The sequence below is a fragment of the Sanguibacter keddieii DSM 10542 genome (assembly GCF_000024925.1).
In the GTDB taxonomy this organism is placed as follows: Bacteria; Actinomycetota; Actinomycetes; order Actinomycetales; family Cellulomonadaceae; genus Sanguibacter; species Sanguibacter keddieii.
The window spans coordinates 974936-1090278 of record NC_013521.1 but is presented as its reverse complement, the minus strand read 5'-3'; the positions used below and the strand labels follow the sequence as shown (position 1 = coordinate 1090278).

General features: G+C 72.2%; 86 protein-coding genes (2 of these 86 running past the window's edge). 26 read left to right on the top strand and 60 right to left on the bottom strand.

The window, feature by feature from the left end:
* On the top strand, positions 1–466 hold the 3' portion of the coding sequence (locus tag SKED_RS19915; protein ID WP_012865962.1) for an Rv3235 family protein. It extends 77 nt beyond the left edge of the window; only the last 466 of its 543 coding nucleotides appear in the window; its start codon lies off the left edge, out of view; it ends in the stop codon at positions 464–466.
* A 354-nt stretch (positions 467–820) separates the two neighbouring features.
* Here the strand turns inward: SKED_RS19915 and secA are convergent, their stop codons facing one another.
* The 9 genes from secA to mtrA all read right to left on the bottom strand — a co-directional run bounded on the left by secA (position 821) and on the right by mtrA (position 15491).
* Positions 821–3616 carry a preprotein translocase subunit SecA gene (gene secA / locus SKED_RS04600; protein ID WP_012865961.1) on the bottom strand — a complete coding sequence of 932 codons (2796 nt, stop codon included), beginning with the start codon at positions 3614–3616 and terminating at the stop codon, positions 821–823.
* 142 nt (positions 3617–3758) lie between these two features.
* Positions 3759–5924 carry an ABC transporter ATP-binding protein gene (locus SKED_RS04595; protein WP_012865960.1) on the bottom strand — a complete coding sequence of 722 codons (2166 nt, stop codon included), beginning with the start codon at positions 5922–5924 and terminating at the stop codon, positions 3759–3761.
* The gene (locus SKED_RS04590) at positions 5924–7660 is read right to left on the bottom strand and encodes an ABC transporter ATP-binding protein (RefSeq protein ID WP_012865959.1); all 1737 of its coding nucleotides are present in this window, start codon (positions 7658–7660) and stop codon (positions 5924–5926) included. The genes SKED_RS04595 and SKED_RS04590 overlap by 1 nt, the downstream gene beginning before the upstream one ends.
* Positions 7661–7857: 197 nt before the next feature.
* Positions 7858–9207 carry a winged helix-turn-helix domain-containing protein gene (locus SKED_RS04585; RefSeq protein WP_012865958.1) on the bottom strand — a complete coding sequence of 450 codons (1350 nt, stop codon included), beginning with the start codon at positions 9205–9207 and terminating at the stop codon, positions 7858–7860.
* Between the two features lie 215 nt (positions 9208–9422).
* Complete coding sequence (gene hpf / locus SKED_RS04580) at positions 9423–10085, bottom strand: ribosome hibernation-promoting factor, HPF/YfiA family (protein ID WP_012865957.1); 663 nt, start codon at positions 10083–10085, stop codon at positions 9423–9425.
* A gap of 118 nt (positions 10086–10203) precedes the next feature.
* Positions 10204–11103, bottom strand: a complete 900-nt coding sequence (locus SKED_RS04575) for a ComF family protein (protein WP_012865956.1) — start codon at positions 11101–11103, stop codon at positions 10204–10206.
* 133 nt (positions 11104–11236) lie between these two features.
* Complete coding sequence (locus tag SKED_RS04570; protein ID WP_143755658.1) at positions 11237–13057, bottom strand: LpqB family beta-propeller domain-containing protein; 1821 nt, start codon at positions 13055–13057, stop codon at positions 11237–11239.
* Entirely contained in the window at positions 13054–14700 is a 1647-nt protein-coding gene (mtrB, locus tag SKED_RS04565; protein WP_143755657.1) for an MtrAB system histidine kinase MtrB, read from the bottom strand. Before mtrB ends, SKED_RS04570 begins: the two co-directional genes overlap by 4 nt.
* A 107-nt stretch (positions 14701–14807) precedes the next feature.
* On the bottom strand, positions 14808–15491 hold the full coding sequence (gene mtrA / locus SKED_RS04560) for an MtrAB system response regulator MtrA (RefSeq protein WP_042437776.1): 684 nt from the start codon (positions 15489–15491) through the stop codon (positions 14808–14810).
* Between the two features lie 224 nt (positions 15492–15715).
* On the opposite strand from mtrA, the gene SKED_RS20245 reads away from it, so the two are divergent.
* The 6 genes from SKED_RS20245 to SKED_RS20840 are packed head-to-tail and all read left to right on the top strand — an operon-like array spanning position 15716 to position 21549.
* Complete coding sequence (locus SKED_RS20245) at positions 15716–17128, top strand: hypothetical protein (RefSeq protein WP_012865952.1); 1413 nt, start codon at positions 15716–15718, stop codon at positions 17126–17128.
* Positions 17128–17781: a DUF4129 domain-containing protein gene (locus SKED_RS04550; RefSeq protein ID WP_012865951.1), complete on the top strand. Its 654-nt coding sequence runs from the start codon at positions 17128–17130 to the stop codon at positions 17779–17781. The genes SKED_RS20245 and SKED_RS04550 overlap by 1 nt, the downstream gene beginning before the upstream one ends.
* A gap of 5 nt (positions 17782–17786) precedes the next feature.
* Complete coding sequence (locus tag SKED_RS04545; protein ID WP_012865950.1) at positions 17787–19073, top strand: DUF4350 domain-containing protein; 1287 nt, start codon at positions 17787–17789, stop codon at positions 19071–19073.
* Positions 19070–20131 (top strand): AAA family ATPase, encoded by a 1062-nt coding sequence (locus tag SKED_RS04540; RefSeq protein ID WP_012865949.1) that lies wholly within the window; start codon positions 19070–19072, stop codon positions 20129–20131. The genes SKED_RS04545 and SKED_RS04540 overlap by 4 nt, the downstream gene beginning before the upstream one ends.
* Before the next feature lie 3 nt (positions 20132–20134).
* Positions 20135–21427 carry a DUF58 domain-containing protein gene (locus tag SKED_RS04535; RefSeq protein WP_012865948.1) on the top strand — a complete coding sequence of 431 codons (1293 nt, stop codon included), beginning with the start codon at positions 20135–20137 and terminating at the stop codon, positions 21425–21427.
* Positions 21427–21549 (top strand): hypothetical protein, encoded by a 123-nt coding sequence (locus SKED_RS20840; protein WP_012865947.1) that lies wholly within the window; start codon positions 21427–21429, stop codon positions 21547–21549. Before SKED_RS04535 ends, SKED_RS20840 begins: the two co-directional genes overlap by 1 nt.
* 85 nt (positions 21550–21634) lie before the next feature.
* On the opposite strand, the gene SKED_RS04530 is transcribed toward SKED_RS20840, so the two are convergent.
* Positions 21635–22624 (bottom strand): stage II sporulation protein M, encoded by a 990-nt coding sequence (locus SKED_RS04530; RefSeq protein ID WP_012865946.1) that lies wholly within the window; start codon positions 22622–22624, stop codon positions 21635–21637.
* 74 nt (positions 22625–22698) lie between these two features.
* On the opposite strand from SKED_RS04530, the gene SKED_RS04525 reads away from it, so the two are divergent.
* Positions 22699–23517 (top strand): RDD family protein, encoded by an 819-nt coding sequence (locus SKED_RS04525; protein WP_012865945.1) that lies wholly within the window; start codon positions 22699–22701, stop codon positions 23515–23517.
* Here SKED_RS04525 and SKED_RS04520 read toward each other — a convergent pair.
* From SKED_RS04520 to ahcY, 5 genes are all read right to left on the bottom strand, one after another.
* Complete coding sequence (locus tag SKED_RS04520; RefSeq protein ID WP_169310130.1) at positions 23490–24716, bottom strand: acyltransferase family protein; 1227 nt, start codon at positions 24714–24716, stop codon at positions 23490–23492. The genes SKED_RS04525 and SKED_RS04520 overlap by 28 nt on opposite strands.
* A gap of 221 nt (positions 24717–24937) precedes the next feature.
* Positions 24938–33676 (bottom strand): DUF7507 domain-containing protein, encoded by an 8739-nt coding sequence (locus SKED_RS04515; protein ID WP_012865943.1) that lies wholly within the window; start codon positions 33674–33676, stop codon positions 24938–24940.
* 218 nt (positions 33677–33894) lie between these two features.
* Positions 33895–34551 (bottom strand): response regulator transcription factor, encoded by a 657-nt coding sequence (locus SKED_RS04510; RefSeq protein ID WP_012865942.1) that lies wholly within the window; start codon positions 34549–34551, stop codon positions 33895–33897.
* Positions 34552–34621: 70 nt separating this feature from the next.
* Complete coding sequence (locus SKED_RS04505) at positions 34622–35983, bottom strand: sensor histidine kinase (protein WP_143755656.1); 1362 nt, start codon at positions 35981–35983, stop codon at positions 34622–34624.
* A 118-nt stretch (positions 35984–36101) separates the two neighbouring features.
* On the bottom strand, positions 36102–37622 hold the full coding sequence (ahcY, locus tag SKED_RS04500; protein WP_012865940.1) for an adenosylhomocysteinase: 1521 nt from the start codon (positions 37620–37622) through the stop codon (positions 36102–36104).
* An 837-nt stretch (positions 37623–38459) separates the two neighbouring features.
* Between ahcY and SKED_RS04495 the strand changes: the two genes are divergently transcribed.
* From SKED_RS04495 to SKED_RS20240, 4 genes are all read left to right on the top strand, one after another.
* A complete protein-coding gene (locus SKED_RS04495; RefSeq protein WP_012865939.1) occupies positions 38460–39797 on the top strand; it encodes a quaternary amine ABC transporter ATP-binding protein in 1338 nt (445 codons plus the stop codon).
* Positions 39794–40678, top strand: a complete 885-nt coding sequence (locus tag SKED_RS04490; RefSeq protein WP_012865938.1) for an ABC transporter permease — start codon at positions 39794–39796, stop codon at positions 40676–40678. The genes SKED_RS04495 and SKED_RS04490 overlap by 4 nt, the downstream gene beginning before the upstream one ends.
* Positions 40679–40781: 103 nt before the next feature.
* Positions 40782–41705, top strand: coding sequence for a glycine betaine ABC transporter substrate-binding protein (locus SKED_RS04485; protein ID WP_012865937.1), 924 nt, complete (start codon positions 40782–40784; stop codon positions 41703–41705).
* A gap of 317 nt (positions 41706–42022) precedes the next feature.
* Positions 42023–44422 carry an Rv1352/Rv1906c domain-containing protein gene (locus tag SKED_RS20240; protein ID WP_169310129.1) on the top strand — a complete coding sequence of 800 codons (2400 nt, stop codon included), beginning with the start codon at positions 42023–42025 and terminating at the stop codon, positions 44420–44422.
* Between the two features lie 99 nt (positions 44423–44521).
* Here SKED_RS20240 and SKED_RS04475 read toward each other — a convergent pair whose 3' ends face one another.
* The 7 genes from SKED_RS04475 to SKED_RS04445 all read right to left on the bottom strand — a co-directional run bounded on the left by SKED_RS04475 (position 44522) and on the right by SKED_RS04445 (position 49069).
* Positions 44522–45457 (bottom strand): cation diffusion facilitator family transporter, encoded by a 936-nt coding sequence (locus tag SKED_RS04475; RefSeq protein ID WP_012865935.1) that lies wholly within the window; start codon positions 45455–45457, stop codon positions 44522–44524.
* Positions 45458–45462: 5 nt separating this feature from the next.
* Positions 45463–45678 (bottom strand): hypervirulence associated TUDOR domain-containing protein, encoded by a 216-nt coding sequence (locus tag SKED_RS04470; RefSeq protein ID WP_012865934.1) that lies wholly within the window; start codon positions 45676–45678, stop codon positions 45463–45465.
* 100 nt (positions 45679–45778) lie between these two features.
* Complete coding sequence (locus SKED_RS04465; RefSeq protein ID WP_012865933.1) at positions 45779–46597, bottom strand: SDR family NAD(P)-dependent oxidoreductase; 819 nt, start codon at positions 46595–46597, stop codon at positions 45779–45781.
* Between the two features lie 5 nt (positions 46598–46602).
* The gene (locus tag SKED_RS04460) at positions 46603–46833 is read right to left on the bottom strand and encodes a Trm112 family protein (RefSeq protein WP_012865932.1); all 231 of its coding nucleotides are present in this window, start codon (positions 46831–46833) and stop codon (positions 46603–46605) included.
* Positions 46830–48419 (bottom strand): phosphomannomutase/phosphoglucomutase, encoded by a 1590-nt coding sequence (locus SKED_RS04455; RefSeq protein WP_012865931.1) that lies wholly within the window; start codon positions 48417–48419, stop codon positions 46830–46832. Before SKED_RS04455 ends, SKED_RS04460 begins: the two co-directional genes overlap by 4 nt.
* A gap of 11 nt (positions 48420–48430) precedes the next feature.
* Complete coding sequence (locus tag SKED_RS04450; RefSeq protein ID WP_042437774.1) at positions 48431–48706, bottom strand: hypothetical protein; 276 nt, start codon at positions 48704–48706, stop codon at positions 48431–48433.
* Between the two features lie 6 nt (positions 48707–48712).
* On the bottom strand, positions 48713–49069 hold the full coding sequence (locus SKED_RS04445) for a DUF3499 domain-containing protein (protein ID WP_012865929.1): 357 nt from the start codon (positions 49067–49069) through the stop codon (positions 48713–48715).
* A gap of 106 nt (positions 49070–49175) precedes the next feature.
* On the opposite strand from SKED_RS04445, the gene SKED_RS04440 reads away from it, so the two are divergent.
* Entirely contained in the window at positions 49176–49622 is a 447-nt protein-coding gene (locus SKED_RS04440; protein WP_081448055.1) for a metallopeptidase family protein, read from the top strand.
* A gap of 16 nt (positions 49623–49638) precedes the next feature.
* On the opposite strand, the gene SKED_RS19720 is transcribed toward SKED_RS04440, so the two are convergent.
* The 3 genes from SKED_RS19720 to SKED_RS04425 form a co-directional block, all read right to left on the bottom strand.
* Positions 49639–51363 (bottom strand): DUF5719 family protein, encoded by a 1725-nt coding sequence (locus tag SKED_RS19720; protein ID WP_012865927.1) that lies wholly within the window; start codon positions 51361–51363, stop codon positions 49639–49641.
* On the bottom strand, positions 51360–54908 hold the full coding sequence (locus tag SKED_RS04430) for a glycosyltransferase (protein ID WP_012865926.1): 3549 nt from the start codon (positions 54906–54908) through the stop codon (positions 51360–51362). The genes SKED_RS19720 and SKED_RS04430 overlap by 4 nt, the downstream gene beginning before the upstream one ends.
* Positions 54909–55070: 162 nt before the next feature.
* Positions 55071–55406: a WhiB family transcriptional regulator gene (locus SKED_RS04425; RefSeq protein ID WP_012865925.1), complete on the bottom strand. Its 336-nt coding sequence runs from the start codon at positions 55404–55406 to the stop codon at positions 55071–55073.
* A gap of 252 nt (positions 55407–55658) precedes the next feature.
* Between SKED_RS04425 and SKED_RS04420 the strand changes: the two genes are divergently transcribed.
* On the top strand, positions 55659–56468 hold the full coding sequence (locus tag SKED_RS04420) for a TIGR03089 family protein (RefSeq protein ID WP_012865924.1): 810 nt from the start codon (positions 55659–55661) through the stop codon (positions 56466–56468).
* A gap of 74 nt (positions 56469–56542) precedes the next feature.
* Complete coding sequence (gene rfbA / locus SKED_RS04415; protein WP_012865923.1) at positions 56543–57421, top strand: glucose-1-phosphate thymidylyltransferase RfbA; 879 nt, start codon at positions 56543–56545, stop codon at positions 57419–57421.
* Between the two features lie 80 nt (positions 57422–57501).
* Here rfbA and rfbD read toward each other — a convergent pair whose 3' ends face one another.
* Positions 57502–58395 carry a dTDP-4-dehydrorhamnose reductase gene (gene rfbD, locus SKED_RS04410; protein ID WP_012865922.1) on the bottom strand — a complete coding sequence of 298 codons (894 nt, stop codon included), beginning with the start codon at positions 58393–58395 and terminating at the stop codon, positions 57502–57504.
* A 172-nt stretch (positions 58396–58567) separates the two neighbouring features.
* Between rfbD and SKED_RS04405 the strand changes: the two genes are divergently transcribed.
* The 3 genes from SKED_RS04405 to SKED_RS04395 all read left to right on the top strand — a co-directional run bounded on the left by SKED_RS04405 (position 58568) and on the right by SKED_RS04395 (position 61674).
* Positions 58568–59182 carry a dTDP-4-dehydrorhamnose 3,5-epimerase family protein gene (locus SKED_RS04405; protein ID WP_012865921.1) on the top strand — a complete coding sequence of 205 codons (615 nt, stop codon included), beginning with the start codon at positions 58568–58570 and terminating at the stop codon, positions 59180–59182.
* 209 nt (positions 59183–59391) lie between these two features.
* Positions 59392–60075 (top strand): hypothetical protein, encoded by a 684-nt coding sequence (locus SKED_RS04400; protein ID WP_012865920.1) that lies wholly within the window; start codon positions 59392–59394, stop codon positions 60073–60075.
* 345 nt (positions 60076–60420) lie between these two features.
* Positions 60421–61674: an LGFP repeat-containing protein gene (locus SKED_RS04395; RefSeq protein ID WP_169310128.1), complete on the top strand. Its 1254-nt coding sequence runs from the start codon at positions 60421–60423 to the stop codon at positions 61672–61674.
* A 102-nt stretch (positions 61675–61776) separates the two neighbouring features.
* Here SKED_RS04395 and SKED_RS04390 read toward each other — a convergent pair whose 3' ends face one another.
* From SKED_RS04390 to SKED_RS04360, 7 genes are all read right to left on the bottom strand, one after another.
* Complete coding sequence (locus SKED_RS04390) at positions 61777–62835, bottom strand: glycosyltransferase family 2 protein (RefSeq protein ID WP_012865919.1); 1059 nt, start codon at positions 62833–62835, stop codon at positions 61777–61779.
* Between the two features lie 3 nt (positions 62836–62838).
* The gene (locus SKED_RS04385; RefSeq protein WP_012865918.1) at positions 62839–63828 is read right to left on the bottom strand and encodes a glycosyltransferase family 2 protein; all 990 of its coding nucleotides are present in this window, start codon (positions 63826–63828) and stop codon (positions 62839–62841) included.
* 115 nt (positions 63829–63943) lie between these two features.
* Entirely contained in the window at positions 63944–64348 is a 405-nt protein-coding gene (locus SKED_RS04380) for a DUF2304 domain-containing protein (protein ID WP_012865917.1), read from the bottom strand.
* A complete protein-coding gene (locus tag SKED_RS04375; protein ID WP_012865916.1) occupies positions 64348–65085 on the bottom strand; it encodes a glycosyltransferase family 2 protein in 738 nt (245 codons plus the stop codon). Before SKED_RS04375 ends, SKED_RS04380 begins: the two co-directional genes overlap by 1 nt.
* 5 nt (positions 65086–65090) lie before the next feature.
* Positions 65091–66368, bottom strand: a complete 1278-nt coding sequence (locus tag SKED_RS04370) for a hypothetical protein (protein ID WP_012865915.1) — start codon at positions 66366–66368, stop codon at positions 65091–65093.
* Positions 66365–68338: a DUF6541 family protein gene (locus SKED_RS04365; RefSeq protein ID WP_012865914.1), complete on the bottom strand. Its 1974-nt coding sequence runs from the start codon at positions 68336–68338 to the stop codon at positions 66365–66367. The genes SKED_RS04370 and SKED_RS04365 overlap by 4 nt, the downstream gene beginning before the upstream one ends.
* A gap of 282 nt (positions 68339–68620) precedes the next feature.
* On the bottom strand, positions 68621–69730 hold the full coding sequence (locus SKED_RS04360; RefSeq protein WP_143755655.1) for an acyltransferase family protein: 1110 nt from the start codon (positions 69728–69730) through the stop codon (positions 68621–68623).
* A gap of 141 nt (positions 69731–69871) precedes the next feature.
* On the opposite strand from SKED_RS04360, the gene rfbB reads away from it, so the two are divergent.
* A complete protein-coding gene (gene rfbB, locus SKED_RS04355; protein ID WP_012865912.1) occupies positions 69872–70867 on the top strand; it encodes a dTDP-glucose 4,6-dehydratase in 996 nt (331 codons plus the stop codon).
* 7 nt (positions 70868–70874) lie between these two features.
* Here the strand turns inward: rfbB and SKED_RS04350 are convergent, their stop codons facing one another.
* The 8 genes from SKED_RS04350 to SKED_RS04315 all read right to left on the bottom strand — a co-directional run bounded on the left by SKED_RS04350 (position 70875) and on the right by SKED_RS04315 (position 80955).
* The gene (locus SKED_RS04350; RefSeq protein ID WP_052293868.1) at positions 70875–72032 is read right to left on the bottom strand and encodes a polysaccharide pyruvyl transferase family protein; all 1158 of its coding nucleotides are present in this window, start codon (positions 72030–72032) and stop codon (positions 70875–70877) included.
* 120 nt (positions 72033–72152) lie between these two features.
* Positions 72153–74276: a DUF6541 family protein gene (locus SKED_RS04345; RefSeq protein WP_012865910.1), complete on the bottom strand. Its 2124-nt coding sequence runs from the start codon at positions 74274–74276 to the stop codon at positions 72153–72155.
* Between the two features lie 2 nt (positions 74277–74278).
* Positions 74279–75022: an ABC transporter ATP-binding protein gene (locus SKED_RS04340; RefSeq protein ID WP_012865909.1), complete on the bottom strand. Its 744-nt coding sequence runs from the start codon at positions 75020–75022 to the stop codon at positions 74279–74281.
* Between the two features lie 3 nt (positions 75023–75025).
* Positions 75026–75889, bottom strand: coding sequence for an ABC transporter permease (locus SKED_RS04335; RefSeq protein WP_012865908.1), 864 nt, complete (start codon positions 75887–75889; stop codon positions 75026–75028).
* A gap of 3 nt (positions 75890–75892) precedes the next feature.
* Positions 75893–77872 carry a glycosyltransferase gene (locus SKED_RS04330; RefSeq protein WP_012865907.1) on the bottom strand — a complete coding sequence of 660 codons (1980 nt, stop codon included), beginning with the start codon at positions 77870–77872 and terminating at the stop codon, positions 75893–75895.
* Positions 77869–79056: a UDP-galactopyranose mutase gene (glf, locus tag SKED_RS04325; RefSeq protein ID WP_012865906.1), complete on the bottom strand. Its 1188-nt coding sequence runs from the start codon at positions 79054–79056 to the stop codon at positions 77869–77871. The genes SKED_RS04330 and glf overlap by 4 nt, the downstream gene beginning before the upstream one ends.
* Before the next feature lie 125 nt (positions 79057–79181).
* Positions 79182–80054, bottom strand: a complete 873-nt coding sequence (locus SKED_RS04320) for an ABC transporter ATP-binding protein (protein ID WP_012865905.1) — start codon at positions 80052–80054, stop codon at positions 79182–79184.
* Positions 80047–80955, bottom strand: coding sequence for an ABC transporter permease (locus tag SKED_RS04315; RefSeq protein ID WP_042437769.1), 909 nt, complete (start codon positions 80953–80955; stop codon positions 80047–80049). Before SKED_RS04315 ends, SKED_RS04320 begins: the two co-directional genes overlap by 8 nt.
* Before the next feature lie 166 nt (positions 80956–81121).
* Here SKED_RS04315 and SKED_RS04310 point away from each other — a divergent pair, with 166 nt between their 5' ends.
* On the top strand, positions 81122–83257 hold the full coding sequence (locus SKED_RS04310; RefSeq protein WP_012865903.1) for an acyltransferase family protein: 2136 nt from the start codon (positions 81122–81124) through the stop codon (positions 83255–83257).
* A gap of 33 nt (positions 83258–83290) precedes the next feature.
* Here the strand turns inward: SKED_RS04310 and SKED_RS18875 are convergent, their stop codons facing one another.
* Both SKED_RS18875 and SKED_RS04300 read right to left on the bottom strand, forming a co-directional pair.
* Positions 83291–86869 (bottom strand): glycosyltransferase, encoded by a 3579-nt coding sequence (locus SKED_RS18875; RefSeq protein ID WP_143755654.1) that lies wholly within the window; start codon positions 86867–86869, stop codon positions 83291–83293.
* 89 nt (positions 86870–86958) lie between these two features.
* Positions 86959–88647 (bottom strand): glycosyltransferase family 4 protein, encoded by a 1689-nt coding sequence (locus SKED_RS04300; protein WP_217167940.1) that lies wholly within the window; start codon positions 88645–88647, stop codon positions 86959–86961.
* 360 nt (positions 88648–89007) lie between these two features.
* Here SKED_RS04300 and wecC point away from each other — a divergent pair, with 360 nt between their 5' ends.
* Positions 89008–90234, top strand: a complete 1227-nt coding sequence (gene wecC / locus SKED_RS04295) for a UDP-N-acetyl-D-mannosamine dehydrogenase (RefSeq protein ID WP_012865900.1) — start codon at positions 89008–89010, stop codon at positions 90232–90234.
* A 145-nt stretch (positions 90235–90379) separates the two neighbouring features.
* Here the strand turns inward: wecC and wecB (SKED_RS04290) are convergent, their stop codons facing one another.
* From wecB (SKED_RS04290) to SKED_RS04250, 9 genes are all read right to left on the bottom strand, one after another.
* Positions 90380–91522 (bottom strand): non-hydrolyzing UDP-N-acetylglucosamine 2-epimerase, encoded by a 1143-nt coding sequence (gene wecB, locus SKED_RS04290; RefSeq protein WP_012865899.1) that lies wholly within the window; start codon positions 91520–91522, stop codon positions 90380–90382.
* 91 nt (positions 91523–91613) lie between these two features.
* Complete coding sequence (locus SKED_RS18870; protein ID WP_143755653.1) at positions 91614–93923, bottom strand: acyltransferase family protein; 2310 nt, start codon at positions 93921–93923, stop codon at positions 91614–91616.
* A 90-nt stretch (positions 93924–94013) separates the two neighbouring features.
* Positions 94014–96059: a DUF6541 family protein gene (locus tag SKED_RS04280; protein WP_012865897.1), complete on the bottom strand. Its 2046-nt coding sequence runs from the start codon at positions 96057–96059 to the stop codon at positions 94014–94016.
* 43 nt (positions 96060–96102) lie between these two features.
* The gene (locus SKED_RS04275) at positions 96103–96993 is read right to left on the bottom strand and encodes a glycosyltransferase (protein ID WP_012865896.1); all 891 of its coding nucleotides are present in this window, start codon (positions 96991–96993) and stop codon (positions 96103–96105) included.
* On the bottom strand, positions 96990–97952 hold the full coding sequence (locus tag SKED_RS04270; RefSeq protein WP_143755652.1) for a glycosyltransferase: 963 nt from the start codon (positions 97950–97952) through the stop codon (positions 96990–96992). The genes SKED_RS04275 and SKED_RS04270 overlap by 4 nt, the downstream gene beginning before the upstream one ends.
* Positions 97949–99250 (bottom strand): nucleotide sugar dehydrogenase, encoded by a 1302-nt coding sequence (locus SKED_RS04265; protein ID WP_012865894.1) that lies wholly within the window; start codon positions 99248–99250, stop codon positions 97949–97951. Before SKED_RS04265 ends, SKED_RS04270 begins: the two co-directional genes overlap by 4 nt.
* 80 nt (positions 99251–99330) lie before the next feature.
* A complete protein-coding gene (locus tag SKED_RS04260) occupies positions 99331–100554 on the bottom strand; it encodes a glycosyltransferase (protein ID WP_012865893.1) in 1224 nt (407 codons plus the stop codon).
* A gap of 199 nt (positions 100555–100753) precedes the next feature.
* Complete coding sequence (locus tag SKED_RS04255; protein WP_081447918.1) at positions 100754–101875, bottom strand: glycosyltransferase; 1122 nt, start codon at positions 101873–101875, stop codon at positions 100754–100756.
* A 5-nt stretch (positions 101876–101880) separates the two neighbouring features.
* Positions 101881–103005 (bottom strand): glycosyltransferase, encoded by a 1125-nt coding sequence (locus SKED_RS04250; protein WP_012865891.1) that lies wholly within the window; start codon positions 103003–103005, stop codon positions 101881–101883.
* 53 nt (positions 103006–103058) lie between these two features.
* On the opposite strand from SKED_RS04250, the gene wecB (SKED_RS04245) reads away from it, so the two are divergent.
* Complete coding sequence (gene wecB / locus SKED_RS04245; RefSeq protein ID WP_012865890.1) at positions 103059–104126, top strand: non-hydrolyzing UDP-N-acetylglucosamine 2-epimerase; 1068 nt, start codon at positions 103059–103061, stop codon at positions 104124–104126.
* 71 nt (positions 104127–104197) lie between these two features.
* Here the strand turns inward: wecB (SKED_RS04245) and SKED_RS04240 are convergent, their stop codons facing one another.
* On the bottom strand, positions 104198–104509 hold the full coding sequence (locus tag SKED_RS04240) for a helix-turn-helix transcriptional regulator (RefSeq protein ID WP_052293867.1): 312 nt from the start codon (positions 104507–104509) through the stop codon (positions 104198–104200).
* 267 nt (positions 104510–104776) lie between these two features.
* On the opposite strand from SKED_RS04240, the gene SKED_RS04235 reads away from it, so the two are divergent.
* The gene (locus SKED_RS04235; RefSeq protein ID WP_143755651.1) at positions 104777–105175 is read left to right on the top strand and encodes a hypothetical protein; all 399 of its coding nucleotides are present in this window, start codon (positions 104777–104779) and stop codon (positions 105173–105175) included.
* A 19-nt stretch (positions 105176–105194) separates the two neighbouring features.
* Here the strand turns inward: SKED_RS04235 and SKED_RS04230 are convergent, their stop codons facing one another.
* The 7 genes from SKED_RS04230 to SKED_RS04200 form a co-directional block, all read right to left on the bottom strand.
* Entirely contained in the window at positions 105195–106331 is a 1137-nt protein-coding gene (locus SKED_RS04230; protein ID WP_012865887.1) for a glycosyltransferase family protein, read from the bottom strand.
* On the bottom strand, positions 106328–107782 hold the full coding sequence (locus SKED_RS04225; protein ID WP_012865886.1) for a glycosyltransferase: 1455 nt from the start codon (positions 107780–107782) through the stop codon (positions 106328–106330). The genes SKED_RS04230 and SKED_RS04225 overlap by 4 nt, the downstream gene beginning before the upstream one ends.
* Positions 107775–109595: an ABC transporter ATP-binding protein gene (locus tag SKED_RS04220; protein WP_012865885.1), complete on the bottom strand. Its 1821-nt coding sequence runs from the start codon at positions 109593–109595 to the stop codon at positions 107775–107777. The genes SKED_RS04225 and SKED_RS04220 overlap by 8 nt, the downstream gene beginning before the upstream one ends.
* A 162-nt stretch (positions 109596–109757) precedes the next feature.
* On the bottom strand, positions 109758–110999 hold the full coding sequence (locus tag SKED_RS04215; RefSeq protein ID WP_042437766.1) for a glycosyltransferase family 4 protein: 1242 nt from the start codon (positions 110997–110999) through the stop codon (positions 109758–109760).
* Positions 110992–111990: a Gfo/Idh/MocA family protein gene (locus tag SKED_RS04210; protein WP_012865883.1), complete on the bottom strand. Its 999-nt coding sequence runs from the start codon at positions 111988–111990 to the stop codon at positions 110992–110994. Before SKED_RS04210 ends, SKED_RS04215 begins: the two co-directional genes overlap by 8 nt.
* A complete protein-coding gene (locus SKED_RS04205) occupies positions 111990–113102 on the bottom strand; it encodes a DegT/DnrJ/EryC1/StrS family aminotransferase (protein ID WP_012865882.1) in 1113 nt (370 codons plus the stop codon). The genes SKED_RS04210 and SKED_RS04205 overlap by 1 nt, the downstream gene beginning before the upstream one ends.
* A complete protein-coding gene (locus SKED_RS04200; protein ID WP_012865881.1) occupies positions 113102–113698 on the bottom strand; it encodes an acyltransferase in 597 nt (198 codons plus the stop codon). Before SKED_RS04200 ends, SKED_RS04205 begins: the two co-directional genes overlap by 1 nt.
* An 88-nt stretch (positions 113699–113786) precedes the next feature.
* Between SKED_RS04200 and SKED_RS04195 the strand changes: the two genes are divergently transcribed.
* The 3 genes from SKED_RS04195 to SKED_RS04185 all read left to right on the top strand — a co-directional run.
* Complete coding sequence (locus SKED_RS04195; RefSeq protein ID WP_012865880.1) at positions 113787–114464, top strand: glycosyltransferase family 2 protein; 678 nt, start codon at positions 113787–113789, stop codon at positions 114462–114464.
* Between the two features lie 45 nt (positions 114465–114509).
* Entirely contained in the window at positions 114510–114896 is a 387-nt protein-coding gene (locus SKED_RS04190; protein WP_042437764.1) for a DUF2304 domain-containing protein, read from the top strand.
* Between the two features lie 102 nt (positions 114897–114998).
* On the top strand, positions 114999–115343 hold the start of the coding sequence (locus SKED_RS04185) for an LCP family protein (RefSeq protein ID WP_012865878.1). It continues 846 nt past the right edge of the window; 345 of the gene's 1191 nt are visible here — the first part of the coding sequence; the start codon lies at positions 114999–115001; its stop codon lies beyond the right edge, outside the window.

Below are 115343 nucleotides of genomic sequence, written 5' to 3'. Positions count from 1 at the left end.
ACAGGGCGCGGGTGGAGAGCAGGCCGAAGGCGTCCCTCCGCCCCGTCAGCGGGACCCGCGGCGGGAGGACGACGCCCTGGTCGCGACGGGACAGCAGAAGACGCGCGACGGGGCACCTACCGCCCCGGGCGACCCTACGGCGATCTGCTGCGCCGTCGCCCACGCTGCGACGGAGGTGCTGCGCGGCATCCGGCCGATCGCCCAGCTGGTCCGCTCCGTCTCCCCCGAGGTCTACGAGCAGCTCGAGGCGAGGCTCCAGGTGAGCACCGCGGCACGAGACCGGCGAGGCGCACCGCCCACGCCGCAGTCCAGGTCGCGGGTGCGGCGAGCGCGCGTGGTGCGTGTCGGCGCCGACGCCGCCGAGGCGGGCGTCGTCGTCGACGACGTCGACCGGGTCAGGGCCATCGCCCTCCGCGTCGAGCTGCACCGAGGTCGGTGGCGCGCAGTGGTCCTCGAGATCGGTTGACCGGGGGTGTTCTCGACGGGGCAGCCGGACAGTCCTGGAGACCAGCTGGCCGATGGCCCCTGTGCCTGGCTGGCTCACAGCCCTCGACTCTGGCCAGCCAGACCGACCTACCCGCAGGTCTGGTGAGAGTCCCGAGGCAGGCTTGCCCCGGGGCCCGTGGGTCGGGCTGCGGAGGCCCGACCGCCAGCGCCTGACCGCCAGCGCCTGACCTCTGACCCGATCGCTCTCGACACGTGCACGTCTGACGCAGCGAGGGCCCCACCTCATGGTGGGGCCCTCGCCGGGTGGCCGCGTGGGAGCGGCCGGCTACCTCTGTGCAGCCATGTGCAGCCTCGTGCAGCTGCGTCTGGATGACTACTTCTTCTTCTTGGCCTTGCGGCGCTCCTCGCGGTTGCCCGCGGCGTCGTCGCCGGCGGCCACGGCTGTGGTCGCACCGTTGGCCCCGGTCACCACAGCGCCGTCGCCGTCCTCGCTCGGGGCGGTGTAGCTCAGCGGGACCTGACGGTCAGGACCGTCCAGCCCCTTGGCGACGAGCACCTGCTCGCCCTCCTCGGCGGGCTGGGTGTCGGCCGCAGCCGCACCGGCAGCCCCGAGTGCCTGCGCCGCGGCGGTACCTGCCGCAGCGGCCGCGCCGGCCGCCGTCACGACCGGGGCCGTCTCGACCTTGACCTCGAGGTTGAAGAGGTAGCCGACCGACTCCTCCTTGATGGCCTCGGTCATCGCCTGGAACAGCAGGAACCCCTCGCGCTGGTACTCGACGAGCGGGTCGCGCTGGGCCATGGCACGCAGGCCGATGCCCTCCTTGAGGTAGTCCATCTCGTAGAGGTGCTCGCGCCACTTGCGGTCGAGGACCGAGAGCACGACACGACGCTCGAGCTGGCGCATGTTCGACTCGCCCAGCTCGGTCTCGCGCGAGGTGTACGCGTGCTGCGCGTCGGAGAGCACCTCGGCGAGGATGAGGTCGTGGGTCAGCGCGTCGACGCCGCCGGCCTGCTGGACGACCTCCTCGACGGTGATCGACACGGGGTAGACGGCCTTGAGGGCGGTCCAGAGGCCGTCGAGGTCCCAGGAGTCCGGGTGCCCGGCTGCCGTGGCGCCCGCGACGTAGGCCGTGAGCACGTCCTTGAGGAAGTGCTGGATCTGCTCGGCCATGTCCTCGCCGTCGAGCACGCGACGACGCTCGTCGTAGATGACCGAGCGCTGACGGGACAGGACGTCGTCGTACTTGAGGACGTTCTTGCGGATCTCGAAGTTGCGGCTCTCGACCTGACCCTGCGCCGAGGCGATGCCGCGGGTGACGATCTTCGACTCGAGCGGCATGTCGTCCGGGAAGCGCTGCATCATCGACTCGGCGAGCGCGCTGCCGAACAGGCGCATGAGGTCGTCCTGGGTCGACAGGTAGAACCGGGACTCGCCCGGGTCGCCCTGACGGCCGGAGCGGCCACGCAGCTGGTTGTCGATGCGTCGCGACTCGTGCCGCTCGGTGCCCAGGACGTAGAGCCCGCCGAGCTCGGCGACCTCGTCGTGCTCGTCGGCCACGGCCTTCTTGGCGGCCTCGAGGGCGTCGGGCCACGCGGCCTCGTACTCCTCCGGGGTCTCGGCGGCGTCGAGCCCGCGCGTCTTGAGGTCGGCGATCGCGAGGAACTCGGCGTTGCCGCCGAGCATGATGTCGGTGCCTCGACCGGCCATGTTGGTCGCGACGGTCACGGCGCCCTTGCGGCCGGCGAGCGCGACGATCGACGCCTCGCGCTCGTGCTGCTTCGCGTTGAGGACCTCGTGCGGCACGCCCTGCTTCTTGAGCTTGGACGCGAGGAGCTCGGACTTCTCGACGCTCGTGGTGCCCACGAGGACCGGCTGGCCGGCCGCGTGGCGCTCGACGATGTCCTCGACCACGGCGTCGAACTTCGCGTTCTCGCTCTTGTAGATGAGGTCGGGCTGGTCGATGCGCTGCATGATGCGGTTGGTCGGGATGGGCACGACGCCGAGCTTGTAGGTGCCCTGGAACTCGGCCGCCTCGGTGTCAGCGGTACCGGTCATGCCGCCGAGCTTGGAGTACAGGCGGAAGTAGTTCTGCAGGGTGATCGTCGCGAGGGTCTGGTTCTCGGCCTTGATGGCCACGCCCTCCTTCGCCTCGATCGCCTGGTGCATGCCCTCGTTGTAGCGGCGGCCGGCGAGGATACGGCCGGTGTGCTCGTCGACGATGAGCACCTCGCCCTTGATGACGACGTAGTCCTTGTCGCGCTTGAAGAGCTCCTTGGCCTTGATGGCGTTGTTGAGGAACCCGATGAGCGGCGTGTTGAGCGACTCGTAGAGGTTGTCGATGCCGAGGTAGTCCTCGACCTTGGCGATCCCGGGCTCGAGCACGCCGACGGTGCGCTTCTTCTCGTCGACCTCGTAGTCCTCGTCGACGGTGAGGCGGCGAACCACGCGGGCGAACTCGCCGTACCACTTGTTCGTGTCGCCGGACGCGGGGCCCGAGATGATGAGCGGCGTGCGTGCCTCGTCGATGAGGATCGAGTCGACCTCGTCGACGACGGCGAAGTTGTGGCCGCGCTGGACGAGGTCGTCGGTCGACCACGCCATGTTGTCGCGGAGGTAGTCGAAGCCGAACTCGTTGTTCGTGCCGTAGGTGATGTCCTTGGCGTACTGCTCGCGGCGCTCGGCCGGCGTCTGCCCGGACAGGATGCACCCGGTGCTCAGACCGAGGAACCGGAACACGCGGCCCATGATCTCGCTCTGGTACTTGGCGAGGTAGTCGTTGACCGTGACCACGTGGACGCCCTCGCCCGAGAGGGCGTTGAGGTACGCGGGGAGCGTCGCGACGAGGGTCTTGCCCTCACCGGTCTTCATCTCGGCGATGTTGCCGAGGTGGAGCGCGGCCCCGCCCATGAGCTGGACGTCGAAGTGACGCTGCCCGAGGGTGCGGCGCGAGGCCTCACGGACCGCGGCGAAGGCCTCGGGGAGGAGCTCGTCGAGGGTCGCGCCCTGCTCGATCCGCTCCTTGAAGCGGTCGGTCTCCTCGCGGAGCTCTTCGTCGGTCAGCGCCTCGAAGCTGTCTTCGAGGGCGTTGACCTGCTTCGCCAAGCCAGACAGCTTCTTGACGATCCGGCCCTCGCCGAAACGTAGGACCTTGTCGAGGATCGCAGCCACGCAGTACTCCCGGTTCGAGTTCACAGCTCTCTCCGCACCGAGCCGAACGACTCAGACGGCATACCCACCCATCGTAGGCGAGATGAGGGACACCTCGGCACATCTCACCCGCTCCCCGGCCCGCAGGCCGGGGAGCGGGTGGTCAGACCGCGTCGCTCGGGCGCTCGACGTCGACAGGTGCCGCTCCCGCGGAGACGGTCGAGCCGGTGCTCCCGCTGCTGCCGTCGCCACCGTCGCCACTGTCGGCCCCGTGCGCGTCGCCTTCGTCCTCGGCGGTGTGCTCGCCGCGGAACTGCGTCATGTAGAGGCGGTAGTAGGCCCCGCCCTGCTCGAGCAGCCCGTCGTGCGTGCCCGTCTCGACGATCCGGCCGTCCTCCATGACGAGGATGGTGTCGGCGTCACGGATGGTGGACAGACGGTGCGCGATGACGAACGAGGTGCGGTCGGTCCGCAGCGCTGCCATCGCGTGCTGGACCAGCAGCTCCGTGCGGGTGTCGACCGACGAGGTCGCCTCGTCGAGGATGAGCAGCGACGGGTTGGCGATGAACGCCCGCGCGATGGTGAGGAGCTGGCGCTCCCCCGCCGAGACGCTGCCGCCGTCCGCGTCGAGCACGGTGTCGTACCCGTCGGGGAGCTGGCGGACGAAGCGGTCGACCATGGTCGCCTCCGCCGCGGCGACGACCTCGTCGTCGGTCGCGTCGAGGCGCCCGTAGCGGATGTTCTCGCGGATGGTCCCCTCGAACAGCCAGGCGTCCTGGAGCACCATGCCCACCTGGGACCGCAGCTCGCCGCGGCTCAGCGCGGTGATGTCCACCCCGTCGAGGAGGATCCGACCGCCGGTCAGCTCGTAGAACCGCATGATGAGGTTGACGAGCGTCGTCTTCCCCGCGCCGGTCGGGCCGACGATCGCGACCGTGTGACCGGGCTGGGCCGAGAACGACAGGTGCTCGATGAGCGGCGTCGTGGGGTCGTAGCTGAAGGAGACGTCCTCGAGCTGGACCAGCCCCTCGGTGCGCTCGGGCAGCGTCGCGGTGGCCCGCTCGGGGTCCTGCTCGTCGGCGTCGAGGAGCTCGAAGGTGCGCTCGGCCGAGGCCACGCCCGACTGCAGCATGTTGGCCATCCCGGCGATCTGCCCGAGCGGCTGCGAGAACTCCCGCGAGTACTGGATGAACGCCGTCGCGTCGCCGAGCGTGATCTGCCCGGAGGCGACACGGAGCCCACCGACCACGGCGATGAGCACGTAGGACAGGTACGACACGAAGGTCATGGCCGGCATGATCATGCCCGACACGAACTGCGCACCGAAGGACGCCTGGTAGAGCTTCTCGTTGCGCTCGTCGAACTCCTCGAGCATCTCCTCGTCGCGGCCGAAGCTGCGGACCAGCTCGAGCCCGGAGTACGTCTCCTCGACGTGGCCGTTGAGCGAGCCGGTGTTCTTCCACTGGGCGGCGAAGAGCTTCTGCGACCGCGTGCCGATCACGCCGGCGATGACGCCGGAGAGCGGCAGCGCGATGAGCGCGATGAGCGCCAGCTGCCACGACACGATGAACATCATGGCCGTGATGCCCAGCACCGTGAGGACCGACTGCACCAGCTGGGAGAAGGCCTGCTGGAGCGCCGCCTGGATGTTGTCGACGTCGTTGGTGACCCGGGACATGAGGTCGCCGCGCTGACGGGTGTCGAAGTAGCTGAGCGGCAGCCTGTTGATCTTGTCCTCGATGTCCTGGCGCAGGCGGTACACCACGCGCATGACGAGGCCGTTGAGGATGTACCCCTGGGCCCAGCTGAGGATCGACGCGACCACGTACAGCGCCAGCACCACGAGGATCAGCCGGCCGAGCCGGTCGAAGTCTATGCCCTGGCCGGGCACGATGTCGGCGTTCGAGAGCAGGTCGGCGAACTGGTCGTTTCCCTCCGCCCGCGCGTCGGCGACGACGCTCTCGAGGGGGACGCCCTCGGGCAGCCGGGCGCCGAGCACGCCGTTGAAGATGGTGTCCATCGCCCGGCCGAGGATCCGCGGCGCGATGACCGTGAGCACGACGGAGACGACGACGAGCGCGACGACCACCGACATCCGGACCCGCTCGGGGGCGAGCAGGCCGACGAGGCGCTTGGCCGACGGCCAGAAGTGCTGCGCCTTCTTGGCGGGCGCGCCGCCGAACATGTCGCCGTCCATCTCGGTGGGGACGTACTCGGGCTCGAGGTCGTCGACACCCTCTGCACCGTCTGCCCCGTCGACGACCGTCGTGGCCGCGCGCTGCTGACCGGCTGCTGCCGCGCTCTTCTTCTCAGACCTGCGCGCCATCATCACGCCACCCCCTCGACGCTCAGCTGGGACTCGACGATCTCGCGGTAGGTCTCGCTGGTCTCGAGCAGCTCGTCGTGCGTGCCGCGCCCGACGACCGCTCCCCCGTCCATGACGAGGATCTGGTCGGCGGACCGGATGGTCGACACGCGCTGCGCCACGATGATCACCGTCGCACCGGAGGTCGCCTCGCCGAGGCCCTCCCGCAGCCGGGCGTCGGTCGCCACGTCGAGCGCCGAGAAGGAGTCGTCGAAGAGGTAGACACGAGGGCGGGCGACGAGGGCCCGGGCGATGCACAGGCGCTGGCGCTGGCCGCCGGAGACGTTGGTCCCGCCCTGGGCGACGCGCTCGTCGAGGCCGTGCGTCTTGTCGTGGACGAAGTCGGCCCCCTGGGCGACGCGGAGCGCCGACCAGAGCTCGTCGTCGGTGGCCTCGGGCCGGCCGAAGCGCAGGTTCGAGCCGATGGTCCCCGAGAAGAGGTACGGCTTCTGCGGGATCAGCGCGACGACGCCCGCCATCTCGTGGCGCCCCAGGTCACGCACGGCGACGCCGTCGATCTCGACGCTGCCCTGCTGGGGGTCGTACTGGCGCGAGAGGAGGCTGAGGAGCGTCGTCTTGCCCGCACCCGTCGAGCCGATGATCGCGGTGGTCTGCCCGGGCTCGGCCACGAAGCTCACGCCGTCGAGCACGGGACGCTCTGCCCCGGGGTAGCCGAAGGTCACGTCCTTCACCTCGACCCGTCCCTCGGTGGGCGTCTTCACGCCGGAGCGGCGCGGGACCGTGAGGCTCGGGGTGGCCCGGAGGACCTCGTCGATGCGCTCGGCGCAGACGACGGCGCGCGGGATCATCATCACCATGAACACGCCCATCATCACGGCCATGAGGATCTGCAGGAGGTACTGGAGGAACGCTGTGAGCGACCCGACCTGCATCTCGCCGGCGTCGACGCGATGACCGCCGAACCACAGCACCGCGGCCGTGGCCAGGTGCAGGATCATCATGATGAGCGGGAACATCAGCACGAACACGTTGCCGACCTTGACCGACACCGTGGTGATCGCCATGTTGGCGCGCTCGTACCGCTCTGACTCGAAGGGCTCGCGCACGAAGGCGCGCACCACGCGGATCCCGGTGATCTGCTCGCGCAGCACCCCGTTGATGCCGTCGATGCGGTCCTGCATCAGCCGGAACAGCGGCAGCAGCAGGTAGACGAGGAAGCTCACCACGACCAGCAGGAACGGCACGGAGACCCACAGCAGCCATGACAGGCCGACGTCCTCGCGCAGCGCCATGATGATCCCGCCGATGCACATGATGGGCGTCGACACCATGAAGTTGAGCGTCATGAGCACGAGCATCTGCACCTGCTGCACGTCGTTGGTGCTGCGCGTGATGAGCGTCGCGGTGCCGAACCCGTTGATCTCGAGGGCGCCGAGCGTGTCGACCTTCCGGAAGATCTCGCGGCGGAGGTCCCGCCCGACGGCCATCGCGGTCTTGGCACCGAAGTACACGCCGCCGATCGCCGTGACGACCTGGACGAGGCAGACGACCAGCATGGTCATGCCGGTCGACCAGATGAGGTCGGTGTCCCCGGTCGAGACGCCACGGTCGATGATCTGGGCGTTGAGGCTGGGCAGGTAGAGGGCAGCGATGGTCGAGACCAGCTGCAGCACGAACACCACCACGATCCACGCGGAGTACGGCTTCGCGTGTCGCAGGGTCAGGGCGACGAGAGTCACAGGGCTTCCTTCGGGCGAGCGAGCGGTGGGGAAGGGGGGCGGCCTGTGGAGGCAGGTGCCAGAGGGACGGTCCGGTGGGTGAGCGGACCGTCCGGGACAGACGGCGGACGGCGGGCCGGTCGGGGCCCTCGGCGGAGGTGCACGACAGCGAGCACGTCCGCACAGATGATGCCCGACGGCGCGGGCACGGCACTACCTCATTCTTGCTCACCTCCGTCGCGGGGCGACAGGGTGGAGAGGTCGTCCGGAGACCGGGCAGAGCCGCCGCCCGGAGACAGGACGGAGCCGTCACGGGCTGACAGGGGCCGGTCGTCGACGAGCGCTGCTGCGACCTGCGGTGCGAGGTCACCTGAGCGCTCGACCTCGACGTGCTCCAGCCCGAGCCACCGCGCCATCACGACGAGCTCCTGGGCGAGGGCAGCCGCGGTCTGGTCGGTGGCGCCGGGGTCGCGGTGCGCCGAGAGGACCCTGAGCACCCCGGCCCGCCGGTCGGCCTTGAGGTCTACGCGCGCGGTCACCGATTCCCCCTCGAGGAACGGCAGCACGTAGTAGCCATGCACCCGCTTGTCCGCCGGGACGTAGATCTCGATGCGGTAGTGCGTCCCGAAGAGCTCCGCCAGGCGCTGCCGCTCGAAGACCAGCGGGTCGAAGGGGCTGAGGAGGGTCTGGGCCACCGCACGCCGCGGGGTCTTCGCGTCGGCGTGCACGTAGGTCGCCCGGTCCCACCCGGCGACCGTCACGGGCTCGAGGACACCGTCGTCGACGAGCTCGGCGAGGACTGCCCGCGGCGCCGGCCCCCGGAGGCGGAAGTAGTCGGCGAAGCACCGCAGCGTCCCCACGCCGTGCGCGCGGGCACCGATCTCGACGAGACCGCGGACGCACTCGGCGTCGGTGGGGGTCGGGGCCGCGAGCACGTCGGGCGGGAGCACCCGCTCGACGAGGTCGTACCGACGCTCGAAGCTCGCGGTCCGCCCGGCCGAGGTGATCTCCCCGGTGAAGAAGAGCAGCTCGAGGGCGCGCTTGGTGACGCTCCAGCGCCAGCCCCACCCGTCGGCCGGTCGCTCGGAGGCAGAACCGAGGTGCACCTCGACCTCGGTCGCGGTGAGCGGCCCGTACGCGGCGACGATCTCGCGGACCGCCTGGACCTCTGCGCTGTGCGTCGCCTCGGTCGCGCTGATGCTCCCCCACGCCTGGTCCCGGTACCGACGGCGTCGCCACTCGAGCAGCCGGTACGTGGCGGGCGGCACGAAGGACGCCTCGTGGGCCCAGTACTCGACGAGACGCCGTGGTGCCCGGCCCGAGGCCCGGTCGAGCAGCGTCGTGTCGTACGGCCCGAGGCGGGAGAAGACCGGCACGAGGTGCGCCCGGGCGAGGACGTTGACCGAGTCGATCTGCAGGAGGCCCAGCCGCGCGACCGTGGAGCGGTAGCGGGCGGCCGTCACGGGCCCGGCGGGCCGCGGGCCGGCGAGGCCCTGGGCCGCGAGCGCGGTCCGCCGGGCTGCGCTCAGGGTCATCCGGCGGGTGGCGCGCGGCGCGGGCGAGGTCATGGTGAGAGTGTGCCCTGCGGCACCGACATCTCGGGCGGCTCTGACAGCACAGAGAACCCTGTCGACCGGCCGCGCGCGACGACGGCGTGACCTCTCGGGAGAGGTCACGCCGTCGTGGTCCGGCGGTGCGGACGGTGGGACAGGGGCGCTGCGGGTGAGTGCCAGACGGTGCCGGTCAGGACCCGTCAGCGCCTGTCAGCGCCGTTACCGGTCGATCAGTCCGACGACGCGGCTGCGGCCGCGAGCGCTGCGGCCTCGAGGCTGCACGAGGTGTCGAGGGCGATCACGCCGTAGGTCCACCCGCGTCGTCGGTAGGCGACGGAGGGGCGGGCGGTCTCGGAGTCGATGAAGAGGAAGAAGTCGTGCCCGACCATCTCCATCTCGTAGAGCGCGTCGTCGATCGACATCGCCTCGGCCGTGTGGAGCTTCTGCCGGATCACGACAGGAGAGTCTCCGAGCTGCGTCTCGACGGTCTCGCCCGGGTCGGAGGGGGACGTCGGCTCCGGGGTCACGGGCGGGAGCGGCGGCTCGTAGGGCCGGACGTCGGCCGTGTCCATGGGCGCAGGGTGCCGGAAGCGGTTCTTGCGGCGGTCGTTGGCGCGACGCAAGCGCTCGGTGAGCTTGTTCATCGCGAGGTCGAGCGCTCCGAAGCGGTCGTCTGCTGCGGCTTCGGCGCGGACGACGGGTCCCTTGTCGCGGACGGTCAGCTCGACGCGTTCGCGGATCCCAGACTGCCGGGGGTTGTTCTCGTGAGTGACCTCGACGTCGACGCGCTGCGCGCTCGGTGCGAGCTGCTCGATCTTGGCGAGCTTGTCCTCAGCGTGTCGGCGAAAACGGTCGGCTACTTCAGTGTGCCTGCCGACGACAACGATCTCCATGTGAGCCTCCAAGGGAGTGGGTGGGCGTCGCTCGACGCCCGTCTACCAGGTGCGGGGGCGCCCTCGCGGGAGCCAGTTCTCTACCACCTCCCACCACTGTCGAGATCTTCTGGACAGGCTATCCCGTACCCGGGTCGGAGTGCACCAGGAGGCTGTGCGGAGATGGTGCGTGAGGGCTGGTCGGGGTGGTGGGAGTGGGGGTGGGAGTGGCTGCGAGCACCAGTCCGAGGACCACCTCGTGGCCCGCGGCGTGCAGGGCCCGCGCGCACTCCGCCAGGGTCGCGCCCGTGGTCAGGACGTCGTCGACCAGCACGCAGGCGGCCGGCCCCGAGGTCGCGGTCTGCGCGGCGCGGCGCACGCGCAGCGCACCGGCGAGGTTGCGCCACCGGGCACGCGCCCCGAGCCCCGACTGGTCGGCCGTCCGGCGACGAGAGTGGACGAGCGCCGGGACCAGCCGGACCGGGGCCGCAGTCGACCACGAGGCCCGGAAGACCTCGGTGGCCGCACGCGCGAGCTCGACGGTGTGCTCCCTCCCCCGCCGTCGGACCGCCGGGCGTGTCGAGGGCACGGGCACCACCCAGACCTCCCGCCCGACGAGGCTCTCGACGGGGACGAGCGCGACGCCGGAGCGCGCCCCCTCGCGCAGGCGAGCGCCGAGCACGCCGGTGCAGTCCGTCCGACCCCGGTCCTTCCAGGAGACGACGACGGTACGCACGGTCCCGGAGCCGACGGCGCAGGCGAGCACCGGCCACCGGGAGACGAGGCCGTCACCTGCGGCCGCCTGCGCCGCGGTCGAGGCCTGGGCTCCCCCTGCGGGCAGCTGCACGAGCCGCGGAGCCGCACCGTCGACGCGCAGCGCCCCCGAGCCCAGCGCGTCGCGGCACACGCCGCACAGGACGACGTCCACCGCGCCGCAGCCGGCACACCCGAGCGGGACGACGAGGCGGACGAGACCGCCGGCGAGCGGGACGACGACGGCGGCGGCGGTGGCGAGCAGCCGGCTGAGGTGGGGTCTCATGCCACGAGGGTGCCCGGCAGGACCAGGCTCCGGCCGACCCGCCGTCGCCGCCGTGGACGACGGGGGGGCGCGTCGTCCCTGGGGACGAGCCGTCTGACGGACGAGCCGTCTGACGGACGAGCCGCCGCGTGGCTCACCCCGGGAAGGTCGGGAGCTCCACGTCCTCGGCGACCCGGGTCCACGTGGACCCCGTCGTCGCACGGTTGAACAGCTCGCCGTCCGCGGTCACCACGTAGACCGCACGGCGACCACGGCCGGACGCGATCCACTCGGCCCCCTCGACGCCCGAGAGTGCCTCCGAGTGCGCGGCGAGCGGCACGAGGTGCACGGTCCGCGCGCCCGAGCTCTGGCCCTGGGCGAGCACGGCGAGCGTGGACTCGTCGACCCACACCACCTGCGAGGCGCCGACCACCGCGGCACCGGCGACCAGGGCGTCCGAGAGGCGCACCGGGATGTCCGTGTCGCCGCGGACGATGCCGGCCACGTCGATCCGGGTCTGCCCAGCAGTCCCGGAGGTGTCGGACGAGACCACGGCGATGCGTGCGCCGTCGCGCGAGACCTGGACGGACTCGACCTTGCGGCCGTCCAGCCAGTCGGCGGGCACCGCGGTGACGACGCCGTCGGGCGAGACCACCTGGAGCGGGGAGCCGGCGAGCATGTCGCCCGACCACATCCACCCGAACCTGTCGACCGAGGGCGCCAGGAGGTCCTTGCCGGCGAGCAGCACCTGGGACGGCTCCGCGTTCGTCGCCACCGTCCTGATCGAGGTCCGACCGGACCGGAAGAGCACCTGGGCGCCGTCCGGGCTGATCGCGAGGGCGGTCGGGTCCGCGGCGGTCAGGGGCAGGATGCCCTCGACCGCCTCGACACCGCCCCCTGACACCGTGCTCACCTGGTCCCCGCTGAGCACGAACGGGCTGGCCATCACCGGGACCGGGTCCCGCACCGGCTCGACCCGCGAGCGGATGTCGAGGGGTGCCGATCCGACCGTCACCTCGACGGCCCGCACGCCGGAGACCCGCAGCAGCACGGCCTCGAGCTGGGCCTGCAGCATGGCGCGCTGGTCGTCGGTGGCCTCGAGGACCTCCTGGCTGAGGTCGACGTGCGCCGTCCCGTCCTCGTCGACGACCACGGAGTCGAGCACGAGGCGGGTCCCCTCGGGGGCGACCACCTCGACCGAGTCCCGCAACCACTGCGACGGCCCGGCGAGCAGACCGTTGACCGCGCGGGCGGCGGTGTTCGTGCTCGAGTACCAGCGGACGTCGGGCACGAAGAACTCACCGTCCCGCGACGGGAAGTACAGCGTCGTCTGGCGGAAGATGGTGGTGAAGTTGGAGTCCGACATGAAGGTTCCGTCCTCGGTCCCGGTGATCCGCCACTGGCCGTCCGGCTGCTGCTCGAGGGTGAAGGCGAGGTCCTGGAGCGTCCCCGTCGTGGCCTCGGTGTAGCGGCCCGCGGAGTCGAGCTGGGACGAGACGGCCACCTGACCGCTGATCTCGGCGGTCGCCGGCGTCTCGTCGACGGCCTCGGTCGTGCTCGTCGACGCGTCGGTCTCGAGGTCCTCTGGCGCACCCGGGATGACCTCCTCGGTCGGCCCGGAGACCTGCGTGAGCTCCGCGTCGCGAGCCGTCACGACCGTCCGGACCGTCGGGTCCCAGGTGTCGGCGGCCTGGTCCACGAGGAACTCCCGGGCCGTCGTCCAGTCCTCGTAGATGCCGCCCGCCTGCGCGCTGAGGAACCCCGCGACGATCTCCTCGGGGCCGGCCCCGGCCCGCGGCCCGCGGGGCTGGAGGAACACCGGGCCCGGGTCGGTGATGCTCACGTCGCCGCGCTGCACCGTCCCGGCCTCCGGGATGCGGGCACAGCTGCTGGTCACGACCAGGCTCGCGAGCACGCCGAGCACCACCGCGAGACGGGACCTGCCAGGCGAGGAGCGAGGTGTCGGTGCGGTCATCGGTGGTCTCCCAGCTCACGGGCGGGCACGACCGTCGCGGGGTGCTCCGCGACGGTCTCCTCTCCCGGCAGGTCGGTGATGTCGGGCAGGCTGGCCGGCCCCGACTCGTCGGTGCGCCGGGCGTCGACGTCGACGTCCTCCGGGGCGCGGCCCGCGGCCAGCTCGATCGGCGAGCTCGTCAGCACGATCCCGGCACGGCGCGGGAGGGTGAGCCGGAAGGCAGCCCCGAGACCGGGCTGAGCCCAGGCCTCGAGCCAGCCGCCGTGCAGCAGCGCGTCCTCGAGCGAGATCGCCAGGCCCAGCCCGGTCCCCCCGCTCGTCCTGGCCCGCGCCGGGTCGGCCCGCCAGAACCTGTCGAACACGTGGGCCACCTGGTCCTTGGCCATGCCGACGCCGTAGTCGCGCACCTGGACGGCCACCGCGGTCGCGTTCGAGGCGACCCGCACCTCGACCGGTCCGCTCTCCGCGTACTCGATCGCGTTGACCAGGAGGTTGCGCACCACGCGCTCGACCCGGCGCCGGTCGAAGTCCGCGGTGACGGGCTCGTCCGCGAGGTAGGCGGCCACCCACACGTCCTTGCGGACCGCGAGCGGCGTCGCGTGGTCGATCGCCGCGCTCACCACGTCGCGCAGGTCGAGCGCCTCGGCGTCGAGGACCGCGGCCCCCGCGTCGAAGCGGCTGATCTCGAGGAGGTCGGCGAGGAGGTCCTCGAACCTGTCGAGCTGCGCCGAGAGCAGCTCGGCGGAGCGCTTGAGCACCGGGTCGAGGTCGTCGCGGTTCTCGTAGATCATCTCGCTGGCCATGCGGACCGTGGTGAGCGGAGTCCGCAGCTCGTGGGAGACGTCGGAGACGAACCGGCGCTGGACCGTCGAGAGCTCGTCGAGGCGCTGGATCTGGTCCTGGAGGCTCTCGGCCATCTCGTTGAAGGACCGTGCGAGCGTCGCGATCTCGTCCTGCCCCTTGGCCTGGAGCCGCTCGTCGAGGTGGCCGTCGGCGAGGCGCTCGGCCACCTGGGCGGCGCGCTGGACGGGCTTGACCACCTGGCGCGTGACCACCCAGGTGCTGCACGCGAGGAACACGATGAGCAGGACGCCGGCGATGGCCAGCACCCGCTGCATGAAGCTCAGCGTCTCCTGCTCGGCCTCGAGGGAGTAGAGGAAGTACAGCTCGTAGGCACCCGCGACGGGGACGTCGACCTTGGACCCGACGATCACCCCCGGCACGGTCCCGGTCCCGTCCGGGATCGACACCGACTGCCAGCGCTGCTCCTCACCCTGGGCGGTCTGCTCGCGCAGGGTGTCCGTGATGAGCCCGCTCAGCTGGGGCGCCGTGCTGCTGTTGAGGACCGACGACGCCGAGTCGGGGTCAGTGCGCCACAGGAAGATCTCGCGACCGCTGGACCCACCGCCCTGGAGCAGCCGGACCATGTCGTTGACGAGCTGCTGGACCCCCGTGGTGGTGGTCGCGCTCGTGGTGTTGAAGGCGGTCTGCGCCTGCGCGGTCGACCGCGAGCTCTCGGTGAGCACCTGCGTGATGCGCTGCTCGAACAGCCCGTCCCGGATGGCTCCTGACAGGTAGGTGCTCAGGACCATCACCGCGAGCAGGCCGAAGCCGATCGCCGTCGAGGTGACACGCAGCTGCATGGACGTGCGCCAGGCGAGCAGGACCCGCCGCGCCGACCAGCGCACCCTCTGGGCGGCACGGCGCACGCTGCGTCTCACAGACCGCGCGACCGGCCGACCTCCGGCGCTCATGTGGTCGCTGCGCCAGCCTTGTACCCGACGCCGCGGACGGTCAGCACGATCTCGGGGACCTCGGGGTCGTGCTCGATCTTCGAGCGCAGGCGCTGCACGTGGACGTTGACGAGGCGGGTGTCGGCCGCGTGCCGGTAGCCCCAGACCTTCTCGAGGAGGACCTCGCGGGAGAACACCTGCCAGGGCTTGCGGGCGAGGGCGACGAGCAGGTCGAACTCGAGGGGGGTCAGCGAGATGGCGGCTCCGGCGCGCGTGACCCGGTGGCCCGTCACGTCGATCTCGAGGTCTCCGATGCTCAGTCGTTCTGGGGCAGGCTCGTCGGTCCGGCGCAGGCGCGCGCGGATCCGGGCGACGAGCTCCTTGGGCTTGAAGGGCTTCGAGATGTAGTCGTCGGCCCCCGACTCGAGCCCCTGGACCACGTCGACGGTGTCGCTCTTGGCGGTCAGCATGATGACCGGCACGCCCGACTCCGCGCGGATCTGACGGCACACCTCTGTGCCGTCCTTGCCCGGGAGCATGACGTCGAGCAGGACGAGATCGGGAGACGTGCTGCGGAAGATCCCGATCGCAGCGTCTCCGTCCGCGCAGAACACCGGGTCGAATCCCTCGGTCTTGAGGACCAGTCCGATCATCTCTGCGAGCGCGGTGTCATCGTCAACGACCAGCACACGTGACTTCATCCAGCCATCTTGCCATCTCCCCTGCGTCGGCGGCGCGTGGCACGATGAGCAGGCAGGATGATCTTCGCGCGACACGCCGCACCAGCCTGCGCAGACCGCCGCGGCCCGCAGCCCGATGGCGCAGAATGGCGCGAGCGGCGGCTCGGTCCCGTGCGGGTCCTCGCGGCTACGCGCAGGAGAGAGCGCGCACCGGCAGCACTCCCGAACCACCGAGAGGTACCAGGATGACGAGCCCGCAGGACGGACCGGAGGAGACCCCCGTGCCCTTCGCGCCACCCGGCGGCACGCCGCCCGCACCGGGGCAGGACGGCTCCTCGGGGTCCCCTGACCCGGCAGACCCCGCAGGCAAGGCAGACCCGGCGCAGCAGGGCGCTCCCGCCCAGCAGCCCGGCGGCTGGGGCCAGCCCTCGGCGCAGATCGGGTACCAGCAGCCCCGGTACGGTCAGTACGCGCCCGGCGGCGGCCCCGGTGCCCCCGTCCCGCCGGCAGGCTCGGGCGGCTACGGGGCCCAGCAGCCCGGTGGCGCGCCGTACGGCGGTGCCCCGCAGTACGGGAGCCAGCAGTACGGCGGCGCTCCCCAGTACGGCGGCGCCCCCCAGTACGGCGGCGCCCCCCAGTACGGCGGCCCGCCCCAGGGCGGTCCCGCGTACGGCGGCCTCCCCGCCCCGGGCTGGCGTCCGGGACCGGCCAAGCCGGGGATCATCCCGCTGCGCCCGCTGTCCCTCGGCGAGATCTACGACGGCGCCTTCGCCGCGATCCGCAAGAACCCGAAGGTCATGCTCGGCGTCGTGGCGCTGGTCATCGCCGTGGCCACCATCGTCCCGGCGCTCATCGCCTACGTGCTCGCGCCCTCGGCCAACCAGTGGCTCGACGACGGCGTCGTCACCGTCTTCGACGGGTCCGGCACCTCGCAGACCTCGGCCGAGCTCGGCCTCGACGGGATCGCCGGGCAGCTCTCGCAGGCGCTGCTCATCTCGCTCGGCGTGTACCTCGCGTCGATCATCACCACCGGCCTGCTCATCGTCGCGATCTCCCGGTCGGTCATCGGCACCAGCTTCACGGTGTCCGAGCTCTGGGCGCAGGTCCGCTCGAAGGTCGTCGGGCTCGTGGTCATCTCCCTGCTGCCCTCGGTCGGCATCGTCCTGGTCGCCGGCGCGTTCATCGGGATCATCGCGGCACTGGCCGCGGGCGGCGCCGTCGAGGGCGTGCTCCTCGTGTCGGTCCTCGCCCTCGTCGCCGTGGTGGTCGTCGCCGTCTGGCTGCTCACGCGGTTCCTGCTCACCCCCGCCGCCTACGTGCTCGAGGGGCAGAGCCTCGGCCGGTCGATCACCCGGGGCTGGCTCCTCAGCCGTGGGTCGTTCTGGCGGCTCTTCGGCATCTACCTGCTCTCGTCGGTCCTCGCGTCGATCGTGTCGACCCTCGTCGCGTCGCCGGGGTCCCTCGTGGCCGGCATCCTGTTCCCGTCGGGCGACACCATGCACGCGGGTGCCCTGGCCATCACGGTGGTCACGCAGATCATCGCGTCGACCATCTCCACGACCTTCCTGTCGAGCGTCGTCGCGCTCCTGTACATCGACGTGAGGATGCGCCGCGAGGGCCTCGACGTGGAGCTCGCCGCGGCCGCCGACGAGGCCTGATGCTCGGCCTCGGCACCCCGGTCGACCCTGACGCGACCACGGCGCGCGACCTGCTGCGCGACGAGCTGACCAACCCCGTCTACCACGACAGCCCGTCGCTGCTCGAGCGGTTCGTGCGGTGGGTCATGAGCCTGTTCGACGGGCTCGCGGTGCCCGGGGTCAGCGGGTTCTGGGGTGCGGTCATCATCGTCGGGGTCGTGCTGGTCGTGGCGGTGGTCGCGCTGATCGTGTCCGGTCCGCTGCGCCGCAGCCGCCGGGTCGTCGCGGCACCCGTCCTGCACGAGGACGACACCCGCACGGCCGACCAGCTCGTCGCCGCGGCCGAGGCGCACGCACGGGCGGGCGACCACTCCGCGGCGACCCTCGACGCCTTCCGCGCCCTGGTGCGACGGTCCGAGGAGCGCGCCCTGCTCGACGACGTCCCCGGACGGACCGCCGACGAGGCCGTCCGCCTGCTCGTCCGGGTCTTCCCGGCGGCCGGGCCGTCGCTCGACGCGGCGGGGAGCACCTTCGACGCCGTGTACTACGGGCGCCGTCCGAGCGACCGCAGCACCTACGAGAGCGTGCGCTCGCTCGACGCGTCGCTCGCCACCACCGCGCCGGCGCTGCCCTCCGCCCAGGGCGCGCCCGCCGGTGCCGGGGCGATCCGGTGAGCCCCGTGGACAAGGCGTCCACGCTGGTCGCCCCGGACGGGCCGGTGGCCCCCGGCGGAGAGGCCACGCGCCCCGCGGGCACGACGACGACCAGCAGCACCACCAGCGACGGCCCGGCCGTGCGCGGCGACGGCACGACCGCTGCTTCCCGCGCCGGCCGACGCTGGCGCGCCTCCCGGGTCGTGGTCGTCGGCCTCCTCTCCGCGCTGCTCGCCGGGCTCGTCCTCGTCGCCCTCACCCCGTCCACCACGACCGTGCGGCTCGACCCCGGCAACCCCTCCCCCGACGGCGCCATGGCGCTCGCACAGGTGCTCGGGGACCAGGGCGTCGACGTCCGGTCGACCCGCTCCGTCGCCGAGGCCGTCGGGCTCGCGGGCCCCGGGACCACCCTGCTCGTCGTCGACGACTACGGGATGCCCGACGACGTCGCCCGGTCCCTGCTCGGCACCGGCTCCGAGGTGGTGCTCGTCGCGCCCGGCCCCGCGCTGCTCGCCGCGGCGACCGACCAGGTCACCCACGCCTCGCGCAGCCCGCAGCCGACCACGCCGTCCCCCGCACGCTGCACCGAGCCCGACGCCGCCGCGGCCGGCGAGGTCACCACGGCCGGTGGCCGCTTCCGTGCCGGTGACAGCGCGACCGGCGCGACCGCCCTCTGCTTCACCGACGACTCCGGGGCGGGGCACTACGCCGTCACGACGCTCGACGGCTCCCCCGACGTCACCCTGCGCGTCCTCGACGACGGCTCGGGCCTCACCAACGCCGCGGTCACGACCGCCGGCAACGCCGCCCTCGGGCTGCGCATGCTGGGGCACGAGGAGACCCTCGTCTGGCTGGTCCCCGAGCGACCCACGACCGCCGACGACGGCGGGGGCATCACGGCGTACCTCCCACCCTGGGCCGTCCCGCTCGCCGCGCAGCTGCTGCTCGTGGTGCTCGTCCTCGGGCTCTGGCAGGGCCGGCGGCTGGGTCCCCTCGCGACCGAGGACCTGCCCGTGGTCGTGCGATCCTCCGAGACCACCCTGGGACGCGGCCGCCTCTACCGCCGGTCACGCTCCTACGGGCACGCCGGCGCCTCGCTGCGCGCCGGCGCCGCCGACCGCATGGCCCGACGTCTGGGCCTGCCGCGGTCGAGCAGCCCCGACGCGCTCGTCGACGCGGTCTGCCGCGCGACCCGCCGACCGCCCGAGCACGTCTCCGGGCTCCTGTACGGACCACCACCCACCGGCGACGTCGGTCTGACGCGCCTGGCCACCGATCTCGACGAGCTGGAGAGCGAGGTTCACCGCGCGTGAGCACCCCACCCCCACCCCCCGCACCCGAGAGCGCAGGCCTGGAGAAGGTCGGCCCGACGAGCGGCGCCGACAGCACTGCCGGGTCTCAGGACCGTCCCGAGCCGTCGTCGTCAGACCTGCGGGCCACGCTCGGCCGGGTCCGGACCGAGGTCGCCAAGGGCGTCGTCGGCCAGGACGCCGCCGTGACGAGCCTGCTCATCGCCCTGCTGTGCCGCGGGCACGTGCTCCTCGAGGGGGTGCCCGGGGTCGCCAAGACGCTCCTGGTCCGCACCCTCGCGGCGAGCCTGTCCCTCGACACCAAGCGCGTGCAGTTCACGCCCGACCTCATGCCCGGCGACATCACAGGCTCCCTGGTCTACGACGCGCGCACCGCGGAGTTCAGCTTCCGCGAGGGCCCGGTCTTCACCAACCTGCTGCTCGCCGACGAGATCAACCGCACGCCCCCCAAGACGCAGGCCTCGCTCCTCGAGGCCATGGAGGAGCGCCAGGTCAGCGTGGACGGCGAGCCGCTCCCGCTGCCCGACCCGTTCCTGGTCATCGCGACCCAGAACCCGGTCGAGTACGAGGGCACCTACCCCCTCCCGGAGGCGCAGCTCGACCGGTTCCTGCTCAAGGTGCTGCTCCCGCTGCCCGAGCGTGACGTCGAGCTCGAGGTCCTGGCCCGCCACGCCGCGGGCTTCGACCCGCGCAACCTCGGTGCCGCCGGCGTGCGCCCCGTCGCGAGCGCCGACGAGCTCGAGCGCGCGCGCCGCGAGGTCGCCCAGGTGCAGGTGTCGCCCGAGGTCCTCGGCTACGTCGTCGACGTGTGCCGCGCGACGCGGTTCTCTCCGTCGCTGTCCCTCGGCGTCTCGCCCCGCGGGGCCACCGCCCTGCTCGCGACCTCGCGCGCGTGGGCCTGGCTCAGCGGACGGACCTTCGTGACCCCTGACGACGTCAAGGCACTCGCGCACCCGACCCTGCGCCACCGGGTGCAGCTCCGCCCCGAGGCCGAGCTCGAGGGGGTCAGCGCCGAGACGGTGCTCTCGACCGTGCTCGCGTCCGTCCCCGTCCCGCGCTGAGCCGTGGTCCTCACCTGGCGTGCCGTCGCCCTCGCAGCCCTCGGCGTCGTCCCCGTGCTGCTCACGCGCACCGTGGCGACCGTGCTGCTGTGGGCGGTGGTCGTCGCGCTCGTCGCCGCCGTGGACGCCGCGCTGGCGGCCTCGCCGCGCGACGTGTCGGTCCAGCGCACCGTCCCGCGGGCCGTGCGGCTCACCGAGCACGCCCGCTCGACCCTCGTGCTGCGCAACGGGTCGCGACGACGGTTCTCGGGCGTGGTCCGCGACGCCTGGCAGCCATCCGCGGGGGCGCAGGGCGACCGGCACCCGCTCGACCTGCCCCCGGGCGAGCAGCGCCGCACGGTCACCGTCCTCGTCCCGACGCGGCGCGGAGACCGGCGAGCGGACCGCGTGACCCTGCGGGCCCTGGGCCCGCTCGGCGTCGCCGGCCGGCAGGCCTCGATCCCCGTGCCCGGCACGCTGCGGGTGCTGCCCGAGTTCGCGTCCCGACGGCACCTGCCCAGCCGGCTGGCGCGCCTGCGCGAGCTCGACGGCCAGGCCGCCGTGCAGATCCGCGGCGAGGGCACCGAGTTCGACTCGCTCCGCGAGTACGTGATCGGCGACGACGTCCGCTCGATCGACTGGCGGGCCTCCGCGCGCGGCCAGGAGATGGTCGTGCGCACCTGGCGGCCCGAGCGCGACCGCCGGGTGCTCGTCGTCCTCGACACCGCCCGCACCTCGGCCGCGCGCATCGGCGACCAGCCCCGCCTCGACGCGAGCATCGAGGCAGGGCTGCTGCTGGGCGCCCTCGCGTCGAAGGCCGGCGACCGCGTCGAGATGGTCGCCTACGACCGCGAGCTCCGGGCGCGCGTCGCCGGCGCCGCCGGACCGCGCCTGCTCCCCGCCCTCGCCGACGCGATGGCGCCGCTCGAGGCCAGCCTCGTCGAGACGGACTGGCCCGGGCTCGTCGCGCTGGTGCGTGAGCGCCTGTCGCAGCGGTCCCTCGTCGTGATCCTCTCGACGCTGGAGCCCGCGGCCATCGAGACCGGGCTGCTGCCGGTGGTCGAGCAGCTCACCGCGCACCACACCGTGGTGCTGGCCTCGGTGGCCGACCCGGCCGTCGCCGCCCTGCGCGAGGGGCGCTCGACCGCGGCCGAGGTGTTCGACGCCGCGGCGGCCGAGCGCACCGAGCTCGAGCGCGCAGCAGCGACAATGGTCCTGGGCCGGCGCGGCGTCGACGTCGTGTCAGCCCTGCCCGACGAGCTCGCACCACGGCTCGCCGACACGTACCTCTCACTCAAGGCCGCAGGAAGGCTCTAATGCGACTCTCGCCGAACGACTCGACCGCCCGCCAACGACGCAACCGCCGGGTGGCTCTCGCCATCGTGGCTGCGCTCGTCCTGACGACGGCAGCGCCGGCGCTGCTCTACATCTTCAGCTGATCCACCGACCGGCTCCGGTGCCGCGCGCGAGCGGGCACCGGGGCCGTCTGCGTCTGGCGGGGTGGCGCGGGGCAGCCGTCGGGCCTCAGCCGACGACCTGCTGGACGCTCCCGACGTTCTCCTCCTCGAGGTCCCCGGTCTCCCCCAGTGCGACGGCACGACGTCCGAGCACGAGGACGTAGGTCCAGAAGGCCCCGAGGGCGAGCGCCCCGATGACGATCTTGAGCCACCAGACCATGGACGATCCGGTGACGAAGCCCTCGACGAGCCCGGAGAGGGCGAGAGTCGCGACGAGGCCGGCGGCGACGGTGAAGAGAGCACGCCCCTCCTCCGCCACGGCACGACCGCGCGGACGGTGGCCGGGCGCGACGAGGGTCCAGAAGAGCTTGAGTCCCGCCGCGCCCGCCACGAGGATCGACGTGAGCTCGAGCAGGCCGTGCGGCAGGATGAGCTGCAGGAACATGCCGAGCTCGCCGTAGTGCGCCATCATCCCGCCGATCGCACCGACCATGACGAAGTTCTGGACGAGCACGTAGACGGGCCACAGCCCGGTGATGCCGAAGGCCACGCACTGCGCGGCGATCCAGGCGTTGTTGGTCCAGACCACGGCGGCGAAGCCCGCGCCCGGCTCGTAGTACTCGGCGAAGGCGTTCTGGACGTACTCCTCGCGGTAGCTCGGCGGGCCGACGGCCGCGAGCCCCTCGGGGGTCGTCGCCACCCAGACCCCGGCGACGACGGCGAGCAGCAGGAAGGCCGCGCTGACGCCCCAGATCCACCAGCGCAGCCTGTAGAAGGCTGCCGGGAGGGAGAGCACCACGAAGCGTGCGACGTCGCGCCAGGCGGGCTCGTGCGCACCGGCGATGGAGGTGCGGGCGCGGTTGAGGGTCTGGGACAGCTCGGAGACCAGCACGGGGTCCGGGGCGGAGGACCGGACCGTCGACAGGTGCGTGGCCACGGTCTGGTAGAGGCGGACGAGCTCGTCCGCCTCGGCACCGTCGAGGCGACGCCGGGTGCTCAGCGTCTTGAGCCGGTCCCACTCGCCACGGTGCACGTCGGAGAAGGCGTCGAGGTCCACGGACGATACCCTGCCATAGAACAGCGCGTGACGTCGCTCGACGTGCGCACCGGCCCGGACCAGCAGGAGGACCCGTGGACGACGGCATCGTCATCGGCGAGGGCGTGGTGCTCGACGCCCGCCCCGCGTCGTTCGCGACCCGCATGCTCGGCAGCGCCGTCGACCTCACCGCGCAGGGCGTCGTGCTCCTGCTGCTGCTCGCCGCCGCGACGGGGAGCTTCGCCGTCGGCGGGCAGGACATCGCGCCCGCGCTGCTCATCGCCGTCCTCGTCGTCGTCATGGTCGTCGTGCCGACGACCGTCGAGACGCTCACCCGCGGCCGGTCCCTCGGCAAGCTCGCGACGGGCATCCGGGTGGTGCGCGACGACGGCGGCCCCGTGCGGGTGCGCCACGCCTTCGTGCGGGCGCTCGTGGGGATCGGCGAGCTGTGGCTCACCTTCGGGACGGTCGCGCTCATCGCGTCCCTCACCAACACCAAGGGCAAGCGGATCGGCGACATGCTCGCCGGCACCTACGCCGTCCGCGTCCGCGGCGGTCGCTCGACGGCCGCGGTCGTGAGCATGCCGCGCGCCCTCGCCGGCTGGGCCGGCGCTGCCGACATGCGCCGTCTCCCCGACGGGCTCGCCCTGTCCGTCCGGCAGTTCCTGGCACGGGGCCAGAAGATGAACCCGGGCTCGCGCCAGCGCATGGGCCAGGAGCTGGCGGCCCGCGTGGAGCGGCACGTCGCCCCCGGCCCACCGGCAGGCACGCCGCCGGAGATGTTCCTCATGGCCGTGCTCGCCGAGCGCCGCTCCCGCGAGTGGGCCTCGGCCCAGCGCGCCCGCTCCGTCGCCGCCGAGCAGGCCGAGAGCGTCCGCACGCTCCCCTACGGCATCCCCGACCCGGCGCGCTGAGCCCGCGCACCCGACGTCGTCCTCGCGCCTGTGCCGGTGCCGGTGCGCTCGAACCGCTCGAAGGTGCGGACGAGCACGAGGAGGACGACGGCGCAGGCGACGAACCACGCCGGGCGGCTGATCCACCACGAGGTGCTCCAGCCTGCAGGCAGGTCGACGGCCGCCCCGACGGTGACGACGCCCACGACCACGAACATCGCCGTGAGGTGCCAGAGGTACACGGTCATCGACCGTGCCGAGAGCCACCCGACGGCTCGGGCCACCGTGGTGGTCCGCGCGAGGGCCTCGAGCCGGGTGCGCACCGCCAGAGCCCCGAACACCTGCACCAGCGCGAGAGCCACGAGGCACAGCGTCGGCGGGCCCATGTTCGTCAGGGTGTCTCCGGGCATGCCGACCATGCTCCGCGGGTAGGGGCCGACCGTGACCGCGAGCGCGAGCCCGACGAGCCCTGCTGCGGCGACCGCGGCGCAGCGTCGCGCCGACCACGCGAGCCGTCCGTCGGTGTACGCGAAGCCGAGCGTGTAGGCGAAGGCCCACACGAGGAAGAGGTTGACCGCCCCGACGTGCGGGACGTCGGCGCCGAAGCGGAGCACGTCGACCCCGACGGCCGCCGCGCCGATCGCGGCTACGCCCGCCACACCGGTGCGGTCGTACCAGCGTCCCAGTGCCGGAGAGGCGGCGAGGAGCACCACGTAGACGCCGAGGTACCAGAGCATCTGCGGGGCGATGCGGGCTGCGACGTCGACGGCCGGCCCGGGGACGCCGAGCACCGGCAGCAGGGCCCGGAGCACGACCCAGGTCCCGACGAACACCGCGACGGGCGGCACCAGCCTGCGCAACCGCACTGCCATGAAGCGCGACCAGGTCTCGGGCCGGCGCCGCAGCTGCCCGAGGGTCGCTGCGCCAGCGACGAAGAACATCAGCGGGATCACCTGGACCACCCAGGTCACGAGCCAGCCCGGGCCGGTCCCCAGGACGTTCACCACGGTCAGGTCGGCACCGTCCCAGGACACCTCCGGCATGGTCCAGTGCGCCACGACCACGGCGACCGTCCCGACCGCGCGGAGCAGGTCGAGGAGCGGGTCACGGGCCCAGGCCCGTGGGCCGTCCCGCCGCACCGGGGACGTGGGCCGTCCTGGCGGACGGGGCGTCAGGCGGGTCGGAGAAGGAGCGTGCGTCGGGGTGTCGAGAGATGGCACGGGAGACCTCGAGAGGTGGTGGGACGGGACCTCTCGAGTCTTGTCGTCCCAGGTCAGCGCACCTATGGGACGGACCTCCGAGCCGGCGGGTGGTCAGCCCACGTGCTGTGGTGGGGCTACCCCACGCCTCCCCTCAGACGCCAGGTGGCTCCGGCACGACCGGTCGGTCGTACCGGAGCCACCTGGCGGTGCGACGCCGTGGTCGCGGCGCTGTCAGCCGGTCAGGGGCGGGTCGCCTGCCTGCGGCGGACGAGCAGCAGACCTGCGACCAGGAGCGCCGCTGCCAGCACCGCGAGCCCTGTCACCGCAGCCCCGGTCCACGGCAGCGTGCCGGGTCCGGACGGCGCCGGGTCGGCCACTGACGGGTCCGCGCCGTCGGCGGGCGGGACCGGGGTGCCCGGGACGGCGAGGGTGACCTCGTCCGTCGCGGACACGACCCCGCCCGACGGGGAGACTCCCGACACGGTGGCCAGGTTCCGCACGGACCCGGCGTCGACGTGCTCCTGGGTGAGGACCAGCGTCGCCGTCGCCGTGACGGACTCGCCCGGGGCCAGCGTGCCCTCTGCGGCCGGCCAGGAGCCGTAGGTGAGCTCCGACAGGCCCGGGAGGGCGTCGGTCACCGCGACCGACGTGAGCGTGGCCGTCCCCCGGCTCGTCACCTCGAAGGTGAACGTCACCGTGTCACCGACGGCCCCTGCCGCTCCCGGCGCCAGCGCCGCCGTCTTGACCAGCGAGATGCCGGCCCGCGGGTCGGTGGGCACGGTCGCGGTGTCGTCGTCGCTGACCGGCGGGCCCACCTGGGGCGTACCGGTCGCGACGGCGACGTTCGTCACCGAGCCGCGGTCGACGTCCTCCTGGGTGAGCACGTAGGTCGCCGAGGCGTCGACCGACGCCCCCGGGGCGAGCTCGCCGTCAGCACCGGGCCAGGCACCGAAGACGACCTCCGAGAGCCCGGGCAGACGGTCGGTGACCCGGACGCCCCGCAGGGTCACGTCACCGGTGTTGGTGACGGTGAAGGAGTACGTCACCGTCTCGCCGGCGACCCCGGTCGCCCCGTCGGCCAGCGCCGCGGTCTTGACGAGGTCGACCGCCGGCGCCTGCGGCAGCAGGACCGACGCCTCCGCGGGGTCCGTCACCTCGACGCCGGCCGGCGACGTGCCGGTGGCCTCTGCCGTGTTGACGACGGCGCCCGCGTCGACGTCCTGCTGGGTCACGACGTACCCGGCCGTGCCGGTGACCTCCTCACCGGGCAGCAGCACGCCGACGGCGCCCGGCCAGACGAGGCTGATCTCCGAGAGCCCGGGCAGCTCGTCGGCGATCACCACGCCGGTGAGCGTGACGTTGCCGTCGTTGCGGGCGGAGAAGGTGAAGTCGACCGCGTCTCCCACGACCCCGGTCTGGCCGTCGGCCAGCGCGGCCGACTTCTCCAGGACGATCGACGGGGTCTGCAGGGTGACGACACGCTCGAGGTCCTCGCCGTCGACCGGCGACCCGAAGGGAGAGATGCCTGCTGTGGTCGCGAGGTTGTCGACGTAGCCGCGCTCGACGTCGGCCTGCACGAGGACGTAGCTCGTCGTGGCGCTCACCGACTCTCCGGGTGCCAGCACGCCCTCGTCGCCGGGCCACGTGCCCAGCGTCAGCGGCGCGAGGCCCGGCAGGTCGACGTCCTCGATCGACAGGTCACGCAGGGTGACGTTGCCGGTGTTCGTCGCCGTCAGGGTGTACTCGACGGTGTCACCGAGCAGCCCCTGCGACCCCGCGGCCAGGGCGCCCTTCTTGACGAGGGCGATCGTCGGCTGCGGCGGGACCACCACGGTCTCCGTGTCGTCTGCCTCGACGTCGTCGCCGGTCGGCGGGGTGCCGACCACCGACGCGGTGTTGTCCACGCTGCCGCGGTCCACGTCCTCCTGGGTGAGCGGGTACGTCGCCGTGGCGACGAGCTCGTCCCCGGGCGCGAGGGTGCCCGCGGTGCCCGGCCAGGCGTAGCTGATCGACGACAGCCCGTCGAGGAGGTCGGTGACCTCGACGTCGGTGAGCGTCACGCTGCCCGGGTTCGTCACGGTGAAGGTGTAGACCACGAGGTCACCGGCACGGCCCGTGGTGTCCGGTCCGAGCTCGCCGGACTTCACGAGGTCGACGAGCGGCTGCGGGTCGACCTGGACGAGCCAGGTGTCGGCGTCGTCGACGGAGGTGCCGTCGGGCGCCTCGCCCGAGGCGATCGCCCGGTTGTCGACACGTCCGGCGTCCACGTCCGCCTGGGTGAGGGCGTACCCGGCCGTGGCCGTCACGGTCTCGCCCGGCTGGAGCACGCCCTCGCCGAGGGCTGCCGACCAGTCGTAGACGAGGTCGTCGAGACCCGGGAGCGGGTCGCTGATCGCGACGTCGCGCAGGGTGACGTTGCCGTCGTTGGTCACGGTGAACAGGTAGGTGACGACGTCACCGGCGACCGTGGCCACGTCGGGCTCGGTCGCGAGCGTCCCGGTCTTGACGAGCAGGATCGACGGCGAGCTGCCCGGGGTGACCGTGACCGTGTCCTCGCCGGTGGGCGCCTGCCCGGCCGGGTCGGTGCCGGAGGCCGTGGCGGAGTTCGTCACCCCACCCGCGTCGATGTCCTCGCGCGTCAGCGGGTAGGTCGCGGTGGCCTGCACCACGTCGCCGGGGAGCAGCGTCCCCTCGTCGCCCGGCCACGCCCCGAAGGTCAGGGCCGAGAGCCCGTCGAGCGGGTCGTCGACGGTCACGTCGGTGAGCGTCGCGCTGCCCGTGTTGCGCACCTCGAAGACGAAGGTCGCGAGGTCACCCGGGACCGGTGCGACCGCGGCGATCGAGCCGGTCTTGTCGATGCTCAGGGCGGACAGCTCCACGCGGGAGGAGTCCGTCGCGTCGACGTCGTCGCCGAGCGCGGTCGTGGCGGTGGCGACCGCCACGTTGGTGTAGCCCGAGGCGTCCGGTGCCGGGCCCTCGCACGTGAAGGTGTACGAGTCGCCGTCCTCGCCCGCAGGGGCCAGGTCAGGGATCGTCACGCCCGCGCACTGCGCCGCCGCCAGGTCCTCGACCTCGACGTCGACGAGGGTCACGGGGCCCGTGTTGGACACCGTGATCGCGAAGTGCGCGACGCGCTCCGGGTCCTGGCCGTCGAGGACGTACTGGGTGTCGTCGTCCCCGCCTGCGACCACGGCACGGACCGGGTCGCCAGCAGGTGCCACGTCAGCACGCTTGTCGATCGCGATGCTGGGCACGGCCCGCACGGTGATCGTCTCGTCGTCGGTCGTCGAGCCCGTCCCCGTCTCCGGGGTGGAGGTCGTGACCGTGGCGGTGTTGGTGACCTGCTGCGACAGCGTGCCGACGGGCGGCGCCACGGCGCGCGCGGTCACCGTGACCGAGAGGGAGTCCCCCGCGGCGAGGTCGTCGAGCGCGGCGCAGCGGAGGGTCTCGTCCGTGACGGTGCAGGACCAGAGCGCCGGGTCGGCGGTGAAGGGCGTGTCGACACCCGCGAAGGTGAGCCCCGCCGGGAGGGTGTCCTCGACCACCACGTCTGCGGCGGCCTGCAGGCCCACGGTCGACGCCGTGAGCGTGAAGGCCACGTCCTCGCCGGTGCGGACGTCGCCCGTCCCGACACGCTCCTTGAGGATCGACACCTCGGTCGCGGCGAGGAAGGCGTCGGCCGAGTCGTCGTCGCCGACGTAGTCGCCCTCACCGTTCTGCGCCTCGCCGGTGCTGTCGGTCGCGGTGAGCGAGACCGTGTTGGTGTGGGCGTTCAGCGGACCGGTCGCGCTCGGCCCGACACCGGCCGCGGGGGCCTCGTAGGCGTCGGCCGTCGGCGTCGAGGTGTAGCCCACCACGATCACGTCGGCGGGAGCGACGTCGGCGAAGGTCCAGCGCACGGCGTCCGGGTCGAAGTCCCAGTCGGCGTCAGCCATCGCAGCCCCGTTCCGGGTCACCCCGGTGACGACCGGCGTGCCCCAGCCCGCGGGCAGCGTGTCCGTGGCCGTCACGGTCTGCGCGAGCCCGTTGCCGGAGTTCGTCAGGGTGAGGGTCCACGGGAACGGCGTGCCGACACGCGCGGTGGGGCTGCCCCCGGCTGCCTTCTGCACGGTGACGAAGGGGAACTCCGGGAGCACGACCGCCGGGTCGGACCCTCCGACGTACTGGCGGTGCGCCGCGTCCTCGACGCCGCCCGAGCCGGGCGTCGACCAGTACTCGGCGAGCTCTGCCGTGTTGGTGATCGTCGTGCCGGACCGCAGCGCCGCAGAGGGCTCGAGGGTCGCGGTGAGGTCGAGCGTGAGGGTCGCCCCGGGGGCGAGGGACTCGATGGTCCAGGTGACCAGGCCGCCCGAGACGGTCCCCAGGACACCGGCGGGCATCGTGCCCGGGAGGGTGACGTCGACGAGCCCCGCAGGGATGCTGTCGGTCACCACGACGTCGTAGGCGGTGGCACCTCCGACCGTCGCGGGGTTCGTCACGACGACGGAGTAGCTCACGGTGCTCGACGGCGCGGCCGTGACCGCGGTCGCCGCGTCCTGGGCGTCCTGGCCCTCGACGTACTTCTTGATGGTCAGGCCGGGCTCGGTGACGGTGACCGTCGCCTCGTCCTCGACCGAGGTCGTGTCGGTGGCGCCGGCCGTCGCGGCCCACGCGAAGCTCGCCACGTTGGTCAGCACCGACGCGCGGGCCGGGGCGGTCCGAGCGGCGTCCTGGACGATCGTCGCGTCGTAGGTGAGGGTGACGGTCCGGTCGTCAGGGGCGGACAGGATGTCGTCCGAGGCCTCGCAGACGACGTCGCCGCCGTCGGTGCCCGACCCGGAGGCAGGGGTGCAGGAGAAGGTCACCCCGGAGTCGACCGCGCTGACGGCGATCGACCCGGGGACGACGCGCAGCCCGGTCGGGACGGCGTCGGTGATCGTCGGGGAGTAGAAGTTGACGTTCTTGGGCAGGGTGACCGTCACCGCGAAGCTGCGGGTGTCACCGATGCTGCCGGAGGGCGCGTCGACGGTCTTGACGATGCTCGCGTCCTGGACCGTGACCGTGGCGTCCGCGGTGCTGGTCAGCTCGAGCTGACGCGCGTCGGTCGGGTCGACGCCGGGGAGCGTGTAGCCCACGAGTCCCGCCGTGTTGGTGTAGCTGGCACCGCCGGCCGCCGCCGGCGAGACCTCGGCCGTGTAGGTGAGCGTGTACGTCTGGCCGGCGGGGACGTCCCCGATGGTCCAGACGATCTGCGTCTCGCCGTCCGCGCAGGTGCCGAGGGGGGCCACGGTGCCGCGCGTCGGCGTCCCGGGGACCACGTCGACGAGCGCCGCCGGCACGCAGTCGGTGACGACGGTGTCGAAGGAGGTCGGACGGCCCGTCGTGTTCGTGGCGGTCAGCGTGTAGGTGAGGACCTGGCCGGCGACGACCGGGAGGTCGCCGTCGTCGACGGTCTTGGTGAGCGTCGGCTCGGCGACGACGTACTCGACGTCGGCCGTCGCGTCGTGGGTCGAGCTGGCGCTGGTGAAGGTCGCGGTGTTCTGCAGCACGTCACCGTACGCCCAGCGGGCGGCGGTCGGGGTGGTCCGGCCCGTCGTCCAGACGGTGACCTGGACGGTGAAGACCTGGTCGGCGGTCGTGGTGTTGTCGTAGACCGCGGGGAACTCGAGCCGTCCGGTGGCGTCGTCGAAGGCGAAGCCGGCCGGCTGCGTGGCGCCGTCGAGCAGCCAGAAGCTCTGCGTCGCGTCGACCGTGTACGGCCCGCTGCCGGTGGCAGCCTCGAGGACACCGGCGTCCTCGAGGACGCCGTCGAGCACGGTGGTGCGTGCCGGGACGGTGACCGCGTACTCGTAGACCACGTACTCACCGTGCACCGCCTGCGGCAGCGCGGTGGCAGGCGGGACAGGCGTCCCGCTGATGTTGTTGTTCTCGCCCTCGATCCCGGTGGTGACGACCGTCTTCGCGACGGTCACGTCGGGCAGGGACACGTCCGAGGTGTCGGAGGTCCCGAGCGTCGAGACACCGTCCTCGCCGGGGACGGCGACCGGGCCGGGAGTCCCGGCGTTCGTGAGGAACTGGTACGCGAGGATCGAGGCGGTGTTCTCGAGCCGGGTCGTGACCGGTGTCTCGGCGGGGACGGTCACCACGTAGGTGAGCGTCTTCGCGGTGGGCGCAGCCTCCGTGCCCGCGGGCAGAGTGAGACCGGTCCACACGACGAAGACCCCGTCGGGACGGGTCTCGACCACCCCGGCGTCGGAGACCGCCGAGACGTCGGCGGCCGCGATCCCGTCGGGCAGCCTGTCCTCGACGGAGATCCCCAGGATGTCCTCGCGCGCGCCGGTGAGGTCGACCCGGTAGGTGATCGCGTCGCCCTCGGCGACCTCGATGCCGTCGCGGTCGGACCCGACGAGGGCGCCGTCGGGAAGCGCCTCGGACGTGGCGGGGCGCGTCGCGTCGCCGTCGACGTCGCGGACGCCCTTGACCAGCTGCAGGCCGGCCTCGACGAGGATCGCGGCCTGGTCGCGCTCGAAGAACAGCTCGCCGCGGACGTTCTCCTGCTGGTACTTCATGAGGTTCTCGGGCTTGTCGAGCTGCGCCGCGTCCTCGGACACGCCGGTGACGGTCCCGGCCACGTGGATCACCAGGCGGGAGCCGAGCGGCACCAGGCGGTCGCCGTTGCCCGCGACGCGGGTCGACGGCTTCCAGGACAGCGTGCTGCCGTTGACGGTCTCGTTCCAGGTGACCCCGGGGATCTCCGTGGCGCCGTCGAACAGCGTGGTGGTCGTACCGACGTAGTCGACGCCCTCGGGCAGCATGTCGGTGACGACGGGGTTCCGGGTGTCGGCGTCGGGGGCGAAGCTCACGGTGAGCTCGTAGCAGACCGTGTCGCCGAGGACGAAGCTCAGGCCACCGGAGGCTGCCGGGTCGTCCCCCTCGACGTAGAGCGACGGGTCCGCCGGGCAGCCCGCCGAGACGTCGACGGCGCGCGGCAGGACCTTCTTGCTGATGCTGCTCGGGCCGGCGACGATGCGCGCGGACGAGTCGTCGGCGACCGTCGCGGTGACGCCGGCCTCGTCACCGGCCAGGCCGGTGGTGGTAGCGGTCATGACGACCGTGTTGACGAAGTCGTCGAGGGAGGAGGTGGTGCCCTCGTTGCCGGTGTAGCTGCCGCGCATGAGCACGGGGTACACGACGGCGTGGCTGTCGACCGCACCGGTCATGTCCGGAGCGCTGAGCGACAGCACGAACCGGCCCAGCACGGCGTCGTAGGCGACCCAGTCGACGACCGCGCCGGTGACGGCCGGGGCAGACCAGGAACCCGAACCGCTGGTGCTGCCCGGGACGCAGTCGGCGGGCAGGTCCTCGGCCTCGGCGGCGGTGAAGGACTCGCTCGAGCCGTCGGTCCTCGGGATCTCGACCGGGCCGGAGCGGACCGTGGTGCCTGCCGGGAGGACCGGGCAGAGGCCGTTGGGGATGATGTCGACGAGCGTGATGTCCGACGCGTCGGCGTACTCGCTGGTCCGCAGGTCGAGGGTGTACTTGGCGACGGCCCCCGTGAAGAACTCGCTCGAGCTGCCGCCGCCGAAGGGCGTCGGCGAGGCGTCGACGGGGCGCGTGTCGACGGACTTGAGGACGCGCAGGTCCATCGAGAAGACGACCTCGTCGTCCTGGTCGGTCGTGGCCCGGTCCGTGCCGGTGCGCACGACGCCGGCGTAGGTGCCGTCGACGGTCACGACGTTCCGGTAGACGTCGCCGTCGGTCGCTGCGGGGTCGCCCGCGCTGTGGCGCGTGGAGGCGCCGGTGTTGTTGTCGAGGTTGGCCGCCTGGCCGGTCGCGCCGAGGCCGTCCGGGCCCGGGCCGTCCGTCCAGGTCATGGTGTTCATCCGCTGCGGGATGCCCGCTGCGTAGACGATCGGGAGAGCCTGGTCGGCGGCGAGGTCGAGCGGGCCCCAGGTCACGCGGGTGTAGACGCCGTCGGGCAGGTCGGCCGGGAACTCGGCGGCGGTGCCCGCGGTCTTCTCGAGGGTGGTCACGGTCGACGCGGGGAGGCAGTCGGCGACCACGGGGGTCGCGGCGAGGTCTCCCGAGCCGGCGTACTCCTCGCGGGCGCCCGTGGTGTTGTCCATGGCCCCGCAGCCGAGGAACTCCAGGCCGGCGGGGAGGAAGTCGGTGACGACGGCGCCGGTGGTCGGGCCCTCGCTCGTGTTCTTCACGGTGATCGTGTACTCGGTGGTGCGGTCGTGCACGCCGCGCAGCAGCTCGGACTCGGGGCTGGGCTCGTCCTTGGTCACCCGGATGGCCTGGACGAGGGTGCTCGAGGGCGCGGCGTCGCCCGCGAGGGTCGCGGCCACGGCCGGCGCCGCGCCACGGCTGGTGCCGCCGGGGAAGACCGGCACGTACCGGGCGTCGGTGCTCGTCCAGGCGCGTGCCACGAGGTCCACCGTCGAGCCGACGGGGAACACCGTGGTGTCGTCGGTCTCGCCCGTCCCTGCGGCGGGCTGCGCGGGGTCGACGACCACCTCGAAGCTGCGGCTGGCGGTCGACGGGAGGTCGGAGACGTCCTGCCACACCCAGAGGTCCTGACCTGCCGGCACGAGCGTCCGGTCGGGCAGGCGTGACCCCGCGGGGTAGACCCGCGGTGTCCCGAGCCCGGAGGCAGAGACGAAGGCGACGCCCGTCGGGACGGTGAGCGTCACGGAGAGGTTGTACCAGGGGTCTGCCGAGGGGTTCGCGACGGTGAGCGTCACGGTCTCGCTCTCCCCCGCGAGCATGCCCTTGGCTCCGTCGGCCGACGGGGCGAGGGTGACCGCAGGCGTCAGCGCCGCTGCCTCGGAGGACGGCGCGAGGGCGATGCCGCCCAGGACCGTCGTGGCTGCGAGGGCGAAGACCGCCACGACGGCAGCCGTCCGCTGGAGGCCGGCGCGCCAGAGGTGGCGCGAGGCCTTGCCGGGGCGTCGGTGACGCGCGGTCGAGCTCGAGGGGTGCAGCGGAGCAGACATCGAAGAGGTCCCTGGTGTTGACGATCGCCGGTCTCCCCTCGACCGGTGCCAGGGCACGACAGCGTGCTCCGACCAGGGCCGACGGGGGTATCCCCAGATCATCGGCAGGACTGCCTCTCGGCATGAGTGCTCGGCGAGCACCTCCTCGTGTGCCACTCGTCACGCCTGCCGGTGGGGCGCCTCGTGCCTCGTGCCGTCGGCGTGACGGGAGCGGTCTCTCAGGCGTTGAGGCGGCGGAGGACCGCGAGGACCCGTCGGTGGTCTCCGGCGTCGAGCGGGAGGTCGAGCTTGGTGAAGATCGACGAGACGTTCTTCTCGACGGCCCCGTAGGACAGCACGAGGCGCTCGGCGATCGCGGTGTTGGACCGCCCCTGCGCCATGAGCTCGAGCACCTCGTTCTCGCGCGGGGTGAGGCGGGTCAGGCCGTCGTCGGCGCGGGCCGCGCCCATGAGCTGGGTGACGACCTCGGGGTCGAGGACGGTGCTGCCGTCGGCGATCCGCTCGAGGGCGTCGATGAAGTCCGACACGTCGGCCACGCGGTCCTTGAGCAGGTAGCCGACACCGCGGGCGTCGCCGGTGAGGAGCTGCGCGGCGAAGCGCGTCTCGACGTACTGCGAGAACAGCAGGACGCCCTGGGCGGGATTCGCCGAGCGGATCGCGAGCGCGGCGTGCAGCCCCTCGTCGGTGAAGGTCGGCGGCATCCGGATGTCGATGATGACGACGTCGGGCGCCTGGTCGGGGTCGAGCCCGTCGAGCAGCACCCGGAGCTGGTCGCCGTCACCCACGGCACCGACCACCTCGTGCCCGCGGCGGGTGAGCAGGGCGACGAGTCCGTCGCGGAGGATCACGGAGTCTTCGGCGATGAGCAGACGCACGGGGCGGGCCTCTCGGTGGGTGCTGCTGGGAGGGTGGGGCGAGCGAAGAGGGCGGGACTGTGGTCGACCGTCACACGTGCAGCGGCAGGACGACCGTGACAAGGGTAGGGCCGCCCTGCGGGCTGGTGATGGTGAAGACGCCGTCGACCGAGCCGACCCGCTCGGTGAGACCGGCGAGCCCGCTGTGGTGGCCCTCCGCGTCGGGCACGAGCACCACCGCACCGCCGACGCCGTCGTCGCGGACCTCGAGGCGCAGCGCCCGGGCGCGGACCCACACGCGCACGTGCATGGTCGTGGCCTGCGCGTGCTTGATGGCGTTGGTGAGCAGCTCGGTGACGCAGAAGTACGCGATGGTCTCGATCGCCTCGGCCGGGCGGGCGGCCGGTGGCCCCGGGAGGTCGACGTCGAGCTGGACCGGCAGCGGGCTGCGGGCCGCCAGCGTCTCGAGGGCGACCCCGAGACCGTTGTCGAGGGCCGGTGGGTGGATCCCGCGGGAGAGCTCGCGCAGCTCGACGAGCGTCTCCTTGGTCGAGGTGTGGGCAGCCGCGATGAGGTCGGTGAGCTCGCGCGAGGCACCAGCGGTGACGGCCTGCTCCTTGGCCTCCCCCAGCTGCATCGCGATCGCGACGAGCCGCGCCTGGGTGCCGTCGTGCAGGTCGCGCTCGATCCGACGCAGCGTGGAGTCGGCGTCCTCGACGGCGCGGCCACGAGACTGCTCGAGGCTCGCGACGCGCAGGCTGGCCTCGGTGGGGCCGAGGAGCCCCTCGGCGAGCATGCGGTGCAGGTGGGCGAGACCGCGCACGACCGCCGCCCCGACGAAGAAGAGCAGGATGCCGGCGACCGCCATGACGAGCTGGCGGGGCGCCGTGTCGACGAAGTAGTCGGGGACGAGCTCCGCGCCACGGTGCAGCACCCCCTGGGTGTCGGGCACGGCCGGGAGGTACCGCGACCAGTACCAGTGGGTCATGGCACCGAGCGGCACCACGAGCCACACGGCCGCGAGCGCGAGCGTGACGACCGCGAGCGGCAGCTGGAGCACCATGAAGGCCACGGCCCGCCAGCCGACGCCGTCGCAGACCATGGACCAGATCCCGGCCCACAGGCCCTTCTTGCGGCGGAACGGGGTGGGCCTGTCGATCTCCGCACGGAGCATGCCGCGGGCGAGACCGCGGTCGGCGGCACCGAAGCCGCGCGCCCCGACGATCATGGCGCCGAGGATCCCGCCTCCCCCGACGACGGTGAGGAGCAGTCCGGCGGTGAGGGCGAACATCGCGAGGACGTAGACGAAGCCGACGACGGACCATGCCGTGACGAGGAACAGGTAGGCCAGCTCGCGCCAGGTCCGCGACCTGAAGGCACCGCTGAAGAACCCGACGTGCTCGAGAGGCTGCGGCTCCCGGGACCGTCGCCACAGGTAGGTCGGTGTCTCCATGCTCTCCATCGTCGTCGGGGCTGCGCGACCGGTCCAGGTCGCACCCGGCCGGCTGTGGACGGACGTGCCGTCCACCGCCGGTGCGGGCTCGCTCGGACCGACCGTCCGGGCGGTCACGTCAGTAGCGGTAGTGCTCGGCCTTGTAGGGGCCGTCCGCGTCGATGCCGAGGTAGTCGGCCTGGGCCGGGCTCAGCTCGGTCAGCCGCGCCCCGAGGGCGTCGAGGTGCAGGCGCGCGACCTTCTCGTCGAGGATCTTGGGCAGGCGGTGCACGGCGACGGGGTAGGCCTCGTCGGTGCCGGCCTTGGTGTAGATCTCGATCTGGCCGATCACCTGGTTGGCGAAGGAGTTGCTCATCACGAAGGACGGGTGGCCGGTCGCGTTGCCGAGGTTGAGCAGGCGCCCCTCGGACAGCACGATGATGGACCGTCCGGCGCGCTCGCCGGTGGTGAAGGTCCACTCGTGGACCTGCGGCTTGATCTCGGTGCGGGTCACGCCGGGGACCTGGGCGAGGCCGGCCATGTCGATCTCGTTGTCGAAGTGGCCGATGTTGCCGACGATCGCCTTGTTCTTCATCCGCGACAGGTGGTCGGCGGTGATGACGTCCTTGTTGCCCGTCGTGGTGATGAAGAAGTCGGCCTCGTCGAGCACGTCCTCGATCTGGGCGACCTGGTAGCCGTCCATGGCGGCCTGGAGGGCGCAGATGGGGTCGATCTCCGAGACGATCACGCGGGTCCCCTGGCCGCGGAAGGCCTCGGCCGCGCCCTTGCCGACGTCCCCGTAGCCGGCGACGAAGGCGACCTTGCCGCCCATGAGGACGTCGGTCGCGCGGTTGATGCCGTCGGGGAGAGAGTGGCGGATGCCGTACTTGTTGTCGAACTTGCTCTTGGTGACCGAGTCGTTGACGTTGATCGCCGGGAACAGGAGGGTGCCGGACTCGGCCAGCTGGTACAGGCGGTGCACGCCGGTGGTGGTCTCCTCGGTGACGCCGAGGATGTTCTCCGCGATCGCGGTCCAGCGCAGCGGGTCGTCCTGCAGGACGCGGCGCAGCAGCGCGAGGACGACGTTCGTCTCCTCGGAGTGGTTCGGCTCGCCCGGGCGGGTGTCGGCCGGGACCTCGCCGGCACGCTCGTAGGCCAGGCCGTCGTGGACGAGCAGCGAGGCGTCACCGCCGTCGTCGAGGATCATGTTGGGACCCGCGTACGGGGCGTCTGCGCCGGCGTCCGGGTCGGCGGGCCAGAGCAGGATCTGCTCGGTGCACTCCCAGTACTCCTCGAGGCTCTCGCCCTTCCAGGCGAAGACGGGCACGCCCTGGGGGTCCTCGACCGTGCCGTGCGGCCCCACCACCACGGCGGCGGCCGCCTCGTCCTGCGTCGAGAAGATGTTGCAGGAGGCCCAGCGGACCTTCGCGCCGAGCGCGGTGAGGGTCTCGATGAGCACCGCGGTCTGCACGGTCATGTGGATCGAGCCGGCGATGCGGGCGCCTGCGAGCGGCTGGCTCTCGCCGTACTCGGCGCGCAGGGACATGAGCCCGGGCATCTCGTGCTCGGCGAGCCGGATCTGGTGGCGCCCCGCCTCCGCGAGGGAGAGGTCGCGGACCTTGTACTGGCCGGGGGACTCGCTGAAGCTGTGCGTCGACATGATGCTCCGAGGTCTCGGTGTGAGGGTCTCGGCCAGACTACTCGGCGAGGGTCCGCGCAGCAGGGGTGTCCACCGCTCCCTGGGGGTCCCCTCGACCGGCCGCCCGCGCACCTCGCAGACCTCGCGACCGCGGCGCGACCGACACTGCGGACATCCCTCGCGAGATGGCAGATCCTTGACCGGGGCACCCCGTGCGTCAAGCACTGGCAAACAGCCGGGCTTCGTGACCCGCACCACGAAGTCCGTGTGACCCAGGCAACATCTGACCATTTGATCAGATTGAGTAGATCACAAAGCGGTAACGATCGAGATCGGCGGAAAACCGCTGACCAGCCGCAGGTTTCCGGGTAAAGGAATGGTATCGCCACCCTCCGTTCACCCCCTGCTCCGGTAGCCAGACCGGAGGGCATGGGGCATGGTGGAAAAGACCGATCAAGGACACGATCGGCCTGCGAGCGCCCTGAACCGCCGCCGTCCGTCGTGGTCTGACACCCCCGGACCGGTCGCGCGATCTCGGCGTGGTGGCGCGGCGGACCAGTCCGTCGGCACCTTCGCCTCGACGCCCTTCCCGGCACCCCTCAGGTGCCGTCCTGGCGCGCCGTCGCAGGCCTCACCCAGCCGCTCCAGACGCGGGCGGCAGGACACGCGAACGGGGAGACAGTGACCGTAGGACCAGGAGTCACCACACAGCAGGACCCTGACCACGCAGGACGCACGGACGCAGCGGCAGCGCACTCAGCGCAGGGGGCCGCGCCCAGCACCTCGGGCCAGGACGCAGCGCAGACGACGCTGACCAAGACCTCGGGGACCACCCCGGCCAGCGGGGAGACCCCCGCCGTGCAGGTCGAGAACGTCTACAAGATCTTCGGCCGCCGCTCTGGCGAGGCCGCCCGCAAGCTCAAGGCCGGTGCGACCCGCGCCGACGTCGCCAGCCTCGGCACCGCCGCGGTCATCGACGCCAGCTTCGAGGTCGCCAAGGGCGAGATCTTCGTCGTCATGGGCCTGTCGGGCTCGGGCAAGTCGACGCTCATCCGCATGCTCAACGGCCTGTGGAAGCCGACGTCCGGGACCGTGCGCCTCGGCGGCCAGGACATCAACGCCGTCGGCGCCAAGAAGCTCCGCGACATCCGCCAGAAGAGCGTGAGCATGGTGTTCCAGCACTTCGCGCTCATGCCGCACCGCACCGTCCTCGACAACGCGGCGTACCCGCTCGAGATCCAGGGCATGGGCAAGGCGCAGCGGCTCGAGAAGGCCCGCACCGCCCTCGACCTCGTCGGGCTCACCGACTGGGCCGACAAGCTGCCCTCGCAGCTCTCGGGTGGCATGCGTCAGCGCGTGGGCCTCGCCCGCGCCCTGACCGCCGACACCGACGTGCTGCTCATGGACGAGGCCTTCTCGGCCCTCGACCCGCTGATCCGCCGCGAGATGCAGGAGCAGCTCGTCGAGCTGCAGAGCAAGCTCGGCAAGACCATCGTCTTCATCACGCACGACCTCAACGAGGCCATGTTCCTCGGCGACCGCATCGCCGTCATGCGCGACGGTCGCATCGTGCAGATCGGGTCCTCCGAGGAGATCCTCTCCGACCCGGCCAACGACTACGTCGCGCAGTTCGTCGCCGACGTCGACCGCACCCGTGTGCTCACCGCGTCGTCGCTCATGCACCGACCGGCCGCCATGGTGCCGCTGTCGGCAGGGCCGCGCGTCGCCTCCCGCACCATGCGCGAGGCGCAGGTGCAGGCCGCGTACGTGGTGGACCGCTCGCGGAAGCTGCGCGGCGTCGTCTACGACTCCGAGGTCGTCGACGCCCTGCGCGCCGGCACCACCTCGCTCGAGACCCTCGTCCGCGACGACCTCACCGCGGTGGACCAGGACGCCTCGCTCGCCGAGATCTTCCTGCCCGCCACGGAGTCCCCGCTCCCGGTCCCGGTGACCGACTCCGAGGGGCGCCTCGTCGGCGTCGTGCCTCGCGTCGTGCTGCTGCAGGCCATGGTGCCCCCGCACCTCGAGGACTCCGCGCACGACGAGACCGCCGCCGCAGAAGACACCGACACCACGGACGCCGCTGCGCAGACCGCAGCCGCGCAGCCAGCGACGAGCGCCGGAGCCGCTGACGCGGCCGCCGCAGCGCCCCTGCCTGCCGACGCGTCCGAGCAGACGACAGGAGAACGCCCGTGATCATCGCAGCAGACACCCAGTCCGGGCTCCCCCGGGCGCCTCTCGGCGAGTGGGTGGACTCCTTCGTCGGCTGGGTCACCTCGACCTTCTCGTGGTTCTTCGACCTCATCAAGGGCGTCCTCACCTGGTTCTTCGACCAGCTGGACACCATCCTCAGCGGCCCGCCGTTCTGGGTCGTCGCACTCGTCCTCGCCGGGCTCGCCTTCTGGGCGCGCGGCTGGAAGCTCGGGCTCGGTGCGTTCGTCGGCTTCGCCGTGATCGACATGGTCGGTCAGTGGGGCAACGCGATGGACACCCTCGCACTCGTGCTCATCGCGAGCGCGATCGCCCTGATCATCGCGATCCCGCTCGGCATCTGGGCCGCGCGCAACGACGCGGTCTCGCACCTGCTGCGCCCGGTCCTGGACTTCATGCAGACGATGCCCGCCTTCGTCTACCTCATCCCGACCGTGGTCATCTTCCTCACGGGTGAGGTGCCCGGCATCGTCGCGACCGTGATCTTCGCGCTCGCCCCCGGTGTCCGCTTCACCGAGCTCGGCATCCGCCAGGTCGACCGCGAGGTCGTCGAGGCGGGCCACGCCTTCGGTGCCACCGAGGGCCGCATCATGCGCCAGATCCAGCTGCCCCTCGCGCTGCCGACGATCATGGCTGGCATCAACCAGGTCATCATGCTGTCGCTCTCGATGGTCGTCATCGCGGGGATGGTCGGCGCCGCCGGCCTCGGCTCGGACGTCGTCCGTGCCCTCCAGCGCGTCAACATCTCCCTCGGCTTCGAGGCGGGTCTCGCCGTGGTCATCCTCGCGATGTTCCTCGACCGCGTGACCTCCGCCCTCGGCGACCGTGCCCCCGTGGCCAAGGCGCTCAAGACGACCTCTGCCTGACACCCGTCCGTCCGGGCGGGCCGCACCGGCCCGCCCGGACGACTGCACCACTCACCAACCCCGCGGCAGCGACCATCAGGGTCGCTGCCTCCAGGAAGGAACCATGCTCAACCGTTCTACGCACCGCACCGCACTCGTCGCCGGCTCGCTCGCCGTGGCCCTCGGCCTCGCCGCCTGCTCCTCGGACGACAGCTCGGCCGAGGACGCCCCCCGTCTCGACAACGGCGACCTCGAGACCATCTCGATCGGCATCCACTCCGGGTGGGACGAGGGCATCGCCGTCTCGCACCTGTTCAAGGTCATGCTCGAGGAGGAGGGCTACACGGTCGAGACGACCGAGGCCGACGCGGGCGTCGTCTACACCGGTCTCACCGGTGGCGACTTCGACGTGAACTTCGACATGTGGCTGCCCAACACCCACGCCGACTACCTCACGCAGTACGGCGACGAGATGGAGATGCTCGGCGTCTGGTACGACGACGCGAAGCTCACCATCGCCGTCAACGAGGACTCCCCCATCACCTCGCTCGACGAGCTCGCGGACAACGCCGACGTGTTCGGCAACCGCCTCGTCGGCATCGAGTCCGGCGCCGGCCTGACCCGCATCACGCAGGACGACGCGATCCCGGGCTACGGCCTCGAGGACATGAACTTCGTCGTGTCGTCCACCCCCGCGATGCTCGCCGAGCTCAAGGGCGCGACCGACGCCGGCAACGACGTCGCCGTGACCCTGTGGCGCCCGCACTGGGCCTACGACGCCTTCCCGATCCGCGACCTCGAGGACCCGCAGGGCCTCATGGGCGAGGCCGAGGAGATCAACTCGGTCGGCCGTGCCGACTTCGCCACCGACTACCCGACCGCCGCGTCGTGGATCGGTGCCTTCGAGCTCACCGACGAGCAGCTGTTCTCGCTCGAGAACATCATGTTCAACGAGAACGGCGGCTCGGACAACGACGAGTCCGTCAAGCAGTGGCTCGAGGAGAACCCGACCTTCGTCGACGACCTCAAGGCGTCCGCCGAGGCCTGAGCAGCACCGCACCACCCGCAGGCTCGCTGAGCCTGCTCCCCAGCGAGGCCGGTCTCCCCACCAGGGAGGCCGGCCTCGCTGGCGTCCACGGAGCCTCGCCTGGTCGTGTTTTCACCCCGGAGGTCTGGGACGGTACGTCACGGGACGTCCCGGATCGTCTCGCCCGGTCAAAGCAAAGACCACCCTCTGCTCCGCCCCGTCGACACGTACCGGCGTCAGTAGCATTCGACTGCCTCGGGGGCGGGGCCGCACAGTGCCGTCAGCCTCCGACGGTGTGCTCGTCGGCCACGGTGCCCGACGCAGAGATCGGAGCACCGGTGCCTCATCACCCGTCCCACCGCCCGTCCTACCGTCCGTCCACCGACGACGCACGACGCCCGAGCGCCCTCGCGCTCCTCGTCGCCCTCGTCGTGGCCCTGCCGCTCGTCGTCGCCGCCCCGGCGACGGCCGACGACGCCCCGGCACCCGACCAGGGCCTCGTCGACGACGCGCCGGCTCCCGGCCAGGAGCCCGGCGGCGAGACCCCCTCTCCCGCCGAGGAGGCCCCAGCGCCCGCCCTCGCCCCGGAATCGGACCCTGAGCCGGTGCCGGAGGAGCCCGCCAGCCCAGAGCCCCAGGACTTCGACGTCGCCCCTGACCCGACCGTCACGGGCACCGCCGCGGTCGGCACGACCCTCACCGTCGTCACCGGAGACTGGTCTCCGGCTGCCACCTTCACCTACCGGTGGCTCGCCGACGGACTGGCCGTCGACGGTGCGACCTCCACGTCGTACGTCCCCACCGCCGCAGACCTCGGGAAGGTCCTCACGGTCGAGGTCACCGGCGCCGCGGACGGCAGGACCCCGCAGAGCCGGAGCACCAGCACCGCCCCGGTCGCCGCAGGCACCTTCGCGACCACGCCCGTCCCGACGGTGTCCGGGACGGCGCGGGTCGGCTCCACGCTCACCGCCCAGGCGGGCGCCTGGCCCGCCGGTGCGACGCTGACCTACCAGTGGTCCGCCGCAGGCACGCCGGTCGCCGGAGCCACGCAGGCCACCTACGCGGTCACCCCGGCAGACCTCGGCGCGGCGCTCACCGTGCAGGTCACCGCGACGCAGACCGGGTGGGCGACGGCCTCCCGCACGAGCCTCCCGACGTCGGCCGTCGCCGCGGCCACCTTCACCAGCGCTCCGGTCCCGACCGTCACGGGCACCGCGAAGGTCGGCTCCACCCTCACCGCCGTCCCCGGCGCCTGGTCACCGGCCGCCACGTTCACGTACCAGTGGTCCGTCGGCGGCACGCCGGTGGCCGGTGCGACCCGTGCGACCTTCGTGCCCCTGGCCGCCGACCTCGGCAGGACGATCACCGTCAAGGTCACCGGGACCCTGGCGGGCTGGACCCCCGTCACCCGGACGAGCGTGAAGACCGCGGCGGTCGCCCCCGCCACGTTCACTACGGCCCCCGTGCCCACGATCAGCGGCAAGGTCCGGGTCGGCTCGGCGCTCTCCGCCGTGCCCGGCACCTGGTCCCCCAGCGCGACGCTCGCCTACCAGTGGCGTGTCGGCGGCGTGGCCGTCAAGGGCGCCACGAAGAAGACGTACACCCCTGCCGCGGGCGACCTCGGCAAGAGGATCACCGTCCAGGTGACCGGCACACGGACCGGCTGGACCACCCGTGCCCGCACGAGCGCGTCGAGCGCACCCGTCGCCCTCGGCGCCTTCACGGCAGCCCCCGTGCCCACGGTCACCGGGACCGTCCGCGCCGGGTCGACCCTCACCGCCAAGGCCGGGAGCTGGTCCCCCGGGGCGAAGCTCACCTACCAGTGGAAGGCCAACGGCTCCACCATCAAGGGAGCCACCGCGTCGAAGTTCACGCCGACGGCCCAGCAGGTCGGCACGAGGATCACCGTCCAGGTCACCGGGACCCGCACCGGGTGGACCACCACCAAGAAGACCAGCGCAGCCACCCGCGCCGTCGCGGCAGGCGTCTTCGCCAAGGCGCCCACACCGAAGATCTCCGGCACGGCCCGCACCGGGTCGACGCTCACGGCCACGGCCGGCACGTGGTCCCCGAGCGCGACGCTCAGCTACCAGTGGCTCGCGGGCGGCACGCCCGTCACCGGTGCCCGGTCCACGACCTTCGTGCCCACGACCTCGCAGGTCGGCAAGAAGATCACCGTCCAGGTGACGGCGCGCAAGGACGGCTGGACCACGACGTCGCGCACCAGTGCGGCGACCGCTGCCGTGACCACGCCCGCGGTGGTGCCGTCGGGTGACGGCATCTTCCGGGTCGGGTCGCAGATCTCCCCCGGGACGTACATCTCCAAGAACCCGGACTTCTGCTACTGGGAGCGCCGCTCGAACGCGACCGACGACCTCGAGGGCATCATCGCCAACGACATCGGCAACGGGCAGCGGATCGTGACGATCTCTCCGAACGACAAGTACTTCTCGTCAGACTGGTGCGGAGGGTGGAAGCCCCTGCCGACCACGGGCACACCGAAGACCTCGGTGACCCAGGACGGCGTCTACGCAGTCGGAACCCAGCTCGCACCAGGCCGGTACCGTGCACTGGGTACCGGGGACTTCTGCTACTACAGCGTGGTCTCGTCCTTCTCCGGCGAGCTCGACGCCATCCGCATCAACGGGTTCTCGGCCTACACCCAAGAAGTCGTCATCACGTCACGCGACGTCGGGTTCGAGAGCTCGAACTGCAGCACGTGGCGGAAGGTGGGCTGAACGGCCCACCCGGCTGTCTCCCCGACATCCTGACCGCAACGCGCACGAGGCCGGTCTCCCCCCCGTGGGAGGCCGGCCTCATGCCGCACCAGGACGACCTCAGGGCTTCCGGAGCGCCCCCGCCGCGTCGCGGAGGTCGGGCTCGAGGTAGATGCGCATCGACAGCCCGGGAGCCGCGGCCCGCACGCGTGCCTCGGCCTCGTCGATCGCGTCCGCGACCTCGCGGGCGCTCTCGGTCGCGTCGACCTCGATCTTGGCCGCGACGAGCACCTCCTCGGGGCCCAGGTGCAGCGTCTTGAGGTGGATCACCGACGGCACCCCGGGGCCGACGAGGGCGGCCTCGATCGCGGCGACCGTGTCCTTGCTGGCCGACTCCCCCAGGAGGAGCGACTTGGTCTCGAGGGCGAGCACGACCGCGATGAGCACCAGCAGCACGCCGATGCACGCCGTGCCCGCGGCGTCGTAGCGCCCGTCACCGGTGATGAGCGTCATCCCCACACCGAAGAGCGCGAGCACCAGGCCGATGAGCGCCCCGAAGTCCTCGAGGAGCACCACCGGCAGCTCGGGGGCCTTGGCCGTCTTGATGAACTGGGGCCACGACTGCTTGCCGCGGACCAGGTTGGACTCACGGACCGCCGTGCGGAACGAGAAGCCCTCCATGCCGATGGCCGCGACGAGCACCACGATGGGCACCCAGTGCCACGACTCGATCCCGTGGGGGTCGGAGAACTTGTGGTACGCCTCGTACAGCGCGAAGAGGCCACCGAGGCTGAACAGCACGATGGACACGATGAAGGCGTAGACGTAGCGCTCGCGGCCGTAGCCGAAGGGGTGCTGCTCGTCGGCCTGCCGGCGGGCACGCTTGCCGCCGACGAGGAGCAACGCCTGGTTGCCGGAGTCGGCGAGGGAGTGCACGGACTCGGCGAGCATCGACGACGAGTGCGTGAGCAGGTAGGCGACGAACTTGGTCGCCGCGATCCCGAGGTTCGCGGCCAGCGCCGCGACGATCGCCTTGTTGCCACCGTGGGCGGACACGGCCGTCAGTCCTTGAGCCGGCGCAGCGCCGAGCCCTTGTGCGCGGCGTGGGCGCCGGTCTTCTCCGACTCGACGACGTAGGCGGGCGCGTCGTCGGACGCCGTGAACGTGTGCCCGGCGAGCTGGAAGTCCTTCGTCTTGCGCTCGAGGACCGTCCCCTGCGTGCGTCCCTGCGGTGTCCCCCAGGACACCCTGTCTCCGACCTTCAACGACTCAGCCATGCGGACGTCCTCCTGTGCGCTCGGCCGGCGCACGCCGCCGACCGCCCCAGTCGACCACGTCGGCGGCAGTCCCGCACAGCCAGCGCACCGGCAGAGCAGGTCAGACGAGCGCCTCGGACTCCTCCCACAGGCGTGCGGCGAGGTCGGCGTCGCGGCTGAGCGGGTTGACGTTCTTCGCCACGGCCTTGGACTCGTAGTACGCGCCGGGCGTGAAGGTCTCCCCCGGGGTGCCCTCGGCGAGCCAGACGAGCTCGTCGGCGGCCTTGTCCGGGCGGATCGTGAAGAGGCGCTTGAGGGGCGTGTGGTAGATGAACCGCATGAGGCTGGTGGTGTCGCTCGCGAAGCTCGTGGCGACGACGCCGGGGTGGAACGCCACGGCGGAGATGCCCTGGTCGCCGTAGCGGCGCTGGAGCTCGGAGGTGAAGAGGATGTTGGCGAGCTTGCCGTTGCCGTAGGCAGCCTGCGGCGAGTAGGCGTACTCGCCCTGCAGGTCCTCGACGTCGAACTTCGCGAAGACCCGGGCGGCGACGCTGGCAGTCTGGATCACGGTGGCCCGGCCCGCGATCAGGGAGGGCATGAGCAGCTGCGTGAGGAGGAACGGCGCGAGGTGGTTGACCTGGAAGGTCTTCTCGTAGCCGTCGACGGTGGTCTGGCGAGCGCCCATGATCCCGCCTGCGTTGTTGGCGAGCACCTCGATCGACGGGTAGGCGGCCAGCAGCTCGTCGGCCAGGCGGCGGACCTGCGAGAGGTCGGCGAAGTCGGCCAGGTGGTGGTCCGCACCGATCTCCTCGGCGACGGCGCGGGTGCGCTCGGGCGAGCGGCCCACGACCACGACGCGCTCCCCCGAGGCGGCGAGGCGGCGCGCGGCCGCGGCACCGATGCCGTCGCTCGCACCGGTGATGACGATGGTCTTGGGCATGCCGGCTACAGCCTGCGCGCGTCGTCGACGAGCAGCACGGGGATGCCCTCGCGCACGGGGTAGGCGAGCGGCTGGTGCTCAGCCGTGGAGTGGAGCTCGGGCGAGCCGTCGGGCCCGACGCCGTCGACGAGGGTGGCACCGCTCACCGGGCAGCGCAGGATCTCGCGGACCCACGGGTCGATCGGGAAGGGGCTCCCCGCCCCTGCCGCAGGAGTGCTGGGCTGCTGCATGGTCATGCCGTCACCTCGTCCGTGTCGTCGTGCTGGCTGCTGATCTCGTGCTGTCCGGCACTGGTCTCCGCGCCCGTCGACCGGACGAGCGAGAGCACGTCGTCGCGGACCTTCTCCATGATGTCCTCGTCCTCGGCCTCGACGTTGAGGCGCAGCAGCGGCTCGGTGTTCGAGGCGCGCAGGTTGAACCACCAGCGCGGGCGCTCGTCCCAGTGCGAGACGGTGAGCCCGTCGAGCTCGTCGACCGTGACGGGACCGGCCCCCTGCTCGGTCACGTACGCCTCGACGACGCGCTCGCGCGCTGCCGGGACGTCGTCGACCGTCGAGTTGATCTCGCCGCTCGCCGAGTACGGCTCGTAGGCGAGCGCGAGGTCGGACAGCGGGTGCGGCTGCTCGCCCAGGGCCGCGAGCACGTGCAGCGCCGCGAGCATGCCGGTGTCGGCGAAGAAGAAGTCGCGGAAGTAGTAGTGCGCGCTGTGCTCCCCGCCGAACACGGCGTCGTGCTCGGCCATCTGCGCCTTGATGAAGGAGTGCCCGACGCGGGTCCGCACGACCTCCGCGCCCGCGGCCGTGAGGAAGTCCGGCACGGCGCGCGAGGTGATGAGGTTGTGGATCACCGTCGGCGTCCGGCCCGCGGCGATCTCGCGGGCGACCTCGCGCAGCCCGACGAGCGCGGTGATCGCCGACGGGCTCACGGCCTGCCCCAGCTCGTCGACCACGAAGCAGCGGTCGGCGTCGCCGTCGAAGGCGAGCCCGAGGTCTGCACCGTGCTCGACGACCGCGGCCTGCAGGTCGACGAGGTTCTTGGGGTCGAGGGGGTTGGCCTCGTGGTTGGGGAAGGTCCCGTCGAGCTCGAAGTACAGCGGCACTACCTCGAGCGGCAGGGCCGGCAGCCCGGCGCCGGACTCGAGCACGGCGGGGACCGTGTAGCCGCCCATGCCGTTGCCCGCGTCGACGACCACCTTGAGCGGGCGGATGCCGGAGATGTCGACGAGGCCGCGCAGGAACGCGGCGTAGTCGCCGAGCATCGACCGCTCGCTCGTCTGGCCGAGCTCGGTCGCCGGGCCCGGCAGACCGTGGGTGAGGTACTGCTCGGCGAGCTCGCGCACCTGGCTCAGACCGGTGTCCTGCCCGACGGGGCGCGCACCCGCCCGGCACAGCTTGATGCCGTTGTAGCGCGCCGGGTTGTGGCTCGCGGTGAACATCGCCCCCGGCGCGTGCAGCACGCCCGACGCGTGGTAGAGCCCGTCGGTCGAGCACAGGCCGATGTGCACGACGTCCACGCCGGCGCTCACCAGACCACGGGTGAAGGCCTCGACGAGCTCGGGGCCGGAGTCGCGCATGTCGTGGCCCACGACGACCGTGGGCCGGGCGCGGGTGCCGGTCCCGGCCGTCGCAGCAGGGTCGCTCGGGGTGGCGTCAGCAGCGTCGCCCGCGTCCGGGATGACCACGACCGTGGCGTAGGCCGCGCCGATCGCCTCGGCGACAGCAGGGCTGAAGGGCTCGGGGACGACCCCGCGCACGTCGTACGACTTGATGAGGTCAGAGAGGTCGACGGCGCTCGAGGTGCCTGAGGTGTCACGGGAGTCCATGAGGACCAATCCTACGTGCCGGACCCCAGGACGGACTCCCGGTCGAGGGCGCGACCGTCGTCGGCCGCGTACCAGCCGGACCGCTCGCAGTCGTGGCAGGACAGGAACACCGCGGGCACCCCGGAGCCGGTGACGGACAGGCGGGTGAGGGACGCGGACGCGCAGTCCGGGCAGGTGGCCGGACCGGGCGCGGCCACCCGCGGCTGGCTCAGCGAGCCGAGCGGCACGTCGGGCGCGCTCGCCCGACGACGTCGCCGGGGCGCGCCGGGACCTGCCGCGTCAGCCATGAGAAGTCAGCCCTCGCCGCGCAGGATGCGCAGGTGCCCGCGCCGTGCGACCTCACCGGTCTGCACGGGCTCGGGGTCGGCGAGGTGCTTGGGGCGGCCGGCCTCACGGACGGCCTCGGCGAGCGCGGTGAGGTCGTCGGGCGTCGGGCCCTGCTCGACGTACGCGGGGGCGAGCCGGACGACCTCCCACCCGCGGGGGGCGGTCAGCCGCTCGGAGTGCGTCTCGCAGAGGTCGTAGCTGTGCGGCTCCGCCATGTGCGCGAGCGGGCCGAGGACGGCGGTCGAGTCCGAGTACACGTAGGTGAGGGTCGCCACTGCGGGTCGCGCGCAGGCGGTTCGGGAGCATTGGCGTACTGAGATCACTCGCAGACCGTACCTCCCCAGAACCTGCACGCCGTCCCTCACACGCCGGTCGTGACCTCGACGTGACCCGCGCGACGTCCGTCAGGGGACGGCTAGGGTGGGGCGCATGCGTGATCTCGTCCCGTCCAGCCCCTCCGTGCGCGGCAGCCGACGCGACCGTCGCGGCCGCGGGATGCGCGGGCCGCTGCTGCCGATGTCGGTCCCCGCCCACCGCACCCGGGCCGAGAGGTTCGACGAGCACGTGCTCGCCACGGTCCAGCGGCTCGAGGCCGCCTGGGGCCGCGAGCTGGCCGGCACCGAGTTCGCCGTCGAGGACGTCCCGCCGTCCGACCCCGCCCCGTGGGAGCACGGCGGCGTGCCGATGGGCCGGTACTTCCCGGCCGAGTCGGGCCAGCCGGACCGCATCCTCGTGTACCGCCGCCCGGTCGAGTCCCGCGCGGCCGACGCCGGAGACCTCGTCGACCTCGTCCGCGACGTCCTCGTGGAGCAGGTCGCGCACATGCTGGGACGCCGTCCCGACGAGATCGACCCGCACTACCGCGAGATCGACTGACCGCCGCTGACCTCGCTCAGCCGTTGGGCAGACCGACGGTCTGCGACCGTCGGACCACGAGCGCGTCCTGCGCAGCGGGCGGGGCGGTCGGCTGCAGCGTGGTGATCGAGCCGCTGATCGCGTCTGCCCGCGCCGTGAGGCTCCACTCGACGGTCGACGGGGCCCCGGCCGTCGGCACGAACCGCACCGCGCCGACCTGCTCGTCGTCGGAGAGGCTCTCGATCTCGACGCTCGTCGTCTGGCCGGTCGCGAGCTCGACGGGGCTGCTGCCCAGCAGGGTCCCGTCGGTCCCGTAGACCTCGAGGGTCCCGAGCGCGGCCGGCGCCCAGGGGCCAGCGGAGTCCTCGGCGCTCTCTGCGTCCTCGCCGCTCTCCTCGTCGTACACGATCGGCACGGGCCCCGCGAGGTCCGTCGTGCCGTCGAGGTCTGCCGGGAGGGCGACGAGCGTCACGGTGCCCTGCGTGCCCTCGGGCAGCACGGCGCTGCTCGGCGCCGTCGACGTCGTGCGGTGCGAGGCCACCCAGGTGCGGTCCACGGGCGTCCCCAGCAGGGGCTCGTCGTCGTCGGCCTCGCCGGTCGAGGTGGCCACCGCCCCGGCGACCACCGGGACCTCGGCCTGGACCACCACGGAGTAGCTCCCCGCGGGCAGGCCGGACAGGCTCACGTCGGTCACCGTGCCGGCCACGAGCTCCGTCGTCTGCGCGCCGCGCAGCACCCGCTGGCCGTCCTCGCCGAGGACGAGCAGCGTCGCCGTCCCGCCCTCGTCGGGCGCGAGCAGCCGCACCGACGCGACGTCCGGGTCGCCGATCTCGGAGGCCTCGACGCTCACCCCGGTGACCACCTGCGCCGTCGCGGGGGCGTCGCCCGGGACCACGAGGTCGACGCCGCGCGCGGTGAGGCCCTCGAGGACGGAGTGCTGGAGCGTCGCGGTGACGAGGGCACCGGCGGAGGTCGCTCGCACCACGAGGCCGCGCTGCTGGGCGGCGAGCCCCTCGACGAGGGTCGAGACCTCCTCGCCCGGGGGGACGAGGTAGGTGGTCGGGCCTGCCGGGTCGAGGGCGCCGGAGGGACCCCACAGCGAGATCGTCACGGTCGCCGGCGTCCGGCTCGGGTTGGAGAGCACCAGCCGCGTGCTCGAGCCGAGCTCGGTGCCGCCGCCGACCAGCCACTGGTCGACGCCCGGGGCCGCGCAGCTCGCGGCGGCGAGGCCGCGCAGGTCGCCCGACGCCGTGGCCGACGACGTGCTCGCCGCGGCGTCGGAGGTGTCCCCCGCAGCGGTCGTCGAGCGCAGCACCTCGGACCGGGGGCCCTGGTCGGCGACCGCGTAGGCGCTCGGGTCGGAGCCCTGCACGGTGCGCTGCTCGCCGGAGCCGGCGTCGGGCCCGAGCGGCACCAGCACGGAGGTGGTCGCGGCCCCGAAGGCGGCGACCTGGAGGGAGGTGAGCGTCTCGTCGGGGGTCGAGCCGAACTCGGCGTCGGCGGTCGACCCCGGGTCGGCGAGCACCACGGGACCCGGGCACACGGCGACCGTGGACCGCGCCTCGATCGCGACGGCCTCGCCCGCCGGCGCGGCGAGGGTGCCGCTCGGGACGAGGTCGTCGCCGTAGGCAGCGAGGGCACCGGTGGCGCCCACCACCACGAGGGAGACGACGACGGCCCGGGCCACGGAGCGGCGGCGGTCGCGCCGGCTGCCGGTACTTCCGATGGCACGGCGCGGGGTGGACGGACGGGCGGCGGTCATCGGGCTCCTCCTCGACGGCGACGGACCGGGAGGGCGAGCAGCACGAAGACCACGAGGACCGTGCCCTGCAGGACCAGCCAGGGTGCACGGCTCGCGCGCTCGTAGGCCACCACCAGGTGGCCGCCGTCTGCGCCGATCTCGAAGGTGGGCTGCTCGTCGCCGACGGACCGCAAGGACCTGCCGTCGAGGGTCGCGCGCCAGCCTGGCGCGTCGTTCTCCGCGAGGACCACCACACGGCCCGGCGCACCGGCCGGCACCTGCACGTCGACCCGCAGCGGCGTCGCCGCGAGCACGCCGACGGGGACCAGCGTGCCGCCCTCGTCGGGCTCGTAGAGGTCGGCCCACCCGGGCTGCAGGGCGGGGTCGGCCGAGCCGACCGGGGCCACGCGCCAGATGGTGCCCGACTCGTTCTCGGTGATGCGCTCGAGGCCGGCGACCGTGTCGACGCGGCTCACGAGCTCGGCCCGCGCGAGGTCCTCGGACGGGGGCACCAGGACGGCGCCGACGCCGAGCTCGGCGAGGACGTCCACCTGGTCGCCGTCGAGGCCGGCCGAGAGCTGCGCGACCGGGACCGCGAGGTCGTCGGGGCGCGTGCCCAGGCGCGCCACGTCGACCACCACGGAGGAGTCGACGAGCTGCGGACCGTCGTCGTGCAAGAGCTGGTAGTCGACCGTGCCGTCCGGGCCGGTCTGCAGGGCGAGCACACGGGCCTGCCGCCCGGAGGTCTGCATCTGCTGGCCCACGGCGGGCACGATCGCGCGGTCGAGCGCCTGGACCTCGACCGGGCTGTCCTCGCCGCGCGCCTGGACGGTCCACGCGGCCAGGCCGCCGACGGGCACGCAGGCGAGGACGGCGGCGAGCGTCCCCACCGCCACCTGGCGCCAGCCGAAGGTGTGCGTCACGGCCTTCTCACCCAGGCCGTCGAGGCCGAGCAGCCCGGCGGAGAGCAGGCCGAGCGTCATGAGGGAGAGCCCGGCACCGGCCCAGCCGGTCACCGGCCCGTCGACCCCGGAGGCGACGACCGTGGCGCCCGAGACGAGCGCGGTCGCCAGACCGGTCGCAGCGACGGCCCAGCCGACACGGGCCGCGGTGCCGCGCCCACCGGCACGCAGCAGACCGACGAGCGCCGTGACCACGAGCAGCCCGCCTAGCAGGCCCGGCGCGTAGCGCCAGACCTCGCCCCAGGCACCCTCGGCCTCGAACCACGGACGGACCGTGTCGGGGAACCCGAGGAGCTGCTGCCAGGCGACCGGGGCGTCGGAGCCCGTCGCGAGCCCGGGGTCGCCGAGCAGGATCCGCCAGCCGCCGTTGTCCCAGGTCACCACGGCGCGGACCACCAGCGGCCCGAGGATGGTGAGCGCGGGCAGCGGGACGAGGAGCAGCGGCGCACGGTGACGAGGCACCGCGACGGCCACGGCGACTAGCGCCACGACGAGCGGGAGCATGAGGACCGGGGCGCCGGCCACGACCACGGCGCAGAGCAGCGCCGCTGCGCCGAGGGCTGCGAGCGACCCGCGGACGGGAGCGCCGGGCGCCGACGACGCGGGACGCGGTGCGGCGTCGACCGACGTACCTGTGCCGTCGTCGTCCGCGGCGAGGTCGTCGTCGTAGTCGTCGTCGGAGACCACGGTGACGCCCGCGACCGGGGCGGCGGCTGCGTCGGCCGACGCACGGGCAGCCGTGCCGTCCGGGTCGGAGGCGTCGGCACCTGCGTCGCTGTCAGCAGCACCGTCGGCAGCGGCGTCGACCAGCGTGCCGCCCACGGGCTCGCCCTGGGCGAGCGCAGCCTGTACCTCGCGCGCGGCGGCCCGCTCGCGCTCACGGTCCTGGAAGCGCTGGTCCGCGCGTGCCTGCGAGCGCATGCGCAGGCGTCCCCACACGTCGGTGCGCTGGAGCCCGAGCGCCCGGACGAGTGCGAGGGCGAACCACGGGAGGGCGGCGTGGGCGAGGATCGCCCCGAGGCGTCCCTGCCCGACGGCGGCGAGGAGGGTCGGTGCCGCGGTCCAGACGAGCACGGCCCAGGCGCGCAGCGTGAGCGAGCGGGTCACGACGCCGGCGGCGAACCAGGCCCCGAGGCCGGAGAGGACGAGCCCTGCGACGACCACGAGGTTGACCGCGAGCTGGAGATCTCCGCCGGTGAGGGCGGTGACCGGCGCGAGGGCGGTGAGCAGGGGGTCGGCCGGGGCGGACGCGCCGAGGCCGTCGCGGACCCAGCCGCCGGAGATGGCCTGCCAGAGGTCGGACCACCCGCCGCGGGCCGGCAGCAGCGCGCCGCCGACGGCGCGACCGGTGCTGGTGAGGGTGGCGACCACGGGGCCGAGCGCGACCAGCGTCACGACGGAGAGGGCGAGCACGAGGCCGAGGAGGGTCAGGCGTCGGCGGCGACCCGTCTGGCGGATCTCGGCGCGGTCGAGGTCGTCGGTGCGGTGCAGGGCACGACGCCGTGCCCGCGCGGCGAGCCGGCGGTCCTGGTGCGCGGTGACGACGTCGCGGGTGGTCGCGAGGAGCGGGGCGAGGAGGCGCCGCGGGACCGTGCTGGTCCGGGCTGCGACCGTCCGGGCGCGCACCGTCCGCCCGGTGCGGGCGACGAGCCACAGCGGCGCCCAGATCTCGTCGAGGGCCTGGGCGGGCTGCTTCACGGCGATCCGGTAGAGGGCACGGACCGGACCGGCCACGACGGCGAGCACCATGAAGAAGGGCAGGAGCACGAGCGGCATGGTCGAGGCGAGGAAGAACAGCTGCGACCGCAGGCGCGGTCCGAAGGACGGGTCGCCGACCACCAGACCGTCCGGGGTGGTCTCCGGCCCCTCAGGGCGGGTGCGCTCCCCCGTGAGCGAGGCGCGGGCGTGGTGGACCACCGCCGCGGGGACGACGACCACGCGGTGCCCGGCGCGACGGGCGCGGTAGCCGAGGTCGAGGCTGTCGCCGAAGACGCCGTAGGTGGGGTCGGTGCCGCGCAGCTCCACCCACACCGCGGTGCGGACGAGGGCTCCCGTGAGGCCGACGGCGAGGACGTCGTCGCGCGAGTCGTGCTGCCCCTGCTCGAGCTCGCCGTCCTCGACGCCCGTCATCCGGCGACCGCTCCGCGAGACGGTGTACCCGACCTCGAGGAGCTCGTCCGGGGCGCCCCAGCGGACCTGCTTGGCCCCGGCGACGGCCACGTTGCTCGTGTGCTCGAGGGCGCGCAGCAGGTGCTCGAGGGCCTGCGGCTCGGGGGCGGAGTCGTCGTGGAACAGCCAGAGCCAGGTGCTCGTGACCGAGAGGTCGTCGACCACGGCGGTGACCGCGGTGCCGAAGGACCGGGCACCGGGGACGCGGTGCAGCACCACCCGGTCGGCGAGGTCCGGCGCGACCTGCGCGCTCGAGTCCTCCGAGGCGTCGGCGACCACCACGCGGGCCGGAGCACGGTCGACGGCCAGCACGGCGCGGAGGGAGGCGTCGAGGTAGGGGGTCGTCCCGCGGGTGACGAGGATCGCGGTCACGGCACCGGCAGGGGTGCGGTCCGCGGGCAGGCTCGCCGGGGTGGTGGGGGTCAGAGTTGTCATACCGTCGTCCATAGTGCCTCAACCGCCTGCCGTCTGGCGGCGGCGGTCGCGGCGCGGCGCGAGTCTGGGCGCCACCTGTGGGGCGGGGAGGGAGGCCTCCGGGCGTCGCGTCGCCCGGGCTGCGAGCGGCAGCGCGGCGTCAGACGGAGCCGGACGGCCAGGTCAGACGGCGCGGCGCTTGAGCTTGCGGCGCTCGCGCTCGGACAGACCGCCCCAGATGCCGAAGCGCTCGTCGTTCTCGAGCGCGTAGTCGAGGCACTCGGAGCGGACGTCGCAGCTGACGCAGACCTTCTTGGCCTCGCGGGTCGAGCCGCCCTTCTCGGGGAAGAAGGCCTCGGGGTCGGTCTGGGCGCACAGCGCGCGCTCCTGCCACCCCGCGACGGCCTCGTCGTCGGCCGAGCCGAACAGCGGCAGCACAGGCGCGAGCGTCTGCGGCACGGCCTCGGTCAGTCCCGCGTCAGTGGGGAAGTCTTTGTCCCCGTCGAGCAGATCCCACATGGCACACCCCCTCCGGGCATCAGCAGTCGTCTCACGATCGGCAGCGAGCACCCCTCTATGAGAGGTGACACGCCACGAGGGTGAAACTCTCGCGTGATCTCTCTCACATCGTCGGGGCGCGGAGCCTCGACCGTTGTCGTAAATTACACGCGTGTCATCTGTTGGAGTCAAGCCGAGTTGTTCCCTTTGGCAGGTACGACCGGGTGAAGTTTGACACCCTCCCGCGATTCGTGACCCGACTAGGATCGTGCTATGCCCCACACTCTGCCCGCCCTCCTCGGCGCCCTGACGACCGAGCCCGGACGACCCCGCCTGACCTGGTATGGAGCTGACTCCGAGCGCATCGAGCTGTCGGGTGCCGTGCTCGTCAACTGGGTGTCCAAGACGACGAACCTGCTGGTCGAGGAGTTCGACGCCGAGCCCGGGACCGTCGTCGCGACCGACCTGCCGCCCCACTGGCGGACCCTCGTGTGGGCGCTCGCGACGTGGCGGACCGGGGCGCACCTGGCGACCGTCGGCACTGCCGAGCCCGCCGACAGTGCCGCGCCCTCCCCCGCACCGGGCGTCGTGGTGACCGCGACGCCGGAGCGCTGGCTGGACGCCGCCGGAGCCCGGCCGCGCGGCACCGAGCTCGTGGCGGTCGCCCTCCCGGCCCTCGCACGCACCTTCGGCACCGACCTGCCGGCCGGCACGGTCGACGCGGCGTCGGCCGTGATGACCTACGGCGACCAGGTCGGGTACGTCCCGCCGACCGACGACTCCGAGACCGCGCTCAGCGGTCACGGTCTCGGCGCGGAGCCCGAGGTGACGCACGCGGGCCTCCTCGCGTGGGCACGCGCGCAGGTGGAGCCCGTCGCCCCCGGCGACCGCGTCCTCGTCACCGTGCCTGCGGCACCGGCCGGTGCCGCAGGCGTCGCTCGCGTGCTCGCCCACGCCCTCGATGCCTGGGCCTCCGACGGTTCCGTCGTCCTCGTCTCGGCCGAGGCCACCGCGGCGCTCGAGGCCGACCCGGAGCGGCTCGAGCGGCTCGTCGCGACCGAGCGGGTCACCGCCCGGCGCTGAGCGGCTGCGCCCCTCCAGACCTCGGCGAGGCAGGGTGGGGCACACGCACGCCCGGGATCGGGCAGACTGGGGCGATGCGCGGAATCATCCTTGCCGGCGGGTCTGGCACACGACTCCACCCGATCACCCTGGGCGTCTCGAAGCAGCTGGTGCCCGTCTACGACAAGCCGATGATCTACTACCCCTTGTCGACCCTCATGCTCGCGGGCATCAAGGACGTCCTGGTCATCACCACCCCGCACGACGCCGAGCAGTTCCGGCGCCTGCTGGGCGACGGCTCGCAGTTCGGCATCTCGATCGAGTACACCGTCCAGGAGGTCCCGGACGGCCTCGCCCAGGCCTTCGTGCTCGGCGCGGACTTCATCGGTGACGACTCCGTGGCGCTGGTGCTCGGCGACAACATCTTCTACGGCCCGGGCCTGGGCAACCAGCTCACCCGCTTCGCCGACATCGACGGCGGCGCCGTGTTCGCGTACCGGGTCGCGGACCCCACGGCCTACGGTGTGGTCGAGTTCGACGACGAGGGCCGCGCGCTCTCCCTCGAGGAGAAGCCGACCCACCCCAAGAGCAGCTACGCGGTCCCCGGGCTGTACTTCTACGACAACGACGTGGTCGAGATCGCCCGAGGCCTCGAGCCCTCGCCGCGCGGCGAGTACGAGATCACGGACGTCAACCGGACCTACCTCGAGCAGGGCCGCCTGCAGGTCGAGGTGCTGCCCCGCGGCACCGCGTGGCTCGACACCGGCACCTTCGACTCGCTCCTCGAGGCCTCCGACTACGTCCGCACCATCGAGAACCGCCAGGGGCTGAAGATCGGCGCCCCGGAGGAGATCGCCTGGCGCCGCGGGTTCCTCGACGACGCCCAGCTCGCCGAGCGCGCCGAGAAGCTCGTCAAGTCCGGCTACGGCACCTACCTGCTCGGCCTTCTCGACGAGGGCCGCGGGCCGCGCTGAAGGCCTTCCCGGGCTGACCCGGGACGGAGCGAGCCCCGTACCCGTCGACGGGTACGGGGCTCGCTCCGTCTGCTGGACGGTCAGGCCGGAGCGACGACCTGCGGGCCGGCGACGGCCCAGCGGTCGCGCCAGTCGCCGATCGGGGTGACACCGGCAGCGACCAGGCTCGCGTGACCCAGCACGGAGTACGACGGGCGCGGGGCCGGGCGCACGAAGTCGGCGCTCGTCGTCGGGGTGACGACGTCACGGTCGAGGCCGGCGGTCGCGACGGCCTCCCGGGCGAAGTCGAACCAGGTGGCCTCCCCCGACGACGTCGCGTGGAAGGTCCCACCGGGGACGTCGGCGTCGACGAGTCGCACCACGAGGTCGGCCACGTCGCCAGTCCACGTCGGCTGGCCGCGCTGGTCGTCGACCACCGACACCGCGCCGCGCTCGCCGGCGACCCGCGCGATGGTCCGTGGGAAGCTGCCGCCGCCCGCGCCGTACAGCCAGGCCGTGCGCACCACGTGGTGCTGCGGGCTCGCCGCACGCACGGCCCACTCCCCCGCGGCCTTGGTGCGGCCGTAGGCCGAGACCGGGGCGACCACCGCGTCCGCCTCGTAGGGGGTGGTCGCCGAACCGGCGAACACGTAGTCGGTCGACACCTGCACCAGCCGCGCCCCGCGGGCGGCGGCGGCCTGCGCGAGGTTGGCGGCGCCGACGGCGTTGACGGCGAAGGCCGCGCCCTCCTGCGTCTCCGCGTCGTCGACCGCGGTCCACGCCGTGCAGTTCACCACCACGTCGTAGCCCGCGAGCGCCGCGAGGCAGGCGGCGGCGTCGGTGACGTCGAGCTCGGCACGGGTCAGCGCGGTGACGTCGCGCCCGTCGCGCTCGAGGCGTGCGACGACGTCCTGGCCCAGCATCCCCGCAGCACCGACGACGGCCCACCGGGCGGGACGCTCGGCAGCGGGGGTGGTCGAGGAGGCCTGAGCCACCGGGTTCTCGTCGTGCTCGTGCACCGTCGCTCCTGTCGTCAGTGGCCGCACCTGCGGTCCCCGGCCACCCTATCGGCGACCGGACGCACGGCACCGTCGCAGGCCGTCGCAGCGCGCCCCGGGCGAGGCCGCACCGATAGCATGGGCCTCCCGCCATCGAAGGAGTAGACCTGTGGAGTTCCGCCAGCTGTCCGTGCCCGGCGCGTGGGAGATCACCCCGAAGCAGTTCGGTGACCCGCGAGGCGTGTTCCTCGAGTGGTTCAAGGGTGCGCCGTTCGCCGAGGAGGCGGGCCACGCCCTGGCGCTCGCGCAGGCGAACCTCTCGGTCTCGGCCGCCGGCGTGCTGCGCGGTATCCACTTCGCCGACGTCCCGCCCGGTCAGGCCAAGTACGTGACCTGCGCCCGTGGTGCGGTCCTCGACGTGGTCGTCGACATCCGCGTGGGCTCCCCCACCTACGGCCAGTGGGACTCGGTGCTGCTCGACGACGTCGACCGCCGCGCCATCTACCTGTCGGAAGGCCTGGGCCACGCGTTCCTGTCCCTCGAGGACGACTCGACCGTCCTGTACCTGTGCTCGGCGCCCTACGCCCCGGGCCGCGAGCACGGGATCCACCCGCTCGACCCCGAGATCGGCATCGACTGGCCGACGACCGCCCGCGACGGCTCGCCTCTGCAGTACGAGCTGTCTGAGAAGGACTCCGTCGCCCCCACCCTCGCCGAGGCCCTTCAGAGCGGCCTCCTGCCGTCGGCCAACGAGGTCGCAGAGTTCGTCGCTGGCCTGCGCTGACGCACGCCGGGCCGGGCTCGGAGGGTCGTGGACGGCCGGCGCGAGGGCGGCTGGTGCTCGGCTCGCGCCAGGGCACAGTCGTGTCACGGTGTGTCCCGTGAGGGCGTGGCGTGCCCGAGGCGGGCGAGATGTCTGGGTAGGGTGACCGCACCGTGAACATCGTCTGCAGATCCCGCTGAGGCGTCTGCGGCCCACCAGGGGGAACCCACATGAAACGTCAGACCGCACTCGCGGCCGCGGCGGCTCCGGTCCTCGTCCTCTCTCTCGCCATCGCCGCACAGGCGGTGCCGTCGGACGACCCGAGCGCACCCGTGACCGAGACCAGCCCGGCCGACGCGTCGGTCGAGGACCCCACCGAGGGGACCGCGACCGACCAGCCGACCGAGGAGCCCACCGACGAGGGCACCGCGACCGAGGAGCCGTCGACCGACCCGACGGACCCCGCCTCGCTCCCCGCCCCGGAGGACGAGCCCGTCCAGACCGAGGAGAGCGGCGCGCTCGCCGTCGAGCCCAACGACGCCCTCGCGGGCGCACCGCTGCCCGACGCCGTAGCACCGACCGAGGGCGACCTCGAGCGTCCGGCCGACCCGGCACTCGCAGCGGCCGACGTGCAAATCACGCTCGCCTCGACCGACCTCGTGGCCGGCGCTGTCCTCGCCAGCGGGTTCGTGCCCGACGTCGAGGCCGACGGCACCTGCACCCTGACACTCACCCGCGGCGACGACGTCCGCACCATCGAGGCACCGGCAGAGGCCGACGCCACGACCACGGTCTGCGGCGGTCTCACCATGACCACCACCGGCCTGCCCCTCGGCGACTGGCACGCGACCATCGGCTACCAGTCGGCGACCCGGTCGGGCATCAGCGCGCCGACCACGGTGACGATCCGATGACCGGCGCCGCACGCCTGCGCCGCGCACCGGCGGTCTTCGTCGCCGCGCTGCTCGTCGCGCTCGTCGCCCCCCTCGTCACGGCGACCCAGGCGCCGGCCGAGGCCGCGACCTTCCGCGCCGGGATGATCATCTCGGACGCCGAGTTCTACAACTCCGGTTCCATGACCACCGCGCAGGTCCAGACCTTCCTCAACCAGCGGGCGCCCAACTGCGTCCCCGCCGGCAACGGCGTGCCCTGCCTGAAGAACTTCCGGCAGAGCACCCCCAACCGTGCCGCGACCGCACGCTGCAGTGCCTACTCCGGCGCGGCGAACGAGACCGCCGCGGCGATCATCCGCAAGGTCGGTGCCGCCTGCGGCATCAACCCGAAGGTGCTGCTGGTGCTGCTCCAGAAGGAGCAGAGCCTGGTCACCTCGAGCGGCAACGCGCTCACCCCCCCGCAAGTACCAGATCGCCACCGGCTTCGGCTGCCCCGACACCGCGGCCTGCGACGACCAGTACTACGGGTTCTTCAACCAGCTCTACAACGCGTCGGCCCAGTTCAAGCGGTACGCGCAGAACCCCTACGGCTACGCGCACGTCGCCGGACGGACCCAGGCCGTGCGCCTGCACCCCAACGCCGCCTGCGGCAGCGTCAGCGTCCGCATCGAGAACCAGGCCACCGCGAGCCTCTACAACTACACGCCGTACACGCCCAACGGCGCGCTCCTCAACGGGCGCCCCGACGGCTGCTCCTCCTACGGCAACTTCAACTTCGCCAAGTTCTACGACGACTGGTTCGGCCGGCCGAACTTCCCGGTGATCGGTGCGATCGCCGGCGTCTGGCAGAACAACCAGAACCTCCTCGGGCAGCCGACCGCGGTCGAGAAGACGGGCCTGACCAAGGGCGGCGTCATGCAGCAGTTCGAGAAGGGCACCATCTACTGGTCCCCCGCCACGAGCGCGCAGATGGTGCGCGGCGGCGTCGGCACCTACTGGGGCGGCCAGGGCTGGGAGCGCGGTCGCCTCGGCTACCCCGTCTCGGCCGAGAAGTCGCTGGTCCGCAGCGGCGTCGTCCAGACCTTCCAGGGCGGGCACGTCTACTGGAGCCCTGCCGGTGGTCCGCAGACCGTGCTCGGTGCGATGGTCGGCCGCTGGTCGGCCATGGGCTGGGAGCGCGGCGTGCTCGGGTTCCCGGTCTCCGCAGAGCGCGCGCTGCGCAGCGGCGGCGCCGTCCAGAGCTTCGAGGGCGGGCCGATCTACTACCACCCGGCCTACGGTGCGCACGCGATCCGCGGCGGCATCTACCAGTGGTGGGCCGCCCGCGGCTGGGAGAACGGCATGGGCTTCCCGACGGTGAGCGAGCGCGGCGGTCTGCGCGCAGGCGGCTCGGTGCAGAGCTTCGAGCGCGGTGCCATCTACTGGACCCCCATGCACGGCACCAAGGCCGTCAACGGGGCGATCCTCACCTGGTGGGGCCACAACGGCTGGGAGAACGGGCGCCTCGGCTACCCCGTCTCGGACGAGACGGTCTCGGGCGTGCTGGTCTACCAGAACTTCGAGGGCGGACGCATCACCTTCGACACCCGCAACGGGGCCATCACCGTCAGCTACCGCTGACCGGTCCCACCGCACGGACGAGGCCCCGTGCCTGACGCTCTTCGCGTCGGGCACGGGGCCTCGTCCGTGGTCCAGGTGCTGCGAGCGGTGCGGGTGGTGCGCTCAGACGAAGCGGCGGACGACGCGCCAGTAGGCCTTGAGGACGCCCTGCACGAGGCCTCCGCCGGCGGGCAGCGGGAACTGCGCGGGGTCGAAGGTGTCGGTGAGCCGGTGCACCAGCTGCTTGTCGGGGACGGTGCGCGTCGACTGCACGAGGCGGCGGCGCTCCCGCACCCAGCGCGTGTTCCGCAGGATCCAGCCCCAGCCCTTGACCTTCTGCCTCCACCAGCCCTCCTTGAGGGCGATGAGGAAGATCGCGACCTCGAAGGCGAGCAGCGGCAGGGCGAGGAGCGCGAGGAGACGCGTGCCGTACCCGGTGAGGACGAACAGCAGACGGTTGCGCTCGACCAGGTACATCTTGAGCGGCGAGCGGCTGAACTCGTAGTGGTGGTCGGCGACCGCCGCGGGCACGTAGTGCACCGACAGCCCCTGCTGCCACGTGCGCCAGCTGACCTCGAGGTCCTCGACGTACGCGAAGAAATCGTCGGGGAACCCCCCGAGGGCACGCCAGTGCTCTGCGGTCACCACGAGGCACGCGCCGGTGGCCGAGGCGATCTCGCGGGGCACCTGGTGGTCAGCGACGGGCTCGTCCATGCCGCCCGCCCAGCTGAGCCCGAGGACGTGGATCGGGTTGCCCACGCTGTTGACCAGGTCGGGCTTGTCGGCCAGCCGCACGCAGGCGCTGACGATCCCGCGGCCGGGCACGTCGACCTCGTCCACGAGGATCCGCAGGGCGTCCGGCGCGACGATCGCGTCGCTGTTGACGAAGGCGAGGTGCTCCGACGTCGCCTCGAGGGCTCCGTAGTTCACCCCGCCCGAGAACCCGAGGTTCTCCGCGGGACGCAGCACCCGCAGACGCGGGTCCTCGGGGAGCGTCCGCACGGCGTCGGAGGTGCAGCCGTTGTCGACCAGGACCAGGTGGACGTCGATCCCCTCGGAGGCGAGCACGGCCGCGACAGCGTCGCCGAGGAACTCCTCGACGCCGTAGGCGAGCATGATCACGGACACGTCCTGTGCGGGCACGAGGGCTCCTTCGGGGCCGGGGGTGGGGCTCGTCGTCATGAGTCAGGCGTCCTGTCCGTAGCTGGCCCGCACGTGGCGCCGGTACAGCCAGGTGTAGAGCGGCGGCGCGGTCTTGAGCAGCAGGGCGCCGGCCACCGTCACCGGGGCGCGGCGGACCAGCCGCACCAGGGTGCTGAGCCGGATGCGCCTGCGGCAGTCGCGCACCACCTGACGGTCGTGCGCGGTCGCGGGCTCCTTGATGAGCGCCCGCTGGGCGGAGCTCAGGGTGAGGAACACCATCGCGTGGTCGACGGCCGCCCGGAGGCTCGCCGAGGATCCCGGCGTCAGCAGCGCGCCGCGCAGGTACGCCTCGGCGGTGTCCAGCTCGCTCACCGGGGGGATGCTCCCCCACGTCACCGAGTCGGCACGCACGTGGTACCGGTACACGGGCGCGTCGACCACGCGGACCGTGCGCGCCGCCGCCGCGAGGACCGGGTTGGTGAGGAAGTCCTCGTTGATGATCCCCTCGGGGTACCGCACGCCGTCGTAGAGGCTGCGCCGCAGCAGCTTGTCGCAGGTGAAGGGCGTGATCTTGTCGAAGAGCCCGAGCTCGGCGGCCTGTGCCCCGGGGAAGTCGCCCGTCACCGCCGGGTGACGCTCGCGCTGCGAGCCGTCAGGCCGCACGTAGACGACGTTGCCGACCACGATGTCGACGCCCTCGGCGAGCGCGCCGGCGAGGGTCTCGAGGTAGGTGGGCAGCAGCTCGTCGTCGGAGTCGACGAAGGCCACGAAGTCGCCGGTCGCGGCGTCGACCCCGGTGTTGCGGGCGGCCGCCGCGCGCCGGTTGGTCGGGTGGGTCAGGAACCGCACGCGGTCGTCACCGCCCCGCTCGGCGAGGTGGGCGCGCACCGTGTCGATCGAGGCGTCGGTCGACGCGTCGTCGACGAGCAGCAGCTCGAGGTCGGGGTGGGTCTGGTCCAGCACGCTGCGCACGGCGCGCACGACCGTGTCCTGGGCGTTGTAGACCGCCATGATGACGGAGACGGTGGGCACGACGACGCACCTTCCTGATCGGTTGCTGCGGGCGGGTCGGTTGCTGCAGGCGGGCGCACCTCGGTGCGCGGGACGGGCCGCGCCCGACCGGGCCCCGGCCTGGCGCGCCGGCCGGTCAGTCGGTGTGCGGGCCCTCGGTGCCGTCGTCCGGCACGGGGGTCGGGTGCGACGTCTTGTCGGAGATCCCGGCCTCGTCGAGGGTGCACCGGATGAGCGCGATCTCCTCGGCCAGGGTGCGCGACTGCTCCTCCTGGGCGGACAGCGCCACGCTCAGCTGGATGCACACGCCGAGGAGGATGACGAGGGCCACCGCGAACACGAGGTTCGAGGGGGTCTCGACGCCCACGAGCCGCGCGAGCGACACCGCGAGGTTCGGCCACACGCAGACGACGATGATGCCGAGCCCGAGCGCGATCCACACGGCCGCGTACTTCTCGCGGATGCGGCGGCTGCGCATGAGGCCGATCAACGAGGCGAGGACGACGACCGACAGGCCGACGACAAATCCGTAACCGCTCATCAGACTCTCTCCTCCTTGGGCACACCCGGTCGGGTGAGGGCGATGCACAGCGCGAGCATCGCCCGGACGAGGAACACCGCGGCCTTGACGGGGCTGTGCGACGGGCGACCGCCCGCGCGCGGACGCATGGTGACGCCCACCTGGCCGACCTTCATCCCGGCGCGTGCCGCGATGACGAGGGCCTCGACGGTGTCACCCAGGTACTCCGCCGGGTAGGTCCGCGAGAACAGGTCGACGGCCCGCGGGCCGCAGGCCTTGAAGCCCGACGTGGTGTCGGTGAGGCGCGCACGGGTGACGCGCGACAGGATCGTGGAGAGCAGCTTCATGGCCCAGCGTCGCGGCCCCTTGGCCTCGTAGTCGCCCTCGCCGGCGAAGCGCGCCCCGATCATCACGTCGGCACCGCTCGCGGAGAGCGCGTCGAAGATGGTGACGACACCGGCGGGAGGGTGCTGGCCGTCGGCGTCGAGCTGCACGGTGTAGCCGTAGCGGTTGCGGGCGGCGAACTTGTAGCCCGCACGCATGGCGCCGCCGACTCCGAGGTTGACGGGGAGCTGGAGGACACGGACACCCTTGGCACGGGCCACCTCGTAGGTGCGGTCCGTCGAGCCGTCGTCGACGACGAGCACGTCGACGTAGGGCAGCTCGGCGGCGACCTCGTCGAGCACGGCGCCGAGCGTCTCCTCCTCGTTCCACGCGGGAATGATGACGAGCACGCGCTCGGTGAGGAAGTCGACCATGGGTGTCATCCTACCGATCGGGGTGCTCGGGACCGGACGAGCGCCACCGCGTGGATCGCCGCGCCGACCAGCGGGCTCACCCACAGGCTGACGAGGACGCGCTGCTCGAGCGAGCCGGGGAGCAGCAGCAGGACGACCGCGAGGATGCTCGCGACGGCCCAGCCGGCCGAGTACGCGCGGTGGCGGCCGAGGGCCAGCACCGCCGTCCCCGTGAGGGTGAGCAGCGCGAGGAGGGCGCCGGCGCCGGTGAGGGCGGCGAGCACCGCCGACCCGATCTGCTGGTTGAGCACGACGTCCATGAGCCACGGCCCGACGAGGGCCGCCAGCCCGGCGCCGACAGCGCCGACGACGGCCACGATCCCGACGATCACCGTGAGCGTCCGGGCGCGTCGCTCGGGGTGCTCCACGAAGTGCGCGATCGCGACGCCCTGGAAGGCGTTGAGCGGCAGGAGGAGGGGCGCGCGGGTCAGCGAGATGGCGAGCAGCAGCGGGGCGGCCGCGGTGACGACGTCGTCCGGGGTGGTGAGCTGGATGAGGACCGGGAAGCCGACCACGAGCACCGCCGTGGACGACGACGCGACGATCGCGTGCCCGAGGCCCGTGACGTACTGCCGGGCCGGGCGGTCGGCGCGCATGGCGAGGGTGCTGCGCGTCTGGGCGCTCGTGGCGAGCGCGAGCAGCCACGCACCGGTCGCGACGGCGGTCGCGACCATGAGGTTGAAGAGCGTGGCGCTGACCACAACCACGCCGACCACCAGGACGAGGCGCACCACGGACTCGAGCCCGACGACGCGCGCGTAGACCTTCCACGCGCCGGCCCCGGCGAGCGCGCCGGTCGCCGAGGCGTGCCCGGAGAACGCGAGGGCCGCCAGCGCGACGAGCACGACGCCGACGACGGTGTGCTCCTGCAGCACGCTCGACGCCCACAGCGGGGACGTGGCGAGCACGACCACGGCGATGAGCGCACCGACCGCGAGGCCGACGGGCACGACCCGCGCGCCGGGCGCGGTGGCCGTCTCCGTCGGGACGTCGCCGCGGAGCCCGGCACGCACCGCGCGGGTGCTCTCGTTCTGGATGCCTCCCGTGATGCCCACCACGGCGAACAGCAGCGACCAGAAGACGAGGAACAGCGCGGTGTCCTCGGCGGAGGCCGTCCGCGAGACGAGGGCCTGGATGACGAACCCCGTCGCGGCGACCACGATCCCGGCGACCGCGACGCCGCGGGCGCCGCGGCCGTCGAGGGCGCCTGCCTGGGTCGGCTGCGCGGCGGGGAGCTCGCTCACCCGACGATCCGGAAGAGCTGCGCCTCGCCGACCTGCTCCACGAGCTCGAAGGACGGGTTGTCCTCGAGGTCGAGGAACCCGGCCGCACGGCTCATGCCGTGGATCCAGCCGTCACCGACGATCACGTACTCGATCCCGTACTCGTCGACGATGTCGCGGACCTCCTGGTCCGTCGCGATGTCGGACAGGTGGAACAGGATCGCCTCCTGCGTGGCCGTCAGGCCCGCCTGGTTCGGGATGGCGAGCGTGATGCCGCCGAAGAACGGCCGCAGCCCCTCCATGGCGAGCATCCAGGTCGAGCCGTCGGTCGGGTCGTTGAGGACCATCTGCCCCTCGGGCACGATGTCGGCCGCCTTGGACCACAGCTCGAGGTCGTCCTGCCCGATGACCGAGCCGCTCTGGAAGTTCCAGTACATGCGGCTGGAGTTCTGCTCCGCGTAGCCCGCGTGGCTGAGCATGGAGAACGACCCGACGAGCACCACGACCACACCGGCGGTCGCGGTCTTGATCCCGACCGGCGTGAGGCCGGCGACCCAGCGCGGCACGCGCTCGACGATCGCGGCGACGCCCACACCGGCGGCGACGGCCACGAACATGCCGACCATCGCGGCGAAGCGCCAGCGGTCGTTCCACCAGGGCGCCGTGAGGTCCTCGGCGAGCGGGGTGTCGTAGGCGGCTGCGAGGACGAAGAGCCCGAGCGAGATGATCCCGGCGACCCAGAACCACCACAGCCCACGGACCCGACGGAAGGTGAGCACCCCGACCACCGCGAGGAGCACGATCGCCCACTGGGGGCCGCTGCGGGCGTGGTTGAGCAGGAGCGCCTCGCCGACGGCCTGCCCGGCGGTCTCGACGGCCGGCCAGTCCTGGCGCGCGCCGGTGCTGGCGCTGATCGCCGTGAGGAGCGAGGGCGCGGCGACGAGGGCGGCGACGAACCCGATCGCGACGATCGAGAGCAGGTCGCCGACGATGAGCTGTCGGCGGGTGATCCAGCGCTGCAGGATCCACGGCACGAGGAAGATGAAGGCGGTGTAGACACCGCTCGGGTGCACGCCGACGACGCCGCCCGCGGCGAGGCCGGTCGCGAGGAAGAGGCCGGTGGACCGGTGGGTGAGCGCCTTGTCGAAGAGCAGGACGAGAGCGGGCACCATCGCCAGGCCGACCGCGAAGGGGATGAGCGGGCCGCGCCACAGCGTGTCGAAGACGAGGGCCGAGGGCATCGTCACGAGGATCGCGCTCGCGCCGGCCATCACCGGGTTGCGTGTCGCACGGAGCACGAGGCCCGCGATGCCGAAGGCCAGCAGGATCGGCATCATGAGCGAGCCCGCGTTGAGCAGGCGCGGGACGGAGTCGACGCCGAGGTCCCAGCCGAGGGCGGCGAGGCCGTGCCACGAGCTCGGGTAGAAGAAGGTGTCGACCGTCTCGCGGTTGTTGAGCTGGGCGATCGAGGACTGCGAGAGGTCGCCGGTGTCGGCGATCCAACGCACCACGGCGCCGTGGAACACACCGTCCCAGTCCTGCACCACCGAGTTGAGGGAGCCCATGCCGCGGCGCAGGACGTAGGCGCCGAAGAGCCCGCCGAAGGCGGCGCAGGCGGCGACGAGGCCGTGCACCTTCCACGTGAGGCGGTGCGTGAGCGGCGAGGCGACCTCGGCGTGCTCGCCCGTGACGGGCGAGCCCTCGGTCGAGTCGCTGTCGTCGGTGACCACGGGCTGGAGGACCTGCGGGACGAACGCGCTGAGCGCGAGCGCCACCGCGACCCAGAGGACGGTGCTGAGCAGCAGCCCCCAGATCGACCAGGAGATCCCGGTCCAGGTGCACAGGGCACCGCCGATGGTCACGATCCCGTAGGTGACGAGCGGGGAGGCGACGAGCACCCAGCCCCGCAGTCGGGCGGCCACCAGGACGGCGGCGCCGGGGACGACGGCCAGCAGCAGGCTCGCGCAGACTGCCCAGATCTCTTCGAGCATCACAGCTTCTCTTCTTCGGTCGGGTGGGGCGCGCGCGGTACCGGGGCGGACGGCCCGGGCTCAGCGACGGCTGACGCTCTCGGGCTCGCTCGCCACTGACGAGGTGGCGGCACGCAGGGCTCCAGGCGGCAGGCGCGAGGAGGACCCCAGCAGCCTACGGTAGCGGTTCGCGTCTCCAGCCTGTACGAGGCTGTGGCAGAGGCCACCTTCACGACATCCACGCAGGGCCGCGGCTCCGGGTCACCGACGTGCCCGGCTGCGCGCGACGGCCGCTGCTCCGCGTCAGATCGCGGGCTCTTCTTTCGCGAGGGCCCACACGCGACGGTGGTCGTAGGTGCGGACGTGCTTCATCACACGACGCTCGAGGAGCAGCCACGAGGCCGTGGCCGGGATCACGACGATCACGGCGGTGAGCACCATGTAGAGCACGAAGCTCTCGTGGACCCCGTAGACGGCGAGCAGCTGCTGGATCGGGAAGGTGTAGATGTACACGCCGTAGGAGATGTCGTGCGTCGCGAGCACCTTGGGCGAGGGGATCACCGTGGCGAGCCACAGCAGCGCGACGGCGAGGAACGGCGAGGCCGCCTGGCCGCCCCACTGCGGCCACATCATGATGAGCCCGAGGGCCACGGCCGCCGAGGCGATGCCGACCACCGCACGCAGCGGGATGCGCTCGCGCAGCATGTAGACGAGCGACCCGCCGAGGAAGTACGGCAGCAGCTTGCACATGAGCACGGCGTCGACGTTCCCGCCGAAGAGGTTCGAGACCGCACCGACCTTCGCCTGCGCGACGACGCTCAGCCCGAAGGCCACGGCGATCGGCCAGGGCGAGCGCTTGACGACGGGCAGCAGCGCCAGGAAGGCGATCGCCAGGTAGCAGAGGAACTCGTAGTACAGCGACCAGAGCGACCCGTTCCACGCCCCCGGGTAGGGGACGCCCGTCGGGGTGCCGGCGACGGAGTAGTCGCCCATCTGCAGGAACATCGACGAGTACACGTGGTTGAGCGGGGTGTTGCCCGTGGTGAGGTACCCGGAGAGCGTGCCGTTGGCGTGGTAGTAGCCGAGCGGCGCGAAGATCACGACGACCACGACGAGGCTCATGATGAAGGCGGGGAAGATCCGCGCGATGCGGTGCACCAGGTACTCGGTGAGGTGCGTGCGCATGCGGCTGGCGGTGATGAGGTAGCCGCTGATGATGAAGAACCCGGAGACCGCCCAGCCACCGATGCTCTCGCCCTGCCAGAAGGGCTCGGGGCGGCCGGCGAGCGTGAAGGCGTGCGCGACGAGCACACCGAGGGCCAGCACCAGCCGGAACATGTTGAGGCTGTTGCGACGCGGGTCGAGCTGGCGCGGGCTGAGCAGGGCGGTCGCTCGTCGGGTCGGCTGGTTCACCGGCTCAGTCTGGCGCGCGGGCGGGCGGAGCACAAACCTGCACGTTCGTCCCGGATGCCCGGGCGTCGTCCTCCGTGCCGGGGCCAGCGGGCGGGGTTCGATACCCTGGAGCGTTCACGTCTCGACCTGGAGGAACCACGCATGCGTCTGCTCGTCACCGGTGGGGCCGGGTTCATCGGCTCGAACTTCGTCCACACGACCGTCCGCGACCGCCCCGACGTCGAGGTGACGGTGCTCGACGCCCTCACCTACGCCGGTGACGCCACCTCGCTCGCGCCGGTCGCCGACCGCGTCACCCTGGTGCAGGGCGACATCACCGACGGTGCGCTGGTCGACCGGCTCGTCGGCGAGAGCGACCTCGTGGTGCACTTCGCCGCGGAGTCGCACAACGACAACTCGCTCCACGACCCGTGGCCCTTCGTGCAGACCAACCTCATCGGCACGTACACGCTGCTCGAGGCCGTCCGCAAGCACGGCGTGCGGTACCACCACATCTCGACCGACGAGGTCTACGGCGACCTCGAGCTCGACGACCCTGCCAAGTTCACGGCCGACACCCCGTACAACCCGTCGAGCCCGTACTCGTCCACGAAGGCCGGCAGCGACCTGCTGGTGCGCGCCTGGGCGCGGTCCTTCGGCGTGCAGGCGACCATCTCGAACTGCTCGAACAACTACGGGCCGTACCAGCACATCGAGAAGTTCATCCCGCGCCAGGTCACCAACCTCATCGACGGCGTGCGCCCCCGCCTCTACGGGGCGGGTGAGAACGTGCGCGACTGGATCCACGTGGAGGACCACAACACGGCGGTGTGGGCGATCATCGACCGCGGCCAGATCGGCGAGACCTACCTCATCGGGGCCGACGGCGAGAAGAACAACCTCGAGGTGGTCCAGACCCTCCTCGAGGTGTTCGGTCGCCCGACCGACGACTTCGACCACGTGACCGACCGCGCGGGGCACGACATGCGCTACGCGATCGACGCGACCCGCCTGCGCACCGAGCTCGGCTGGGAGCCGACCTTCACGGACTTCGGCGCCGGCCTGCGCGCCACCGTCGAGTGGTACCGCGCCAACGAGGCGTGGTGGCGCCCGGCCAAGGCCGCGACCGAGGCCAAGTACGCCCAGGCCGGCCACTGACCTCTGCTCAGCCGTAGATCTCTCGGGCGAGCTGGACCAGGGTCTTCGAGTGCTTGGTCGAGCGCTCGGGCAGGGTGCCGGGTCCCCCGGCCTGGGTGGCCGTCGCGCCGGTCGCGACGGCTCCCCAGTCGGAGCCCATGCGGCGCACGGCGGCGTGCTTGACGTCGTAGTAGTCCTCGCGGATGGACAGGGTCACCCCGGAGGCCCCCGCCGCGGCGGCGAGGATGTGCGGGTGGAACCGGCTCGACACCCAGCGCTGGTGCGGGGCGGCGGGGAACCCGTCGCGGAGGATCTCCCACAGGGAGTAGAACTGCAGGTCGTCGCCGAACTCCGGCACCAGCCGGTCGTAGATCCGGCGGTCGACGCGCGGGATGCACTCGACGACGCCGATCGGCTTGCCGGCCGCACCCCAGGCGCGCAGCGTGCTGGCGACGGTCTCGACCACGGGCGTGAAGTCGTCGCTCTCGTTGAGGTCGTCCTGGACGCACACCATGAACTCCGGCGCGGACGCCGCGTTCCGGGCGTAGAGCGGCGCGAGGCCGCCGAGGAACACGTCGTCGGGAGCCAGACGAGCCTGCGGGGCGCCCTGGAAAAGCTCGTGCGACTCCGTGTCGCGGACCGTCAGCACGTCGAATGACGGTGCTGCCTCGCGCCACAGGCCGTCGGCGCCGTCGTCGGCGGGCAGCAGGCCCAGGCCGGTGGCGGCGACGCGCGCCTCGGCCGCCCGCTTCATCCAGCGGGCGACGGCGACGATCCCGGTGTGCCGGGGCCAGATGGTGTTGACGTACCCGCCGCCGACCACGTGGAACACGTCGGCGGTGCGCAGCAGGTCGATGCCGGGGATCCACCGCGGCGCCTCCCACGGGTGGTCGAGGGCCGAGGTGACGAACTCCTCGACCTCCTTGGGGGTCTCCCCCGGTGCGTCCCAGCAGAGCCGGAACACGGTGTCCGTGAAGTGCAGGTCAGGGTGGGCGTCCTTGAGCAGCGCGGCCGCGGGGCCGGGGTTCGGGCAGTCCACCCACACCTGGGCGCCGGGCTCGACCGTCGCGAGGGTCTCGAGCCAGCGGCGGACGATGACCTCGTCGCCGAAGTTCGGGTGACCCGGGGTCGCGACGAGGTAGAGCACGCGGCTGCGGGCTGCTGGGCGCTGACGCTGCTTGAACACGGATCCCCTAGCGGTCGGTGGTGGCGCACGGTCCCGCGCCGGCATCAGCGCAGGAGACGACCATCATGTCGTACCCGCGCACCGGGTCGCAATCGACCTCGGGGCTGAAGAGGCAGCCGTTCAGCAGGCGTCGACGGCGTAGATGCGGGCGCGTTCTGCCTGGTCGACGAGGGTGAAGCCCTCGACCGCAGGCGGCTCCTCGCCCATGCCGGCGTAGAGCTCCCGCGAGCTGTGCTCGGGCCAGTAGAGCTGCGGGTCGACGTACAGGTGGGTGACGCCGAGCTCGTCGATGAGCCGGCACACCTCGGGGTCCGTGGCGATGTCGGCGAGGTGCAGCCCGAGGTACCGGGACTCCGGGGTCCAGGCGCCGCGCAGGTGCGGGAACACGACCTCGGTGCCGCTGATCGCGTAGAGCAAGGGCGCCCCGGTGAAGGGGTTGCCGAGCACGACGGAGTCCTCGGGGAGCTCGTCGGCGAGCCGCTCCATGAGCTCGATCTCGCCGGTGGTGACGATGCCGGGCCACGCCGGGTCGTCGGAGCGTCCGTACTCGGCGAGGATGCGGTGCTCGCGGAGATCCTGGCGCGCCAGGCCCGTCGTCGCCAGGAAGGCGACCACGACGGCGACACCGATGACCGACACCACGGCACCGCGCAGCGCACCTGCGCGCCGCGGAGACCTCGGGGCAGGCACCAGGGCGAGCAGGGCACGCAGCCCGAGCCCGAGCACCTGGGCGACGAGGAGCAGGCCGAGCCCGACGAGCGGCACGGCGACGACGACCACGAGCCCGCCCAGGCGGACCGCGTCGCTGTACCAGGGCCCGGCGAGTGCACCGATGGGCAGGGTCGGGTCGTTGGCGGCGACGAACAGCGTGAGGACCACGGCGTAGGCGAGCGCGAGCCAGCGCAGCCGGGACCTCACGAGCGCCACGAGGAACCCGAGGACGGTGAGCCCGGCGAGCACCCACGAGGGGTCGCCGTTGCCGGCACCGATCACGGTGAGCTGGGTGTCGCTCAGCGCCTGCCACACGGCCTCGAGAGGCGTCGCGTAGGTCCCGCGCTCGTAGGCGATGACGGACTGCATCTGCGGTGACCGGAAGATGAGCGTCGCGAGGACCACGACGGCCCCGGTCGTGAGGACCAGGGCGAGGAGCTCGACGTAGCGGCGCTCGACCACGGCGACGGCCGCGACCCGGACCACCCCGACGAGCACGAGGGCGGCCGAGACCGCGCCGTAGCCGATGAGGGCGTTGGGGTGCGCAGCGGTGACCGCGACGAGGGTGAGGAGCAGGGCGAGGACGAGCGGCGTGCGGCTGGTCTCGGTCGTGGCGGGCGCGAGGTTGTCGAGCGGCAGGTGGCCTGCGGCGGTCTGCTCTCGCGCGCCGCGGCGTGTGGTGGCGGGCGCGGCCACGTGGCGTGCCCCGACGTGGGGTCCGCGCCGTCGGTCGGCGACCGGCGCCTGGTCGAGCAGCCGGACGGTGAGGGCGAGGGCGACCGGCAGCAGCGCGTAGCCGAGGGCGTTGGGCCACAGGGTCCCGTAGGACACCATGCGGCCGGGGAAGGCCACGAAGGCGACGCCGGCCACGGCCGTCAGCCCGGGGAGCAGGCGCGAGCCCGGCAGCAGCGCGGCGGCGAGGAGGGCGCAGCCGAGCGGGAACACGACCGCGGCGACGAGGATCGCGACGACGTTGGTGGCGACCACCACGTTGTCGACGACCACGAAGGACACGAGCCCGTGCCACGCGGCCGGGTAGATGGCGGGGTCGCGCAGCGGCGCGGTGAGCTGGCCGAGGTGGAGCGACGAGGCGTCCTGGGTGTCGAGGACCCGCTGGACGGCGTTGAGGTGGAAGATCGCGTCCCAGGTCTGCGGGGGTGCGTCGGGGTGCGCCATGCCGTCGCGCATGGCGACCACGCCGAGGAACCCGGCGACGGCGACGCCGGCGACCGTCGCGGGCCACCAGCCGAGGGCGGCGCGGTCAGGGCGCCACACGCGGCGCAGGGCGGTCTGCGCCCCGAGCAGGACCCCGGCGGTGAGGAGCGTGGCCGCGCCGACGCTCAGCACGGTCCAGGGGATCCCCGCGAAGGACAGCAGCACGCCCCAGGTGGCGAGGGTGCCGACGCTGAGCGCCGGTGCGGTGGCGACGAGCCACCAGCGGCGCAGGCCGACGGCGTACCCGACGAGGGCGCCCGGGACCGCCAGGACGAGGATGCCGCGCAGCACCTCTTCCCAGGTGGACGCCCAGGACACCGTCAGCCTCGCATCTGCTTGACGACCTCGTGGCTCTCGCCGTCGGCGACGATCTTGCCCTTCTCGAGCAGGATGCCGCGGTCGCACAGGTCGGCGACCATGTCGAGGTCGTGGGAGACGATGACGAGGGTGCGGCCCTCGGCGGAGAGCTCACGGATGCGCGCGAGGCACTTCTTCTGGAACGGCTCGTCACCGACGGCGAGGATCTCGTCGATGAGGAACACCTCGGGGTCCGAGTGCACGGCGACCGAGAAGGCGAGGCGCAGGAACATGCCCGAGGAGTAGAACTTCACCTCGGTGTCGATGAACTTCTCGATCTCGGAGAAGGCGACGATGTCGTCGAACCTCTTCTCGATCGCCTGCTCGCTCATCCCGAGGATGGCGCCGTTCATGTAGACGTTCTCGCGGCCGGTGAGGTCCGGGTGGAACCCGGCCCCGACCTCGATGAGCCCGGCGACGCGTCCGCGGGTGCGGATGGTCCCGCCGTCGGTGTGCATGACGCCGGCGATGAGCTTGAGCAAGGTGGACTTGCCCGAGCCGTTGAAGCCGAGGAGCGCGACGGTCTCGCCCTCGTGGACGTCGAAGCTCACGCCGTCGAGGGCGTTGAAGCTGTTGGACAGGTCCTTGCCCTTGACGGAGGCGACGAGCAGCTCCTTCATGGACCGCTGGTGGCGGAGCGTGAAGGACTTGGTGACGTCGGCGATCTCGATGTTGACCGGGCCGGTGGTGGTGCGTGAGGTGGCCATGGCTCAGAGCTCCTGGGCGAATCGGCCCTCGAGGCGACGGAACACCGTCTGGCCGAGGAAGAGGACGACGAACGCGACGAGGAACCCGGTGATCGTGGTCTGGACCATGCTGTCGGGCATCTGCGACATCGCGTCGGGGCCGCCCACGGGCACCCAGAAGGCGTAGTGGAACAGCTGGACCGCGACGGTGATCGGGTTGAGCTCGTAGACCGTGATGAGCCACGCGTGGTTCTCGAACGCGTCCTTGACCATCGCGAAGGAGTACAGGACGGGTGAGGCCCAGGTCGCGACGAGCAGGAGGAGGTCGACGAAGTTCTCCGCGTCGCGGAAGAACACGTTGACGGACCCGAACAGCATGCCGAGGCCGAGGCCCAGGATCGCGGTGAGCAGGAACCCGAGCAACGCTGCGAGGACCCCGAGCAGCGTGGGTCGCCACCCGACGGCGAGCGCCCCGACGAGCAGGACCACGAGCTGGGGCAGGAAGTGCACCACCGACACGTAGATCGCGCTGACGGGGAACAGCTCTCGGGGCAGGTAGATCTTCTTGATGAGGTGCGCGTTCCAGATCAACGTCCTGGTCGCGTTGCCGAAGGCCTCGGAGAAGAAGTTGATGACGACGATGCCCGAGAACAGGTACACCGCGAAGTAGTCGATGTCCTGCCCGACCTTGAGGAACACGCCCATCGCGAAGTAGAACACGACGAACTGCGTCGCGGGCTTGACGTAGGACCACGCCATGCCCAGCACGGACCCGCGGTAGCGGACCCGGAGCTCCTTGCGCACGAGGAGCTTGAGGAGGTACCGCTGGGAGAAGACGTCGACGAGGCCGCGTCCTCTCCCAGGGACCGAGAGTTCTGTCTGGGCCATGGTCTAGCGCTCGCCCCTGAACGTCTTCTTCCACTCGTCCTGGCCGACGAGCGAGTCGATGGACGACTTGTACTGCTCGGAGAGCTCGGGCCAGGCGCGCAGCAGCTGCTCGTGGATCTTCACCGAGCGGGTCATGAGCGAGCGGAAGCGCTCGGGGTCACGGTGGTACCACGAGGCCCCGGAGCCGTCCGAGGTGGACACCACGGCGGAGTCGAACTGCGCGAGCATCCACCACTTGGCGTCGGCGGCGTGCACCTCGGCCTCGGGGTGGCTCTTGGACAGCTGGCGGATGGGGCGCAGCTGCTTGACGGCGCCGACGGCGGCCATCGTGAGCAGGCCGACCCGGTTGGACGGCGGGCGGACGCCCTCGCCCTTCTTGGGCATCTTCTCGCGACGGGGCGCGGGGAAGGCGCCCGGGTCCTTCTCGACGGTCGAGTCCGGGTGCGCGGCGCGCACGGCACGGATGTCGCCGAGGCGGGTGCCGAGCTGGTCGTGCATGTGCTCGGGGCCGCTGAGGAGGTCCTCGAGGGCCATGAGGCGCAGCTCGGCCACGGAGTACTGCGAGGCGAGCAGGTGCCGGGTCTGGTGGATGAAGGACTCACGGACGATCCGGCCGCCGCGGGGGTACTGGGAGTGCAGCAGCGCCGCCACGAAGCGGTTGCGCTCGTGGTAGTACGCCTGCCAGTCGAGGGTGTCGTCCTTGTCGGTCCACGGCACGTGCCACACGGCTGCGCCGGGGAGCGTGACGGTGGGGACGCCGGTCTGGCGGGCGCGGAGCGAGTACTCGGCGTCGTCCCACTTGATGAACAGCGGGAGGGACAGGCCGATCTCGCGGACCACGGACAGCGGGATGAGGGTCATCCACCACCCGTTGTAGTCGACGTCGACGCGGCGGTGGAGCTCGCGGGTGCTGCGCAGCGACTCCTTGTCGAGGTGGTGGCCCTCGGAGTCCTGGAGGACCGGTCCCCACCAGAAGCGCCACGGCTGGATGCGCTCGCCCATGGAGTGCAGGTACGGGCGGTCGAACATCGAGAACATCTGGCCGCCGACGATCGTCGGGCGGCGCGAGAGGTCGGCGAAGGTCGCGGCGCGGACGATGCCCTCGGGCTCGGTGCGGACGTCGTCGTCGGAGATGAGCACGTAGGTGCTCTTCTCGGCGTCGAGGGTCTCGCTCATCCCGCGGGAGAACCCGCCGGACCCGCCGAGGTTGGCCTGGATGATGACGCGCAGGCGCCCGTCGAGGCCCTTCTCGGCCTCGGCGAAGCCCTCGGCGTCGGTGGGGTGCTGGTTGCCCTGGTCGACGACGATGACCTCGTCGAGGATGGACAGGAGCTCGGGGTCGGCGCCGTGCTGGCCGAGGAGGGCGACGACGTCGTCCGGGCGGTTGAGCGTGGTGACGGCGATCGACAGGGTGCCGGGGGTCGCGCGGTCCTCGGGGACCTCGGCCTCCCAGCGGGCGGCCTTGACGGTCGCTCCCCCGTCGGCGGCGATGACGTCGAACCAGTACCAGCCGCCGTCCGCGAAGGTCGACAGCGGCAGCCTGAAGGAGACGTCGGTGCCCGCGGTCGCGTCGGTGCCAGCCTCGACCCGCGTGGACTCGACGCGGTAGACGTTGCCCTTCGCGTTGGACCTGTAGACGATGACGTCGGCCGAGCCGAGGAGCGTCACCCGGAGGGTGACCTCGGTGACGACCGTCCAGCGGCGCCAGTAGCTGGCGGGGAAGGCGTTGAAGTACGTGCCGAAGGAGGTGCGCTGCTGCGCGCGGACCGCGTAGCTGGTGCGCGAGAGCACCTGCGAGAGGTCCTGCGCCTCGGCGGCGGCGCCGCGCTCCTTCTCCCCGTGGGCGACGACCGGGGGCTGCTGCTGCTCGCCCTCGACGTAGAGCGGGAGGATGTCCTGGTCGGCCTCGAGGGGCAGCACGACGCGCTGGAGGGTGCGGGTCACCGTCGCGGGCTTCACCGGGGCTGCGGTGGTGGCGCTCATGCGTCGACCCCGCCGCTCTCGATGGAGCGGCCGGCGCCGAAGTGCGGCGCGAGCTTGTTGTCGACCATGGAGAGGGCCGAGCCGATCGCCATGTGCATGTCGAGGTACTTGTACGTGCCGAGGCGCCCGCCGAAGAGCACGTCCTTCTCGGCCGCGGCGAGGTCGCGGTAGGCGAGCAGGCGCTCACGGTCGGCTGCGGTGTTGATCGGGTAGTACGGCTCGTCGGTCTTCTCCGCGAAGCGCGAGAACTCGCGCATGATCACGGTCTTGTCCTTGGGGTAGTCCCGCTCCGGGTGGAAGTGGCGGAACTCGTGGATGCGCGTGTACGGCACGTCGGCGTCCGCGTAGTTCATGACGGAGGTTCCCTGGTAGTCGCCGACCTGGAGCACCTCCTCCTCGAAGTCGAGGGTGCGCCAGGAGAGGTCGCCCTCGGCGTAGTCGAAGTAGCGGTCGACCGGGCCGGTGTAGACGACGGGCACGTTGCCGACGACGTTCTTCTTGTTGACCGGCTGCGACTCGTCGAAGAAGTCGACGTCCAGGCGGACCTCGATGTTCTTGTGGTCGGCCATGCGCTCGATCCAGCGCGTGTACCCGTCGGTCGGCAGACCCTCGTAGGTGTCCGAGAAGTATCGGTTGTCGTACGTGTAGCGCACGGGCAGGCGCGAGATGATGCTCGCCGGCAGGTCCTTGGGGTCCGTCTGCCACTGCTTGGCCGTGTACTCGCGGATGAACGCCTCGTAGAGCGGGCGCCCGATGAGGGAGATGCCCTGCTCGTCGAGGTTCTCCGGCGACTTGCCGCCGAGCTCGGCAGCCTGCTCGAGGAGCAGGTCGCGGGCGGCCTGCGGGCCGTGCGACGAGCGGAAGAACTGGTTCACCGTGCCGAGGTTGATCGGCATGGGGTACACCTCGCCCTTGTGCGTGGTGTACACCCGGTGCACGTAGTCCGTGAAGGACGTGAACCGGTTGACGTACTCCCAGACGCGCTCGTTGGAGGTGTGGAAGAGGTGGGCACCGTAGCGGTGCACCTCGATCCCGGTCTGCGCCTCGTTCTCCGAGTAGGCGTTGCCGCCCACGTGGTGACGGCGGTCGACGACGAGGACCTTGCGGCCGTACTCCTCGGCGATCCGCTCGGCGACGGTGAGACCGAAGAATCCAGAACCGACGATGACAAGGTCCGCGTCCAACGCACACTCCCTCTGTAGAGATACCAGCACACAAGGTTAACCGGTGACACTACCGGGGCGAGCCGGTGGGCTGGAGGACTCGTGAAGATCCGTCGTGAGAGAGGGCCCCGCCGGAGCCAGGCCGGTCAGGCGAACGGGTCTGGCACAGGTGCCAGCTCACCGCTCTCCCACGGCGGCGGCGGGACCGGCTTGCCCGACGTGCGAGCCTCGACGATCTCCTTCTGGCGCACCGAGTACGCCTTGAGGACCTCTTTCGGCTCGCCGTCCATACGGAGCGTGCCCTTGTCGATCCACAGCACCCGGGTGCAGGTGTCTCGGAGCGTCGACGAGCTGTGGCTGACCAAGAAGACCGTCCCGGCGTGCGTCCTCAGCTCGTCCATCTTGTTCTGGCTGCGTTGACGGAAGTCGGCGTCCCCGGTGTTGAGCGCCTCGTCGACCAGCAGGATCTTCGGTCGGACCGCCGTGGCGATCGAGAAGTTCAGACGAGCTGCCATACCAGAGGAGTACGTCTTCATCGGCAGGTAGATCGAGTTCCCGATAGAGGCGAGCTCGACGATCTCGTCGTACCTTGCAGCAGCCTCCGCCTTCGAGAGCCCGAGGGCCATCGCGCCGAGCAGCACGTTCTTGCTTCCAGGCAGCTCCGGCAGTAGAGCGGCGTTCACCCCGAGGAGCATCGGCTCGTCGGCGGCGAAGATCCGGCCCTGCTTGAGCGGGTGCAGCCCGGCGAGCGCCCGGAGCAAGGACGACTTGCCCGAGCCGTTCGTGCCGATCAGGCCGACGGACTCTCCCTCCCGGACGACGAGAGAGATCCCTCGCACTGCATGAACGGAGGCTTGAGGGGTCGGCTGGACGAACGACGCGAGCCGTCTGAGCCCTCGAGGTGACTCGGCCCGCTGCTGGACGGTCGGGACCCGGTACGTGACGTGCACGTCGTCCATCACGACGGTCGCGGGCGGGAGGACCGCCTCTCCCGTCGGTGCCAGCTGAGCCTCAGACACGTCCGTACTCCTTCTCGCCACGCCAGAACACGACCCAACCGACCACCAGGGCAGCGAGGGACCACGCCACCGCGACGTACCAGTCCTTTGCGGGCGCGACCTGCTCGTAGAGCACCGCGTCTCGGTAGATCGTGAGGAAGGCGTGGAGCGGGTTCAGCTCGAGGACCGCCTTCGCGGTCGGGTAGGCGTCGAACCGGTCGAAGGAGTAGAAGATCCCGGAGAAGTACATCCACGCGCGCATGACGAACTGCATGAGGTTACTGATGTCGTTCACCCGTGCGACGAGCCGGGCGAGCATCAGCGCCACCCCCGTGCTGAAGGCGACCTGGAGGATCAAGACCGGTACGACGAGCAGCCAGCGCCACGTGACGGAGGCGTGCGGGGGGATCGCGAGCACGATCACGAACATGACTGCGAGCGCAGGCATGAAGGCGATGACCTGGCGGACGACCACGGAGAGCGGCAGCACCGCACGCGGGAAGTGGAGCGTCTGCAGCAGCTTCGTGTTCGACACGATCGAGCGCGAGCCCTCGTTGATGGTGCTCGCGGAGAACTGGTACACGAACACGCCGATGATCAAGAACCCGACGAAGTTCTCGATGCCCCGCTGCGTGTCGAGGAGCACACCGAAGATCAGGTAGTACGTGGCTGCGTTGAGCAGCGGCGTCAAGATGAGCCACAGGCTCCCGAGACGGTCCTTGCCGTGCTTGGCGCTCAGCTTCGACGACGCGAGCGCCGCGACGAAGCGGCGGCGGCCCCATACCTGACGCGTGTAACGACCGATCGACATCTGGGCGTTCACCGGGGTCAGACCTGCTGCGACCTGCTCGACCCGCTCAGATCTGGGGATGCGCTTGCTCCCCTCGGAGGGGTTGCTCGGCATGGAGTTCTCAGTCGTCATATCAGTGAGGAGCCTACCCGGACCAGGTCGGACCGATGCATCGCCAGCCCGCTTCTCCTCGGAAGCGACACCGCCCCTCGACGGACCATCCACCCAGGTGGCGCATAACCCCCCCAGTCGCTCTAACCCCTATGATGTGCTCGCCCGCAGAGGACTCGAGGAGCGTATGAACACCGTCACGTCACACGTCGGGCCAGCCGACCCCGCTCCAACCAGGTCCTCGACCAGTCGTGGACCCCGGCTCGGCTATCGCCCGGACATCGAGGGGCTCAGGGCTGTCGCCATCGGGCTCGTCCTGATCTACCACGCTGGCCTGCCGTGGATCCCCGGCGGCTTCATCGGCGTCGACGTGTTCTTCGTCATCTCCGGGTTCCTCATCACAGGGGTGATCCTCCGTGAGGTCGCCGAGACCGGTCGCCTGTCGCTGGTGGGCTTCTACGCGCGGAGAGCCAAGAGGCTGCTCCCAGCCACGGTCGCGGTGCTCGTCACGACCGCCGTGCTCACCGTCGTCTTCCTCCCGGTCAGCCAGCGCGCCGTCTTCGGCGGAGACATCGCCGCCGCAGCCGGCTACATCGTCAACTGGCGGCTGGCCGACCGAGCCGTCGACTACCTCGCCGAGGATGCTGGCTCGTCGCCTGTCCAGCACTTCTGGTCGCTGGCCGTCGAAGAGCAGTTCTACGTGGTGTGGCCGGTGCTCATCGTCGTGATCCTCGCCGTGGGCCGGCTCGCCCGTCGCGGCAGCCAGGGCAAGAGCCAGACCCTCACCCTGGGGCTCGGCCTCGCTGCGATCGCCGTCCCGTCGTTCCTCTGGGCACTCCACCTGACTCCGGTCTCGCCCAACGTCGCCTTCTTCGTCACGACCACGAGGCTGTGGGAGCTCGGGGTCGGTGCAGCAGTCGCGTTGTCCATGGCTCTCCTCTCCAAGATCAACAAGCAGGCGTCTTCCGTCCTCGCCACCGTGGGCCTGCTCGCCATCATCGTCCCGGCCTTCGCCTACGGGTCGTCGACGACCTGGCCAGGACCTGCCACGCTCGTGCCGGTCCTCGGTACTGCCGCGGTCATCGCCGCTGGAGTCGCCGGGCACGAGAATCCTGTCCGCGCTCTCCTGTCGTGGAAACCGGCAGTCTGGATCGGAGGGCTCTCCTACTCGCTCTACCTCTGGCACTGGCCGCTGCTCGTGTTCGCGACCGCCCACTACGGTGAGCTCGGCGTGAAGCGAGGACTGCTCGTGGTCGCACTCTCGTTCATCCCGGCTTATCTCAGTCTCCGGTTCATCGAGAACCCGGTTCGCCGCTCGAAGATCCTCGCCAGGCGCCCTGGGCTGACTCTTTCCGTCGGTCTCAACTGCACCCTTGTCGGGATCCTGGCGGGGGCCCTGCTCATGGTCGCCCCGAACAGGGCCTCGACCGCATCAGAAGGGCCGGTCGTCGAAGGGCCCGGGGCAGCAGCCATCTTCGTCCCGGGCGCGGACCTCGACGCGATCGCCTCGGCGACCTCTGCGGGCGTCATATCGCCCGACCCCATGTTCGCCGTCGAGGACGCTCCCCAGCTGTACATCGACGGGTGCCAGATGGCCTTCGACATCACGACTGCAACGGTGTGCGACTACGGCGACCTGACCAGCGACCGGACCATGATCATGGTCGGCGACTCCAAGATCGCTCAGTGGCAGCCACCGCTCGAGGACTACGCGGTGAAGAACGGGTACAAGCTCCAGACCCTGATCAAGTCCTCGTGCACACCCAGCCCTGCGGTCCTCTTCAAGGAGGAGGCGCCGTACACCACCTGCGCAGACTGGAGCGCTGCCGCCTCCGAGATCCTCCTTGAAGAGCTCCCGGACGTGGTCATCTACGGCAACGGAGCGACCAGGGCGATGAACGACCCGCAGAACCCTGAGGCGGGTGTGTCACCCGAGGCCCTCGCCGACGGGATCGCGCAGCAGTGGCGGCTCCTGGAGGACGCAGGCATCGAGGTGGTCGTCCTGCTGGACAACCCCTCTCCGGGAAAGCTCTCACCCGTCTACGACTGCGTCCTCGAGAACCCTGACGCGCTGGACAGGTGCTCGTTCCCCCAGGAAGAGGGAGAGAGCCGCTCCGCAGCGTCCGTCCAGCTGGCCGCGGCCAGCCAGGTCCCTGAGGTCGACGTGCTGGACCTCACCGATGCTCTCTGCCCTGCCGGGACCTGCCCGGCCGTCATCGGAGACACCCTCGTCTACCGGCAGGGCTCGCACCTGACCACGAACTACGTGCGGTCCGTGGGGCCGCAGGTCGAGGAGCGACTGCACGCCATGCTCGGAGACTGAGAGAGGTCGGGGTGGCAGTCAGCCACCCCGACCTCAGGGCTTTTCGATCAGGATCCCCCGGGACCGGATGGCCTCGCTGGCTGCCTCGAAGTCTGCGTCGAAGCTGAGGAACGTGCGGAAGGTGTGCGCCCGGACGTCCTTCACCACCGAGGAGACGGCCCAGGACGGGATGAGCTCGAGGTCGGTCGTCGAACGCCACCCTCTCAGCGGAGCGGTGGCTCCGCTGGTCGGTCGGACGAAGGCTGCCTGGCTGAGCTCGACGATCGAGAAGGCTCTCTCCCCGTCCCTCGTCGCGGTGACCGTCGACGAGTTCTTGCGCTTGAGCGCGAAGCCCGCGGAGATGTTGAGGTGGCTCCGCACGGTCTCTCGGCGGGCGAGCCCGGTGACCGCATCCGTCACGAGCAGCCACTCTCCGGGGGAGAAGATGATCTCCCGCTCGTGCTGCCACGTGTCGTGGTCGACCGCCCCGCAGAGCCTGTAGAGCCCGTCGCGTTCTTCGACGACCCCGAGTGCCGAGCCATAAGGCTCTCGCCGAACCCGGTCATGGTCCTTCCCACCGACCTCGACGGTGCTGTGAGCCCTCGTGGACTCGACGTACTGACGTTCCGGGGCTGAGTAGAAGTGACCTGCCAGACGCTCGGGAGAATCCTTGGCGACCGGGCCGACGTAGCCGAACCGCCCGGCGTCGACGACGATCTCCTCGCCTCGGTCGAACCAGGTGAACGAGAGGTCGTCTGCGTGCTTGTGCGTCCTCGAGTGGAAACCCGCCATGAACGACAGGTAGCTCGAGTCCTGGTGGTCTTCGGTCCCGGCCGGCTGGGGGTACCGCACGAAGGCATAGCCCGACTCGCGGAGCGCGAGCAGCGTCTCCTCTGCAGGCGCTCCGCGCACTCCCCGCGACAAGATGAACTCCGTCGACGGAGAGCTCGTCACCGGTTCTCGCGAGAGGACCTTCCAGCGAGGGCTGTCACCGATCTGGACCATGTGACCGCTCGGCTCGACCATCCAGCCGAGCACGTCCTCCGCGCGACGGATCGACTCGACGACCTCGGGGTCGTCCACGAGGCCGAGCTCGATGGCACGGGTGAACGAGTCCAGGAGCATCCGGTGATACTCCGGCGAGTGCTCGAGGTGGCCGCCGTCGGCCGCGAACTGCGCCCGGGCGACCAGGCGCAGCCGCCTGCGCGCCTGCTCCAGCATCTCGGTCATCCCAGGCAGCCCACGGAGCCGGAGGCTGAACATGAGCTGGCCCGTGGCCACGTAGAAGCCATGGTTGGAGCCCGCGTTGAAGGCGACTGCCTTGGCGAGCTCTGCACGGTGCCGGTCGACGCAGCGGAGGAGCAGGTCGACCACGTCGCGGTCGTCGTCGCGTACCGCGAGCATCTCGAGGAGCAGCGCGAGGCGAGGCGCCCGGAGACCGATCGCCATGTCGTACCAGGCCATCGTGCTCCCGGCGTCACCTTCGGTGAACCGCTCGGCCCACGACCGGGCGATGTCGCGGGACCAGTCGAGGTACTCCGCGTCACCGGTCTCCGCGTACCGGTCGAGGGCAGGGCCCATGAAGTCCCACGCATGCAGGTTGAACGCCCACGAGCGGTTCTCAGCGCACAGCGTGTCCCAGTCGATCGGAGAACCGTCGAAGACGACGGGCTCGTGCTGGCCGAGCCGCCACCCCTCGTGCTTGACCGACTCCGCGGACCGAGGCTCCGGACGGACCGCCGACCCGAAGCTGACGGGCAGCCTGCGCGAGAAGAGCGCCTTGACCGCCGTGCCTCGATCGCCCCGCACGCTGCGGGCGACCGTCGACGCCCCCAGGCCGATCCCCTCGTACACCTCGTGGTAGAGCGCAGCGTTCAGCGACCAGGTGCGGCTCTGCCGGACCCATCGTGCACCGGCCGCGGCGACCCGCGCCCTCTCGTCCGGAGCAGAGATCAACGCAGAGAGCTGCTTGGCGAGCGAGTCCGCCGACCCCGCCTCGAAGAGCGTCACCGCCTGGCTCCGCTCGGCGATCTCGCTCAGGGCGCGCACGTCGGACATGACCAGGACGCGACCTGTCGAGAGCGCCTCGAACGGCTTGAGCGGCGTGACGAGGTGGCACACCTCGACCGGGCGTCGCGGGACCACGAAGATGTCGATCAGGCCGTAGTAGTCCAGCACCGCGTCGTGCGGGACCTTGCCGGTGAAGATCGCGTCGTCGAGGCCGAGCGACGCCGCCCGGTCCATCAAGGCCGGCCGCTCGGGCCCGTCGCCCACGACCACCAGGCGGACCTTGCTCGTCGTCCCCTGCTCCCTGAGCAGAGCCACCGCGTCGACCAGGACGTCGATGCCCTCGTAGTCGACGAGAGACGACACGTAACCGATCGTCACGGTCTCCGGCTCGATCCCGTGCGTCTGGGCAAGGGTCTCGTCCCTGGTCACGACGGGGAAGCTCTCGGAGTCCACTCCGTTCGGGATCACGCTGATCCGGCTCGGCTCGACACCACCCTCAGCGATCCGCGCCGCCATGACGTCGGCGAGGGTGACGACCCGTTCGGCGTCCCTCCGGCACGCGTCCTCGGTGTCCCGCCGCAGGGTGTACGTGTCCGGGAGACCGTGAGCACGCTCGAGCTCGTCCAGGTCCGACCACCCGAACCGGTCCGCCTCTCGCTGCAGCCAGGTCTCCTCCCAGAACCCCCGCGACTCGTAGACGACCGGGATGCCGTAGGCGTGTCCCAGGATCAGCGCAGTCTGGGCGTTGATCAGGTCGGACGCGGCGTGCAGGACCATCGGACGAACCCTCTGGATCACCTTCTCGACCGCGTCGAGGTTCTGCGAGAACCAGACGTCGAGGGGATCCGTACCCCGCTCGTTGCCGGCTGACCGGTGGTAGACGACACCGTCGACCACCTGCGGTTCGTCGCTCGTCGCGTCTCCGAAGCCGGCCTGGGTGACGACGTGCGGCTCGAGGCCCGACTGCAGCTGGGCCACCGCCGTGTACTGGGTCCGGAGGGTGTAGCCCGACTGCTGCTCCGGCAGCGAGGTCCCGACGACGTGCAGGACACGCCCCGCGACCGGGTCGAGGGGTGTGTACGGGCGAGCGAGCGTGTACCTGACCTCACCGCTCAGCACGGCGATCTCACCCTTGAGGTTCGCCTCGAACTCGCGGTCGGCCGGGTTGTCGAACCGGCGGACCATGTGACTCGTGCACTCCAGCGCCCGCGTGAGATAACCACGCCGCCGGAGCCCCCTGGCGATCGACAGCAGCTCTCGTCGGTTCAGGGAGGACTCGGTCCCGGACGCCTGGATGAGATACCAGGCCTCTAGGACGTCCTCGGTGCCGTCGAGCGGCGAGCCGTCGTCGGACGAGCGTCGTCGTGACCGCGAGCCCCTGAGGTGAGGGGCGCGCCGCCGCGCTGAGAGGAACAGCTCCCCCACCACGATCCTCCAGCGGAGGACAGACAGCGCTCCCAGCCCGAGGGCGCCGACGGAGAGCACTGCCGCAGCGGCGTAGAACGCGCCGGTGCTGGTGAGTACTGCGAGCACGAGGACTGCCAGGGCGAGGACGGCCACCGCCACGGCGGCCTTCCGGGCACGCCGGACGATCGGCCCGAGGGAGTGCATGAGGTATCGCACCTAGGACACCTTCCGTCCGAGGACACGTCGACCCTGGGCGCCGTGCCCGGTCCGTTCGTCGATCTCGCGACTGCTCTCTGGTACTGACATCACTGCGCCCCCTGGCGTCCGTCGGCGAGCCTCTCGTAGAGGGCTCGGTACATCTCTGCGTTCTTCGCCCACGTGCGCTCCCGCACCACGAACTCACGGCCCGCAGCGCCCATGCGCTGCATGGTGTCCGGGTCTCCCAAGAGCTCGTCGAGCACGCGAGCCAGGTCTTCGGGCTCGTCTGCGGCGAACAGCCGGCCGGTGCTCCCGTCGTCGACGATCTCGCGCAGCGCCGGCAGGTCGCTCGCGACCACCGGACGCGAGGTCGCCATGGCCTCGAGCGGCTTCATCGGCGTCACGAGCCGACAGACCCTCTCGTCTCTGCGAGGGACGAGGAACACGTCGATGCAGCTGTGCAGCTCGTGCACCTCTTCGGCCGGGACACGACCGGTGAAGACTGCGTCGATCCCCGCGTCTCGGGCGAGAGACTCGATCCGTGGCCTCGCAGCACCGTCCCCCACGATCAGGAGGACGACCCGTCGACCTGGTCGCTGGAGGATCTTCACCGCTGAGACTGCGGTCTCCAGGCCCTCGTAGTCGACGACGGAGGTCACCGTCCCGACGACCTGGTCCTCGGGGGCGATCCCCAGCGATGCTCGCCGTCGTGCGGGGTCAGGTGCTGGGCCGAGGAATCCCGGGCCGACCGCGTTCGGGCTCAGGCTGATCTTCGCCGGGTCGACGCCGCGTGCCACCATCTCCTGGCGCATCTCCTCGCCGAGGGTCACGACGGCGTCGGCGGAGTGCATCGCCTCCGTCTCTCTCTCCCTCCAGAGGACGTAGCGGTCGGACCGCTCGGCACCAGGTGGCTGCTTCGAGAGCCACGTCTCCTCGAGGAAGCCCCGTACCTCGTACACATAGGGGATCCCGGTCCTGTCACGGACCCCGTCGAGGACGAGGGAGTTGACGTAGTGCGTCGTGGTGTGGAGCACCGACGGCCGGACACGCTCGGCGGTCGCCGTGACCGCGTCGATCTCGCGTGCCAGTCGTTCGTCGGATCGCGAGGGGAGCGTCGGCACGGAGAGCCTGCCGTACCGCACACCGTCGATGAGGTCTTCGGAGCTCGCCGAGGGGATCCCCACCGTCGACGGGTACCCGAGCCGGGTCACCGCCTCGACCTGGAGACCCGCGGCCTGCTGCGCCCGCAAGATCGAGTGGGTACGGGACGTGTACCCGCTCCGTGTGAACGGCAGAGAGTTCGTCAGGAGGTGCAGGACGACGTCAGGACGGCCGACCACCTCGGCACGGCCGCCAGGCACGGGTGCCGACCATCCGGGCTCGAGCAGCGCGAGGTCTCCCCGGAGCCGTTCCCCAGCCCCACCGCCACGCTTCGGGAGCGACTCCAGGTCACTGACAGCGTCGCGGAGCTCACCGCGGTGCCAGCGAAGACGCACGGTCGTCATTGACGGGGCGCCGAGATCGACACCGGCTTCTCTCAAGACCTTCTCGGCGCTCTCGAAGCGCTTGACGGAGACGAGGAACGCAGCGGCCCGGAGGGGGGCGATCCCGTCGCGTGAGACCCAGTCGACCGCCTCGTGCTCGCGACCGAGGAGCCACAGCGCCGTGGCTCGGGCACCAGCGAGGGTTCGTGGTCTCGCGAGGGCCGCTACCGGGGTGGCGAGGATGCGGACGAGCCTCGGCGGGACCTGCTGAGCAGCCAGGAGCCAGAACCCTGAGGGGTCGTCGCGGAGCACCGTCAACGCCGCGGTGCCTGTCGTCCACGCACTGCGGGCGTAACGGACGAGAGGCCCGAAATGCTCTCCTGGACGACTGTTGCGCTTGACACTCGGGCGCGTGCTCACGACAGGTAGAGGCTCTCTGCTCGCTGGGAAGGACCAGGCGAGCCTACCCGTGCCGACCACGTCAGAGCATGGCAGTCCCTGGTCTCGGACATGATCCGCCGGCTCGTGACCGGCCTGGCACGCTCGTGGACGACCCGGCCGGTACCGCAGGGACGTCCGTGAGCACCGGATATCCGCTATCAGTTCACTCACCGTTAGAGTGGCATGCGGTAACAGGCCCACGAGGCGCCGCACACACAAGGGGACTACACAGTGAATCCGACCATCGCCGTCATCGGCCTGGGATACATCGGACTTCCGACCGCGGCTGCGCTGGCCGCTCCGGGGACGCGGGTGCACGGCATCGACGTGAGCCAGCGGACGGTCGACATGGTCAACAGGGGCGAGCTGCCCTTCGTCGAGCCCGGCCTCGAGCAGGCGCTCCAGTCGGCCGTGCGTCGTGGTGACCTCACCGCGTCGACGACCACGCCGCACGCTGACGTGTACATCGTCGCCGTGCCGACGCCCTTCCAGGACGACCACCAGGCCGACCTCTCATACATCGAGGCGGCGACCCGCACCCTGTCGGCGCAGCTCACCGGTGGCGAGCTCGTGATCCTCGAGTCCACCTCCCCTCCCGGCACCACGGAGAAGATGGGCGAGTGGATCGACGAGGAGCGCCCCGACCTCGCGGGCAACGTGCTCCTGGCGCACTGCCCCGAGCGTGTGCTCCCGGGCCGCGTGATGATCGAGCTGGTCAAGAACGACCGCGTCATCGGTGGTGTGACCCCCGAGGCCGCCGTCGCCGCGCAGCAGGTCTACCGCATCTTCTGCGAGGGTGAGCTGCTGCTCACCGACGCCCGCACGGCCGAGATGGCCAAGCTGGTCGAGAACTCCTACCGCGACGTCAACATCGCCTTCGCGAACGAGCTGTCGCAGGTCGCCGCGAAGCTCGACATCGACGTGTGGGAGCTCATCAACCTGGCCAACCACCACCCGCGCGTCAACATCCTGCAGCCCGGCCCCGGTGTCGGCGGCCACTGCATCGCGGTCGACCCGTGGTTCATCGTCTCGGCCGCCCCGCAGGAGTCGCGCCTCATCCGCACGGCCCGCGAGGTCAACGACGCGAAGCCGCACCAGGTGATCGACCAGATCCTCGCCCACGCGAAGGACGTCGAGAACCCGACCATCGCGCTGCTCGGCCTGGCCTTCAAGGCGAACATCGACGACCTCCGCGAGAGCCCGGCGCGCTACATCGCCAAGGAGCTCGCCGACCGTCTGCCCGAGGCGACGATCCTCGCCGTCGAGCCGCACGTCGAGGAGCTCCCCGCCGAGCTCGCCGCGCTGTCGAACGTGCGCCTGTCGCCGCTCAACGAGGCCCTCGAGGCCTCGCAGGTCGTCGCGCTGCTCGTGGACCACGACCTCTTCGGTCTCGTGGACCACGCGGTCCTCGCCGACAAGGCGGTCGTGGACACCCGCGGCCTGTGGCGCAACGTCTGACGTCGAGCACCACCTGAGCCGACGCTGAGACGGCCCTGACGGGCCCACAGCACGGAGAAGGCCCCGGAACCCTCGTGGAGGGTTCCGGGGCCTTCTGCATGCCCCAGAGAGGCAGCGTGCCTCAGCGAGGCCGAGGCGGGGAGCGTCAGCCGGGGAAGTCGGCGATCCGCTCCCCCAGGCCGAAGTACTGGCGGATGGCCGCGACGGTGCGCTCCGCGGCGCGCCCGTCACCGTAGGGGTTGACGGCGTTGGCCATCGCGGCGAACGCCGCCTCGTCGGTGAGCAGCGACGTCACGGCCTCGACCACGGCGTCCTCGTCCGTGCCGACCAGGCGCACGGTGCCGGCCTCGACGGCCTCGGGACGCTCGGTGTTCTCGCGCATGACGAGCACCGGCTTGCCGAGCGACGGGGCCTCTTCCTGCACGCCGCCGGAGTCGGTGAGGACCACGGTCGCGCGCTCGATGAGCCGCGAGAAGTCCCCGTACGCCAGCGGGTCGGTGATGATGACGTTCGACAGGTCGCCGACGGCCGGCACCAGGGACTCGCGGACGACCGGGTTGGCGTGCAGCGGCAGCACGAAGGTGACGTCCGTGAAGGTCGTCGCCAGGCGCGCGAGCGCACGGCCCACGGACTCGAGCGGGGCGCCCCACGACTCACGACGGTGCGCGGTCACCAGGACCATCTTGCCGTCGGAGGAGTCGAGCACCTGCAGCGCCGGGGTCTCGAAGGCGTCGCGGCTGCGCACGGTCGAGAGCAGCGCGTCGATCACCGAGTTGCCGGTGACGACCACGGACGCCGGGTCGACGTTCTCGACGAGGAGGTTGTCGCGGCTCGTGCTCGTCGGCGCGAGGTGCAGCACGCTCAGGCGCGTCGCGAGGCGACGGTTCATCTCCTCCGGGAAGGGGTTGAGCGGGTCCTCGGTGCGCAGGCCGGCCTCGACGTGGAACACCGGGATCTTCTGGTAGAACGCCGCCAGCCCCGCGGCGAAGGCCGACGTGGTGTCGCCCTGGACCACGACCGCGTCGGGACGGACCTCCTCGAGGACGGGCGTGAGCCTGTCGAGCACCTTGGTGGTCATCTGGGCGAGCGTCTGCCCGTGGGCCAGCAGCTCGAGGTCGAAGTCCGGCGTGATGCCGAACAGCCCGTTGACCTGGTCGAGCATCTCGCGGTGCTGACCGGTCACCACGACCGAGGCGGTCAGGTCGTCGGCAGCCTTGACGGCGTCGACGATCGGGGCCATCTTGATCGCCTCAGGACGTGTCCCGTAGACGAGCATGATCGTGGGCATGGGTGACTCCTTCGAAGCAGGTGGGTAGACCCGAAGCCTAGTACAGGCATGATCATCCTGGACGGGCCTCCTCCTGCGCCCTGACCTGCGCTCACCACCAGCCCGTGGCGGCCCCGAGCATCTCGTCGAGCGGACCGGCGAGGGTCCGGCTGAAGGTCGCGGTGAGGTGGTCGGTGTCGATGTACACCTGGACGTTGCCGATGACCGTGGGGCACACGAGCTCGTCGCAGAACAGGTCGGAGAGGTCGAGCGTGGAGAACGCGCTCCCGTCGGTGACGTGCACGTCGAGCGGGCTCGACATGTCGAGGACCTCGTACCGCGGCACGGTGCACCCCTCCGGCCCGTCGACCACCAGGCACTCCGCGGCGTCGAAGGGCAGCCACGGGTTGTCGCGGATCGCGATGACGGGCAGGCCGGCCCGCTCGAGCTCGGACCACGCGGCGACGTAGGAGTCGGGGACGTAGTCACCACCGTCGGGGGCCGGGCGCGTCCCCGTGACGACGACGGCGTCGTAGTCCTCCTCGACCAGTATCTTGAGGACGTTCTCGGACCACGGCGTGCACGAGCCCGGGTCGTCGTCGAGGAGCTTGAAGGGGCAGCCGCGCTTGAAGTACGAGTCCAGACGGATCCCGCGCACCTGGGCGACCGCGTCGAGCGGCTCGACGAAGCTCACCGCGTGCGACCCGCCGACCAGGGCGACCCGCAGCGCGCCCTCGGGGTCGCCGAAGTCGCAGGTGTAGACCTCCTCGTCGTAGAGGTCCGTGGTGCAGCCGGTCCGGTCGCTCGCCGGCCAGTCCTCGAGCGAGAGCACCGGCTCGGGGAAGGCCGCCACGTCCTGGGGCGTCGGCCAGGCCGTCGCGTCGACGAAGGTCAGCGCGCCGGGGTAGACGGCCGTGTCGAGGTCGCTCGCGCCGAGCACCTCCGCGCGCTCCGAGTCGACGTGGTGGGTCCACGCCGACGCGCTGACGACGACGCCGACGGCCGCGACGGTCCCGACGACGGCGCGCGGCGTGACCCGTGCGAGGACGCGCGCACCACGGTGACGACGACGTGACACTGCTGGCACAGCCGGGGCGTCCGGCACGAGCACCGGCTCGGTCTCGGTCCCGGTCTCGGTCTCGGTCTCGGTCTCGGTCTCGGTCTCGGTCTCGGTCTCGGGTGCAGCCTCAGCCTCAGCGGCCGGCTCGGCCTCAGGCTCAGCCGCCGTCTCGGGCTCGGGCTCAGCCGCCGTCTCGGGCTCGGGCTTAGCCGCCGTCTCGGGCCCAGGCGCAGCCTCGGGCTCCTTCTCCGCGAGCGCCTCGGCCTGCTCGCCCCGCGTCCAGCGGGGTCGCCAGCCGAGCAGCAGCTCTGTCAGCCAGGTGAGCACCGCGGCGGCGAGGAGCACGGCGGTCCCGGCGAGCCACCCGACGGGCTGGTCGCGGAGGGTCACCACGAGCACCAGGACGGGCCAGTGCCACAGGTAGAAGCCGTAGGCGCTGCCGCCGGCACGGACCAGGGGGCGCAGCGCGAGCACCCGGGTGACGACGGTGGGGCGGTCCCCCGAGCCGGCGAGCACGATCGCGGCGGCACCGAGCAGCGGGAGCAGGGCGGCCGGGCCGGGGAACAGCGTGAGGCCGTCGACCAGCACGCCGGTGAGCAGGACGGCGGCTGCCCCGAGCACGCCGAGGACGCTGCGCAGGGCGTGCGGCATCCGGCGGACGGGACCGAGGACCACCACGAAGGCGAGGACCGTCCCGAAGAGCATCTGCCACGCGCGGGCCAGGGTGCTGTAGTACGCGAGCCCCTGGTCGACCTGCACGAGGTACGTGGCGTAGGCGAAGGACGCGACGAGCAGCGTCACCACGACCCCGAGGAGGACGCGCAGGGTCGCGAACCGTCGGAGCACGAGGGTCAGGACGAGGAGCAGGAGGGGCAGCGCGACGAACAGCTGTCCCTGCACCGACAGGGACCAGAAGTGCTGCGTCATGGACTGCGAGGCGTCGGCGGCACCGTACTCGCGGCCGGTCGTGGCGAGGTACCAGTTCTCGTAGTAGAACAGCGACGCGACGGCCTGCTGGACGGCCTCGGTCATGCGGGTGCGGGGCAGCAGGTACCAGGTGCTCAGCAGCACGGCCACGAGGACCAGCGCCGCGGCGGGCACGAGGCGGCCGAAGACGCGGGCGTAGTAGCGCCAGAGGCTCGGTGCGCGTCGCTCGGAGTACGAGCGCACCACGGACGCGCCGACGAAGAACCCGGAGATCATGAGGAAGATGTCGACCCCTCCGGACACCCGCCCCACCCACACGTGGTAGACGGCGACCATGAGGATCGCGACGGCTCGCAGGCCCTCGATGTCGGCCCGGAACCCTGGGCGGTGACGGCGCGGGGCCTCGACCTCAGGGGTGCGGGGCTCGGCGCTCACGAGGACGATGATCCCTGCCCTCACGCGATCCGCACAAATCAGATGTGACAATCTGCGCCTGACCAGGTCCGCGACGCCTCGTGGAGCCTGTCAGTCGCAGGCGGAGACCGCGTAGACGCCCACTCCCCCGGCCGAGGCGATGAGCTCGAAGCCCTCGCTGACGTCGACCCCGTAGAGGCCGGGCCACCGGGCGGCGACGTCCGTGCCCTCGATCCACGCGGGCTCGTCGGCGTAGAAGTGCGTCACGCCGAGCTCCTGCACCGCCTCGCACACGCGGGGGTCGGTCCGGAGCTCGCGGAAGTGCAGCTCGAGGTACTGCTGGTCGGCGCTCGCGAAGGCGGCACCGAGCTGGGGGAAGACGACGTCGACGCCCGAGACGGCGTAGGCGAGGGCCGCCCCGTTGAAGGGGTCACCCAGGAGCACGGCGTCGTCGGGCAGCACGTCGTCGAGGCTGCGCAGCAGGCCCTCCTCCTCGGCGCTCACCATGGCGCCGAAGCGGATCTGCTCCGGGTCGTACCCCTGGGCCATGCGGTGGACCTTGTCGTCGTGCCGGAACCCGTCGCTCGCCGTCCACGCACCCAGCAGCAGCGCCGCCGGCACCGCCCAGGCGACCACGGTGGCGGCGGTGGCTGTCGCGACCGTCGTGCGACCGGCGCTCCGTGCCCTGTCGTCGTGGCCACCCTCGTGCGCGGCGACGGTCCGGCGTCCGTCACCGGGCCACCGGGTCGCCGCCCGGGCGGCGAGCTGCCCGAGCCACACCGCGCCGAGGGCACCCAGGACGCTGGCCGCCACGGGGACGAGCGCGGCGACGCGCGGCACGCTCTTGTACCAGAACCCCGTGAGCCACCGCAGGTCGTTCTCGGGGCCGGTGGCGAGGGCGACGAGCGCCACGCACACCACCCACCCGACCACGAGCCACTGGGCCTCGCGACGCACGAGAGCCGCGACGCACCCGACGAGCACGAGGACGAGCACCACGACGTTGCCGGGGGCGCCGGAGGACAGGGGGACGTCGAGCAGGCCGTCCCGGACGCCGTCGGACAGCGTCCCCGTGGCCGGGCGCGGGTAGCGCAGCGTGTTCTGCAGCACCGTCGCCCCGGTGAGGACCCGGACCGCGACCGCGACGAGCGCCAGGACCACGACGCTGCCGCCCAGAGCCCACGGCCACCGCCCCGCGCGCACCAGCCGGACGACGCCCGTGACGGCGCAGCCCACCACGAGCGGCACCAGCAGGTAGACCACGGCGAAGGCGCCGCTCGCGTGCGCGAGGGCGACCCCGGCGAGGGCGGGCAGCGCCACGAGGGCACCGCTGACCCGGGTGTCGTGCCACGAGCGCAGGGAGAGCGCGGTGACGGCGAGCGCCCCGGGCAGGACCGCGACGGAGAGCCCGTTGGGCCACTGGCCGGAGGTGCTCAGCATGACCGTCGGGAAGGCGAGGAAGCTGGCGCCGACCACCGGGGCGGCGAGCGCGGCGAGCGGGGTGCGGGGGCAGGCGGCGCGGGCGAGGGCGGCGAGGCCCAGGGGCCACACGACGCAGGCCATGACGACGGTCGAGGCGTTGGCCACCAGCGGGACCTGGCCCGGGGCGAGCGCGACGAGCGCGTGCCAGACGCTCGGGTAGTACAGGACGGGAGCCCCCGGCCCGGACAGCGAGTTGAGGCCTCCGACGAGGGAGGCGTTGCCGAGCTCGCGGATCGCCTGGACGGCGTTGAGGTGGAACACCGAGTCCCAGGTCTGCAGCAGCGCGTCGGGCGTGCCGATGCCTGGCCGCAGGACGGCGAGCGCGGCCGCTGCGGAGACCGCCCAGGTGACGACGAGCCCGACGGTCTGCGCCCGGGTGAGGGCAGGGCCGAGGGTCTCGCGCCAGGTGGCGCCCGTGCGACGGCGCCACCAGCCGAGGAGGGCGCCGGCGCCGAGGGTCACGGCGGTGCCGAGCGCATAGGCGAGGACACCCCAGCCGAGCCCGACCCTGTCGACCAACACGCCGGTGGCGCCGACGGTGGTGGCCGTGACGGCTGGGGCGGCCCCGACGAGGACGATGCCTCGCAGCCCGGCGAGCAGGCCGAACCCGAGGCCCGGAAGGTACAGCAGGGCGACGAGCGCGAGCACGGCGGGGAGAGACTCGGCCCAGCTCATGCGGTCCCCCTCCCCGGGTGCGGCTGCGCGCGCCCGACGTCGCTCACGCCGCGCTGCCTGCGCCGGTGCTCGTGTCGGAACCTGTGCCGGTGTCGGTGCCCCGGCGCACGATCAACCGGCGGTAGGCGACGCGGCGCAGCGACTCGGGCACCAGCCGGTACCCGCCGCGGACCACGACGTTGCGCAGCAGCTGCGCCCAGGTGGTCCACCCGCTGCGACGCATGAGCCACTGGAGGCGCAGCTCGGAGCGCAGCAGGCGCAGGCCGCCGCGTCGTGCGTAGGCGCCAGCACCCACCCGGTACAGCACCAGAGGCTCCGGCAGGTTGCAGGCCCGCGCGCCGGTGGCGAGCATGCGGACGAACAGCCAGTAGTCCTCCATGAGCGGCAGGTGCTCGTAGCCCCCGGCACGCCCGACGACGCTCGCGCGGTAGACGACGGAGGGGTGGTTGAAGGGCGAGACGAAGCGTGAGGCACGGTCCACGTCGGCCGAGGTGAGCGGAGGGACCCGGACGATCCCCGGGGCGTCCTCGTCGGCGAACTCCTGGATGGCCGTGCCCACGAGGTCGTAGCCCTCGCCGACCAGGGCCAGCTGGCGCGCGAAGCGCTCGGGGAGGCTCACGTCGTCGGCGTCCATGCGCGCGACGACGTCGTGCGTGCAGGCCGCCAGGCCGCGCTCGAGAGCGCGGGCGAGCCCGACGTTCTCGGCGAGCTCGAGGACGCGGACCTCCACGTCGGTCGAGGCCGCCAGCGCGGGCAGCCCGGCGAGGGCCGCGGCGAGCGGGGCTCCGACGGGCCCGTCGCGCACCACGACCACCTCGGCCGGGTGCAGGGTCTGCTCGACGGTGACCGAGCGGAAGGCCCGCTCGAGGAACTGCGGGTCGTCGCCCGCATACACCGGGAGCAGGACGGAGAACCGCGGCTGCTCGGCCGTCATCGGCTGCGGCTCTCGATCCTGGCGACCGAGGACGTCACCGGCAGGCCCGCCAGCACCACGGAGGTGGGGCGCGGTGACCGCAGCACGCCGTCGCGGGCGCCGCGCAGCAGGGCGCTCACCAGCACGGAGCGGTTCTGGGACCGCAGGAAGGTCTTGACCCACCGGCGCACCGAGGCACCCGAGTACAGCACCCGCTCGGGGCCGGTGAGCGACCCGGAGCGCGTGATCATCCAGATCTTGTTGCGCACCTCGTAGTAGAAGCGCGGGCCGGGGTCGGCGTCCGTCGCACCGAAGGTCTTGGTGCGGTGCTCGACGACGCTGCCGGGGACGTAGAGGCCGGTGCCGCGGCGCAGCAGGCGGCACGAGTACTCGAAGTCGTCGTTCCAGATGAAGTAGTCGGCGATCGGCAGCCCGTGGTACCGGACGGCCTTGGCGTTGACGAGCATCGACACGAAGGACGACGACCGCACCGGGCGCGCGCCCGCACGGTCGGCGACGTCCATGAGCTCGCCCGACACGCGGGGGCGCTTGCGGGGGGTGTTCATCGGGTGGTCGCGGCCGTCGTGCCACACGACCCGCGAGCCGAGCAGGGCCACCGGGCCCTCGTAGGAGTCCGCGGCGCGCAGCAGCTCGGCGAGCGCGTCCTCGGTGGGGATGGTGTCGTCGTCCATGAGCCACACCCAGTCGGGCGCCTGCTCGCGGGGGACGTCGAGCGCTGCGGCCATGCCGGCCGCGAAGCCGCCCGCACCGCCGGTGTTGCGGTCCAGGGTGATGACGCGCGCGCCGACCGGGTGCTCGGCGGCGACGCGTGCGGAGTCGTCGTCGGAGGCGTTGTCCAGGACCACGACCTCGTCGACGGGGCGCGACTGCGCCGCGAGGGCGTCGAGCGCCTCGACGAGCAGGTCCTGGCGGTTGTAGGCGACGAGGACGACGCTCACCCGCGTCGTGGTGTCGCTCAAGCCGGGACCCCGGTCCCGATGACCACGCGCGGCACGCCGGCCCACAGCGCGGGGTCGGTCGACCGCCGCCCGTCGACGAGCAGGCGCAGCCCGGGCACCTGGGCCGGAGTGAGCGTGGTGTACTCGGCGTGGTCCGCCTGGACGATCGCGACGTCCGCCGCCTCGCCGTAGTGGTAGGCGTCGAAGCCGTGCGCGGCGAGCTCGTCGTCGCTGAACAGCGGGTCGTGGACCACCACGCGCGCCCCACGGGCGCGGAGGGCGTCGACGGTGGCGAAGACGCCCGAGAACGCCGTCTCCTTGACGCCGCCACGGTAGGCGGCGCCGAGCACCACGACGCGCAGGCCGTCGAGGGAGCCGAGCAGGTTCTCCGCCTGGGCGACCACGCGCTCGGGGACCGCGGCGTTGACGGCGCGGGCCTCGCGGACGATCGACGCGTCGGGGTCGACCGACAGGTACAGGCGCGGGTACACCGGGATGCAGTGGCCGCCGACGGCGATGCCGGGACGGTGGATGTGGCTGAAGGGCTGCGAGTTGCACGCGTCGATGACGGAGTACACGTCGATGCCGACCTTCTCGGCGAAGGCGCCGAACTGGTTGGCGAGGCCGATGTTCACGTCGCGGTAGGTGGTCTCGGCGAGCTTGGCCATCTCGGCGGCCTCGGCCGAGCCGAGGTCCCACACGCCGTTGGCGCGCGGCAGGTCGGGGCGCTCGTCGAAGGTGAGGACGGCCTCGTAGAACTCGCGGGCTCGGCGGGCGCCCTCGTCGCTCAGGGCGCCGATGAGCTTGGGGTACTTGCGCAGGTCCGCGAAGACCCGGCCGGTGAGGACGCGCTCGGGCGAGAACACGAGGTGGAAGTCGGTGCCCTCGCTCAGGCCGGACCCCTCCTCGAGCATCGGCTTCCAGCGTCCGCGGGTGACGCCCACGGGCAGCGTGGTCTCGTAGGAGACGAGCGTGCCGGGCGTGAGGTGCTCGGCGAGCGAGCGGGTCGCGGCGTCCATCCAGCCGAAGTCGGGTGCGGCCGTCGCCTCGTCGACGAACAGCGGCACCACGAGGACGACGGCGTCGGCCCCGGGGATCGCGTCGGCGTAGTCGGTCGTGGCGCGCAGGCGTCCGGCGGGCACCAGCTCGGCGAGCTTCTCGGCGAGGTGCGCCTCACCCGGGAAGGGCTCGGTCCCGCCGTTGACCAGGTCCACGACCGTCGCGTTGACGTCGACACCGACCACGTCGTGCCCCTGGTCGGCGAACTGGACGGCCAGCGGGAGGCCGATCTTGCCCAGGGCGACTACTGCGATGCGCATGCGACATCCTCACGACGAGAGTTGTGGCCCCGCGCAGGACGGCGGCAGGGCTCCGAGCAGGATACTGCGACGACCGTCGATCACGTCAGGCGGGAGACGCCCGACCGGTCCTCGCTGACGGAACGGCCCCGTGCGGCCACCTCGAGGACGGCGCGTGCGGCGTCCTCCCCGGAGCGCTCGATGGACCCGAAGCGACGGGCCCACCGGGAGAGCCGGGTGCGCTCGGCCGTCCGGGCCTCGCGGTCCGTCTCACGCGTCGCGAGCTCCGTCATGGCCTCGGCCACCGCGGCCTCGTCGTACTCGACCGCGTACCCGAGGTCGGCACCGGCGACGACGTCGCGCGCCGGACCCACGCCGGCGAAGACCACGGGGACTCCCGAGGCAGCCGCCGCGAAGACCTTGGTGGGGAAGGCGAAGTCGTAGCCGAGCCCCGGGCGCAGGCTCACGAGCGACGAGAGCGCGCCACGGATCCACACGGCGGCCTCGGCGGGCGCCACGGCGTCCATGAACACCACGGAGCCCTCCGGGAGGTCCCGGGCCTGCTCCTGCAGCCCTTCCCACGCGCTGCCCTGGCCGATGAACACGATGCGCACGTCCGGGGCGACCGTCAGGACGCTGCGGAGGGCGTCGACGAACACGTCCGCGCCCTGCCACTCGGAGGTGGTGCCGGCGTACACGAAGTAGCGGCCCTCGTCGGTCCGGGGACCGTCCGGGGTGAAGGTGCGGGTGTCGGCGCCGTTGTTGACCACCACGAGGGACTCGTGGTCGACGCCCATGGCCTCGACCCGGCCCGCGATCTGCTGCGACACGGCGAGCACACGGCGTGCACCACGCAGCGCCCAGGACTCGACCGCGGCGACGGCGTCGACGAGCACACGCGGGGCGGGGGTCCCGCGCGCGGCGTCGGACCACACGTCGGGCGCGTAGCTCACGTACGGGATGCGGCGCAGGGTGCAGACCACCCGCACCACGAAGGCCGTGGTGGGCGGCGGCTCGACGACCACCACGTCCGGGCGACGGCACAGCAGGAGCCGGAAGAACAGCGGGATGTCGAAGCTGAGGTACGGCACGTACCCGCGGACGGTGCCGGTCGCGTCACGCAGCACCGGCCAGCGGCGGATGTGCGCGTCGGTCTCGGCGTCGTCCGTCCGGGGGGCACCGTCCTGGCCGCCGTGCTGCGGGGCCGGGCGGACCGTGAGGACCTCGACGTCGGCTCCCTGGCCGATGAGCGCCGCGACGAGGGCGGCGAGCCGGAACGACGCGGCGGCGGGCTCGGGGACGAAGATGCGGCTCGCGACGACCACGCGGAGCGGTCGACCGGGGCGACGGGCGCCTGCGCGTCCTGCTCGTCGCCAGATCACTCGCTGTCACACCCCGTGCACGGTCGTCCGTGGCCAGCCCTGTCGGGGGCGGCCTCTGCCACCCCCGAGGATAGCGGTCGTGCCAGGTCTGACCCGAATCGGGACCTCGGTCGAGCGCCGCCCGGCACGGTGCCGCCGCCGCTCACACCAGCACCGACGCCGCCATGAGGCGCAGCGGCGCCTCGCGGGCGAAGGCCTGCCGCACGTCACGCGGGAGAAGGGTCGCCGGGCGCCCGTGGCGGCGACGGGCCCTGCCCCGGGCGAGCAGGTCGGCGACCGGGACGGCCGGGTCGAGCACCGCGTCGAGGACCGCCCGGTCCGCGCGGGACAGCACACGCTCGCACCCCGGGGCCACGTCGAGCAGGCCGCGGGCGACGCGCGCCAGGGACCGGCGCTCGTCGTCGTCCCAGAAGGCCTCGTCACGGTTGCCGAGCAGACCGAAGACGTGGATGCGCAGGAACTTCACCGCAGCGGCGGAGCGCTGAGCACCGGAGTACGCGAGGAACCACGGGGCGTCGACGATGCGCTCGACGAAGGCGAGCTCCGCGTCGACCGGCCGGGACACGTAGGTGATGCGGTCCCCGGCGTCGTCCTCGACGAGGTAGGCGGGGCCGCGCCGGTCGAAGGCGACCGGGGCGCCGCTGAACCAGAGGCGCGTGACCACCTCGACGTCCTCGCCCACCTCCAGGCCCGGCGTGAAGCGCAGGCCGAGGCGGTCGAGGGTCGCCCGCTCGAGCAGGCCCAGGGGCGCCGAGCGGTAGCTGAGGCGGTCTCGGACGCCGTCGAGCCCGGTGCTGCGGCCCGGGCGTGCTGGCGGGGTCGGCACAGGCCGTCCCGCTCCCCCACCAGCCACGGCGTGGGCGAGGCGCGCGATCACCACGGACGCACCGGTCCGACGCTGGAGCGCGACCCACGAGTCGAGGGCACCGGGGGCGAGACGGTCGTCCGACCCCATGACGCCCACGAAGGGAGCGGTCGCGGCGTCGAGCCCGTGGTTGAACGGGCCTGCAGGGCTCCGGGTGCCGTCGCTCAGCGCGAGGACGCGCACGCTCGACCCGTCCGGGACGGCGACGCCCGCGAGGTTGGCCTCGATGCGTGCCGGTTCCACGTGGTGCGCGACCACCGTGACCCGCACCGGGACCTGGCAGTCGAGGGCGGAGGCGACGGCGCGGGCGACGGGCCGCTCGGCGGTGTGCACCGCGACGACGAGGTCGACCACCGGGTCGGTCGCCGGGTCGGTCGTCGAGACACCCACCGGGTCCACCGGGCTCACCGTGCTCGCCGGGAGACGGCGCGCTCGTAGGCGTCGGCGTAGCCGCGCTGGACCGCCTCGGCCGAGAACCTGTCGCCGATGGTGCCGGCCACGTCGTCCGCGGCGAGGTCTGCCGTCGCTGCGGCCACGCGCTCGACCGCCGCCGTGTAGGCGCTGACGGTCTGCTCGGCGACGAGCTCGCCGACGTGCGGCTCGATGTACTCGCCCTGCCCGCCCGTCGCGCCGACCACCACGGGCCGCCCGTGCACGAGCGCCTCGGCGGCCGACACGCAGAAGTTGTCGGCCTTGGTGGGCAGGAAGAAGAGGTCGGCCGCGTCGAGCGCCGCACCGACGCCCGCGGTGTCGACCGACCCGAGGAGGGTGACCTGGTCGGCGACGCCGAGCCGGGCCGCGAGCGCGAGCGCGTCGTCGTGCAGGGGGCCGCTGCCGGCCCAGGTGAGGCGTGCGTCGTGGCCGCGGCGGCTGAGCTCGGCGACGACCTCGACTGCGAGCAGCGGGTCCTTGCGGTCGACGAGGCCGCCGACGCCGACGAGCTCGAGGGGCCGCCCGTCGAGGGGGCGGCGCGGGACGAGCGCCGGGGGCTGCGGGACGATGCAGGGCACGAGGGTGGTCGGTCCGGAGCGCACGGCGCGGACCGGGCGGGCGAGGTACTCGCAGACGGCGGTGACCACGTCGGGCCGGCGCAGCAGGGGCTTGAGGGCGGGGAGGGCGAGGCGCCAGGCGAGCGGGAGGGTCGAGGGGGTGGTGAGTCCGGACCAGTGCTCGGTGTGCACCCAGGGGCGGTCGGGGCGGCGCACCGCGAAGGGCAGCAGGGTCGAGAAGGCCATGGTGTGGACGACGTCGGACCGCTGGACCAGGGGTTCGAGCGCCCGGCGTGCGGCGGCCATCTGGTCGGGGCGCTGCGGGGACATGACGAACCGGCGCACGGTGATCCCGTCGCGGTCGACGGTGTCGGCTCCCCCGGCGTCGAGCGTGGAGCGGTCGGCGAGGTGCGGGGCCACGAGGTGGACCACCTCGACGTCGTCGTGCTGCGCGATCGCCCGGACGTCCTTGTCCACGAAGGTGCCCGTGGTCGGTGAGGCGTCGCTCGGGAACCAGGTGGTGACGGCGAGGATCTTCACGCGGGCGACGCTACCAGCGCCCGCCGGAGGGCTCCTGCGTAGACTCGTCGACCGTGAAGATCCTCTCGGTGGTCGGTGCCCGCCCGCAGTTCGTCAAGCTCGCCCCGATCGCGCACGCCGCGACGGCGCGCGGCGTCGAGCACGTGATCGTGCACACCGGGCAGCACTACGACCCGATGCTCTCGGACGTGTTCTTCACCGACCTCGGCATCCCCGCGCCTGACGTGCACCTGGGTGCCGGGTCCGGGACGCACGGGCAGCAGACCGGCGCGATCCTCGCCGCGATGGACGCGGTCCTCGAAGAGCACCGCCCCGACTGGGTGCTCGTCTACGGGGACACCAACTCCACGCTCGCCGGGACGCTGTCCGCGGTGAAGATGCACCTGCCGGTGGCACACCTCGAGGCGGGGCTGCGGTCCTTCAACCGGGCGATGCCCGAGGAGCACAACCGGGTGCTCACCGACCACGCGGCCGACCTGCTGCTCGCGCCGACCGACGTGGCCCGTGACCACCTCGCGGCCGAGGGCCTCGCGGAGCGCACCGTGGTGGTCGGCGACGTCATGACCGACGTCCTGCACACCGTGCGCGACGCCCTCACGGGCGCCCCCGCGCCGATCCTCGCGAGCGCGGGCGTCGAGGCGGGCGAGTACTACGTCGCGACCATCCACCGCGCCGAGAGCACCGACGACCCGGCGCGCCTGGTCGAGATCGCCAGGAGCCTCAAGGCCCTCGACAAGCCGGTGGTGCTGCTGGCCCACCCGCGCCTGCTGGCGCGCTCCGAGGCCTTCGGGATCGACTGGACCGGTGGCTCCGTGCGCCTGCACGCGCCGCTCCCCTACCCCGAGCTGCTCGCCGCGACCATGGCGAGCGCCGGCGTGGTGACCGACTCGGGCGGCCTGCAGAAGGAGGCCTTCCTGCTGCGCGTCCCCTGCACCACCGTGCGCACCGAGACCGAGTGGGTCGAGACCGTCGACCTCGGCTGGAACGTCCTCGCCACCACCGCCGAGCAGATCCTCGCGGGCGTCCAGCGCCCGGCCCCCGCACCGACCGACGCGACGCCCTACGGCGACGGTCACGCGGCGGAGCGCGTGGTCGACGAGCTGGTGCGGCGGGCGCGGTAGCGAACGAGAGTGCTCTAGCGGGTGTCAAGCCCCGGAGCGCCCGAGCAACTCGCGTGGCGTCGAGCCCGGGCTCACCGCTCCCCCAGGAGGTCGGCCAGCGCCTCTTCGGCGGTCTGTGCCTGGTGGTCTACGAGGGTGATGGCGGAATCCAGCGCTCGCATGACTGCGAGCACCCTGGTCAGCTCGGCGCGAGGCCTGCGCCCGCGTTCGATGTCGATCACGAAGGCACGCGAGACATTCGCGCGGAGCGCGAGCTGAGCCTGTGTGAGGCCAGCACGCTCGCGTCGCTCGCGCAGTGCCGGTCCGAGCTCGATCTCGTTCCGGATGACGACCATGAACGTCACAGTATCGTGACACGACTGGACGTCCCAGTTCCGTGACATTCCGCGATGTCATGGCACCGAGACATGAGTTGGTCACAGCGGTCTTGTTGCAAGGAACCACTCGCCGCACACACAGATAGGTCAGGACGCACCACGACCGAGGGGGCCACGGTGTCTGGACGAGACCGAGCCACGAGAACGACGGCAGCCGTCGGACTGGTGCTGGCGGTGTCCGTCGCGCTGAGCGGGTGCGGGCAGGGTGATCGCGCTGGGGGCGCGACCTCCTCGATGCAGAGCTGGGCGCACTCCTACCCGACCCTTGCCGAGATGGCCGAGGCCTCTGACCTCGTCGCCCGGACGACCGTCGTGGCTGTCCAGGACTGGGAGTCGCCCGAGGGAGGAATCCCGTGGACCGAGTACCGGGTGCGCATCGACCACCCGGTGAAGCCGAGCACCGGCGCGCCGACCGAGGTCGTCGTCAAGCAGCACGGCGTCGCCGAGGACCCCTATCCGTCGTTGCTGGTCATGGACGACCCGCTCATGGTGGTCGGCGACGAGGCCGTCCTGTTCCTCACCGCGCACGACGGTGGCTACCACGTCAGCGCAGGGCCGACCGGCCGCATCACGATCGACGGCGACGCCCTCACCTACCTGCCCGAGAGCAGCCTGGAGGAGCGGCCCGACGACCCGACCGACCTCCTCGCCCGGGTGGCCGCGCTGGGCTGAGCCGCCTGGGCGTGCCCGGTCAGCCCTCCGGAGGGCCGTCGAGGAGCCGCCCGACCGCGTCGGCCCAGCCGGTCGACTGCACCTCGGCGGAGAGCTCGCGGGCGCAGGCGTCCGAGGCCTCGCGCCACGTGGTGACCGTCGCGGGGTCGAGACCGTCGAGCACCGCGGCGAAGCCGTCGGCCGAGAAGTCGGCCGTGACCGCGCCGAGGCCGCGGGCCTCGACCTCGCGGGCCATCTCGGGGCTCGGCCCGACGATGACGCCGAGGCGCGCCTGCACATAGTCGAAGAACTTGTTGGGCAGCGTCCACTCGTAGTTGACGTTGACGGGCGGCAGCACGAACACCCCGACGTCGTAGCCGTTGAGGGTGCGCACCAGGTCCCGGTACGGGACCGGGTCGAGGACCCGCACGCGTTCGGAGCCGGCGCACCGAGCGCGCAGCTCGTCGCGGTACACCTCGTCGTTGGGCATGAGCAGCAGGTCGAGGGTGACCGGGGTGGTGGACCGCTCGACGCCGTCGATCATCACCTCGAGGGTGCGGTTGCGCTGCGCGTTGCCCGAGTGCACCAGGCGCACCGGCGAGCCCACCGTCGCCGGCTCGAGCTCGGCGTAGGGCGCCGCGTTGGTGACGACCCCGACCGGGTACCCGAACTCACGGGTGTACCGCTCGGCGATGCCCTGGCCGACCGTCGTCACCGACGCGGTCTGCGGCACGAAGCGTCGGCAGATCCACCGGACGTACGGCGCCACGAACCAGCGCCACCGCGGCAGCTCGCTGTTCTGCCCCGGGGCGTACTCGTGGAGGTCGGCGTGCACCCCGTGACGCGGCCGGAGCGACAGCGCGAGCGGGACGGTGTCCACGTCATCGGCGAGCACCGCGTCGAACTCCCCGACTGGCAGGACGCTCTTCGCGTACGCCACCGCAGCGTTGCCCCAGTAGACGCGCGAGTACTGGCGCAGCAGCAACCACCGCGGGTCCTTGCGCCAGGCCGGCAGGTCGGCCGGCACCTCGTGGTGGGCCACGACGCCCTCGGGCGCCGGACCGTACCCGCAGGTCGTCACGTCGTAGCGGTCGGCGAACAGCCGCACCTGCTTGAGGACGCGGGCGTCGTCGGCGATCGGCGAGAACGACAGGATCAGCAGCGACGGGCGGGTCATGCACGGCCCCGAGATGCACGGCGGCGGCCCAGCACGTCCCGGTACAGCGCCAGCAGCCGCTCGGACTCGATCTCCCAGGTGAGGTGCTCGACCGCCGCGCGGGACGCCGCCCGGTACGCGTCGGGGTCCTCGAGGACCTCGAGGACCACGCGGGCGAGGTCCTGCGGGGAGTCGGACGAGAACACGCGCCCGACGCCGAAGTCCTCGACCACCCGCGCCGTGTCCGGCAGGTCCGCCGCGGCGATCGGCAGCCCGGCGTGGATCGCCTCGAAGAGCTTGTTGGGCAGCGAGTAGCGGTAGCTCAGGCAGGTGGGCCGGACGTAGACGATCGACACGTCGGCGTCGGCGAGCGCCCCCGCCACCTCGTCGGGACCGACACGTCCGACGAAGTGCACGCGGTCCCGCACGCCGAGGGTCTCGGCGAGGTCGCCGAGGGGGCCCACGTACTCGGGCTCGCCGTACCCGAGCAGCACGAAGTGCACATCAGCGGGGAGCTCGCGCATGGCGCTGAGCGTCTCCTCGATGCCGCGCGAGGTGGTGATCCGGCCGCCGTAGGCGATGACGCGGTCGTCCGGGCCGAGTCCTGCGAGGTCGCGCAGCCGGCCCGTGGACGGGCTCGGCGGCGCGGTGGGCGCCGACGGGATGTTCCGCACGAGCACCGGTTCGGCCGACAGCCGGTAGGTGCGGTGCAGCCACTCCGCGATGCTCGGGGAGACGGTCACCACGCCCGCCGCGCGGCGCGCGTGCCGGCGCTCGGAGAGCCTCTCGACGACCTCCGCGACCGGGCGGGGGCCCTTGACGTTGCGGTGCGTCCAGAGCTCGTGGGAGTCGTAGACCACCGGGACGCCGAGCCGCGAGGCCGGGGCGAGGGTGTTCGCGTCGTTGGCGTGCACGAGGTCCGGGCCCCAGGCCGCGAGGGCCTTGCGGGCACCGCGCTGGTACAGCACGAGGCTGACCACCTGGTACGTCTTGAGCCAGAGGCCGGCGGCCGTGGTCTTGAGGCGGGACCCGACCGACCGTGCCGGCGCGGGGGCGGGGGCGGGGGCGGACGACGGTGCCGGAGGTGCCGACGGGACCTCGGGCGCCGTGGTCCGACCGGCCTCGTCGGCCGTGCGCTCGGGGGCCGGTGCCGCGACCGGGTCGGGCACCGGTCCGCGGCCCACGCCGAGGAGGCGCTTGGCCAGCGCGGCGGTCCGCGGCAGCGCCTTGACGAGCTCGAACTCCGGGACGCGCTCGAGCTCGACCCCGGAGGGGAGCACCTGCGACCCGACGGGGAAGCCGGCACGGGCGCGGGCGACTCCGACGATGCGCACGTCGGCGCCCGCCGCCTGGAGCGTCGCGGCGGTCTTGAGGACGCGGGCGTCGGCGTGGCAGTCGTTGTAGACGAGCACGCCGATCTTGACGCGGCGCCCGTCGACCTCGGGCAGCGGGCCGGGGGTCGTGTCAGGCATCCGGGTTCCTCTCGACGGGCTCGTTCGCCAGGCCGGCGAGCGCAGCCTGGTGGGCGAAGTCTGGCTCGGCGGCGACCACCTCGGCGAAGGTCCCCGAGACGACCATCTCGCCGTCGCGCATGAAGCACACGGCATCGGAGTGGCGGATGGTCGCGAGCCTGTGGGCGACCACGATCACCGTGACGTCGCCCCGCAGCTCTTGGATGGCCTGGGTGACCAGGGCCTCGGTGCCGGTGTCGAGGGCGCTGGTCGCCTCGTCCATGATGAGGACCATCGGCTCGGCGTAGAGCGCGCGGGCGATGCCCAGCCGCTGGCGCTGACCACCCGAGAGGTTCATGCCGCGCTCACCGATCGGGGCGTCGATGCCACCCTCGCGCGCCTCGACGATGTCGAGCACCTGCGCACGCTCGAGCGCCCGCCGGACACGGTCGCGGTCGATGCCGTCCTCGGTCCACGAGAGCGCCACGTTCTGCGCGACGCTCGCGTCGAAGAGCGACACCTCCTGCGGGACGTACCCGACGCGGGAGCGCCACGAGGCGAGGACCCCGGCGAGGGGCTGGTCGTCGACGCGGATCTCCCCTGCGGTCGGCTCGAGCAGCCCGAGGATCATGTCGACGAGGGTCGACTTGCCCGAGCCCGACGCACCGACGAGCGCGATGGACGAGCCGAAGGGGATGCGCACGTCGACCCTGTCGACGGCGTCGCGGTCGCTGCCGGGGTACCGGAACGAGACCGCGTCGAAGATCATCTCCTGCGCGTCGTCGGGCAGGGCGGTGCCCGCGCCCGCCTCGTGACGCTTCTGGGCGTAGCGCTGACCACGCGCGATCTCCGCGATGACCTTCTCGGCGAAGGGGATGGAGGCCGCGGTCTGCGCCATGATCGACTGGAAGCGGGTGATCGAGGGGACGATGCGGAACCCGGCGACCCCGAACAGCGCGAGCGACGTGAGCGCACCGTCCAGCCCGTCGCCGCCGAGGGACCCGACCACCGCGGCGAGGGCGAAGCCTCCGACCAGCGAGGCCTCGAGCACGTAGCGCGGCACCACACCGAGGAACGACATGTTCGCGCGCGCCTGCGAGCTGTGCCGGCGGACGCCCTGCACGAGGTTCGAGACCTCGCCGCCCTTGTCGCGGAGCGTGATCTCCTTGAGCGAGGCGACCATCTCCGAGACGAGCCGGACGGCCCGCGCGGAGTACTCGCGGTTGTCGGTGCCCGCGGCGACGGCCTTGCGCAGCACCCACCCGTAGAGGAACGCCCCGACGATGCCGAAGTAGACGACGGTGACGACAGCCATGAGCGGCTGCGCGACCACGAGCACGAGCATCACCGCGACGAAGGTGAAGACCTCGCCCGAGAGCATCGCGAAGGGGATGAGCACGCCCGAGACCGTCGTGGCGACGCCGACGTCGGTCGACCGGACGAGGTCCGTGGAGTTGCGGCCGAGGCGGTCCGTCCACGGCGACACGAAGAACGCGTCGAGCAGCTGGCGACCGAGGTCCTGCTCGAACCGCGCGAAGCGGCGGGTCGCGAACCACTGGAGCGTCACGGCGAAGACGCTCTTGAGGACGATGAGCACCCCGACGGCGACGAGCAGCGGGAGGAAGTCCCCTGACTCGGAGAAGGTGCCGAGCACGGGCAGGGTGATCTCCGAGCCCGAGATCATCGGTGCGAGCGTCATGGCGAGCAGCCCGAGGGCGGCGACGTCGAGGATCGCGAGCGCGCCGGAGGCCACCGCGAAGGTGACGACGAACCGGCGGCTGCCCCCGGGGAGCAGCGCGAGGAGGGTCCGGACGGTGCGGAACAGGCTGGTCATCGCGCGCTCTTCCTCGCTGCGGGGTCCGCCGCGGCTGCAGCGCGGAGGCCGGTGCGCCTGGTGGTTCTCACGGTCTCGGGTCCTGTCCTCGGGGGGAGTCGGTGCGCCTGCGCCCACCGTCGCTCGTGCGGCGACGCGCGCCACACCATGGTCACACGGTGCTCAGCCGGGTCGCGCAGCCGACCGCACCACCGCAGCCGCGAGGTCGCCCGCGCTGTCGGCCGAGGCGTGGTCGTGCACCCAGGTGCCCAGCCGCGCGCGCTCGGCGGCGTCCGGGCGCTCGGCGACGAGCAGCGCGGTCATCGCCGCGGCCACCTCGTCGACGTCGTAGCCGGTGACGGTGCCCAGGCTGTTCTCGGACACCACCGGTCCGGCCGGGCCGGGCCCGGCGTAGAGCACGGGGGTGCCGCAGGCCACGGCCGCGAAGACCTTGGTGGGGAAGGCGAAGTCGTAGCCCTGGCCGGGGCGCAGGCTCACGAGGGCTGCCCGTGCTCCGCGCAGCCAGGCTGCGGCGCCCTCGGGAGGGGCCGCGTCGACGAAGGTGACCGCACCGGTGGTCTCCGGGCCGAGGCCCAGGCGCTCGGCCGTCGCGCGCATCGCGGGCCACGCGCTGCCCTGCCCGAGGAACACCACGCGGGCGTCGGGCACGGTGGCCCGGACCTTCGCGAGCGCCTCGACGAAGATCTCGGCGCCCTGCCACTCCGACGCCGTGCCCGCGTACAGCAAGTACGGCGAGGTGTCGGGCTGCGTCTGGACCGGGCCGTCGGGGGTGAAGGTCGTGGTGTCGATGCCGTTGCGGACCACGGTGATGCGGTCGGCCGGCACTCCCAGGGCGCGCACGCGCTCGGCGACCCCCTCGGACACGGCGATCGTGTGCCGGGCGCCGCGCAGCGCGCAGCGCTCGAGCGCCGTGACCAGGCGCACCACGAGGCCGGGGGCCCCGGTGCTCGACGCGGCGTCGGACCAGACGTCGGCCGCGTAGTAGACGTAGGGCACGCGCCGCAGGGCGCACGCGACCCGCACGACGACGCCCGTGGTGGGCGGCGGCTCGCTCACCACCACGTCGGGCCGGCGGGAGAACAGCAGCCGGAGGCCGAGCGGCACGTCGAAGCTCAGGTAGGGCAGGTACCCGCGCACCACGCCCGAGGCGTCGCGCAGCACCGGCCAGCGGGACACCGTGACGCCCTCGGGGAGGTCGACACCGGGACCCGAGGTCGCGCGGCTCGCGACCGCGGCGCTCGGGCGGACCGAGACCACCGACACCGTCGCCGAGAGCCGCCCGAGGGCGCGCGTGAGCGCCCACAGGCGGAACGACGCCGCCGCCGGCTCGGGAGCGAAGATCCTGCTCGCGAGCGCGACGTGCGGACGGCGGTCCCGGCTGCCGGGTCGGGGTCGTCTAGGCAAGGGTGATGCTCTGCCCGGTCCGTGCCGACTCGACCATCGCCTCGGCGACCCGCAGGGTCTGCAGGCCCTCCTCGAGCGTCACCACGTCGTGCCGGATGCCCAGCACCGCGTCGCGGAAGGCCTCGTGCTCGACGCGCAGCGGCTCGCGCTTGTGCAGCGCGTAACGGATGACGTCACCCTCGGACACGCCGCGGAAGGCAGCGATGGAGTCCCAGGCCGTGGCGATGGTGCCGTTGGCGTAGAAGGTGAGGTCAGCGCTGCCGGTGTCCACCACGAAGGCGCCGCGCTCGCCCGTGACGACGGTGACGCGCTCCTTCATGGGCGAGAGCCAGTTGACCGTGTGGTTGACGATCACGCCGTTGTCGAGGCGCCCGGTCGCGAGGACCATGTCCTCGAACTCGCGACCGCTGCGGTGCGCCGTCTGCGCCGAGATCGACGCGTAAGAGCTCTGGGCGACCCAGGCCGTGAGGTCGATGTCGTGCGTCGCGAGGTCCTTGACCACGCCGACGTCGGCGATCCGCGACGGGAACGGACCCTGACGGCGGGTGACGATCTGGTAGATCGCGCCGAGGTCGCCGGCGGCCAGGCGCGACCGGAGCTCCTGGAGCGCCGGGTTGAAGCGCTCGATGTGCCCGACAGCGCCGACCAGCCCGGCCGAGGCGAAGGCGTCGACGATGCGCTGCCCGGCCTCGCCGGTGCTCGCGATCGGCTTCTCGATGAGGGCGTGCACGCCCGACTCGGCGAGCGTCAGCGCGATGGCCTCGTGGTAGACCGTCGGGACGGCCACGACCGCCATGTCGATGCCGGCGGCGACGAGGCCCTGCACGTCGCGCAGCACCTCGAGCTCCCCGGCGACCGAGTGCGGGTCACCGGCGGGGTCCGCCACGGCCACGAGGTCGACGCCGTCGATCTCGCGCAGCACCCGGGCGTGGTGGCGGCCCATCGCGCCCAGGCCGATGAGGCCGGCGCGCAGGGTCCGGTGGGAGGCCATCAGGAACCCGCCTTCACAGCGGCGGTCACCGCGGAGACGACACGCTCGAGGTCCCCGTCGGTGAGCGAGGGGTGCACGGGCAGCGAGATGACCTGCTGCGCGGCCTCCTCCGTACGCGGCAGGTCGAGACCCGGTGCGTACGGCGCGAGCGACGGCAGGCGGTGGTTGGGGATGGGGTAGTAGACGCCCGACCCGACCCCGTGCTCCTCGCGCAGCGCGGTGACGATGCGGTCGCGGTCCTCGGCGACGCGGATCGTGTACTGGTGGTAGACGTGCACGGCACCCTCGCGGACCACCGGCACGGTGACGCCGGGCAGCCCGGCGAGGCCGGCGTCCAGGTGCGCGGCGTTGGCCTGGCGCTGCGCGGTCCACGCCTCGACCTTGGTGAGCTGCACGCGGCCGATCGCGGCGTGCAGGTCGGTCATCCGCGCGTTGAAGCCGATCACCTCGTTGGCGTACTGCGTCTCCATGCCCTGGTTGCGCAGCAGGCGGACGTTGCGGGCGATCTCGTCGGTCGCGCACGAGACCATGCCGCCCTCGCCCGAGGTCATGTTCTTGGTCGGGTACAGGCTGAACATCGCGAAGTCGCCGAAGGCCCCGACGGGCGTCCCGTGCAGCTGGGCGCCGTGCGCCTGCGCGGCGTCCTCGTAGAGAGCCACGCCGTGCTCGTCGGCGATCACGCGGAGCTCGTCCATCGCAGCCGGGTGCCCGTAGAGGTGCACCGGCATGATGCCCTTGGTGCGCTCGGTGATCGCCGCGCGGACCGAGGCCGGGTCGAGGCAGAACGACGCCGGGTCGATGTCGGCGAAGACGGGCGTCGCACCGGTGAGCGCGACGGAGTTGCCGGTCGCGGCGAAGGTGAAGGACGGGACGATCACCTCGTCGCCGGGACCCACGCCCGCGGCCAGCAGGCCGAGGTGCAGCCCGGACGTCCCCGAGCTCACGGCGACGCACTGGCGCCCGCCGACGAGCCTGTCGGCGAACTCTGCCTCGAAGGCCTTGGCCTCGGGGCCCTGGGCGACCATCCCGGACAGCAGGACGCGGTCGACGGCAGCGCGCTCCTCGTCCCCGATGATCGGCTTGGCTGCTGGGATGAACGGAAGGCTCACCATCACACGACCTCTCTCAACGTCTCGTCCTCGTCAGCCTGGTACACGCGCCCGGTGACCGGGCAGGACCATCGTCCGGCACCCTCGTCGACCAGCGGGTGGCCGGCGTGGCCGACCCACCCCCGCTGCTTCGCGGGGACGCCAGCGACGATAGCGAAGTCCGGCACGTCTCGTGTCACCACGGCGCCGGCCGCGACGGTCGCCCACGCGCCGATGCGCAGCGGGGCGACGCAGACCGCGCGGGCGCCGATCGACGCACCGGTGCCGACCTCGACGCCGACGGGCTCCCAGTCGGAGGTGTCCTTGATGGAGCCGTCGGGGTTCACGGCCCGCGGGTACTGGTCGTTGGTCAGCACGGCGGCCGGCCCGACGAACACGCCGTCCGCGAGGCTCGCCGGCTCGTAGACGAGCGCGTAGTTCTGGATCTTGCAGTCGGAGCCCACCTGGACGCCCGACCCGATGTAGGCACCGCGACCGACCACGCACCGCTCGCCGAGGACGACTCCCTCACGCACCTGCGCGAGGTGCCACACCTGCGAGCCGTCACCGATCGTCGCCGCGTCGTCGACGTCGGCGGACCCTGCGACCTTGACGCCCATGCACCGTTCCTCCTGCTCGACCGCGGCGCGACCAGCCCAGACGCGCTCTTGCGCGAGCCTATCCGAGATCGGATGGGAGAATGAGGTCATGCAGGATTCTCACGCGGACGACTGGCTCGTCATCCCGCTGTACAACGAGGCCACCGTCATCGCCGACGTCGTGAAGGGTGCCCTCGAGGTCTTCCCCAACATCGTGTGCGTGGACGACGGCAGCACCGACGGCTCGGGCGAGGCCGCCCGGCGGGCCGGGGCGACCGTCCTCACGCACGCCGTGAACCTCGGTCAGGGGGCCGCCCTCCAGACGGGCATCTCCTTCGTGTGCGAGCAGCCGGTCGCCCGGGCGCTGGTGACCTTCGACGCCGACGGCCAGCACCAGGTGGCCGACGCGGACGCCATGGTCGCGCTCATCGCGTCGGGCGAGACGGCGATCGTGTTCGGGTCACGCTTCCTCGACGGCCGGACCAAGCCGGGGTTCATGAAGCGGACCATCCTCACCTTCGCGGTGTGGTTCACCAAGCAGAGCACCGGCATGCGGCTCACCGACGCGCACAATGGGCTGCGCGCCATGAGCGTCGACGCCGCGCGCGGCGTGCACCTGCAGCAGGACCGGATGGCGCACGCGAGCGAGATCGTCCTGCAGCTCGGCCGCACCGGGCTGCCGTGGCGCGAGTACCCCGTGCACGTCCTCTACACCGACTACTCCCGCGGCAAGGGGCAGTCCATGTGGAACTCCGTGAACATCCTCGTGGACCTGTTCTTCAAGTAGCGTCACGCACCGACCACTCCCCGACCTCCCGACCGAAGGAACCCCATGGGCGGACAAGCCGTGCTCATCCAGCTGATCCTCGTGGCCGCCGTCGCCGTCGTCGCCGTCCTGCTGACCCGCTCGACCGCGGGCGCACGCCACCAGGCGATCCGCCGCCTGGCCCTCATGGCCTTCGTGGTCGCCGCCGTCCTGTCGATCGCGTTCCCCGTGTGGCTCACCCGCGCCGCGAACTTCGTGGGCGTCGGTCGAGGCACCGACCTGCTCCTCTACGCCCTGGTCATCGCGTTCCTCAGCTACATCTCGACGAGCCACCGCCGCATGAACCAGATGTCGCGCCGCATCACGCTGCTCACGCGCGAGCTCACGCTCTCCGAGGCGCGCGACAGGCGAGCCGGCGCGGACGACGGGTCCGCAGGCGCTCCCCGCACCTGACCGGGGCAGACGGACAGTCGTCGCGCGACCTCCACAGGACCGTCGCGGCACATCCCGGACACATGCTACGGAAGCGAACGAAAGACTCGTAGCGTCTGCCGGATGCAGACCCGACGTTCGCTCCGAGACCTGCCCCGCCCTCCCCGCCAGCACGCGGTGGCGCGACGCGGTGGCGGCGCCCTCCGGGTGGTCGCTCTCTCCGTCACCGGAGCCCTGACCTTCACCACCGTCGGCGCGGCCGCCGTGGTCCACATGCTCGACTCGAACATCGAGACGCTCGACGTGGACCACCTCGCGAGCCCCGACCGGCCCGAGCTCCTCGAGCCCGAGGACCCCTTCGGCCGTCAGCCGGTCAACGTGCTGCTCGCCGGGTCCGACGAGCGCCTCGGCGACAACGCCGCCTTCGGCGAGGACGAGGACGGCATGCGGTCCGACACGACCATGCTC

Bases quoted from the DNA above. Each gene is read 5' to 3' on its own strand.
- SKED_RS04595 (WP_012865960.1), bottom strand. From the start codon at position 5,924: ATGATGGCGCGCAGGTCTGAGAAGAAGAGCGCGGCAGCAGCCGGTCAG.
- SKED_RS04585 (WP_012865958.1), bottom strand. From the start codon at position 9,207: ATGACCTCGCCCGCGCCGCGCGCCACCCGCCGGATGACCCTGAGCGCA.
- hpf (WP_012865957.1), bottom strand. From the start codon at position 10,085: ATGGAGATCGTTGTCGTCGGCAGGCACACTGAAGTAGCCGACCGTTTT.
- SKED_RS04575 (WP_012865956.1), bottom strand. From the start codon at position 11,103: ATGAGACCCCACCTCAGCCGGCTGCTCGCCACCGCCGCCGCCGTCGTC.
- SKED_RS04570 (WP_143755658.1), bottom strand. From the start codon at position 13,057: ATGACCGCACCGACACCTCGCTCCTCGCCTGGCAGGTCCCGTCTCGCG.
- mtrB (WP_143755657.1), bottom strand. From the start codon at position 14,700: ATGCAGCTGCGTGTCACCTCGACGGCGATCGGCTTCGGCCTGCTCGCG.
- mtrA (WP_042437776.1), bottom strand. From the start codon at position 15,491: ATGAAGTCACGTGTGCTGGTCGTTGACGATGACACCGCGCTCGCAGAG.
- SKED_RS20245 (WP_012865952.1), top strand. From the start codon at position 15,716: ATGACGAGCCCGCAGGACGGACCGGAGGAGACCCCCGTGCCCTTCGCG.
- SKED_RS04550 (WP_012865951.1), top strand. From the start codon at position 17,128: ATGCTCGGCCTCGGCACCCCGGTCGACCCTGACGCGACCACGGCGCGC.
- SKED_RS20840 (WP_012865947.1), top strand. From the start codon at position 21,427: ATGCGACTCTCGCCGAACGACTCGACCGCCCGCCAACGACGCAACCGC.
- SKED_RS04515 (WP_012865943.1), bottom strand. From the start codon at position 33,676: ATGTCTGCTCCGCTGCACCCCTCGAGCTCGACCGCGCGTCACCGACGC.
- SKED_RS04505 (WP_143755656.1), bottom strand. From the start codon at position 35,983: ATGGAGACACCGACCTACCTGTGGCGACGGTCCCGGGAGCCGCAGCCT.
- ahcY (WP_012865940.1), bottom strand. From the start codon at position 37,622: ATGTCGACGCACAGCTTCAGCGAGTCCCCCGGCCAGTACAAGGTCCGC.
- SKED_RS04485 (WP_012865937.1), top strand. From the start codon at position 40,782: ATGCTCAACCGTTCTACGCACCGCACCGCACTCGTCGCCGGCTCGCTC.
- SKED_RS04470 (WP_012865934.1), bottom strand. From the start codon at position 45,678: ATGGCTGAGTCGTTGAAGGTCGGAGACAGGGTGTCCTGGGGGACACCG.
- SKED_RS04465 (WP_012865933.1), bottom strand. From the start codon at position 46,597: ATGCCCAAGACCATCGTCATCACCGGTGCGAGCGACGGCATCGGTGCC.
- SKED_RS04460 (WP_012865932.1), bottom strand. From the start codon at position 46,833: ATGACCATGCAGCAGCCCAGCACTCCTGCGGCAGGGGCGGGGAGCCCC.
- SKED_RS04455 (WP_012865931.1), bottom strand. From the start codon at position 48,419: ATGGACTCCCGTGACACCTCAGGCACCTCGAGCGCCGTCGACCTCTCT.
- SKED_RS04450 (WP_042437774.1), bottom strand. From the start codon at position 48,706: ATGGCTGACGCGGCAGGTCCCGGCGCGCCCCGGCGACGTCGTCGGGCG.
- SKED_RS04440 (WP_081448055.1), top strand. From the start codon at position 49,176: ATGCGTGATCTCGTCCCGTCCAGCCCCTCCGTGCGCGGCAGCCGACGC.
- SKED_RS19720 (WP_012865927.1), bottom strand. From the start codon at position 51,363: ATGACCGCCGCCCGTCCGTCCACCCCGCGCCGTGCCATCGGAAGTACC.
- SKED_RS04430 (WP_012865926.1), bottom strand. From the start codon at position 54,908: ATGACAACTCTGACCCCCACCACCCCGGCGAGCCTGCCCGCGGACCGC.
- SKED_RS04425 (WP_012865925.1), bottom strand. From the start codon at position 55,406: ATGTGGGATCTGCTCGACGGGGACAAAGACTTCCCCACTGACGCGGGA.
- SKED_RS04420 (WP_012865924.1), top strand. From the start codon at position 55,659: ATGCCCCACACTCTGCCCGCCCTCCTCGGCGCCCTGACGACCGAGCCC.
- rfbA (WP_012865923.1), top strand. From the start codon at position 56,543: ATGCGCGGAATCATCCTTGCCGGCGGGTCTGGCACACGACTCCACCCG.
- SKED_RS04400 (WP_012865920.1), top strand. From the start codon at position 59,392: ATGAAACGTCAGACCGCACTCGCGGCCGCGGCGGCTCCGGTCCTCGTC.
- SKED_RS04390 (WP_012865919.1), bottom strand. From the start codon at position 62,835: ATGACGACGAGCCCCACCCCCGGCCCCGAAGGAGCCCTCGTGCCCGCA.
- SKED_RS04380 (WP_012865917.1), bottom strand. From the start codon at position 64,348: ATGAGCGGTTACGGATTTGTCGTCGGCCTGTCGGTCGTCGTCCTCGCC.
- SKED_RS04375 (WP_012865916.1), bottom strand. From the start codon at position 65,085: ATGGTCGACTTCCTCACCGAGCGCGTGCTCGTCATCATTCCCGCGTGG.
- SKED_RS04365 (WP_012865914.1), bottom strand. From the start codon at position 68,338: ATGCTCGAAGAGATCTGGGCAGTCTGCGCGAGCCTGCTGCTGGCCGTC.
- rfbB (WP_012865912.1), top strand. From the start codon at position 69,872: ATGCGTCTGCTCGTCACCGGTGGGGCCGGGTTCATCGGCTCGAACTTC.
- SKED_RS04340 (WP_012865909.1), bottom strand. From the start codon at position 75,022: ATGGCCACCTCACGCACCACCACCGGCCCGGTCAACATCGAGATCGCC.
- SKED_RS04335 (WP_012865908.1), bottom strand. From the start codon at position 75,889: ATGGCCCAGACAGAACTCTCGGTCCCTGGGAGAGGACGCGGCCTCGTC.
- SKED_RS04330 (WP_012865907.1), bottom strand. From the start codon at position 77,872: ATGAGCGCCACCACCGCAGCCCCGGTGAAGCCCGCGACGGTGACCCGC.
- SKED_RS04315 (WP_042437769.1), bottom strand. From the start codon at position 80,955: ATGACGACTGAGAACTCCATGCCGAGCAACCCCTCCGAGGGGAGCAAG.
- SKED_RS04310 (WP_012865903.1), top strand. From the start codon at position 81,122: ATGAACACCGTCACGTCACACGTCGGGCCAGCCGACCCCGCTCCAACC.
- wecB (WP_012865899.1), bottom strand. From the start codon at position 91,522: ATGCCCACGATCATGCTCGTCTACGGGACACGTCCTGAGGCGATCAAG.
- SKED_RS04280 (WP_012865897.1), bottom strand. From the start codon at position 96,059: ATGAGCTGGGCCGAGTCTCTCCCCGCCGTGCTCGCGCTCGTCGCCCTG.
- SKED_RS04275 (WP_012865896.1), bottom strand. From the start codon at position 96,993: ATGACGGCCGAGCAGCCGCGGTTCTCCGTCCTGCTCCCGGTGTATGCG.
- SKED_RS04265 (WP_012865894.1), bottom strand. From the start codon at position 99,250: ATGCGCATCGCAGTAGTCGCCCTGGGCAAGATCGGCCTCCCGCTGGCC.
- SKED_RS04240 (WP_052293867.1), bottom strand. From the start codon at position 104,509: ATGTCACGGAACTGGGACGTCCAGTCGTGTCACGATACTGTGACGTTC.
- SKED_RS04235 (WP_143755651.1), top strand. From the start codon at position 104,777: ATGGCCGAGGCCTCTGACCTCGTCGCCCGGACGACCGTCGTGGCTGTC.
- SKED_RS04230 (WP_012865887.1), bottom strand. From the start codon at position 106,331: ATGACCCGCCCGTCGCTGCTGATCCTGTCGTTCTCGCCGATCGCCGAC.
- SKED_RS04225 (WP_012865886.1), bottom strand. From the start codon at position 107,782: ATGCCTGACACGACCCCCGGCCCGCTGCCCGAGGTCGACGGGCGCCGC.
- SKED_RS04220 (WP_012865885.1), bottom strand. From the start codon at position 109,595: ATGACCAGCCTGTTCCGCACCGTCCGGACCCTCCTCGCGCTGCTCCCC.
- SKED_RS04210 (WP_012865883.1), bottom strand. From the start codon at position 111,990: ATGGCCTCCCACCGGACCCTGCGCGCCGGCCTCATCGGCCTGGGCGCG.
- SKED_RS04205 (WP_012865882.1), bottom strand. From the start codon at position 113,102: ATGGTGAGCCTTCCGTTCATCCCAGCAGCCAAGCCGATCATCGGGGAC.
- SKED_RS04200 (WP_012865881.1), bottom strand. From the start codon at position 113,698: ATGGGCGTCAAGGTCGCAGGGTCCGCCGACGTCGACGACGCGGCGACG.
- SKED_RS04195 (WP_012865880.1), top strand. From the start codon at position 113,787: ATGCAGGATTCTCACGCGGACGACTGGCTCGTCATCCCGCTGTACAAC.
- SKED_RS04190 (WP_042437764.1), top strand. From the start codon at position 114,510: ATGGGCGGACAAGCCGTGCTCATCCAGCTGATCCTCGTGGCCGCCGTC.